The 113,976-nt window shown below is 63.0% G+C and carries 105 protein-coding genes, 1 tRNA gene, 1 other RNA gene and 4 pseudogenes (2 of these 111 running past the window's edge); 53 read left to right on the forward strand and 58 right to left on the reverse strand.

Annotated features, from left to right (window positions below):
• Nucleotides 1–36, reverse strand: partial view of a winged helix-turn-helix transcriptional regulator gene (locus OEG82_RS18720; RefSeq protein ID WP_324288963.1) — the start only. The gene continues 318 nt to the left of window position 1, outside the view; the window shows 36 of its 354 coding nt (coding positions 1–36); the start codon lies at nt 34–36; the stop codon falls past the left edge of the window.
• 113 nt (nt 37–149) lie between these two features.
• On the opposite strand from OEG82_RS18720, the gene OEG82_RS18725 reads away from it, so the two are divergent.
• Entirely contained in the window at nt 150–860 is a 711-nt protein-coding gene (locus OEG82_RS18725; protein WP_267613884.1) for a DUF899 domain-containing protein, read from the forward strand.
• A 139-nt stretch (nt 861–999) separates the two neighbouring features.
• Complete coding sequence (locus OEG82_RS18730) at nt 1,000–1,452, forward strand: DUF427 domain-containing protein (protein ID WP_267613885.1); 453 nt, start codon at nt 1,000–1,002, stop codon at nt 1,450–1,452.
• A 94-nt stretch (nt 1,453–1,546) separates the two neighbouring features.
• On the opposite strand, the gene OEG82_RS18735 is transcribed toward OEG82_RS18730, so the two are convergent.
• Nucleotides 1,547–2,020, reverse strand: a complete 474-nt coding sequence (locus OEG82_RS18735) for a YciE/YciF ferroxidase family protein (RefSeq protein ID WP_267613886.1) — start codon at nt 2,018–2,020, stop codon at nt 1,547–1,549.
• Nucleotides 2,021–2,248: 228 nt separating this feature from the next.
• Nucleotides 2,249–2,686, reverse strand: an RNA gene (rnpB, locus tag OEG82_RS18740) — RNase P RNA component class A.
• Nucleotides 2,687–2,934: 248 nt separating this feature from the next.
• Here rnpB and OEG82_RS18745 point away from each other — a divergent pair.
• Nucleotides 2,935–4,323 (forward strand): MATE family efflux transporter, encoded by a 1,389-nt coding sequence (locus tag OEG82_RS18745; protein ID WP_267613887.1) that lies wholly within the window; start codon nt 2,935–2,937, stop codon nt 4,321–4,323.
• 124 nt (nt 4,324–4,447) lie between these two features.
• Here the strand turns inward: OEG82_RS18745 and OEG82_RS18750 are convergent, their stop codons facing one another.
• From OEG82_RS18750 to OEG82_RS18760, 3 genes are all read right to left on the reverse strand, one after another.
• A complete protein-coding gene (locus tag OEG82_RS18750; RefSeq protein WP_267613888.1) occupies nt 4,448–4,960 on the reverse strand; it encodes a lytic transglycosylase domain-containing protein in 513 nt (170 codons plus the stop codon).
• Nucleotides 4,961–5,209: 249 nt separating this feature from the next.
• Complete coding sequence (locus OEG82_RS18755; protein WP_267613889.1) at nt 5,210–5,971, reverse strand: N-acetylmuramoyl-L-alanine amidase; 762 nt, start codon at nt 5,969–5,971, stop codon at nt 5,210–5,212.
• Nucleotides 5,968–6,678 carry a J domain-containing protein gene (locus OEG82_RS18760; RefSeq protein ID WP_267613890.1) on the reverse strand — a complete coding sequence of 237 codons (711 nt, stop codon included), beginning with the start codon at nt 6,676–6,678 and terminating at the stop codon, nt 5,968–5,970. The genes OEG82_RS18755 and OEG82_RS18760 overlap by 4 nt, the downstream gene beginning before the upstream one ends.
• A 141-nt stretch (nt 6,679–6,819) precedes the next feature.
• Between OEG82_RS18760 and OEG82_RS18765 the strand changes: the two genes are divergently transcribed.
• Entirely contained in the window at nt 6,820–7,752 is a 933-nt protein-coding gene (locus OEG82_RS18765; protein ID WP_267613891.1) for a DMT family transporter, read from the forward strand.
• Nucleotides 7,753–7,782: 30 nt separating this feature from the next.
• On the opposite strand, the gene OEG82_RS18770 is transcribed toward OEG82_RS18765, so the two are convergent.
• Nucleotides 7,783–8,769 (reverse strand): aldo/keto reductase, encoded by a 987-nt coding sequence (locus tag OEG82_RS18770; RefSeq protein WP_267613892.1) that lies wholly within the window; start codon nt 8,767–8,769, stop codon nt 7,783–7,785.
• A 209-nt stretch (nt 8,770–8,978) separates the two neighbouring features.
• Between OEG82_RS18770 and OEG82_RS18775 the strand changes: the two genes are divergently transcribed.
• Nucleotides 8,979–9,506 (forward strand): winged helix DNA-binding protein, encoded by a 528-nt coding sequence (locus OEG82_RS18775; RefSeq protein WP_267613893.1) that lies wholly within the window; start codon nt 8,979–8,981, stop codon nt 9,504–9,506.
• A gap of 32 nt (nt 9,507–9,538) precedes the next feature.
• Here OEG82_RS18775 and OEG82_RS18780 read toward each other — a convergent pair whose 3' ends face one another.
• The 3 genes from OEG82_RS18780 to OEG82_RS18790 all read right to left on the reverse strand — a co-directional run bounded on the left by OEG82_RS18780 (nt 9,539) and on the right by OEG82_RS18790 (nt 12,455).
• Nucleotides 9,539–10,840, reverse strand: coding sequence for a TRAP transporter large permease (locus OEG82_RS18780; protein WP_267613894.1), 1,302 nt, complete (start codon nt 10,838–10,840; stop codon nt 9,539–9,541).
• Nucleotides 10,841–10,850: 10 nt separating this feature from the next.
• Nucleotides 10,851–11,375 carry a TRAP transporter small permease gene (locus OEG82_RS18785; RefSeq protein ID WP_267613895.1) on the reverse strand — a complete coding sequence of 175 codons (525 nt, stop codon included), beginning with the start codon at nt 11,373–11,375 and terminating at the stop codon, nt 10,851–10,853.
• Nucleotides 11,376–11,480: 105 nt separating this feature from the next.
• The gene (locus tag OEG82_RS18790; protein ID WP_267613896.1) at nt 11,481–12,455 is read right to left on the reverse strand and encodes a TRAP transporter substrate-binding protein; all 975 of its coding nucleotides are present in this window, start codon (nt 12,453–12,455) and stop codon (nt 11,481–11,483) included.
• A gap of 164 nt (nt 12,456–12,619) precedes the next feature.
• Here OEG82_RS18790 and OEG82_RS18795 point away from each other — a divergent pair, with 164 nt between their 5' ends.
• Nucleotides 12,620–16,252: a hydantoinase B/oxoprolinase family protein gene (locus OEG82_RS18795; protein ID WP_267613897.1), complete on the forward strand. Its 3,633-nt coding sequence runs from the start codon at nt 12,620–12,622 to the stop codon at nt 16,250–16,252.
• A gap of 30 nt (nt 16,253–16,282) precedes the next feature.
• On the opposite strand, the gene OEG82_RS18800 is transcribed toward OEG82_RS18795, so the two are convergent.
• Nucleotides 16,283–17,779, reverse strand: coding sequence for a putative bifunctional diguanylate cyclase/phosphodiesterase (locus tag OEG82_RS18800; RefSeq protein ID WP_267613898.1), 1,497 nt, complete (start codon nt 17,777–17,779; stop codon nt 16,283–16,285).
• A gap of 416 nt (nt 17,780–18,195) precedes the next feature.
• Here OEG82_RS18800 and OEG82_RS18805 point away from each other — a divergent pair, with 416 nt between their 5' ends.
• The 3 genes from OEG82_RS18805 (at nt 18,196) to OEG82_RS18815 (ending at nt 20,941) form a co-directional block, all read left to right on the forward strand.
• Nucleotides 18,196–19,032: a glycoside hydrolase family 25 protein gene (locus OEG82_RS18805; protein WP_267613899.1), complete on the forward strand. Its 837-nt coding sequence runs from the start codon at nt 18,196–18,198 to the stop codon at nt 19,030–19,032.
• A gap of 70 nt (nt 19,033–19,102) precedes the next feature.
• Entirely contained in the window at nt 19,103–19,627 is a 525-nt protein-coding gene (locus OEG82_RS18810; RefSeq protein ID WP_267613900.1) for a GNAT family N-acetyltransferase, read from the forward strand.
• A 126-nt stretch (nt 19,628–19,753) separates the two neighbouring features.
• Nucleotides 19,754–20,941, forward strand: a complete 1,188-nt coding sequence (locus OEG82_RS18815; RefSeq protein WP_267613901.1) for a lytic murein transglycosylase — start codon at nt 19,754–19,756, stop codon at nt 20,939–20,941.
• Here the strand turns inward: OEG82_RS18815 and OEG82_RS18820 are convergent.
• The gene (locus OEG82_RS18820; protein WP_267613902.1) at nt 20,924–22,534 is read right to left on the reverse strand and encodes a cation:proton antiporter; all 1,611 of its coding nucleotides are present in this window, start codon (nt 22,532–22,534) and stop codon (nt 20,924–20,926) included. The genes OEG82_RS18815 and OEG82_RS18820 overlap by 18 nt on opposite strands.
• A 309-nt stretch (nt 22,535–22,843) precedes the next feature.
• Between OEG82_RS18820 and OEG82_RS18825 the strand changes: the two genes are divergently transcribed.
• From OEG82_RS18825 to OEG82_RS18835, 3 genes are all read left to right on the forward strand, one after another.
• Nucleotides 22,844–23,824, forward strand: coding sequence for a sialic acid TRAP transporter substrate-binding protein SiaP (locus OEG82_RS18825; protein ID WP_267613903.1), 981 nt, complete (start codon nt 22,844–22,846; stop codon nt 23,822–23,824).
• A gap of 70 nt (nt 23,825–23,894) precedes the next feature.
• Nucleotides 23,895–24,461: a TRAP transporter small permease gene (locus OEG82_RS18830; RefSeq protein ID WP_267613904.1), complete on the forward strand. Its 567-nt coding sequence runs from the start codon at nt 23,895–23,897 to the stop codon at nt 24,459–24,461.
• A 43-nt stretch (nt 24,462–24,504) separates the two neighbouring features.
• A complete protein-coding gene (locus tag OEG82_RS18835) occupies nt 24,505–25,785 on the forward strand; it encodes a TRAP transporter large permease (protein ID WP_267613905.1) in 1,281 nt (426 codons plus the stop codon).
• Nucleotides 25,786–25,816: 31 nt separating this feature from the next.
• On the opposite strand, the gene OEG82_RS18840 is transcribed toward OEG82_RS18835, so the two are convergent.
• The 3 genes from OEG82_RS18840 to OEG82_RS18850 all read right to left on the reverse strand — a co-directional run bounded on the left by OEG82_RS18840 (nt 25,817) and on the right by OEG82_RS18850 (nt 28,162).
• A complete protein-coding gene (locus tag OEG82_RS18840) occupies nt 25,817–26,062 on the reverse strand; it encodes a hypothetical protein (RefSeq protein WP_267613906.1) in 246 nt (81 codons plus the stop codon).
• A gap of 114 nt (nt 26,063–26,176) precedes the next feature.
• The gene (locus tag OEG82_RS18845; protein WP_267613907.1) at nt 26,177–26,656 is read right to left on the reverse strand and encodes a DUF421 domain-containing protein; all 480 of its coding nucleotides are present in this window, start codon (nt 26,654–26,656) and stop codon (nt 26,177–26,179) included.
• A 285-nt stretch (nt 26,657–26,941) separates the two neighbouring features.
• Nucleotides 26,942–28,162 (reverse strand): alanine racemase, encoded by a 1,221-nt coding sequence (locus OEG82_RS18850; RefSeq protein ID WP_267613908.1) that lies wholly within the window; start codon nt 28,160–28,162, stop codon nt 26,942–26,944.
• A gap of 144 nt (nt 28,163–28,306) precedes the next feature.
• Between OEG82_RS18850 and OEG82_RS18855 the strand changes: the two genes are divergently transcribed.
• A complete protein-coding gene (locus OEG82_RS18855; protein ID WP_267613909.1) occupies nt 28,307–29,212 on the forward strand; it encodes a DMT family transporter in 906 nt (301 codons plus the stop codon).
• 162 nt (nt 29,213–29,374) lie between these two features.
• Nucleotides 29,375–30,643: an amidase gene (locus OEG82_RS18860; protein ID WP_267613910.1), complete on the forward strand. Its 1,269-nt coding sequence runs from the start codon at nt 29,375–29,377 to the stop codon at nt 30,641–30,643.
• A 487-nt stretch (nt 30,644–31,130) separates the two neighbouring features.
• Here OEG82_RS18860 and metF read toward each other — a convergent pair whose 3' ends face one another.
• From metF to OEG82_RS18875, 3 genes are all read right to left on the reverse strand, one after another.
• On the reverse strand, nt 31,131–32,039 hold the full coding sequence (gene metF / locus OEG82_RS18865) for a methylenetetrahydrofolate reductase [NAD(P)H] (protein WP_267613911.1): 909 nt from the start codon (nt 32,037–32,039) through the stop codon (nt 31,131–31,133).
• Nucleotide 32,040: 1 nt separating this feature from the next.
• Complete coding sequence (locus OEG82_RS18870) at nt 32,041–33,054, reverse strand: ArsR/SmtB family transcription factor (RefSeq protein ID WP_267613912.1); 1,014 nt, start codon at nt 33,052–33,054, stop codon at nt 32,041–32,043.
• A gap of 121 nt (nt 33,055–33,175) precedes the next feature.
• Nucleotides 33,176–33,802, reverse strand: a complete 627-nt coding sequence (locus OEG82_RS18875; RefSeq protein ID WP_267613913.1) for an MOSC domain-containing protein — start codon at nt 33,800–33,802, stop codon at nt 33,176–33,178.
• Nucleotides 33,803–33,986: 184 nt separating this feature from the next.
• Between OEG82_RS18875 and OEG82_RS18880 the strand changes: the two genes are divergently transcribed.
• Nucleotides 33,987–34,409, forward strand: coding sequence for a hypothetical protein (locus OEG82_RS18880; RefSeq protein WP_267613914.1), 423 nt, complete (start codon nt 33,987–33,989; stop codon nt 34,407–34,409).
• A gap of 56 nt (nt 34,410–34,465) precedes the next feature.
• Here the strand turns inward: OEG82_RS18880 and OEG82_RS18885 are convergent, their stop codons facing one another.
• The 7 genes from OEG82_RS18885 to OEG82_RS18915 form a co-directional block, all read right to left on the reverse strand.
• On the reverse strand, nt 34,466–34,909 hold the full coding sequence (locus OEG82_RS18885) for a DUF4399 domain-containing protein (protein ID WP_267613915.1): 444 nt from the start codon (nt 34,907–34,909) through the stop codon (nt 34,466–34,468).
• Between the two features lie 116 nt (nt 34,910–35,025).
• Nucleotides 35,026–35,706 carry an SDR family oxidoreductase gene (locus OEG82_RS18890; RefSeq protein ID WP_267613916.1) on the reverse strand — a complete coding sequence of 227 codons (681 nt, stop codon included), beginning with the start codon at nt 35,704–35,706 and terminating at the stop codon, nt 35,026–35,028.
• A complete protein-coding gene (locus OEG82_RS18895) occupies nt 35,703–35,969 on the reverse strand; it encodes a type II toxin-antitoxin system RelE family toxin (protein ID WP_267613917.1) in 267 nt (88 codons plus the stop codon). The genes OEG82_RS18890 and OEG82_RS18895 overlap by 4 nt, the downstream gene beginning before the upstream one ends.
• A complete protein-coding gene (locus tag OEG82_RS18900) occupies nt 35,966–36,214 on the reverse strand; it encodes a DUF6290 family protein (RefSeq protein ID WP_267613918.1) in 249 nt (82 codons plus the stop codon). Before OEG82_RS18900 ends, OEG82_RS18895 begins: the two co-directional genes overlap by 4 nt.
• Nucleotides 36,215–36,325: 111 nt before the next feature.
• Nucleotides 36,326–37,975, reverse strand: a complete 1,650-nt coding sequence (gene ettA / locus OEG82_RS18905; RefSeq protein WP_267613919.1) for an energy-dependent translational throttle protein EttA — start codon at nt 37,973–37,975, stop codon at nt 36,326–36,328.
• A 91-nt stretch (nt 37,976–38,066) separates the two neighbouring features.
• Complete coding sequence (locus OEG82_RS18910; RefSeq protein ID WP_267613920.1) at nt 38,067–39,761, reverse strand: pentapeptide repeat-containing protein; 1,695 nt, start codon at nt 39,759–39,761, stop codon at nt 38,067–38,069.
• Between the two features lie 235 nt (nt 39,762–39,996).
• The gene (locus tag OEG82_RS18915) at nt 39,997–40,227 is read right to left on the reverse strand and encodes a hypothetical protein (RefSeq protein ID WP_267613921.1); all 231 of its coding nucleotides are present in this window, start codon (nt 40,225–40,227) and stop codon (nt 39,997–39,999) included.
• Nucleotides 40,228–40,455: 228 nt separating this feature from the next.
• Here OEG82_RS18915 and OEG82_RS18920 point away from each other — a divergent pair, with 228 nt between their 5' ends.
• The 4 genes and pseudogenes from OEG82_RS18920 (at nt 40,456) to OEG82_RS18935 (ending at nt 44,965) form a co-directional block, all read left to right on the forward strand.
• The gene (locus OEG82_RS18920) at nt 40,456–41,400 is read left to right on the forward strand and encodes an alpha/beta fold hydrolase (RefSeq protein WP_267613922.1); all 945 of its coding nucleotides are present in this window, start codon (nt 40,456–40,458) and stop codon (nt 41,398–41,400) included.
• 261 nt (nt 41,401–41,661) lie between these two features.
• A pseudogene (locus OEG82_RS18925) lies at nt 41,662–42,862 on the forward strand (CaiB/BaiF CoA transferase family protein).
• Nucleotides 42,863–42,864: 2 nt separating this feature from the next.
• Entirely contained in the window at nt 42,865–44,526 is a 1,662-nt protein-coding gene (locus OEG82_RS18930; RefSeq protein WP_267615009.1) for a thiamine pyrophosphate-binding protein, read from the forward strand.
• A gap of 58 nt (nt 44,527–44,584) precedes the next feature.
• A complete protein-coding gene (locus OEG82_RS18935) occupies nt 44,585–44,965 on the forward strand; it encodes a thiol-disulfide oxidoreductase DCC family protein (protein ID WP_267613923.1) in 381 nt (126 codons plus the stop codon).
• Between the two features lie 16 nt (nt 44,966–44,981).
• Here the strand turns inward: OEG82_RS18935 and OEG82_RS18940 are convergent, their stop codons facing one another.
• Both OEG82_RS18940 and OEG82_RS18945 read right to left on the reverse strand, forming a co-directional pair.
• On the reverse strand, nt 44,982–45,320 hold the full coding sequence (locus OEG82_RS18940; RefSeq protein ID WP_267613924.1) for a protein tyrosine phosphatase family protein: 339 nt from the start codon (nt 45,318–45,320) through the stop codon (nt 44,982–44,984).
• 155 nt (nt 45,321–45,475) lie between these two features.
• Nucleotides 45,476–45,655, reverse strand: a pseudogene (locus OEG82_RS18945) ((2Fe-2S)-binding protein); the annotation flags it as partial.
• A gap of 193 nt (nt 45,656–45,848) precedes the next feature.
• Between OEG82_RS18945 and OEG82_RS18950 the strand changes: the two are divergent.
• Entirely contained in the window at nt 45,849–47,519 is a 1,671-nt protein-coding gene (locus tag OEG82_RS18950) for an ABC transporter permease (protein ID WP_267613925.1), read from the forward strand.
• Nucleotides 47,520–47,527: 8 nt separating this feature from the next.
• Here the strand turns inward: OEG82_RS18950 and OEG82_RS18955 are convergent, their stop codons facing one another.
• Together OEG82_RS18955 and OEG82_RS18960 are read right to left on the reverse strand one after the other, a co-directional pair.
• Nucleotides 47,528–48,772 (reverse strand): cation:proton antiporter, encoded by a 1,245-nt coding sequence (locus OEG82_RS18955; RefSeq protein WP_267613926.1) that lies wholly within the window; start codon nt 48,770–48,772, stop codon nt 47,528–47,530.
• A 289-nt stretch (nt 48,773–49,061) separates the two neighbouring features.
• Entirely contained in the window at nt 49,062–50,093 is a 1,032-nt protein-coding gene (locus OEG82_RS18960; protein ID WP_267613927.1) for a Fe(3+) ABC transporter substrate-binding protein, read from the reverse strand.
• A gap of 385 nt (nt 50,094–50,478) precedes the next feature.
• Between OEG82_RS18960 and OEG82_RS18965 the strand changes: the two genes are divergently transcribed.
• Nucleotides 50,479–51,006, forward strand: coding sequence for a TetR/AcrR family transcriptional regulator (locus OEG82_RS18965; RefSeq protein WP_267613928.1), 528 nt, complete (start codon nt 50,479–50,481; stop codon nt 51,004–51,006).
• Nucleotides 51,007–51,077: 71 nt separating this feature from the next.
• Nucleotides 51,078–52,055: a zinc-binding dehydrogenase gene (locus OEG82_RS18970; protein ID WP_267613929.1), complete on the forward strand. Its 978-nt coding sequence runs from the start codon at nt 51,078–51,080 to the stop codon at nt 52,053–52,055.
• A 69-nt stretch (nt 52,056–52,124) separates the two neighbouring features.
• Here OEG82_RS18970 and OEG82_RS18975 read toward each other — a convergent pair whose 3' ends face one another.
• Complete coding sequence (locus OEG82_RS18975) at nt 52,125–53,096, reverse strand: aldo/keto reductase (RefSeq protein WP_267613930.1); 972 nt, start codon at nt 53,094–53,096, stop codon at nt 52,125–52,127.
• Between the two features lie 365 nt (nt 53,097–53,461).
• Between OEG82_RS18975 and OEG82_RS18980 the strand changes: the two genes are divergently transcribed.
• The gene (locus OEG82_RS18980) at nt 53,462–54,355 is read left to right on the forward strand and encodes an NAD(P)-dependent oxidoreductase (RefSeq protein ID WP_267613931.1); all 894 of its coding nucleotides are present in this window, start codon (nt 53,462–53,464) and stop codon (nt 54,353–54,355) included.
• A gap of 122 nt (nt 54,356–54,477) precedes the next feature.
• Here the strand turns inward: OEG82_RS18980 and OEG82_RS18985 are convergent.
• Nucleotides 54,478–54,554: transfer RNA gene (locus OEG82_RS18985), tRNA-Ile, on the reverse strand.
• Between the two features lie 345 nt (nt 54,555–54,899).
• Between OEG82_RS18985 and OEG82_RS18990 the strand changes: the two genes are divergently transcribed.
• Entirely contained in the window at nt 54,900–55,655 is a 756-nt protein-coding gene (locus OEG82_RS18990; protein WP_267613932.1) for an SIMPL domain-containing protein, read from the forward strand.
• A gap of 112 nt (nt 55,656–55,767) precedes the next feature.
• On the opposite strand, the gene OEG82_RS18995 is transcribed toward OEG82_RS18990, so the two are convergent.
• The 7 genes from OEG82_RS18995 to OEG82_RS19025 form a co-directional block, all read right to left on the reverse strand.
• The gene (locus OEG82_RS18995) at nt 55,768–56,142 is read right to left on the reverse strand and encodes a hypothetical protein (RefSeq protein ID WP_267613933.1); all 375 of its coding nucleotides are present in this window, start codon (nt 56,140–56,142) and stop codon (nt 55,768–55,770) included.
• Between the two features lie 242 nt (nt 56,143–56,384).
• On the reverse strand, nt 56,385–56,783 hold the full coding sequence (locus tag OEG82_RS19000) for a hypothetical protein (RefSeq protein ID WP_267613934.1): 399 nt from the start codon (nt 56,781–56,783) through the stop codon (nt 56,385–56,387).
• A 161-nt stretch (nt 56,784–56,944) separates the two neighbouring features.
• A complete protein-coding gene (locus OEG82_RS19005) occupies nt 56,945–57,544 on the reverse strand; it encodes a GNAT family N-acetyltransferase (RefSeq protein WP_267613935.1) in 600 nt (199 codons plus the stop codon).
• Between the two features lie 10 nt (nt 57,545–57,554).
• Entirely contained in the window at nt 57,555–57,980 is a 426-nt protein-coding gene (locus OEG82_RS19010; RefSeq protein WP_267613936.1) for a ketosteroid isomerase-related protein, read from the reverse strand.
• 63 nt (nt 57,981–58,043) lie between these two features.
• Complete coding sequence (locus OEG82_RS19015; protein ID WP_267613937.1) at nt 58,044–58,835, reverse strand: tetratricopeptide repeat protein; 792 nt, start codon at nt 58,833–58,835, stop codon at nt 58,044–58,046.
• A gap of 902 nt (nt 58,836–59,737) precedes the next feature.
• Nucleotides 59,738–61,342 (reverse strand): pilus assembly protein, encoded by a 1,605-nt coding sequence (locus OEG82_RS19020; protein WP_267613938.1) that lies wholly within the window; start codon nt 61,340–61,342, stop codon nt 59,738–59,740.
• A gap of 176 nt (nt 61,343–61,518) precedes the next feature.
• A complete protein-coding gene (locus tag OEG82_RS19025; protein WP_267613939.1) occupies nt 61,519–62,655 on the reverse strand; it encodes a DUF930 domain-containing protein in 1,137 nt (378 codons plus the stop codon).
• A gap of 169 nt (nt 62,656–62,824) precedes the next feature.
• Here OEG82_RS19025 and OEG82_RS19030 point away from each other — a divergent pair, with 169 nt between their 5' ends.
• The 3 genes from OEG82_RS19030 (at nt 62,825) to OEG82_RS19040 (ending at nt 64,979) form a co-directional block, all read left to right on the forward strand.
• Entirely contained in the window at nt 62,825–63,499 is a 675-nt protein-coding gene (locus OEG82_RS19030; RefSeq protein WP_267613940.1) for an SDR family oxidoreductase, read from the forward strand.
• A gap of 170 nt (nt 63,500–63,669) precedes the next feature.
• On the forward strand, nt 63,670–64,293 hold the full coding sequence (locus OEG82_RS19035; RefSeq protein ID WP_267613941.1) for a glutathione S-transferase family protein: 624 nt from the start codon (nt 63,670–63,672) through the stop codon (nt 64,291–64,293).
• 80 nt (nt 64,294–64,373) lie between these two features.
• A complete protein-coding gene (locus OEG82_RS19040) occupies nt 64,374–64,979 on the forward strand; it encodes a hypothetical protein (protein ID WP_267613942.1) in 606 nt (201 codons plus the stop codon).
• Nucleotides 64,980–64,992: 13 nt separating this feature from the next.
• Here OEG82_RS19040 and OEG82_RS19045 read toward each other — a convergent pair whose 3' ends face one another.
• From OEG82_RS19045 to OEG82_RS19060, 4 genes are all read right to left on the reverse strand, one after another.
• Nucleotides 64,993–65,871, reverse strand: coding sequence for an MBL fold metallo-hydrolase (locus OEG82_RS19045; protein WP_267613943.1), 879 nt, complete (start codon nt 65,869–65,871; stop codon nt 64,993–64,995).
• A gap of 402 nt (nt 65,872–66,273) precedes the next feature.
• A complete protein-coding gene (rpoD, locus tag OEG82_RS19050; protein WP_267613944.1) occupies nt 66,274–68,325 on the reverse strand; it encodes an RNA polymerase sigma factor RpoD in 2,052 nt (683 codons plus the stop codon).
• 464 nt (nt 68,326–68,789) lie between these two features.
• On the reverse strand, nt 68,790–70,781 hold the full coding sequence (dnaG, locus tag OEG82_RS19055) for a DNA primase (protein WP_267613945.1): 1,992 nt from the start codon (nt 70,779–70,781) through the stop codon (nt 68,790–68,792).
• 242 nt (nt 70,782–71,023) lie between these two features.
• Nucleotides 71,024–71,473, reverse strand: coding sequence for a GatB/YqeY domain-containing protein (locus OEG82_RS19060; protein WP_267615010.1), 450 nt, complete (start codon nt 71,471–71,473; stop codon nt 71,024–71,026).
• Between the two features lie 331 nt (nt 71,474–71,804).
• Here OEG82_RS19060 and carA point away from each other — a divergent pair, with 331 nt between their 5' ends.
• The 5 genes from carA (at nt 71,805) to OEG82_RS19085 (ending at nt 75,400) form a co-directional block, all read left to right on the forward strand.
• Entirely contained in the window at nt 71,805–73,031 is a 1,227-nt protein-coding gene (gene carA / locus OEG82_RS19065) for a glutamine-hydrolyzing carbamoyl-phosphate synthase small subunit (RefSeq protein WP_267613946.1), read from the forward strand.
• Between the two features lie 39 nt (nt 73,032–73,070).
• Nucleotides 73,071–73,553, forward strand: a complete 483-nt coding sequence (locus tag OEG82_RS19070; protein ID WP_267613947.1) for a GNAT family N-acetyltransferase — start codon at nt 73,071–73,073, stop codon at nt 73,551–73,553.
• Nucleotides 73,554–73,745: 192 nt separating this feature from the next.
• Complete coding sequence (locus OEG82_RS19075; protein WP_267613948.1) at nt 73,746–74,291, forward strand: YaeQ family protein; 546 nt, start codon at nt 73,746–73,748, stop codon at nt 74,289–74,291.
• 131 nt (nt 74,292–74,422) lie between these two features.
• Nucleotides 74,423–74,911, forward strand: coding sequence for a GFA family protein (locus OEG82_RS19080; protein WP_267613949.1), 489 nt, complete (start codon nt 74,423–74,425; stop codon nt 74,909–74,911).
• A 75-nt stretch (nt 74,912–74,986) separates the two neighbouring features.
• Nucleotides 74,987–75,400 (forward strand): VOC family protein, encoded by a 414-nt coding sequence (locus OEG82_RS19085; protein WP_267613950.1) that lies wholly within the window; start codon nt 74,987–74,989, stop codon nt 75,398–75,400.
• A gap of 70 nt (nt 75,401–75,470) precedes the next feature.
• Here the strand turns inward: OEG82_RS19085 and OEG82_RS19090 are convergent, their stop codons facing one another.
• Nucleotides 75,471–75,896: a hypothetical protein gene (locus OEG82_RS19090; protein WP_267613951.1), complete on the reverse strand. Its 426-nt coding sequence runs from the start codon at nt 75,894–75,896 to the stop codon at nt 75,471–75,473.
• A 118-nt stretch (nt 75,897–76,014) separates the two neighbouring features.
• On the opposite strand from OEG82_RS19090, the gene OEG82_RS19095 reads away from it, so the two are divergent.
• Nucleotides 76,015–76,785, forward strand: coding sequence for a helix-turn-helix transcriptional regulator (locus OEG82_RS19095; protein WP_267613952.1), 771 nt, complete (start codon nt 76,015–76,017; stop codon nt 76,783–76,785).
• Between the two features lie 601 nt (nt 76,786–77,386).
• Here the strand turns inward: OEG82_RS19095 and OEG82_RS19100 are convergent.
• Both OEG82_RS19100 and OEG82_RS19105 read right to left on the reverse strand, forming a co-directional pair.
• Nucleotides 77,387–77,908, reverse strand: a complete 522-nt coding sequence (locus tag OEG82_RS19100) for a M23 family metallopeptidase (protein ID WP_267613953.1) — start codon at nt 77,906–77,908, stop codon at nt 77,387–77,389.
• 588 nt (nt 77,909–78,496) lie between these two features.
• Nucleotides 78,497–79,885, reverse strand: coding sequence for an MATE family efflux transporter (locus tag OEG82_RS19105; RefSeq protein WP_267613954.1), 1,389 nt, complete (start codon nt 79,883–79,885; stop codon nt 78,497–78,499).
• A 209-nt stretch (nt 79,886–80,094) separates the two neighbouring features.
• On the opposite strand from OEG82_RS19105, the gene OEG82_RS19110 reads away from it, so the two are divergent.
• Together OEG82_RS19110 and OEG82_RS19115 are read left to right on the forward strand one after the other, a co-directional pair.
• Nucleotides 80,095–81,438 carry a mechanosensitive ion channel family protein gene (locus tag OEG82_RS19110; RefSeq protein WP_267613955.1) on the forward strand — a complete coding sequence of 448 codons (1,344 nt, stop codon included), beginning with the start codon at nt 80,095–80,097 and terminating at the stop codon, nt 81,436–81,438.
• A 130-nt stretch (nt 81,439–81,568) separates the two neighbouring features.
• Nucleotides 81,569–82,816, forward strand: coding sequence for an endonuclease/exonuclease/phosphatase family protein (locus OEG82_RS19115; protein ID WP_267613956.1), 1,248 nt, complete (start codon nt 81,569–81,571; stop codon nt 82,814–82,816).
• A gap of 47 nt (nt 82,817–82,863) precedes the next feature.
• Here OEG82_RS19115 and ypfJ read toward each other — a convergent pair whose 3' ends face one another.
• The gene (gene ypfJ / locus OEG82_RS19120) at nt 82,864–83,778 is read right to left on the reverse strand and encodes a KPN_02809 family neutral zinc metallopeptidase (RefSeq protein ID WP_267613957.1); all 915 of its coding nucleotides are present in this window, start codon (nt 83,776–83,778) and stop codon (nt 82,864–82,866) included.
• Nucleotides 83,779–84,375: 597 nt separating this feature from the next.
• A pseudogene (locus tag OEG82_RS19125) lies at nt 84,376–84,801 on the reverse strand (DUF2306 domain-containing protein); the annotation flags it as partial.
• A 135-nt stretch (nt 84,802–84,936) separates the two neighbouring features.
• Here OEG82_RS19125 and OEG82_RS19130 point away from each other — a divergent pair.
• From OEG82_RS19130 to OEG82_RS19140, 3 genes are all read left to right on the forward strand, one after another.
• Nucleotides 84,937–85,821, forward strand: a complete 885-nt coding sequence (locus tag OEG82_RS19130) for a LytTR family DNA-binding domain-containing protein (RefSeq protein ID WP_267613958.1) — start codon at nt 84,937–84,939, stop codon at nt 85,819–85,821.
• A gap of 201 nt (nt 85,822–86,022) precedes the next feature.
• On the forward strand, nt 86,023–86,379 hold the full coding sequence (locus OEG82_RS19135; protein WP_267613959.1) for a hypothetical protein: 357 nt from the start codon (nt 86,023–86,025) through the stop codon (nt 86,377–86,379).
• 111 nt (nt 86,380–86,490) lie between these two features.
• Nucleotides 86,491–86,802, forward strand: coding sequence for a c-type cytochrome (locus tag OEG82_RS19140; RefSeq protein ID WP_267613960.1), 312 nt, complete (start codon nt 86,491–86,493; stop codon nt 86,800–86,802).
• Between the two features lie 54 nt (nt 86,803–86,856).
• On the opposite strand, the gene OEG82_RS19145 is transcribed toward OEG82_RS19140, so the two are convergent.
• Both OEG82_RS19145 and OEG82_RS19150 read right to left on the reverse strand, forming a co-directional pair.
• Entirely contained in the window at nt 86,857–87,948 is a 1,092-nt protein-coding gene (locus OEG82_RS19145) for a phosphatase PAP2 family protein (protein ID WP_267613961.1), read from the reverse strand.
• A gap of 291 nt (nt 87,949–88,239) precedes the next feature.
• Nucleotides 88,240–88,398 (reverse strand): hypothetical protein, encoded by a 159-nt coding sequence (locus OEG82_RS19150; protein WP_267613962.1) that lies wholly within the window; start codon nt 88,396–88,398, stop codon nt 88,240–88,242.
• Between the two features lie 108 nt (nt 88,399–88,506).
• Between OEG82_RS19150 and OEG82_RS19155 the strand changes: the two genes are divergently transcribed.
• From OEG82_RS19155 to OEG82_RS19175, 4 genes and pseudogenes are all read left to right on the forward strand, one after another.
• The gene (locus OEG82_RS19155; protein WP_267613963.1) at nt 88,507–89,307 is read left to right on the forward strand and encodes a DUF3313 domain-containing protein; all 801 of its coding nucleotides are present in this window, start codon (nt 88,507–88,509) and stop codon (nt 89,305–89,307) included.
• 760 nt (nt 89,308–90,067) lie between these two features.
• Nucleotides 90,068–93,560: pseudogene (carB, locus tag OEG82_RS24230) on the forward strand (carbamoyl-phosphate synthase large subunit).
• Between the two features lie 239 nt (nt 93,561–93,799).
• Nucleotides 93,800–94,228 (forward strand): SRPBCC domain-containing protein, encoded by a 429-nt coding sequence (locus tag OEG82_RS19170; RefSeq protein ID WP_267613965.1) that lies wholly within the window; start codon nt 93,800–93,802, stop codon nt 94,226–94,228.
• 551 nt (nt 94,229–94,779) lie between these two features.
• Nucleotides 94,780–96,012 (forward strand): DUF2235 domain-containing protein, encoded by a 1,233-nt coding sequence (locus OEG82_RS19175; RefSeq protein WP_267613966.1) that lies wholly within the window; start codon nt 94,780–94,782, stop codon nt 96,010–96,012.
• A gap of 108 nt (nt 96,013–96,120) precedes the next feature.
• Here the strand turns inward: OEG82_RS19175 and OEG82_RS19180 are convergent, their stop codons facing one another.
• The 5 genes from OEG82_RS19180 to OEG82_RS19200 all read right to left on the reverse strand — a co-directional run bounded on the left by OEG82_RS19180 (nt 96,121) and on the right by OEG82_RS19200 (nt 100,713).
• Nucleotides 96,121–97,116 carry a M23 family metallopeptidase gene (locus OEG82_RS19180; RefSeq protein ID WP_267613967.1) on the reverse strand — a complete coding sequence of 332 codons (996 nt, stop codon included), beginning with the start codon at nt 97,114–97,116 and terminating at the stop codon, nt 96,121–96,123.
• 44 nt (nt 97,117–97,160) lie between these two features.
• On the reverse strand, nt 97,161–97,619 hold the full coding sequence (locus OEG82_RS19185) for a DUF1772 domain-containing protein (protein WP_267613968.1): 459 nt from the start codon (nt 97,617–97,619) through the stop codon (nt 97,161–97,163).
• Between the two features lie 102 nt (nt 97,620–97,721).
• On the reverse strand, nt 97,722–98,075 hold the full coding sequence (locus tag OEG82_RS19190; RefSeq protein WP_267613969.1) for a hypothetical protein: 354 nt from the start codon (nt 98,073–98,075) through the stop codon (nt 97,722–97,724).
• Nucleotides 98,076–98,190: 115 nt separating this feature from the next.
• The gene (locus OEG82_RS19195; protein WP_267613970.1) at nt 98,191–99,552 is read right to left on the reverse strand and encodes an NAD(P)/FAD-dependent oxidoreductase; all 1,362 of its coding nucleotides are present in this window, start codon (nt 99,550–99,552) and stop codon (nt 98,191–98,193) included.
• Between the two features lie 114 nt (nt 99,553–99,666).
• Nucleotides 99,667–100,713, reverse strand: coding sequence for an endonuclease/exonuclease/phosphatase family protein (locus OEG82_RS19200; RefSeq protein ID WP_267613971.1), 1,047 nt, complete (start codon nt 100,711–100,713; stop codon nt 99,667–99,669).
• Between the two features lie 359 nt (nt 100,714–101,072).
• On the opposite strand from OEG82_RS19200, the gene OEG82_RS19205 reads away from it, so the two are divergent.
• The 3 genes from OEG82_RS19205 to OEG82_RS19215 all read left to right on the forward strand — a co-directional run bounded on the left by OEG82_RS19205 (nt 101,073) and on the right by OEG82_RS19215 (nt 103,676).
• On the forward strand, nt 101,073–101,717 hold the full coding sequence (locus tag OEG82_RS19205) for an MliC family protein (RefSeq protein WP_267613972.1): 645 nt from the start codon (nt 101,073–101,075) through the stop codon (nt 101,715–101,717).
• 356 nt (nt 101,718–102,073) lie between these two features.
• Complete coding sequence (gene greA, locus OEG82_RS19210) at nt 102,074–102,550, forward strand: transcription elongation factor GreA (protein ID WP_267613973.1); 477 nt, start codon at nt 102,074–102,076, stop codon at nt 102,548–102,550.
• 31 nt (nt 102,551–102,581) lie between these two features.
• Complete coding sequence (locus tag OEG82_RS19215) at nt 102,582–103,676, forward strand: glycosyltransferase family 4 protein (RefSeq protein ID WP_267613974.1); 1,095 nt, start codon at nt 102,582–102,584, stop codon at nt 103,674–103,676.
• 36 nt (nt 103,677–103,712) lie between these two features.
• Here the strand turns inward: OEG82_RS19215 and OEG82_RS19220 are convergent, their stop codons facing one another.
• Nucleotides 103,713–104,183 (reverse strand): Lrp/AsnC family transcriptional regulator, encoded by a 471-nt coding sequence (locus tag OEG82_RS19220; RefSeq protein ID WP_267613975.1) that lies wholly within the window; start codon nt 104,181–104,183, stop codon nt 103,713–103,715.
• A gap of 285 nt (nt 104,184–104,468) precedes the next feature.
• Here OEG82_RS19220 and trxB point away from each other — a divergent pair, with 285 nt between their 5' ends.
• From trxB to OEG82_RS19240, 4 genes are all read left to right on the forward strand, one after another.
• The gene (gene trxB / locus OEG82_RS19225) at nt 104,469–105,443 is read left to right on the forward strand and encodes a thioredoxin-disulfide reductase (RefSeq protein WP_267613976.1); all 975 of its coding nucleotides are present in this window, start codon (nt 104,469–104,471) and stop codon (nt 105,441–105,443) included.
• Between the two features lie 54 nt (nt 105,444–105,497).
• Nucleotides 105,498–106,394 (forward strand): LysR family transcriptional regulator, encoded by an 897-nt coding sequence (locus OEG82_RS19230; RefSeq protein WP_267615012.1) that lies wholly within the window; start codon nt 105,498–105,500, stop codon nt 106,392–106,394.
• A gap of 855 nt (nt 106,395–107,249) precedes the next feature.
• Complete coding sequence (locus OEG82_RS19235) at nt 107,250–108,185, forward strand: diacylglycerol/lipid kinase family protein (RefSeq protein WP_267613977.1); 936 nt, start codon at nt 107,250–107,252, stop codon at nt 108,183–108,185.
• A gap of 113 nt (nt 108,186–108,298) precedes the next feature.
• Nucleotides 108,299–108,703 carry a DUF2177 family protein gene (locus OEG82_RS19240; RefSeq protein WP_267613978.1) on the forward strand — a complete coding sequence of 135 codons (405 nt, stop codon included), beginning with the start codon at nt 108,299–108,301 and terminating at the stop codon, nt 108,701–108,703.
• Between the two features lie 73 nt (nt 108,704–108,776).
• On the opposite strand, the gene OEG82_RS19245 is transcribed toward OEG82_RS19240, so the two are convergent.
• On the reverse strand, nt 108,777–109,979 hold the full coding sequence (locus OEG82_RS19245; RefSeq protein WP_267613979.1) for a pyridoxal phosphate-dependent aminotransferase: 1,203 nt from the start codon (nt 109,977–109,979) through the stop codon (nt 108,777–108,779).
• A gap of 218 nt (nt 109,980–110,197) precedes the next feature.
• Between OEG82_RS19245 and OEG82_RS19250 the strand changes: the two genes are divergently transcribed.
• Both OEG82_RS19250 and OEG82_RS19255 read left to right on the forward strand, forming a co-directional pair.
• Nucleotides 110,198–111,136 (forward strand): EAL domain-containing protein, encoded by a 939-nt coding sequence (locus tag OEG82_RS19250; RefSeq protein WP_267613980.1) that lies wholly within the window; start codon nt 110,198–110,200, stop codon nt 111,134–111,136.
• A 106-nt stretch (nt 111,137–111,242) separates the two neighbouring features.
• Nucleotides 111,243–111,494, forward strand: a complete 252-nt coding sequence (locus OEG82_RS19255; protein ID WP_267613981.1) for a hypothetical protein — start codon at nt 111,243–111,245, stop codon at nt 111,492–111,494.
• On the opposite strand, the gene OEG82_RS19260 is transcribed toward OEG82_RS19255, so the two are convergent.
• Nucleotides 111,481–111,990 carry a hypothetical protein gene (locus tag OEG82_RS19260; RefSeq protein ID WP_267613982.1) on the reverse strand — a complete coding sequence of 170 codons (510 nt, stop codon included), beginning with the start codon at nt 111,988–111,990 and terminating at the stop codon, nt 111,481–111,483. The genes OEG82_RS19255 and OEG82_RS19260 overlap by 14 nt on opposite strands.
• A gap of 127 nt (nt 111,991–112,117) precedes the next feature.
• Here OEG82_RS19260 and OEG82_RS19265 point away from each other — a divergent pair, with 127 nt between their 5' ends.
• Together OEG82_RS19265 and OEG82_RS19270 are read left to right on the forward strand one after the other, a co-directional pair.
• On the forward strand, nt 112,118–113,290 hold the full coding sequence (locus OEG82_RS19265; RefSeq protein WP_267613983.1) for a PQQ-dependent sugar dehydrogenase: 1,173 nt from the start codon (nt 112,118–112,120) through the stop codon (nt 113,288–113,290).
• 52 nt (nt 113,291–113,342) lie between these two features.
• Complete coding sequence (locus OEG82_RS19270) at nt 113,343–113,834, forward strand: DUF1499 domain-containing protein (RefSeq protein ID WP_267613984.1); 492 nt, start codon at nt 113,343–113,345, stop codon at nt 113,832–113,834.
• A 43-nt stretch (nt 113,835–113,877) separates the two neighbouring features.
• Here OEG82_RS19270 and OEG82_RS19275 read toward each other — a convergent pair whose 3' ends face one another.
• Nucleotides 113,878–113,976: the final stretch of a DUF3052 domain-containing protein gene (locus OEG82_RS19275; RefSeq protein ID WP_267613985.1), read on the reverse strand. It continues 324 nt past the right edge of the window; only the last 99 of its 423 coding nucleotides appear in the window; its start codon lies beyond the right edge, outside the window — the gene reads right to left on this strand; the stop codon is at nt 113,878–113,880.

Genomic DNA, 113,976 nt, shown 5'->3' on the forward strand with positions numbered 1-113,976 from the left:
AGCGTCGACTTGATTGACCTTCTCTGCCGAAGTCATGGCCATCTCCTTTCCCAATAGTATGGTTTTTGCTACTATATACGAAATTTCTGCCTACTTGCATAAACATACCGGATCGTCATCTTTTGTCAAAGCCGAACAGGAGAGACAGGATGACACTGACACCCGCAAGAACTGCAACCCGTGACGAATGGCTTGAAGCGCGCCGTGCGCTGCTGGAGCTGGAAAAGGCGCATACCCGCCAGAAAGACGAAATCACCAAAGCCCGGCAATCGCTGCCATGGGTACGCCTTGAACAGGACTATCTCTTTGAAACGGATCAGGGCGAGGCTTCGCTTGCGTCCTTCTTCAGGGATCACAGCCAGCTTGTCGTCTACCATTTCATGTTCGGTCCCGAGTGGAAGGCCGGCTGCGTCAGTTGCTCCTTCTGGGCCGACAGTTTCAACGGGCTGTCCGCTCATCTGGCGGCACGCGACATTGCCTTCGTCGCAGTGTCCAGCGCTCCCATGTCGATGATCGCGCCCTTCAAACAGCGCATGGGCTGGAGTTTCGACTGGGTCTCCTCATCGCCAGGTCACTTCAACGAGGATTTCGACGTCGGCTTTGGCCCGAAACGGACAGCAGACAGGCCATTGATGTACAATTTCAAGCAGATCGACAGCGCACCGATGGACGAAATGCATGGCACCAGCGTGTTTGCCCGAGACGTCGAGGGCACCATCTATCACACCTATTCAGCCTATGGCCGCGGGCTTGAGGCCACCAATGCGGCCTATGCCTATATCGACCTGACCCCGGCGGGCCGCCATGAACCGGCCACCGGATATCCGATGGCCTGGGTCCGCCATCACGACGCCTACTGAGCCACAGCGCAAAGCATGGCGTACGCCTGTCGCTTTCAAGGTCCCCGCCACCGCCCTCGCGCCGGCCCATCTGCTGGCGGGGGCGAGAGCGAAGCCGGCGGCTGAGCCCATACCAAAACAACGGATTTGATGGTACATCATGCGGACGCCGGTATGCGGCACACAGCGCGAAGAAACGGGTGACACAATGCAGACATCAGGCTCAGCCAACACCAACTTCCCAATGCTGGAAGGCGCCATTCGAAACCCCGCGAACCCGAACCATCTCATGGTCATCAGGCCGATCAAGCGAACCGTTCGTGTTTATGTTGACGGCACCTTGATTGCGGAAACCCAAAATGCGCTCCGCGTCATGGAGATGGGTAAATCACTGTATGATCCGGCAATTTACGTTCCTGCATCAGACATAACAGCCGATCTCGAACCGCTCGAAAAAACAAGCCACTGCCCCATAAAAGGGGACGCCAGTTACGTGGCTCTCAATGGCAATGAAATTGCCTGGACCTACAACAACAATCTGGACATCTCAGAGCAACTCGCCGGGCATTTCGCGTTCTGGCCGGACAAGGTCAAGATCACCGAAGGCGATTGATCCGGCAAGACGAGCCACGACGGCAAACGGGTGAGCCGATAACCTTGGCTCACCCGCCGGATGGTTTTCCTGGAAACAACGAACCGGTTGCGCCCTATTCGGCGTTGACCGACGACACTGCAAGATTGGTCAGCTTGCTGTTGGCGGCCTTTTCCTGGTCGAGAATGCCCGACAGCAGGTCATGGGCTTCGCTGTGACCCAGCACCTTGGCCCATTCGCGCAGCGTTCCATAGCGGGCGATCTCGTAATGCTCGACGGCCTGGGCTGCGGCAATCAGGGCGGCGTTCTTGGCCACGCCGGTCGCCTCTTCCATGATACCTTCAGCTTCCTTGATCAGGCCTTCGATGGCGTCGCATTTTTCGCCCGAGGCTTTCTTGCCGATCGACGCGAACACCTTTTCCAGGGTCTTGACCTGGCCCTTGGTCTCTTCGATATGCTCGGCGATCGCGTCCTTCAGCTTCTTGCCATTGGCAGCGGCCTGGACTTTCGGAAGCGCTTTGACCAGAGCGTTTTCGGCGTAGTAGATGTCCTGCAGGGTATGTTCAAAGGCGTCGGACAGGGTCTTCATGGCACATTTCCTTTCAAAACAATGATATAGGGTCGGCTTCAGGGCATGGTTACAGGGGTCGCTTCGGACCGGACCTGGCGGGAACCAGAGCTGCTCTGTCCCGTCTGGCGCTCAACGATGCAGGGGGAATTTGTTCCCGGACCGGGGACGCGATTTCGCGTGATGCGGGTGTCAGGGACAACCCGCCATCGCGGCGCGCCGGCGCGCTGCATCCGGTCGAAAGACAAAAATGCCAGCCGGCCTGTAAGCCGGGTTCTGTAAGGCCTCCGCCCGAGGGCGAAGACGTGGCAGCCATTCCTCTGGGATACGCATTGCTGCGCACCTCAAGCAACCTACCCGGATGATCAACCCCGGAAAAAGGGCCGGACTTGCGTCCTGCGTCATCCCTATTCGGTCTTGCTCCCGGTGGGGTTTACCGTGCCGCTTCCGTTGCCGGTCGCGCGGTGGGCTCTTACCCCACCCTTTCACCCTTACCCCGCCATCTCATCGCCGCGAAACCTTTAATCAGGCACCGGCGATCAGAAGGCGGGGCGGTTTACTTTCTGTGGCACTTTCCCTGGGGTCGCCCCCGCCGGACGTTATCCGGCACCGTTTATCCGTGGAGCCCGGACTTTCCTCGCCCTGCTGTCTTTCGACGTTGCAAGGCGCGGCTGCCCGGCCGACTGGCGCGCTCTCCTTAGACCATGCGTCAACCGATGGCCAGAGAAATGCCACCCCTGCTGAAAGCCTTTCCGTTGACAAAGGTCACGCGTCAAATTATCAGCGCGCAGGGTGAAGGCCCCTGCCGCTCGCTGGCTTGTCCATGGTGAAGTCCTTCGCAATTCTCTCATCCACCGATTTCAGTTGAATGCGGTCTGATGGCAACGCGAGCACCCCTCATGTTTTCCGCATCCAGACACTGAAAGAGGTTTGTGATGACAGAAACGTCTCCACCCGAAAACAACATCTATCTTGCCGGGCCACTGCCGGCCTTGTTCGCCAAAACCGCCACGCCGATCATCGTGGTGATGGGCGTCAATGGCCTGTTCACCGTGGTCGATGCCTATTTCCTCGGCGCCTATGTCGGGGCCGATGCACTGACTGCGGTGACATTGATGTTTCCGCTCTACATGCTGCTGGTCGCGCTCTCAACGCTGGTCTCGAACGGCTTTGCCAGCGTCTTTGCCCGGCTGATCGGCGGCGGCGAGCGGCAGCGCGCGCGCACAGTATTCGCCCAGGCCGTGCAACTCTCCCTCGTTGTCTGCGCTATTCTGATTGCGCTGTTCCTGACGATCGGCAACGCGCTCAGCTTGATGGCAGCCAATGGCAATGCAGCGTTGGCGGCGATGGGCTACACCTATATCTCCATCCTGATCCTGTCTTCGCCGCTGGTCTTCGTGCTCTCGATCAACATCGCCGCCCTGCGCAGCGAAGGCCTGCTCACCGCCATGGCGGCGATCACGCTGATGTCGGCTCTGCTCAACATCGGCTTCGACTATCTCTTCATCGTCGAACTTGGCGCGGGCGTGGCCGGTTCGGCCTATGGCACTGTGCTGGCGCAGCTCTGCTCCATGCTTGCCGTGATCATCTACCGCAAATCCACCACCCCGAAGACCTCCACACTCAGCCTTCCGGCATGGCACGGAGCAAGCCATTGGGGCGAACTCCTGGCCTTGGGTGCGCCTTCGAGCCTCGGCTATATCGGCATGTCGCTGTCGGCGGGTCTGACACTCTACTGCCTGCAGCTGTGGGCAGCGGACACCTATGCCTCGACGGCAGGCGCGTTCGGCATCATTACACGGCTGATCACCTTCACCTTCCTGCCATTGCTGGGGCTGAGCATGGCGTTCCAGACCATCGCCGGCAACAATTTCGGGGCGAAGCTGGCAACACGAACCGACAAGAGCATCAAGCTGGCGCTGGTTCTGGCGCTGGTCTACTGCGTGATCGTCGAGCTGATCTTTCTCGGCACCCGCTCACAGATTGGCTACATCTTCATTGAGGATCACGCCATTTCCGGCGAAATCGCCCGGATCCTGCCCTACATCGTCCTCACAACCTTCATCTTCGGTCCGGTGATGATGATCGGGGCCTATTTCCAGGCGATCGGCGATGCGCCCAGGGCAGCGCTGCTGGGCCTGTCAAGAACCTATCTGTTTGCCCTGCCACTCACTTTTGCGCTGCCGTTCTGGTTTGGCGAGCCGGGCATCTGGTATGCGGGCATCGTCGCCGAGCTGCTGGTGCTCGCAACGACTGTGTTTGTGCTGATTCACCGCAAGCGGCTGGCAGGACACCGCTGGGGGCTCCTGGAAGCCCGCATATGACGCTTGCTCAATCGCAAAGCGGTCACCAGTCAGGCGGCCGCAAATTATTCCGAATTTTTTCGGAACCTTTTTCACCATGCCGCGTTTAGAGATTGCCGGGATGTTGAAGAAAGGATCCCCCGCCTTATTTCATCAGCTTGGCAACCTTGCCGCAGTAGCGCTTGGAAACAGGATTCATCCGCTTGGCGCCATGTCCGGCGTTGTATTTCAGGATCGTGCCGCAGGTGGTGCCGCCACCGAGTTGATGCGCCTTTGCCAGATACAGCATGCCATACTTGATGTTGGTCTCGGGATTGTAGAGCCCCTTGGTCGACCCCTTGTAGCCCATCATCCGCGCCGTGGCCGGCTTGATTTGCATGAGCCCCACCTCGCCTGCCGAACCGCGGGCATTTGCGCGATAATTGCTTTCCACCGAAATCACCGCATGGGCGAGCGATTCAGGAACGCCGTGGGTCTTGGCATATTTGGAAATCAGCTTGCCATAGGGCCTGCCGGAATAGCCAAAGCTCATGTCCGAGCCCTTGATCGAGCTCTTGGAGATAGATCCGGTGGTCTCACCCGAGATCGCGGTGGTTTCGCAGCCCGTAAGCACAACACAAAGCAGGGCCGCCGCGGCAGCCGAGAAAATTCGACGCATGTTTGATTTACTCCGATAGCACCCTGCTCACGCGTTCATCGACGGTGACCGGGGCATGCCCCTGGCGCGTTTCATGTCAGTCCGGTACCGGCGGAGGCCTGTGGCCAAATATCCGGTCCGAACGTTGAAGCCCACTCAATCAGGGCACAGACAGGCGGAATTAAGGTCAGGCAACCCAAAAATGCTGCATCGCAATAAACTTAAGTGACACTCTGTAACACTTGCCGCTCTCAACAGCGGGCCAAAGGCTCAAGCCATGCTGGTCAGCGAGGTCAGCAGCTTGTGCAAGGTGCCGATGGTCGAGGCATCGGCAATGCCGTCGACACGCTCGGGCCGGAAATGGCGCTGGAAGGCGCGGATCACGGCCGCAGTTTCGGCATCATAGGACCCGTCAACCCGCACATTGTAGCCATACAGCGACAGCATGGTCTGCAGCGCCTCCACCGGCTGGCCCGTGTCGCCCTCCTGGAAAAACCGCCCGCCGCCCACCGGCAGCGGCTCGACCCAGTGGCCGATCCCGGCTTGGTGCAGCCGCTCCCGGGGAAAGCGCTCGCCCGGATCCTGCTTGCGCATCGGCGCGATGTCGGAATGGCCCAGCACCCGCTCGGCCACCAAGCCGTGGCGGCCGATGATGTCGCGGCACAGCGCGATCACGGCTTCAATCTGAGCGTCATGAAAGGGCGGCGAATCCGCCGCATGGCCTGGATTGGCAATTTCAATGCCGATCGAGGCGGAATTGATGTCGGTTTCGCCCTTCCAATGGCTCTGACCTGCGTGCCAGGCGCGCGCGCTTTCGGGCACCATCTGGGTGACCAGTCCCGCCTCGTCGACAAAATAATGCGACGAGACCTGGCTCTCTTCCGTGCACAGCCAGTCGAGCGCTGCCTGCGCGGTGGGCATGCCGGTATAGTGCAGGATCAGCATGTCGGGATCATTGCCGGTCTTGCGCTCGCCACAATTCGGCGATGGCCGCACTGTGGCTGCGGCAAAATCCGGCTGGAACCCACTCATGCCGCGGCGCGGGCTTTCTCGATCACCGCATAGGCATCGTTGAGCGCCGCCATCCGGTCATTGGCGATCGACAGGAAGGATTCGGGCACGCCGCGGGCGCGCATGCTGTCGGGATGGCTGTCGGCAGCCAGCGCCCGGTAGCGTTTCTTGACTTCGTCAAACGGCGTCGTGTCCGGCAGACCCAGCACCGCATAGGGATCAATTCCGTCGGGGTGAACATGGCGCGCCATGATCCGGTCGAAATGGACTTCATCGACATGGAAGATGTCGGCAACATTGGCGATGAATTCGAGTTCCTTTTCGTGGATCAGCCCATCCGCCTTGGCGATGTGGAACAATCCATCCAGAACATCCTCGAGCATGGCGCAATTGGCGTTGCCCGACCCGCACATGCCCGCCACCCGCTGGGCATAGGCCTCGTAGCCGGCAACATCCTGCTTGGCCAGATTGTACAGCCGCGCCACATTGGCGGCCTCGTCCTGCGGGATCGCGAAAATCTCCTGGAATGCCCGGACTTCCTCCGGCGCGACAATGCCGTCGGCCTTGGCCATCTTGGCCGACAGCGCAATCACGGCGACGGAAAACGCCACCTTGCGCCGTGTTTCGGGATCGCCGGCAAAGACCGTTCGCACGGCTTCGACAACGCCTGAAAAGGCAGTGGACGCTGTTTCGCCAATCGCGTCGAACAGGCGGGAGAACATAGACATGATTTGTTCTTAGGCGATTTGAACGAAAAAATCGAGCGTTTTGCAGCGCACAATCAAACTTCGATCCATCACCCCTGTCGATCCGACCCATCGCCGAAATTCGCTGGACCATCGCAGCGCGGCACCGCTAAAGCTCATCCCATGACCGACACACCGATTGCCCAGCCCCTCGTCTCGCCCGCCGGTGCCGCAACCCCGGCCCCCGCTCCGCCGGCCCATCCGCTGGCCGGACTGGCGCTCGGTTTCATCGGCGTTGTGATTTTCGGCGCGACCCTGCCTGCGACCCGCATCGCGCTTGATGGATTTTCGCCCGCCTTCATCACCTTTGCCCGCGCCCTGATTGCGGCAAGTGTCGCCGGCGCCACGCTGCTCATTCTCAGAAAGCCGTTCCCGCGCAAACATGCGCTGTCGCTGCTGATGGCCGGGGTGTTGCTGGTCTATGGTTTTCCCGGCTTCTCCAGTGTCGCCATGCAGACCGTGCCGGCGTCGCATGGCGGCATCGTGCTTGGCGTGCTGCCGTTGCTGACCGCCACTTTTGCCGCCCTGTTCGGCGGCGAACGTCCCGGTCCGGCATTCTGGGCCTGGAGCATTGCCGGCGCCGTTCTGGTGATGATCTTTTCGCTCTCGGGCGCCGATATCGCGCCCGGCCTCGGCGATCTCTGGCTGGCCTGTGCCGCCCTGTCGGCGGCCTGCGGTTATGTCATTTCCGGCAAGCTGGCCCGAACCAGGCCCGGCTGGGAAGTGATCAGCTGGGCGCTGGTGATCACCGCGCCGCTGTCGCTGGCAGGCACGCTGTTCACCCGCGAGACCGGCATCCATCAGCCCGACACCAACGCCCTGATCGCGCTCGGCTATCTGTCGCTCGGCTCGATGTTCGCCGGCTTCATCTTCTGGAACTGGGGCATGGCGATCGGCGGCATCGCCCGCGTCGGCCAGGTGCAACTGCTGCAAAGCTTCGTCACGCTCGGCGTCTCGGCCTTGCTGCTGGACGAAACCGTCACCCCGGTGATGCTCGGCTTCGCCACCGCCGTCGGAATTGTGGTCTGGTGCGGCCGCAAGGCCAAGGTGGGGTGATTGCCAGGACACCAAACGTCAAACCGGCTATCAGCTGTGCCCCATCGCCGCCCGCGGCTTGTAGGCAGCTTCCAGCACACGGATCGAGGCTGCATCAAGCTTCACATCAAGCGCGGCGATCGCCTCGTCGAGCTGACCGATCTTGGTGACACCGACGATCGGCGCGGTGACGAAGGATTTTGACAGCACCCAGGCATAGGCCACCTGCGCCGGCTTGACCCCGAGCTTGGCGGCAACCTTCTCGACCTTTGCCAGGATCGCGTAATCCTGTGCCGATCCGAAGAAGCCGAGCGCCAGCTTGTCGGTGGCAGCACGGTTTGTTGCCTGCCCGTCCTTCGGCCGGTTGCCGGCCAGAAACCCGCGCGCAATCGGTGACCAGGGCACCACGCCGACGCCTTCGCTCTCGCAATAGGCCATCATCTCGCGCTCTTCCTCGCGATAGGCCAGATTGTAGAAATTCTGCATGGCGGCAAATTGCTGATAGCCGCGCGCCTTCTGCATCTCGCGCAGCTTGGCGAATTGCCAGGCCCACATCGACGAGGCCGCGACATAGCGCACCTTGCCGGACTGGATCACCGCTTCCAGCGCATCCAACATTTCTTCAAATTCGGTGTCGGGATCGAGCCGGTGGATATAGAGCACATCGACATAATCCATATCGAGACGCGTCAGAGACTGGTCGATCTGGTCAAAAATGTGCTTGCGCGACAACCCGCGGTCATTGGGACGGCCATCGCTCATCCGCAACCCGACCTTGGTCGCCACCACGATTTCGTCGCGCTTTGCATAGGCCTTCAGCGCCCGGCCGGTGATCTCTTCGGAATCGCCGTAATTGTAGTGATTGGCGGTATCGTAGAAATTGATGCCGCTTTCGACTGCCTTGCGGAAGAACGGCTGCGCGGCCTCCTCATTGATCACCCAGGGATGCGTCGGCCCGCCCGGCGTGCCGAAACTCATGCAGCCCAGGCACAACCGTGAAACCTTGAGACCCGTTTTTCCAAGCCGGACATAGTCCATGCGCATTCTCCCATTGGCTATCAGAAAGCCGGGCGACGATAGTCAGTCGGCGGACAGGCGGTCAAGGGCGCAGCTCCAGGAGCGGCCGGGCCGGCACAGCAGGCCGCCCGGCCATGCCGCAATCCTACTGTTTGATCCATTTTCACTGTACCCACAGGACATTTTTCGCTAATATTTTGTCTGGGAAATGCAATTGATATGAAAAGGATATGGCTGTGAGCGAGCAGGAACGCCCCTCCGACATGATTGTTTCATCGCGGCATCTGGCGACCGAAGATGGATGGCGCTCTTCCGAATTCGAATATGGCCTCATCCTGGCTTACAACGGCTTTGCCCGCTGGATCGGCCGCTGCATGGTCGCCAGCGGTTATGATGGCCTGACCACGCTTGAAATCCTGGTGCTGCACCACATCAACCACCGCGCCCGTCGCAAGCGGCTGGCCGATATCTGCTTCCTGCTCAATATCGAAGACACCCACACAGTCAATTACGCGCTGAAGAAACTGCAAAAGGCGAAGCTGATCCAGGGCGACAAGGTCGGCAAGGAGCTATTCTACAGCACCACGCCAGAGGGCGAGGTGCTCTGCGACAAATACCGCGAGGTTCGGGAGCAGTGCCTGGTCGAAAACCTCAAGCATATCGAGACCAGTCCCGACGATCTGCGCGAGACCGCGGCATTCCTGCGCACGCTGTCAGGCCTTTACGATCAGGCCGCACGCGCTGCCAGTTCGCTCTAACCGACCGCGGTATTGGTGGACGGTGGGCGCCGTCAGTTGCCCATCAGCGATGGAAGATAGGTGGCGATTCCCGGAAACAGGGTGATCAGCGCCACCGCCAGCAACAGGAGCAGGAAGAACGGCAAGGCCGCCTTGGCCACTCGCAGGATATCGAAGCCGGTCAGGCCCTGAATGACAAACAGGTTGAAACCCACCGGCGGCGTGATCTGCGACATCTCGACAACGATGACCAGGTAGATGCCGAACCACAGCGGATCGATGCCTGCTTCCAGGATCATCGGCATGATGATCGAGGTGGTCAGCACCACCACCGAAATCCCGTCGAGGAAACAGCCCAGCACGACAAACAGCACCGTCAACGCCGCCAGCAGCGCATAGGGCGACAGCCCCATTTCGGCGATCCATGTCGCCAGGTGCCGCGGGATGCCGGTGAACCCCATCGAGACCGACAGAAAGGCGGCACCGACCAGAATGAAGGCGATCATGCACGACGTCACCATCGCCCCCATCAGGCTGTCCTTCAGCATCGCAAAGGACAGCGACCCGTTGGCCCAGGACAGCACCACCGCAAGCACCACCCCGACGGCTGCGGCATCGGTGGGCGAGGCAATGCCGATATAGATCGAGCCGATGACGCCAGCGATCAGTGCGAGCACCGGAACCAGACGGCCCGAGGCCCTGACCTTGGCGCCGAAACTCATCTCGTCCTGGTCATCGGGAATGCGCGACGGATAGATCAGCGCATAGGCGATGACATAGGCGGCAAACATCGCCATCAGCATCAGCCCGGGCAGGATGCCCGCCACGAACAGGCGCGCGATCGATTGCTCGGTGGCGACACCATAGACAATCAGAATGATGCTCGGCGGAATCAGCAGTCCCAGCGTCGCCGAACCGGCAAGCGTGCCCAGCACCATGTCGTTCGGATAGCCACGCTCGGTGAGTTCGGGCACCGACATCTTGCCGATCGTCGCAGCCGTCGCAGCCGACGACCCCGACACCGCGGCAAAGATCGCGCAGCCGAAGATATTGACATGCAGCAACCGTCCCGGAAGCCGCTTCAGCCATGGCGAGAGCCCCGTGAACATGTCCTGCGACAGCCGCGACCTGAGCAGGATTTCGCCCATCAGGATGAACATCGGCAGAGCTGCCAGCGCCCAGGAGGTGCTGTGACCCCACAGCGTGGTGGCGATGATCGGGCCGATCGGTGCGTTGGACAAAAGCCACATGCCGAGCGCGCCGGTGACCATCAGCGCAAAGGCCACCCAGACGCCTGCGCCCAGCAGGATCAGCAGCGTGACAAACAGCAATATGATCGTGACAATATCGCTCATCTGCGCGGCCTCACTCGGAGTTCATCTGCGGCACGACCGAGCCGCCGGTGCGGATCGTCTGCACGGTCAGGTCGATCAGCGCGATTGTCAGGATCAGCAGCCCCGCCAGCACCGTCGATTGCGGCACGAACAGCGGAATGGCGACAATGCCCGACGACATGTCGCCGAATTCGTAGGATTCCAGCGTCAGCCGGTACATGTAATAGGTCGCCACGCCAGAGACCACGGTCCCGATCAGCAGCGACACCACCTCGCCCACAAGCCGCAGGCCGGTTGGAACGATGTTGAGCACCATGGTGACCCGGATATGGCCGCCGCGCACCAGCGTGTAGGCCAGCGCCAGAAACGTCGATGCCGCCAGCATGTAACCGGCGAAATCCGCATAGGACGGGATGGTCAGATTGACGGAGAGCAGGCCAGTCTTGGTGACAAGGTTCAACACCACCTGCGTGGTCACCAGCAGGCAGATCGCCGCAATCAGCATCGCCGAAACCAGTCCGCTGATGGTGTAGATGGCATCAAGCAGCTTGCGCATGGAACTTCCCCCACTCTGGCAATCGTCGCTGACAAACCGGCCCGGCAGGCATGCCGGACCTGGCATCAAACCCCCCGGCGAACAATCCGCCGGGGGCTTGCAGTCCTATTGCCCGAAAGCAGCGACGATCGACTTGGCCTGCTCCGAGGCGGTTTCCTGCCATTCAACCTGCATCGTCTCGCCGATTCCCCGCAGCCCCTCGAGCAGTTCGGCGCTCGGCTCGACAATGGTCATGCCGTTGTCTGCCAGAACCTTGGTCTGGGCTTCGGTTTCCTGCATGCTCATTTCCCAGCCGCGGGTTTCCGCAGCGGCGGCGGCTTCCAGCACGGCAGTGCGGGTTGCCTCGTCAAGACCGTCGAAGGCTGCCTTGTTCACCACGACGATATTCTTGGGCACCCAGGCATTGATCGGGGTGTAATGGGTCACGTAATCCCAGGCCTTGCCATTGGCGCCGGTCGAGGGCGAAGTGATCATCGCTTCGACCTGGCCGGTCGAAAACGCCTGTGGAATGTCAGGAACTTCGACCTGGGTCGGCGCAGCGCCGGCCAGCGTGGCAAATTTCTCGAGCGCGGCATTGTAGGAGCGGAACTTCAGGCCCTTGAGATCGGCGACCGTCTTGATTTCTTTGTTGGTGTAGAGCCCCTGCGGCGGCCAGGCCACAGCATAGAGCGGCACCAGCTTTTGTTTGGCCAGCAGTTCGGTGATCACCGGCTTCTGCGCGTCCCACAGTTTCTTCGCGTCTTCATAGCTGGTGGCGACGAAGGGCTGTGAATCGATGCCATAGGCCGCGTCTTCATTGGCCAGCAGCGACAGGAAAAACTCGCCGATCTGCACCTGTCCGCCCCGCACGGCATTCTTGATCTCGCCATGCTTGATCAGCGACCCGGCGCTGTGAACGGTGATGTTGAGACCGCCATCGGTGGCCGTCTTGATGTCGTCAGCGAACTGATTGATGTTGACGGTATGGAATGTCGCATCGGGATACGGCGTCGGCATATCCCAGTCGGCGGAAAGCGCCGATGTGGATAGCGTTGCGGCAAACAGGCCGACAACGACGGACTTGGCAAAGATGGTATTCATGCGTGCTCTCCTCTGGGCTCGAACGCAGAATGTGACCTTATGGCTGGACACTGCAACTGCGGGCCGACTTGGTTTAAAAAAGTTACGTTGACAATTTGTCAGCGTTTTGTGAAAAGATCAACACAAATATTCAAAACCGCACGCATGGGCGCGAGGAGACACCAATGACAAACTCCGAATACTGGGATTTCTGGATCGATCGCGGCGGCACCTTCACCGATATCGTGGGCCGCGCCCCCGACGGCACGCTGCACCAGCGCAAGCTGCTGTCGGAAAACCCCGAAGCCTATCCCGACGCCGCCATTCAGGGCATCCGCGACCTCCTGGGCATCAGCGCCGAAGACGCCATTCCCGCCGACCGCATCGGCCACGTCAAGATGGGCACCACCGTTGCCACCAATGCGCTGCTTGAGCGCAAGGGTGACCGCACCCTGCTGGTCATCACCAAGGGTTTCCGCGATGCGCTCAGGATCGCCTATCAGGCCCGGCCCGACATCTTCGCCAAGGAAATCATCCTCCCCGAACAGCTCTATGAGCGCGTCATCGAGGTCGAGGAACGCATGACCGCCGTTGGCCGGGTGCAGCGCACGCCGGACATCGACCCGCTGGAGATCGAGCTCGCCAAGGCCCGAGCCGATGGCATCGACACTGTCGCCATCGTGCTGATGCACGCCTGGAACAACCCGATCCACGAAACCCTGGTCGAGGCGGCCTGCGTCCGCGCAGGCTTTTCACAGATCTCCGTCAGCCATCAGGTCTCGCCGCTGGCCAAGCTGGTCGGCCGCGGCGACACCACCGTCGTCGACGCCTATCTCTCGCCGATCCTGCGCCGCTATGTCGACCGGGTCGCCGGCGTTCTCGGCGCCACGCCCTCGGGCCAGCCCGGACCGACGCTGCAATTCATGATGTCCTCGGGCGGGCTCACTGCCGCCGACATGTTCCGCGGCAAGGACGCCATTCTCTCCGGCCCCGCCGGCGGCGTCGTCGGCATGGTCGAGACCGCCAAGCTGGCCGGTTTCGACAAGGTCATCGGCTTCGACATGGGCGGCACCTCCACCGATGTTGCCCATTATGACGGCGATTACGAACGCGCCTTCGACACCGAAGTCGCCGGCGTGCGCATCCGCGCGCCGATGATGCGCATTCACACCGTCGCCGCCGGTGGCGGTTCGGTGCTGCACGCCGATGAAGGCCGGTTCCGCGCAGGCCCCGATTCCGCCGGCGCCAATCCCGGCCCGGCCTGCTATCGCCGCGGCGGCCCGCTCACCGTCACCGATGCAAATGTCATGCTCGGCAAGCTGCAGCCCGATTTCTTCCCGTCCATCTTCGGCCCGGCGCAGGACCAGCCGCTCGACGCCGAGGCCGTACGCCAGGCCTTTGCGGAACTGGCCAAGGATCAACCCGGCAAATCCGCCGAAGACATCGCCGAAGGCTTTGTCACCATCGCCGTCGAGAACATGGCCAATGCCATCAAGAAGATCTCGGTGCAGCGTGGCTATGACGTCACCCGCTATCTGCTCAATTGCTTCGGCGGCGCCGGCGGCCAGCACGCCTGTCTGGTGGCCGATGCGCTGGGCATGGAATCGATCCTCATCCATCCCTTCTCCGGCCTGCTCTCGGCCTATGGCATCGGCCTCGCCAGTGTCTTTGCCTCGCGCCAGCAGGCGCTGATCAAGCCGCTGGGCGAGGAAAGCCGCGCCAAGGTGCAGCAACTGATCGATGCTCTGTGCAACGCGGTGTTCGAGGAACTGGCGGCACAAAGCGTTCCCGACGACGCCGTAAGCTGGCGGCCGCTGTTGCAACTGCGCTATGACGGCACCGACACCACCATTCCGGTGGCCTTTTCCGACTTCGATTTTGCCGGTGCCCGCAGAGAATTCGAAACCGCCCACAAGGCCCAGTTCGGCTTCATCTATGACAACAAGACCATCATCATCGAGGCCGTCTCGGTCGAAGGCATGGATGACCGCGGCGACGAGCGCAGCGAACAGGAGCACCCGCTCGACGACCGCTCGCTCGAGACCGGCGACACCAGGCCGCTCTATTCGGGCGGCGCATGGCGCGATGCCCGCGCGGTCCGCCGCGCAGCACTCAAGCCCGGCAACAGGCTTGCCGGCCCGGCGCTGATCATCGAGCCCAACCAGACCGTCGTCATCGAACCGGGCTGGACCGCCACCATCAATGCCCGCGACCACATCGTGCTCACCCGCCACGAAAAGCTTGAGCGCGCCCAGGCCATCGGCACCCGCAAGGCCGACCCGATCCTGCTTGAAGTCTTCAACAACCTGTTCATGTCGATCGCCGAACAGATGGGCCTGACGCTGCAGAACACCGCCTATTCGGTCAATATCAAGGAGCGGCTGGATTTCTCCTGCGCCGTCTTCGACCGCACCGGCGCGCTGGTTGCCAATGCGCCGCACATGCCGGTGCATCTGGGCTCGATGGACCGCTCGGTGGAAACCATCATCCGGCTGAACCAGGGCGACATCCATCCCGGCGATGTCTTTGCGCTCAACGCACCCTACAATGGCGGAACCCACCTGCCCGACATCACCGTGGTCACGCCGGTGTTTTCAGACGACGGCACGGAAATCCTGTTCTGGGCGGCCTCGCGCGGCCACCACGCCGATGTCGGCGGCACCGCACCGGGCTCGATGACGCCGCTCGCCACCACAGTAGACGAGGAAGGCGTGCTGATCGACAATTTCCGCATCGTCGAGCGCGGCCGCTTCTGCGAAGACGAACTGGTCAGGATCCTCACCGATCATGCCTATCCGGTCCGCAATGTCACCCAGAATGTCGCCGACCTGAAGGCCCAGATCGCCGCCAATGAAAAGGGCGTCGCCGATCTCAGAAAAATGGTCACCGATTTCGGGCTCGATGTTGTCGAGGCCTATATGGGCCATGTCCAGGACAATGCGGCCGAAAGCGTCGCCCGGGTGATCGAGACCCTGTCCGATTGCGAATATGAATACCCGACCGACACCGGCCAGGTGATCAGGGTCAAGATCTCGGTCGACCGCGACAAGCGTGAAGCCACCGTTGATTTCACCGGCACCTCGGACGCGATGGAAAACAACTTCAACGCACCCGAACCGGTGGCGCGCGCCGCCGTGCTCTATTGCTTCCGGGTCATGGTCGAAAAGCCGATCCCGATGAATGCCGGCTGCCTCAGGCCGATCCGCATCATCATCCCCGAAGGCTCGATGCTCAAGCCCGCCTATCCGCGCGCTGTGGTCGCCGGCAATGTCGAGACCTCGCAGCACGTCACCAATGCCATCTTCGGCGCTCTTGGGGCGCTCGCCAACAGCCAGGGCACAATGAACAATCTCACCTTCGGCAATGACCGCCACCAATATTACGAGACCATCTGCTCGGGCTCGCCGGCAGGCTATGAGAATTCCGGCCGCGGCTTCAACGGCACCTCGGGCGTTCACACCCACATGACCAATTCACGGCTCACCGATCCGGAAATCCTCGAAATGCGTTTTCCGGTGCAGCTCGAAGATTTCCATGTGCGTCAAGGTTCCGGTGGCAAAGGCAGGTTCAGTGCCGGTGACGGCACCATCCGCACCATCCGCTTCCTGGAAAAAATGGAGCTCGCCATCCTGTCGTCACACCGCAACCGTCCGCCGCTCGGCATCGATGGCGGCGGTGAAGGCCAGGTCGGCCTGACCCAGGTCCGCCGTCTGGATGGCAAGGTCGAAACCTTGAAGGCCTGCGATCAGACGGTGCTGGAAGCCGGTGAAGCGGTGATCCTGACCACGCCGACTGCCGGAGGCGCCGGCAAGGCCTGAGCCCGCCGGAGCCGCTGCGGCAACGCAGGCTCACCCGGTCTTGAGCAGGTGGAACCTGTCGGAACCGGCAGGTGACAGGCCCGGCAGCCCATCAAAAAATTGCCGGGCGCGCTCCGCATTCAGGGCCGGCCCGGCAAAACTGCCCTGCACGGCTTCGGCGCCCGCCTCGCAGGCGCATACGAGGTCGTCCTCGGAATTGACATCGGTCAGCACCACCCCGGTTCCCACGGTGGCCGCCAGTTGCAGAAACAGGTTCAGCATCTGCGGCATGCTCTTTTCGCCGGCAATTGCCTTGATGCCGGCCAGGCTGAGCCGGACGCAATCGACCGGATAGGGCCGGCCCATCGACAATCCGGCAACGCTGGCCGCGAATTCGCTGACAGCAATCCGCACGCCCGCACGCCGCAACAGGTCGAGATTGTGCAGGGCCACCGGGCATTCGGCTATCGCGGCATTGGACTTGACGTCGAACACAAGCTGTCCCGGCTCGACCCCGGCCCGGTCCAGTTCCTTGGCAACCAGCGGAGCAAAACCCGGGTCCTGAAGCTGCGGCGCACACAGCGGCAAGGTGATTTCAACGCGCGCGTTCCAGCTGCCGACATCGCCAAGCGCCTGGCGCAGCATCCACTTGCCGATCAGCACGATCAGCCCGCTCTGCTCCGCCACCGGCATGAACACATCCTGTTCGACCGCGCCGAGCTCCGCATGGGTCCAGCGCAACCGGGCCTTGACCCCGGACGGCGCCAATGTCTCGGCCTTGATCACCGGCAGATAGTCGAGCTCGAAGGCGGAGGTCTCGACCGCCTGGCGCAATGCGGCTTCCAGCCCGCGCTGCTCGCGATAGTCGCTGTCCATGTCCTCGGTGAAGAAACAATAACTTGAGCTGGGCGTCGATTTGGCCCGGTACAGTGCCAGGTCGGCGCGCTTGAGCAGATCCGGCAAACCGGTCTCGCCGGCATTCCCCGTGGCGATTCCCGCACTGCCGAAGGTGTCGATGACGCTGCCGCCGAAAAACACGGGGCGAAACACCTGCGCGGTGAAATCCTCGCAGAAGCCGGCAATCTCATCCTGGCCGTGGGCTCCCTCCCAAAGGATCACGAATTCATCGCCGCCCAGCCGGTAGACCCGGCGGCTGGCGCCGCAATAGCCGTGCAGCCGGTCGGCCAGCGTCTTGAGCACCGAATCGCCTGCCGCATGCCCCATCGTGTCATTGATGAACTTGAACCGGTCGAGATCAAACAGCACCAGCGTCACCGGTGACGGCTGATCCGCAGCGCCTTTGGCGATCTGCTCGAAATCCTCGATGAGCGCATGACGGTTGCGCAATCCGGTCAGGCTGTCGTGATAGGCGGCCCGGCGAAACCGCTCGACATCGGCCCGTTCGCTGCCAATCTGCCGTGCAAGATGGTCGTGGCGGCGGCCAAGGGCTGCAATAAGCCCGGTGGCAGCAATTGGTGCGGCGATCACGGCCACGCCGAGCGCGCTGACCGAAGCCCCGATGCCCGCCTGTCCCCCGCTTGTGATCAAATCTCCGGCAAAGGCCACCAGAGGTGTGACCGATGCGATTGCCAAACCAGCGATTGCATATCGCTTGCTTTTGTTTGGCACATAAGAATTCAGCATCATGCTAAATACTCCCGTTCCCAGGCCACCATAACCCGCCAACATTTAACAAAAAATGACCCGTGATTTTTATAGTAAACGCATGATTTATCTTGTTTTTCAAAATTTAAGTTTTTGCGGGTAAAAGGAACGCAATCTCGCCTTGCCGATGCCGTCAAACGGGAGACACCCCCAAATCCGGACTGTGTAGCGCCTTGATGACCCACCATAATTCGCCCAGGAGCAATTCCCTGCCCCGTCACAACCCGGCTTCGGCCGCTGCAAAACCGTCGCCGGAGCGCGCCACGCTCTCCCTGTGGAAAACCGGGCGCGGTCTCAAAATGGCACTGATGGCACTGCTTGCCGCCTCAGCCGTCGGCTTGTCGGGTTGCAGTTCCACCAATATCGAAGACAGCCTTCAACCGATCGGCAACGCGAAGAAATCCGCCCCGGGCCCGGCCCGCGCCGTCGTCAAGCTGGCCGCGCCCGGCAAGGGCCGCTATGGCGACAGCAAGCCGGTGGATTTCGGCAAGTACCACCCCGACCGCTACCCGGTCCACGGCATCGACATTTCCAAATGGCAGGGCGAGATCGACTGGAACGAGGTGCGCAAGGCCGGCATCGCGTTCGCCTTCATGAAGGCCACCGAAGGCGGCGACCACACCGACCGGAGCTTTGACGAGTACTGGCGTGGCGCCCGCGCCGCCGGCATCGCCCATGCGCCCTATCACTTCTATTATTTCTGTACCCCTGCGGCGGACCAGGCGCGCTGGTTCATCGCCAATGTGCCGCGCGCCTCCGTGCAGATGCCGCCGGTGCTGGATGTGGAATGGAACCACGCTTCGCGCACCTGCACCAAGCGCCCCGATCCCGCGACCGTGCGCGCCGAGATGAAGATCTGGATGGACATGGTCGGCGCCCATTACGGCAAGCAGCCGATCATCTACACCCCGGTCGATTTCCACCGCGAAAATCTCGACGGCCATTTCAAGGGCTACCAGTTCTGGCTGCGCTCCGTTGCCGCCCACCCGCACGAGATCTATCCCGATCACCCCTGGACCCTGTGGCAATACACCGGCACCGGCATGATTCCCGGCATCAAGGGCAACACCGACATCAACGCCTTTGCCGGCACCAAGGCGCAATGGAAGGAATGGCTGTGGAAATATTCGCGCTGATGACCTTCATGGTGCCGGCCATGGCCGCATCGTCCGGGCAGGAACCGGGCAACGGCCAGCAGGAGGCCTGATGACCGGCATCGACATCCGTCCCTCCGGTCCCGGCGACCTCGCGTCGATCGAGCGGATCTATCCGGACGCCTTTCCGGAAGAGGATCTGCTGCCGCTGGTCCGGCAATTGCTCACGCAGGAACCGGCGGTCCTCTCGCTGGTGGCCGGCGCCGGTCACGAGATCACCGGCCATATCCTGTTCACCCCGTGCGGCATCACCGGCAGCGACACCGCGGCCGCATTGCTGGCGCCGCTGGCCGTGGCGCGGAAATACCAGCGGCAGGGCATTGGCACGGCACTGATCGCCGAGGGGCTGAGCCGGCTGAGACTTGCCGGCGTGACCCGGGTCTATGTGCTGGGCGATCCGGCCTATTATGGCCGCAGCGGCTTCGAACCGGAAACCGCAATTTCCCCGCCCTACCCCTTGCCGGAGCAATGGCGCGATGCCTGGCAGTCGGTCAGCCTCGACACCTCCCAGCCGCCCGCTCGCGGCACGTTGCTGCTGCCTGAGCCATGGATGCAGCCGGCGCTGTGGGCGCCATGACCATCGGCAACCTGCCCCCGCCGCTGGTCCCATTGCCAAGCGAAACCGGGCGCAAAAACCGGATTCATCTCATCATTGCCACAAATCTGGGGTGGGTTCGCCGTCCCATCAGGAGTTGACGCCATCATGCCATCGAAAATCACCCTCGCCCTTCTTCTCTCGAGCTTTCTGGCAACGCCGGCGCTGGCGCAAGCACCGGCCTGCGGCGGCAATTTCGCCCAGTTCCTCGAAGGCGTGCGCGCAGACGCGGTGGCGCGCGGCATCAGCGACGAGGTCGCCACCAAGGCTTTGCGCCGCGCCAGCATTGACAACAAGGTGCTCTCGCGCGACCGCGCACAGGGTGTGTTCCGGCAGACATTCTTGGAATTCTCCAGGCGCTCTGTCAGCGCCAACCGCATGCAGGTCGGCGCCCAGAAGATGAAGCAATATGCCAGCACCTTCGCCCGCGCCGAAGCCGAATATGGTGTTCCCGCCGCAGTGATCACGGCATTCTGGGGGCTGGAAACCGATTTTGGCGCGGTGCAGGGTGATTTCAACACACTCAACGCACTGGCAACGCTGGCCCATGACTGCCGCCGGCCCGAACTGTTCCGTCCACAGCTTCTGTCCGCCGTCGAGATGGTCGCCCGCGGTGATCTCGACCCGGCCACCACCACCGGCGCCTGGGCCGGTGAAATCGGCCAGGTCCAGATGCTCCCCAAGGACATTATCGCCTATGGCGTCGATGGCGACGGCGACGGCCATGTCAATCTGAAGAAATCCTCGGAAGACGCCATCATGACCGCCGCCAGGTTCATCCAGGCGCTGGGCTGGCGCGCCGGCGACCCCTGGCTGGCGGAAGTCACGCTGCCTTCCGGCAATTTTCCGCTTGAAAAGACCGGCCTCGGCCAGGGCATGACGCTCAATGACTGGACCAGCCTTGGCGTCAGCTTCCGCAACGACGTGCCGTCCTCGAAGAATCTGCCGGCCGATCTGGTCCTGCCCCAGGGCCGCAACGGACCGGCCTTCCTGGTGTTTCCGAATTTCGAAATCTACCTCGAATGGAACCAGAGTTTCATCTACACCACCTCGGCCGCCTATTTTGCCACGCGCCTTGCCGGCGCCAAGCCCTATGATGCAGGCAATCCCGGCGACGGACTTGGCGATGCGGCCATGAAACAACTGCAGCAGAAGCTCGCCGAACGCGGCCATGATGTCGGCAAGATCGACGGCATTCTCGGCGGCGGCACCCGCGCCGCCGTGCGCGCCGAACAGCTTCGCCTCGGCCTGCCGGCCGATGGCTGGCCCGATCAGGAGCTACTCGGCCGGCTTTGAGGTCTTCCTGCGCTTGGCCGGGGCAGCTTTCGGCTGCTCCGGTTTGACCTGCGCCTGCCCGTCGAGCGGCCCTGTCGCCGCCTGGTTGATCGATGGCGGCGGTGCCGCGGTTCCAGTGGCGTCAGGGTGAGCGTCGGGCATGTCCGAGAGTTCGACCACCAGCATCTGCTCATCCGTTGTCACCGTTTCAGGCCCGGCACCGCCATTCGCGGTCTCCTTGAGGACCGCGCGGCGCACCCGGCGCTGATACAGGGCGAAACGCACGGCGCGATAGCGCGCCCGCCCCGCCCAGACGACATTTTCCACGCCATCGAGTTCGCCCTCATAGGCCTGCGCCAGGGCCTCCTTGTAGGACCCCAGCCCTTCATTGGCGATCTCCTCGACCCGCTCCATCAGGTTGAACCAGACCGGCGACACCAGCAGCGAGATCGCCGTCACCGCGATGGCCAGACGGTAGATGTCGGAGCCGAACGCCCCGGATGCAAAGCCGGCGGCGGCGAGCACGAAGGAGAATTCGCCGATCTGCGCCATCGACAGGCCGGCCAGCAGGGCGGTCTTCGGATCGGACCCGGTAATCCGCAGCAGAAAGATGTTGAGCGCCGTCTTCATGGCCACAACCAGGAACGCGGCAGCCAGTACCAGCCAGACATTTTCGAGAATGAAATCGAGGTCGATCAGCAGGCCGATCGACAGGAAGAACACCACCAGCAGGATGCTCTGGATCGGCTCGATCACCGGAATCACCCGGCTGCGAAGCGTCGAATTGCCGACAATGATGCCGGCGAGAAAGGCGCCATAGACCGGCGACAGCCCGGCAAGGCCCGACAGGGCCGCGGCTGAAAAGCACAGCGCCAGCGAGCCGATGGCCAGAAGATCGACATTGTCCTCGATCGCTTCGGCAAAGGGCAGCTTGAGCTTGGGATGGCGACCGAACCACCACAAAAGACCGGCCAGCAGCGCCACCGCCACCACCACCTTGAACACGACGTCGCCCAGTTCGAAGCTCTCGCCGCCCAGGCTCGAGACCAGGATCAGCATCGGCACCACCGCGAGATCCTGCGCGATCAGCACGCCGACGGCGACCCGGCCCGGCGCCTGGCGCAATTCGCCCATTTCATCGAGCATCTTCATCGCCACCACCGTGCTCGACAGCGCGATGATGAAGCCCAGGATCAGGGTTTCGGCCGGGCTTGCGCCGAGCATGAATGCAAGCACTGCCGCCAGCACCATTGCGGCAACCAGCTGTCCTGCGGCCACCAGCACCGCCTGTTTGAGGCTCAGGATGAACGCCTTGATCGACAGTTCCATGCCGATGAAGAACAGCAAGATGATCACGCCCATTTCGGCCAGCAGCGAGACATTTTCTGACGTCGAGATCACGCCGAGCCCGGTCGGTCCGAGCGCCAGTCCGGCCAAGATGAACCCCACCAGCGGCGGTTGCTTGAGCCGCATGAATCCCAGCCCGAGCAGGGCCGCGATGGCGACGGCGATGGCGATCGACACCATGTGGTCGCCGTGATGAACGGCTTGATCGACAGCCTGTTCGACAACCCCGCCCACCGTCTCCACGGCACCCACGATTTGATCTTCCATCCATGTCTCCTTGTGCAGCCAGCCTAGTGTGCTTTGCTGCGAATGCAAAACCCGGCCCGAAGAATTCGGATGGCCCCTTGCCCAGGTCGATCTGTTAACGCACGGGCATGGCCGGATTTTGCAACCCCTCAAGATCAGCGCTGCAAATGCCGCAAGTGTTGCCGGGACATGCCGCAGAATAACCTTGCCAACGAGCTGGCATATTAGTATGCATTTTACATCATGTGGCGAAATTTCCGTGTGATGCAGAGGAGAATATGCAGGTGATCTTCGAGGAGAAGATCGATTTGGTTTTGGGAGGAACTATCTATGAAACTTCAAGAAATTGCACTGGCCGCATTGTCGGCAACCATGCTGACAGCCATGTCAGCGCCGGCATTTGCTGCGCCGACCACATTGAAATGGGCTCACGTCTACGAAGTCAGCGAACCTTATCACACCTGCGCCGTCGCGGCCTCGGATCTGCTGTCGAAAGCCACCGGTGACCGCTACAATATCGAAGTGTTTCCGGCCTCGTCGCTGGGCAAGGAAGTCGACATCAACGAAGGCCTCGGGCTCGGCACCGTCGACATCATCTACACCGGCCAGCTCTTTGCCGGCCGCTCCTACGGACCGATCGCTATCGGCGGCGCGCCGTTCATGTTCCGCGACTACGATCACTGGGACAAGTACCGCAATTCCGATCTCTTCGGCGAAATGTCGAAGGGCTATGAGGATGCCTCCGGCAACCATATCACCTCGATGACCTATTACGGTCAGCGCCATGTCACCTCCAATGTCGAGATCAAGGCGCCGGCGGACATGGAAGGCCTGAAGATCCGCGTGCCCAACGCCCCGCTCTACATGATGTTCCCGCAGGCCGTCGGCGCCAATCCGACACCGATCGCCTTTGCCGAGGTCTATCTCGCGCTGCAGCAGGGCACGGTCGACGCCCAGGAAAACCCGCTGCCCACCATCCAGGCCAAGAAATTCTACGAAGTGCAGAAATTCATCACCCTGACCGGCCATATCAGCGATGCGCTGATGACCATCGTCGGCGGCCCGACCTGGGGCGGCATGAGCGCCGAGGATCAGGCGGCACTCGACGACGTGCTCGACCAGACAGCCGTCTGCGCCAGCGACCAGATCATCCAGAAGGAAAAGGATCTGGTGCAGTGGTTCCGCGACAACAATGTCACGGTCAACGAAGTCGACCGTGTCCCCTTCCGCGAAGCCACGATGAAGCTGCACAACGGGCCTGATGCCACCTGGGACCAGGCGACCTACGACAAGCTGCAGGCCATCGAGTAGCCGGAACCGGACACAAGCGTTGCGCGGCGGCTTCAGGCCGCCGCGTCTCAGTCCCTTCGGAGGTTGCCTGATGTCGACAGAAGACAAATCCGCCGCTCAATCCTCGATCGCCAAGCTGATTCACGAGGAGGACGAGGACCTGACCGGCTTCCAGGCCGATGACGGCCTTGTGCTGACCGTGTTCTGGGCACTGGCCTTTGTTGTCTTTTTGCAGTTTTTCACCCGCTATGTCCTCAACAACTCACTCGGCTGGACCGAGGAGATCGCCCGCTTTCTGCTGATCGCGGTGACCTTTCTCGGCGCCATTCTGGCTGTCCGGCGCGAAAGCCACATTGCCGTTGAACTGGCCTTCCGCTGGCTGTCGCGGCCGGTGCGCAAGCTTCTGCAATATTTCATCGATGTCGTCTCCATCGTGTTTTACGGCTTCATGGGAATCCTGTGCACCCAGGTGGCCGGCCGGACCCAGCAGATGATGGTCTCGATCAATTTTCCGAAATCCTCGCTCTACTGGTTCATCGCCGCCTGTTTTCTGGCCATGACCATCTATGCGGTGCTGGGGTTCTGGCGCCACCTGCGCACCGGCAGCAGCAGGCTGATCGACCCGGAAAACGCCAAGGTCATCGGCCCCACGCTTTGACACATCCCGTCACCACATCCGACGCTTTGAGCAAAGGCATCTCATGCTTCTGACCCTCCTCTTCGTCATGGTCCTCGCGCTGATCCTGCTCGGCGTCCCCGTCGCCATCGCCCTGGCCGGCTCTTCCGCCGTGTTCATCCTGCTCGACGGCCATGTTCCCGGCCTTGTCGTGGCCCACCGGATGATCAACGGCGTCGATTCCTTCCCGCTCCTGGCCGTGCCCTTCTTCATCCTCGCCGGAAACCTGATGAACACCGCCGGCATCACCGAACGCATCTTCGACTTCGCCAAGGCGCTGATCGGCTGGCTGCCGGGCGGGCTCGGTCACGTCAACATCGGTGCCTCGGTGATCTTCGCCGGCATGTCGGGCGCAGCTGTCGCCGATGCGGGCGGGCTCGGCGCCATCGAGATCAAGGCGATGCGCGACGCCAATTACGACCCCGGCTTCGCCGTCGGCATCACCGCCGCCTCCTCGACCATCGGCCCGATCATCCCGCCCTCCCTGCCGATGGTGATCTACGGCGTCGTCGCCGGCGCCTCTATCGGCCAGCTGTTTGCCGCCGGCTTCATTCCCGGCCTGCTGATGGCGGTGGCGCTGATGATCATGGTGGCGTTTTATGCCCGGCGCTACAAATACCCCCGCGACCAGGCCTTCAGGCTCTCGGTGCTGGGCCGCGCCTTCATGCATGCATTCCTGTCGCTGATGACGCCGGTGATCATTGTCGGCGGCATTCTTTCGGGCGCCTTCACCCCCACCGAGGCCGCCATCGCTGCTTGCGCCTGGGCGCTGGTTCTGGGGCTTTTCGTCTACCGCACGCTGACCATCCGGCGCTTCCTGAAGGTCTCGATGGACACGATCGAAACCACCTCGGTGGTGCTGTTCATCGTCGCCGCCGCCTCGATCTTTGCCTGGATCCTCACCTCGAACCGCGTGCCCGAGCATTTTGCCGCGCTGATCCTCGGCGTGTCGGAAAACCCGATCATCGTGCTGCTTCTGATCAATGTCATCTTGCTGGTTGTCGGCTGCTTCATGGAAACCGTCGCAGCCATCACCATTCTGGTTCCGGTGCTGCTGCCGATCGCTGTCCACATCGGCGTTGATCCGGTGCATTTCGGGGTCATGTTGGTGCTCAACCTGATGATCGGGCTGCTTACCCCTCCGGTCGGCATGGTGCTCTATGTGCTCTCGCGGGTGTCCAAGGTGCCGTTCGAGCGCTGCGTGTCCGCCACCGCACCCTTCCTGATACCGCTGGTGGCGGTGCTGATGCTGGTGACCTTCTTCCCGATCTTCACCATGTGGCTGCCGACGCTGCTCTACCGCTGAGCCGCAGTTGGGTAAAAACCGGACGGTCAGATCACAGCTTGTCGAACTCGTCCTTGTCGGTGGGCATCAGCATCACCGCCGTGGCCATCACCGCAAACCCGAAGGTGATGCCGAACGACATCATCAGGATGAACACGGCCGCGACCCGGCTCGAAGAGCCCCAGATCAGGTCGCCGAAGCCGTTGATGTTGAACCAGACCACCGCCGCGGCAACAGCCCAGCCGATCAGCACGCCGAGGGCCGAATTGACAAGGACGAAGCGGATCAGTTTCGGCATGGCATGATCTCCGGGCAGCGCGCGGGTTGGACCTGAGCCGCAATCATAGCGCCAAACGGCGTCTCGCACCGCGTGACAGATGCGCGCGGCGCCATGCCCGGCGGCCAGCCGGCATCAAACCGCCTTGAAGACGTTCAGTGATCCATCGGTCTCCAGCACCACGGAATGGAGATCCGACATCTCCGCCAAGCCATTGGCGTGCAGCGCCGCAAGGATCTCTTCCTTTGACACCCGCTCGCCACGCATCGCCTTGTCCTGGTAGGCGCCACGGTGGACCAGCAGTTTCGGGTTGCTCTTGACCAGGGTCTCGAAGGTCCGCGAACGCACCGACAGCCAGGTGATGGCAAACTGCAGGATGATCAGCAGCGCCAGGCCGGCAATGCCTTCCACCAGCGGCACCGACTTGGTGATGATGATCGAGGACAGCATCGATCCCAGGCAGATGGTGACGATGAAATCAAAGGCGTTGAATTTGCTCAATGTCCGCTTGCCGGAGGTCCTCAGCATAACAATCAGCGCCGCATAGGCGAGAACCCCGGTGATCAGAATGCGGCCAATGCCGGCCCAGTCGTCGAAAAAAATCGGATTGTCCATAATAGCCTTCCAGATCAATTCTAGCTCTGTAAAGCCGTCATCATCGCGCCGGGACACAGGGCCCCGCCCAACCAATGCCGGCACCGGTCAACCCGTGGGCAAGGCAATGGTTCCCTAAAGCGTGTTCCGAAAAGTGGGAACCGGTTTTCGGAAAAAACACGCGCCAAAACAAAAGCCTAAAGCACATTGCATGAACACGATTGAATGCAATGTGCTTTAGGTGAGGCACGGCCACAGCAATCGATGGAACCGGCAGAGCCTGTTGCTCCGCCGTACCGTCCGGTCTTAATCCGCCATCGTTTCCAGGCTGGCAAAGCCGTCCGGCGCACCCTCGCCGCCAAACGGTGTCGTCACCTCGACGAAATCATCGGGATAGAACCCGTTGAAACGGGTTCTGAGCGACAGTGAATAGGCGCCGATATGGCCGATCTCGATCCAGTCGCCGGTGTCCACCGTTTCGGGCAGCCAGAACGGGCGTGACAGGATGTCGACGGAATCGCAGGTCGCGCCGCAGACCTTGAACGGCACCACGTTTTCAGCCTTGCCCTTGCGGATGCGCCGCGCCGGATCGGGGATGAACCGCGCCGGCAGCGTGATCTTGCCGGTCCAGCTGTCCGACAGCGAGGCCCAGATGCCGTCATTGATGTAGAGCCGCTTGCCCTTGCGCAAGAGCACCCGCACGATCAGCGAGAACGCCCGCGCCACCACCACGCGGCCCGGCTCGGCCACCAGCGGCATGTCGTCAAAGGCCCATTCGGTGATGTTGGAGCGAAGCTCGCCCATCAGATCCTCGAGCGGCGGCATCGGCTTGACCTTGCGGTTGGGATTGTGCCCGTAGACCGCGGGAAACCCGCCACCGACATCCAGCCCGACCAGCGCCACGCCGGCGCGGTTGCGCACCCAGTCGGCGGATTTGAGCGCCAGCTCGTAGGATTCGGCTTCCTCGACCTGGCTGCCGACGTGAAAGCACAGCCCCACCTTGAAGCCGATCCGGTCAAGCCGCTGCACCAGCTCCACTGCATGGCCCGGTGCTGCGCCGAATTTCTTCGACAGCTCATACATCGCGTGACCCTTGGTCTGCAGCCGCACGAAGATGCTGATCGAGCCCGGATCGAGATCCAGCGCCCGGACGATTCTGAGCACCTTGGCGATCTCGTCCTCGTGATCGAGCGACATCACCCTGATGCCGTATTTCTCCAGCGCCAGCCGGATGTCGGACTGCGCCTTGACCGGGTGCATATAGAGCATCTCGGCGGTCTTTGATGCTGCCCGCACCGCCTCGAACTCGCCCGGCGAGGCGACGTCGAAGATCTTGACCCCGGCTTCCACCAGCGTCTTGAGCACCATCGGCTCGCCATTGGTCTTGACCGCATAGGCCGTGTCGCCTGGAAACAGTGCCATGAACTGGCGGGCGTCCTGCTTGAGCACCTCGGGCCGGAAACAGTACAGCGGATGGTCCGGCCTGAGCTCGAGTGCGGCGTCGGTGCCGGTGGCGAATCGTTGCATAGGCGTCTCCAGATTGGTTCGCGACACTATCAACAGGCCGGACAACCGGCAAATGACACTGTTTGCATGAAGCATCGTGCGGTTTCGGGTGGAACCGGCTGTGTGCCTGTGCCATGCAGCGGCACATCCAGCAAGGAAGTTCCAATGTCCCAGACCGCCAATCGTTCCATGGATCTCGCCACCTGGGGTCTGCTTGTCCTGCTTGGCTTCATCTGGGGCGGATCCTTCTTCTTCGGCCGCGTCGCCGTCCAGCATGTCCCGCCGATGACGCTGGTGCTTTTCCGGGTCGGTCTCGCAGCCATCGCGCTGCATGTGGCTTTCGGACGCCTGCCCGGCTTCTACCGGACCCTGTCCAGCCGATGGCGCGAATTGCTGGTCATGGGACTGATCAACAATGCCATTCCCTTCACCCTGATCTTCGTCGGCCAGACACAGATCGGCTCGGGCCTGGCTTCGATTCTCAACGCCACCACGCCGGTCTGGGCGGTGCTGGTGGCGCAGGTGCTGACAACGGACGAAAAAATCACCGCCGCCAAGCTGATCGGCTGCGGCCTCGGACTTGCCGGCATGGTGCTGCTCATCGGTCCATCGGCGCTGGGGCTTGCCGACAGCCCGCTCTGGGCCATGCTCGCCGTTGTCGGCGCCGCGGTCTCCTATGGCTTTGCCGCCACCTTCGGCAAGCGCTTCAAGGGCGTCTCGCCGCGCATCACCGCCACCGGCCAGCTCACCGCCTCGAGCCTGATCATGCTGCCACTGGCGCTGATCGTGGACCAGCCCTGGACGCTGACGATGCCGCCGATGAATGTGGTCGCCGCAATTCTGGCGCTGGCGCTGGTCTCGACCGCCTTCGCCTATATCGTGTTTTTCCGGATCCTGAGCGTCGCCGGCGCCACCTCTGCCTCGCTGGTCACCCTGCTGGTGCCGCCGGCGGCCATTCTGCTCGGCGTCCTGTTTCTCGGCGAGACCCTGTCCCTCACCGAAGCCCTCGGACTTGGCCTGATTGCACTTGGCCTCTTGTCACTGGACAATCGGCTGGCCATAAAGCGCTAGGCAGCTTGCATCCGATGGAATCGCCTGATGCGGATAGATTGCCTGAAAATCGACCGGTTGCCCTGCCATCGCACGAGCGTGCAGACCCCGGTCCGACGATAGGCTTTGCTGGGACAAAGTCCGTTTGCCGGGGATAGAGCCGCAGCAATGATTGAAAACCGCATGATGAACCTTGCCGCGCTGGTCAGAGCGCGTGACGCCGGCAAGGCGAAGCCGGAGCTGATGGTGGCGCTGAGCCGCGACGCCATCGCCCGCAGGGAGCCGGCCATCAAGGCCTTTGCCCATGTCGCCGCCCATCCGGAGGTCGCCAAGGATGGGCCGATGGCGGGCATCGCCCTGGGTGTGAAGGACATTCTCGACACCTATGACCAGCCGACATCCTATGGCTCACCCGCCTATGCCGGTCACCACCCCCGCATCGATTCGGCCATCGTCAATCTTGCCCGGCGCCGCGGCGCCACCATCATCGGCAAGACCACGACCACCGAATTCGCCTATTTCCAGCCGACCGAGACCGTCAATCCGCACAATCCGGCGCACACGCCCGGCGGTTCCTCCTCGGGATCCGCCGCAGCCGTTGCCGCCGGCATGATTCCGGCGGCGATCGGCACCCAGACAGGCGGCTCGGTGATACGGCCTGCAGCCTATTGCGGCATCGCCGGTTACAAGCCGAGCTACCGGTTGCTGCCGACCACCGGCATGAAGGCCTTTGCCCCCTCGCTCGACACCATCGGGCTGTTTGCGGCCAGCGTCGAAAACGTGGCCTTGCTGGCAGCCCTGCTTACCGGCCGCGATCTGGCCTTCAACGCCAACGAGATGCCGGTCGTCCCCTCCAGCATCCGTGTCGGAGTCTATCGCTGCGGCATGCTCAAGAGCGCCGATCCGGCCATGCGCGCAGCGCTCAACAAGGCGGCCGACATGGCCGCCGACGCAGGCTTCGATGTCGGCGAGATCGGCGAACCCGAAGCCATGGCGCGCGCCAGCGAAGCCCACTCCACCATCGAGGCCTACGAGGCGGGCCTGGCCTGCGGACCCGATCTGGCGCGGTTTCCGGACCTCTTGAGCCCGCTGCTGCTCAACACGCTTGTCGAAGGCCAGGATATCTCGCCGCAGGACTACGATGCCGCGCGCAGGCTCGCCAAGCGCGGCCGCGCCACCACGACGGCGCTGTTCGGCGAAGTCGACATCCTGCTTACCCCGTCGGCACCCAGTGCAGCGCCTCTTGGCCTCAACCTGACCGGCGACCCCCGTTTCAACAAGCTCTGGACGCTGATGGGCACGCCTGCGGTCAACATCCCCGGCTTCAAGAACGAGAACGGCATGCCGCTCGGCATCCAGGCGGTGGCGCGCTTCGGCCAGGACAAGATGCTGCTCGCCGTCGCAGCACTGCTCGAAAGGGCGCTGCTGCTCGACCGGGCGTTCTGGGGCTGACGGCCAGGCGCCAACGGCGCAAAGCTCCCGGGCGATCCAGGCGCGACGCGGCTTACGCCACCCTGTTTGCGGCCGAAATGCGACGCCGGAAGCATGGCAGCGGCGCTCGGGATTCACTTTCGGCCCGTATTTCCCGATTTCTTAACAGAAAATGAATTGTCATAATTCTGTTATCAATCAAGGAGCTACAGGCTGCGTGCGGATGAAAATGCTCGGTTTTAGCTGCACCGCAGCAACGATTTTGCTTTCCAGCGGAGCAAAGCCATGACTATCATTTGACTGCAAACGCGATGGAGGACCACCATGGGATTTACGCAATCGTTCAATGCCCTTGTGATCTGTGCAGCGTTCATATTTGTGGGTGCTATGCTCTTCATCTAGACCGAAGAGCAATTGGCAAAAGACAAAGTTTAAAGACGGGAGCGTTTCGGCGCTCCCGTTTCATTTTGCCCACAGACTATCCTGAACAGCAGGCAGAGCGCAGGTCTTACGCCGCAGCGCCCACCGCCTCAGCGCCGCGCAATCCCAGCATATGGCAGATTGCATAGACCAGCTGGGCGCGGTTCATCGTGTAGAAATGGAAGTCATCAATGCCGCGCTCGACCAGGTCATTGACCTGTTCGGCAGCCATCGCCGCAGCCACCAGCGACCGGGTTTCCGGATCCTTTTCCAAGCCGTCAAAGCGCCGCGCCAGCCAATCGGGAATCGACGCGCCGCACAGTTTCGAAAACCGCGCCACCTGGCCGAAATTGTGGATCGGCAGAATGCCCGGCACGATCGGAACATAGATCCCGGCGCGGCGCACCCGCTCGACATAGCGTTCATAGGTGTCGTTGTCGAAAAAGAACTGGGTGATCGCCCGTGTCGCGCCGGCATCGACCTTGCGCTTGAGCATGTCGATATCGGTGGCAAAATCCGGGCTTTCGGGGTGCCGTTCGGGATAGGCGGAGACCGAGACTTCAAAATCGGCAATGGCGCGTAGGCCCGCAACCAGCTCTGCACCATTGGCATAGCCTTGCGGATGCGGCTGATAGGCAGCCCCGACGCCTTCCGGAGGATCGCCGCGCAGCGCCACGAAGTGATTGACGCCAACCGCCTGGAACTCGCGCGCCACGGCATCGACCGAGGCCTTGTCGGATCCGACACAGGTCAGATGCGCCGCCGGCGCGAGCGCTGTTTCCCGGCACATCCGGGTGATGGTGTTCATCGTCGGCTGCTTGGTCGAGCCGCCGGCGCCATAGGTCACCGAGACGAAATCCGGCTGAAACGAAGCCAGCCGGGTGATGCTGTCCCAGAGCTGGCTCTCCATGTCGCCATTCTTGGGCGGGAAGAACTCGAAGGACACCTTGATCCGGTCGGATGCATCTTGCGCGCTGGCGCGGGGAGAGATGGACATGTCAGGCTGTTCCCGTACTTGAAGAGGTCTCGTCTGCGGCAATGAGAAGCCGCGGGTCGCGCGCCAGCCAGATGGTGACGGTGAGCGTTCTGGCATTGCCGGATTCGGGCGGCAGATCGACGATCTTCTCGACCGTCAGCCCCGCCTGCCCGAGCCAGTCCGCCACCTGCTCCTGGCTGAAGCCGAGCCGGGCATGGGCATGTTCGACCCGCAGGTCTTCATGATCATGCGGCGCGAAATCGACCACCAGCAGCCGGCCGCAGGGCCGCAACATGCGGGCGGCTTCGGTGATCGCCGGCACCGGATCGTGCAAGAAGTGCAGGACCTGGTGAATCGTCACCACATCGAAGCTCTCGCGCTCCAGCGGCAGATTGAGCAGGTCGCCCTGGCGCACCGAGGCATGGGTGATGCCGGCATCATCAAGCTGGGCGCGGGCAATCGACAACATGCTGCGGCTCGAATCGATTCCGATGGCGCGGCGGTAGCGGTCGGCCAGAAGCTCGAGCATGCGGCCGGTCCCGGTGCCCAGATCAAGCAACCCGTCAAAGGGCGTCTTGCCGATCAGCTTGAGCACCTCGGCTTCCACCGTCTCGTCGGCGACATGCATGCTGCGCAGGTCGTTCCAGCTCTCGGCATTGGCGGCAAAATAGCTTTCGGCGCGGCTGGCGCGGGCCTGCTTGACCGTGGCCAGCCGTTCGGCGTCACGGGCCAGATGTGCATCCGACGGCGACGCCGCTTCCAGCGCCTGCTGCATCAGCTTGGCCCGCACCCCGTCGCGTGTCAGCCGGAAATAGGCCCAGGCCCCCTCCTGGTAGCGCTCGACCAGTCCGGCCTCGCCCAGAAGCTTGAGATGGCGCGAGATCCGCGGCTGCGACTGGCCCAGCACCTCGGTCATTTCGCTCACGGTCAGGTCACCCTGGCTCAACAGCGCAATCAACCGCAGACGTGTCGGCTCACCGGCAGCTTTGAGGACCTCGACGCATTCGTCGAGTGTAAGGGGAGACAGGGACAGCATTCACAACCTCAAAAATGATATAAAGATATGTTTATGTCATATTCGAGCCTGAGGCAAGAGCAATGTCGCTGCCGTCAAACTTATTGTCGCAATGGGTCACCCGGACCAGGCAGCCGGAAAGTTAGCCCGCCGGGTAGATCCATTGCTCCCAGATGTGGGCTGTCACCTTTTCGCCCTTGCTGATCACGCCGGGCTTCTCCACCCAGGCGACCACGCCGCGGCGGCGCTTGGCGGCCTTGACGAAGGACAGCGCCACCGAGGTTTCGTCCCGGTCGGGGTAATTCTTCGCAATCGCCGCCCCGGCATAGCGGCAGGGCCCGTTGTCGCCATCGATCCGCAGCGTCACCCCGCCTTCGAAGAACAATTGCGTGCGCGGCGGCAGCATCGACAGCATCGCAATGCCGTCAATCACCAGATTGGCGCCGATCCAGCCGGCCTCGATCCGGTCGATGCCCATTTTCGCCGCCGCAACCGCCAGCTCATCCGATGCCACAATCGACAATTGCCGCTCATTGCGCATTTCCGTGCCGCGTGGATACCAGGGCTCGCGGCTGCCGGACTGGCGGGTCAGGCCGGCGTGAAAATCACCCTCGATTCCGTCATAGCCCATGGCAAGCGAGGCCACCTCTTCGGTCAGGAAATCACCGCCAAGGGCTGCCAGCACCGCCGACACCTCGCCCTTGATCCGGCGCGCCGGAAGGATTTCGGGCAGGACGGGGCCGTCGGCGGGAAACATCGGCAGGGTCATCGGTCAACTCCGGAATTGGCAGAACACGACACCCATACTGAATTTGCAGCTTATGGGCCAATCAAAATCGATGACCGGTTCACCCCCGCACTGCGGCACCCGGCCTGTGCAATTCGTTCTGCCGCGCAAATGTGCTAGACTTTCCGGTTCGGGGAGCTGAAAGCCACGAACAGGGAGTTCATCGATGATGCTGACCCACAAATCAGCAGGTCCGCTGTGCCTGGCCCTGGCCCTTGGCCTGGGCCATCCGGCAACCGCACTTGCCGCCGATCTGTCCTGCAACGGCCTGCTCGAGAGCGGGCAGAGACTGATCTGCTCCGGCTTCGAGCCCAACTGGGCACTGGAACTGAGCTGCGACGGCGGCATGCATTCGAGTTTCATCGACGCCTTTTCCGGCGACGGCATCCAGACCACGCCCGGCAGCATCACTTTCCTGTCCGAAAATCCCTGGCAGCTCGAAACCAGCCATCCGGTCACAGGCACAATCGCCTACACGCCGGGCGGCTGCACCGACGAGAGTGATGCCGTGCGCGATTTCACCTTCACCCCGACCGGCGCGCCCAATCTTCCCGGTCCGCTGTTTCCGTTCTGCTGCCGGATGCGGTAGGCACCCCTGCCCAGGCAGGATCTGACGGTCCCTGCCGGGCGGGATGCCCCTGATGACTACTCGACCGTGATCGTGATCTGCTCGGACACGACTGGCGGATTGTGCGGAATGTGGTCCTTGTCCCCCAGCACCAGCTGCAGCCTATGTTCACCCGGTGCAAGTTCCAGCGATGTTTCGGTCTGGCCCTTGCCGAAATGCACATGCTGTTCATCGGAGATGATATTGGCATCCAGTTCGTCAGCCCCGTCGGGGCCCTCGCCCAGCACGGGCCGGTCGATGAACAGATGGTGATGTCCTGAATGCTCCATGTCTGTTCCGGCCGGGGCGACTTTCATGCCCTCGATCCCGAACTTCACCATCACCGGGCTCTTGACGCTGTCGCCGTCAGCCAGACCATCGAAAAACACCCTGGCGCCAGGCGGCGACGCGGTTTCCCCGGCTCCCGCAGTCCCGGCAGCCAATACACATGAAAGGCCAATCGCCATGAATAAATGTTTCATGATATTCCTCCTCCTTCAGTAACGGCCAGCACAACAGCGGCCGCACGGGGTCAAAATACCATCAAACACTTCATGGCGAAAAATATTTCCCCAAAGACTTGCAGGCCGTCCTCCCCTCACCAGTCGAGCAACGCGCCATCCCAGTTGTAAAACCGCCCGGTGCCCTCAAGCGTCAGGCCTTCGGCGAGCCTGAGAATTCCGGCTGCACTTTGCTCAGGCGCAATATCGGCCCCTGCCCCGCCCATGTCGGTGCGCACCCAGCCCGGATGCAGCATCACCACCGCGATGCCCCTCGGCTGCAGATCGGTCGCCAGCCCCTGCATCACCTTGTTCACAGCCGCCTTTGACGCCCGGTAGGCGATGCGGTCGGACTTGGCATGCGACAGGCTGCCCATCCACGAGGAGACGGTGAGAATGCGCGGGCTTGAACTGCGCTCAAGATGCGGCAGGAAGGCCTGGCTGACCGCCAGCGGCGCCAGCGTGTTGACCGCAAGCGTCCTGGCGAAGCCGTCAAAGTCCATGTCCAGCACCGATTGCCGCTCGGGCCCGATGATGCCGGCATTGTTGATCAGGATGTCGATGGGTTCCGAGACACTCTTCGCCGCCGCCCGAACCGCCGCGTGGTCGGTAACATCAAACACCAGATCATGAAACTTCGGATGGCTGCAGATATGCGCATCCGGGTCGTTCACCACGTCCCGCGCCGAGCCATAGACGGTCCAGCCCTTGGCCAGAGCCTGTTTGGCCATTTCCAGCCCGATGCCGCGATTGGTGCCGGTGATGAGGATGGTGGTCAACGATAAATCTCCCTGCGGTGGCCTAACTCGATGGCCACAATGGTCATCAGTCCTTCTGATATCTGCACGATAATCCGCAGGTCGCCGACACGGAATCGCCAAAGCTCGCCAGTCTTGCCCTGCAATCGCTTGGCCAGGCCCCGGGGATCAGGGTGAGGCACAATCCGTTCCTGCAGGAATTTGAGCACCCTGGCGCGATCCACCGGGCTGAGTTTTGAAAGTTGCTTGCGCGCAGATCTTGTGAACGAGACAGTCCAGGTCATTCTGCTGCGTGCAGCGGATTTCCGTCCTCGTCAGAACCGTCACCAAATTCGGCAATGATATCAGCCAGAGGGATGCGTTCGCCGTCATCCGCTGCAAGCGCCGCTTCGGCCACCGCCAGATCACCCAGATCTTCGATCCGCTCCCTGATAGCCTGAAGCGCAAACTCCTCCTTGCTCACACCAAGGTCCTTGGCGAAACGGTCGAGCAGCTTTTCCAGGTCTCTTGGCAGATCCAGTCTGATCATCGCGGCATTCCTTTGCGCCAAATTGTAATGCGCGCGGCAATCCAGTTCAACTGCGCCACAATCAGGCCTATCAAGGCCTGATTGTGTGTCGCGTATCAGAAAGTGACAGTCCTACCGCTTCAACGGCTTGTAGGTCACCCGCTTCGGATTGACCGAGTCCGCGCCAAGTCTGCGGATCTTGTCCTGCTCGTAATCCTCGAAGTTGCCTTCGAACCATTCCACATGGCTGTCGCCTTCGAACGCCAGAATGTGGGTAGCCAACCGGTCGAGGAACATGCGGTCATGCGAAATGATGACGGCGCAGCCGGCGAAGTTTTCCAGCGCATCTTCCAGTGCACCGAGTGTTTCGGTGTCGAGATCGTTGGTCGGCTCATCGAGCAGCAGCACATTGCCGCCGGACTTCAGGAGCTTGGCCAGATGCACCCGGTTGCGCTGACCGCCGGACAACGTGCCGACCTTCTGCTGCTGGTCGCCGCCCTTGAAGTTGAAGGTCGAGCAATAGGCGCGGGAATTCATCTCGTGCCGGCCCAGCTTGATGATGTCGTTGCCGTCGGAAATCTCTTCCCAGACGCTTTTGTTGCCATCCAGTGAATCACGGCTCTGGTCGACATAGGAAAGCTGCACCGTTTCACCGATTGTGATGGTGCCTGAATCGGGCTTTTCCTGCCCGGTGATCATCCTGAACAGCGTGGTCTTGCCGGCGCCGTTGGGGCCGATGACGCCGACAATGCCGCCGGGCGGCAGCTTGAAGGTCAGATCGTCGATCAGCAGCCGGTCGCCATAGGCCTTGGAGATGCCTTCCGCGTCGATCACCTGATTGCCGAGCCGCTCGCCGGTCGGAATGATGATCTGGGCGTTGCTCGGGCTGCGGTCGTTGGCGGCCTTGACCAGTTCGTCATAGGCGCGGATACGCGCCTTGGATTTGGCCTGCCGGGCTTTCGGCGACGAGGCAATCCAGTCCTGCTCGCTGCTGAGCGCCTTCTGCCGGGCAGCGTCCTCGCGGCCCTCCTGCTTCATCCGCTTGCGCTTGGCTTCCAGATAGGCGGTGTAGTTGCCTTCGTAGGGAATGCCCTTGCCGCGGTCGAGCTCGAGAATCCAGCCCGTCACATTGTCAAGGAAGTAGCGGTCATGGGTGATCATGATCACGGCACCGGGATATTCCCGCAGATGCTTTTCGAGCCAGGCGATGCTTTCGGCGTCGAGATGGTTGGTCGGCTCATCCAGCAGCAAGAGATCGGGCTGGCGCAAGAGCAGCGCGCAGAGTGCCACGCGGCGCATTTCACCGCCCGAGAGCGATTCAACTCCCGCCTCCGGCGGCGGGCAGCGCAGCGCTTCCATGGCCATTTCGACCTGGCTGTCGAGATCCCACAGGTTCTGCGCGTCGATGACATCCTGAAGCTGCGCGCCTTCGTCAGCCGTCTCGTCGGAATAGTTCATCATCAGCTCGTTGTAACGGTCGAGCACCGCTTGCTTCTCGGCAACGCCTTCCATGACGTTTTCGAGCACTGTCTTGGCCGGATCAAGCTTCGGTTCCTGCGGCAGGTAGCCAAGCGTTGCGCCCTCGGCCAGCCAGGCCTCGCCGGTGAACTCCTTGTCGAGCCCGGCCATGACCTTCAGAACTGTCGATTTACCGGCGCCGTTCGGGCCAAGAATACCGATCTTGGCATCCGGGTAGAATGACAGATGGACGTTTTCGAGAACCTTCTTGGCGCCAAAGGACTTGTTGAGCCCCGCCATGTGATAGATGAACTGCCGTGCCACGATGCGCTCCAGACATGATTTGGATTGTTGTCCGCTGTCTATGCGAATTGGAGCCCAAGGGCAATGATCACCGTCATCGCTCCCCAGACGATCAGCCGGAACTTTGCTCAACCCGGCTGATGCGCCATGCCTGAACTCCGACATAGGCGCTCTCCGGCACGTGGCTGGTCATTTTCTCATGAAGTGGGTGGTCGGCGACCTCTCCTACCGAAATCGGCGTCAGTTGCCAGCGTTCCGCCACGAAGGTGCCCGGCGCGGCAGCCTGCTTGAGCTTCTCAAGAAAAGTCTGGTCAAACACAATCGCGCCTTCCAGCTCCATCGACAAAAGGACGGCGCCCTCGAAATTGCTTTTCATGATGATGGCGTTGCGGAAGCTCGCCGCGGGTATCGACGCGCTGGTGAAATCCGCCATCGCAACCACTGCGCCATCAAACAACGGCGCAATCGCCTCGATACGGGCAAAAGCAGTGTCGTAAATGATGCTGCTTTTAAAACTCACCCCGGTCATTCGGGTCGGCAGATAGTCGAAACCTTCCGCGCTGAAAGGCGCAGCCACTTCATCCGCCGGAAGCGACGAGAAATTCGTGCCGCGCACCACCGCGTTTTCGATCCGCGCCAGATCAAGCTGCGCCGCGCCGAATTCGCACCTGACCATCCGTGCCCAGGAAAAATCAGCAAATGCCAGCCGTGCATGCCGCATTGAAAGGCCGCCTGCCAGTTCGCGGCGGAACTCTGCAAAGGAAAAATCCGCACCCAGAAATGTCAGCGCCTCTGTCTCTAGAATGGAGTTGGCTGACATCATCGACAACAGATCGCCGCGCTCCGGGCTGACTGGCCTGTCGACCAGCCGCTTGGTGTCGGTGCGCATCTGTTGTTGACTGTCGAGCGCCGATGGATCGGCCAGCGAGTCGCGCCGTTGGGCGAGCGCAGTGACGATCAGGCCTTCAGCGTCGCGCGGGTTTGCATTGGATGGCGCCAGATAACGGTAGGGCCGCGCCACCAGGCTTGCCGCGATAATGCGCCCTCGCGTGGAACTGGTAAGATTGAGAAGACCAAAATTCTCGATATCGCCGCCACCATCGAGAAATGTCTGCCGTTCGGCCCCGATCAGCGCACCGATTTCCACCACTTCCGGACCGATCTGGGCGCTGCGTTCAGCTTCCGCCAACTGGATCTGGGTGTCGATCAACGCATTCTGGGTATCAATGCGCTGGTTCTGCTCCACCAGCAGCCCGGACTGCGCCCTTAACAACTTGTTCTGTTCAAACAGCAGCGCCGAGCCCGCCAGCGCCGCCATGGCTGCAATCAACCCGGTGATCGAGGCGATCAACCAGCGCCGGGTCGAGACCCAGGCGTAACGCGCCAACACGATCTCGGCGAAATCCCGCGCCGCATTTGTGGCTTCCTCGACCTTCTGCCCGGCCGCAAAGCGGGCCACATCGGCCAGCGGCCCGGCAAAGCGTGTCACCTCGATCTCGGTGCGTTGAAACAGCCAGCGCCACAGCGGCTGGCGGAACACGAAGACCAGGGACAACACCACGGTGACAAACAAGATCGCCCCGAGCACAATGCCGAGGACAACAGAGCCATGTTCGGAGAGAAAGCCGGGCATGAAGATTGCCGCCGGAACGCCGCAGGCAACACCAAGCACGAACACGATCATCGCCGATCCGCCGTGAAAGCGGCGTCCCTGCGAGGCCTCGCCGGTCACCGCGGTTGAGCGTCCCCGGTCATTGCCAGACGCTGCGTCCTGTTCCGCGCCGTCAATCGGATCTTCGGTTTCCAATCGGATTGTCCCAAAATTTCCGGACGGCAGTTCCACCGTCACAGCCTGCTCAGGCGGAAACTTTAGTCGTTCCGGGACAAAAAGAAACCTTTCAGATGCGCGTCCGCTGATGGTGCCGGTCGCAACTCATCAGTCAGCAAAAGACGAAGTGCTCCGCAACAGCACTTCCACGTCAGCGTCAAGGACAAGCCTCATGCATCGAGGTTGCCGGTTTCACAGCACAGCCGAAACCGGCTCAGGCCGAGAATGTGACGGCCACGCCCTTCTTGCGGAAATAGGACTGCATGATCTTGCGCCCCTGACGGTTGGATTGCGCCAGCTTGGCCGGCTCGAATACGGCTTCCTTGACGCCTTCGCGCGCCATCGCCGCCTTCAGCCCGGCAATATGGATGTCCAGCTCTTCATTGTCGTTCTTGATCGACGTGTAGATATTGTCGATGGCTTGGTTCAGGGTCAGATCGCTCACGTGTCGGCACTCCATGGCTTGGTGTCCCTCAACTAGCGATTTTTGCAGCAAGGGCAACCCGCCGATTTCAGGCAAGCCGGACAAGCGGCTCCCTCAAGGGCCCAGGTGATCCGAATTTGAGCGGGCTCCGCTCGTGCCACCGCCGGCAATCCCCGCCCCGCATGGATTGATCTGGTGATCGCTGATCACCCCTCTTGATTTCCGTGCCCCGGCCATGACCAATGGGCCATGAGCGATTTCTCCCCCTTCACCCTTTCAAGCCCGACCGGGGCAAAACTTGCTGTCAGGCACATGCCGGCGGAGGGCCAGGCCCGGGGCGTGGTGCAGATCAATCACGGTCTGGCCGAGCATGCGGCGCGCTATCAGCGCTTTGCCGCATTTCTGGCAGCGCGTGGCTACCATGTCTACGCCCACGACCATCGCGGTCACGGCGCCACTCGCGCGCCTGATGCAATGCCCGGCGCCTTTGCCGCCAGGGATGGCGCGTCAAAAGTGATTGCCGATGTCGCCGCCATCCACGCGCTGATTGCCGAACGCCATCCCGGCCTGCCGGTCGTCACCTTCGGCCATTCCATGGGCGGGCTGATCGCGCTGAATTTCGCCGAAGCCCACCCCGGCGCCAGCGCCGCGCTGGCGGTGTGGAATTCGAATTTCAACGCCGGCATGGCAGGTCGCGCCGGCCAGGCCTTCCTTGCCATCGAGGCATTCTTCAAGGGCTCTGACACGCCGAGTGTGATCCTGCCGAAACTCACCTTCCAGACCTGGGCCAGGGCGATGCCAAACCGCCGCACCGATTATGACTGGCTCAGCCATGATGCAGCGGAAGTCGATCTTTATGTCGCCGACCCGCTCTGCGGCTGGGACGCCACCGTCGGCATGTGGCGCGACGTGTTCGCGCTGATCTATGCAGGCGGCTCCAGCGACCGTTTGAAGCAATTGCCCAAGGCTCTGCCGATCCATCTGATCGGCGGCGACGAGGACCCGGCGACCGACAAGGGCGCGGCAGTCAAATGGCTTGCCGAACAGATGCGCAAGGCCGGGTTCACCAATGTCACCGCCAGGGTGTTGCCCGGCACCCGGCACGAAACCCTCAACGAGGTGGACCGCGACGAGGCAATGGCCGATTTTGTCACCTGGCTCGACAGCCAGATCGCCGCGCCACCGGCAACCTGACTGCAGGCGGCCGGGGTCCGGCCCCGCACCGGTCCACAGGCGACACGGCGACTCGAACTTTCCCGGCAGGAGCCGGCAGTGACGGCATGCAAGGACATCTGCCGGACCAGCCCGGCGCAGTGGCGAACACCCTGTTGGCCGCAGATGACCCCATCAGAGAAATTCATGTGTCACATCGGCCTTGCGGCGCTATACAGGCATCTGTCTTTCCGGCCGCCGGCGCGCGGCGCCCACCCGGAAACAGTGTCAACAGGGTAGATCATGAGCCAAGCCAAGTCCGACAATCCACCGCTTGCCGGTGTTCGCGTCATTGAACTGGCGCGGATCCTGGCCGGTCCCTCGGGCCGGTCAGCTGCTTGCCGATCTCGGCGCCGATGTGATCAAGATCGAGCATCCCGATGGCGGCGACGACACCCGCCGCTGGGGCCCGCCCTTTGTCACCGGCGCCGATGGCGAGGACCTGTCTGCCGCCTATTACCACTCCGCCAATCGCGGCAAGCGCTCGATCATGCTCGACATTGCCAGCCCCGAGGGCGCCCAGGCCGCGCGCGATCTGATCGCCACCGCCGATGTGGTGATCGAGAACTTCAAGGTCGGCGGGCTGAAGAAATACGGCCTCGACTATGACAGCCTGAAATCCGCCAATCCGAAGCTGGTCTATTGCTCGATCACCGGCTTTGGCCAGACCGGGCCCTACGCGCCGCGTGCGGGTTATGATTTCATCATCCAGGCCATGGCCGGGATGATGTCGATCACCGGCGAACCCGGCCGCGAACCGCAAAAGGCCGGCGTCGCCATTTCCGACATTTTCACCGGGCTCTATTCCGTCATCGCCATCCAGGCAGCACTGCGTCACGCCGAACACACCGGCGAAGGCCAGATGATCGACATGGCGCTGTTTGATTCCCAGGCAGGCATCCTCGGCAATCAGAATCTGAACTACCTGATTTCGGGTCAGCCGCCGGTGCAGATGGGCAATGCCCATATGAACATCGCGCCTTACGAGGTGTTCCCGGTCTCGGATGGCTATATCATCATCGCCGTCGGCAATGACGGCCAGTTTCAGCGCTTCTGCAAGCTGCTCGGCGCCGACAGCATGGCTGTTGATCCGGCGTTCCAGACCAACCCGTCGCGCGTCGCCCACCGCGAGCGGCTGCGCGCCGAAATCATCGCGGCGATGAGCACCTGGTCCAAGGCCGACATGCTTGCCGCCTGTGAAGCCAATGCGGTGCCGGCCGGGCCGATCAACAACATCGCTGAGATGTTTGACGACCCGCAGGCGATTGCGCGCGGGCTGCGGATGGATCTGACCGATAGCGCCGGAACGGAGATCCCTTCCGTGCGCGCGCCAATCCTGCTTCCGGCCTCGCCGCTCCGCTATGACCGGCCAAGCCCGCGCCTGGGCGAGCACACCGACGAAGTGCTGGCTGAACTCAACACGATCAAGACCAGAAGGACATGACCATGAAAACCGGTGGCCAGCTCATCGTCGACTCGCTGAAGGCCAATGGCGTTCGCCAACTCTATTGCGTGCCAGGCGAAAGCTATCTCGCCGTGCTCGACGCATTGGTTGATTCCGACATCGGCGTCACTGTCTGCCGCCAGGAAGGCGGGGCGGCGATGATGGCCGATGCCTGGGGCAAGCTCACCGGCGAACCCGGCATCTGCTTCGTCACCCGCGGCCCCGGCGCCACCAATGCGTCCGCCGGCCTGCATGTGGCGCGGCAGGATTCCACCCCGATGATCCTGTTCATCGGCCAGGTCCAGCGCGACGCCCGCGAACGCGAAGCCTTCCAGGAGGTCGAATACCGTCGGGCCTTCACCGAATTTGCCAAATGGGTCGGCGAGATCGACGATCCGGCGCGGATCCCGGAATTCGTCACCCGCGCCTTTGCCATCGCCACCTCCGGCCGCCCCGGCCCGGTGGTGCTGTCACTGCCCGAGGACGTGCTGCGCGAAATCGTCGAAAATCCCGTCGTGCCGCAACGCTATACAAGGGTTGCCACCCGTCCCGGCGCGCTTGAGCTGGGCGAGCTTGAAGACCGGCTGGCTGCCGCCGAGCGCCCGGTGATGATCCTGGGCGGTTCCGGCTGGACCGAGAAGGCGGTGCACGACGTGCAGGAATTTGCATCCCGCGCCAGCGTGCCGGTCGGCGTGTCGTTGCGCCGGCAGATGCTGTTTGATCACCTTCACCCGGCCTATGCCGGCGATGTCGGTATCGGCATCAATCCGGCACTGGCCGACGAGATCAGGAATTCCGACCTGGTGATCCTGGTTGGCGGCCGGTTCTCGGAAATGCCCTCATCGGGCTACACGCTGATGGACATCCCCTACCCCAGCCAGCCGCTGGTCCATGTCCACGCCGATTCCTCCGAACTCGGCCGGGTCTACAGGCCGACGGTCGCCATCAATGCCGACCCGGCCTCCTTCGCCGCCAGCCTGCTGACCATCGGCAACGCCGTGCCGGCAAGCCGCGCCGCCCGGGTCAAGTCCATGCATGACGCCTATCTCGCCTGGTCGACATCGCCTGAAACCGGTCCCGGCCCGGTGCAGATGGGACCCATCATCACCTGGCTGGAGCAACACCTGCCCGAAGACGCGATCCTGACCAATGGCGCCGGCAACTACGCCACCTGGGTTCACCGCTTCCACCGCTTCCGCGGATTTGCCACCCAGGCGGCCCCGACATCGGGCACCATGGGCTATGGCGTGCCCGGCGCGGTCGGCGCGCAGCAGGCATTTCCGGACCGGCTGGTGGTCTGTTTTGCCGGCGACGGCTGCTTTTTGATGCACGGCCAGGAATTTGCCACCATGGTGCGCCACCAGTTGCCGATCATCACGGTGGTGGTCAACAACGGCATCTACGGCACCATCCGCATGCACCAGGAGCGCGACTATCCCGGCCGTATCAGCGCCACCTCCCTGACCAATCCGGATTTCGCCGCCTATGCCCGCGCCTTTGGCGGCCACGGCGAAACGGTGGAGACAACCGCCGACTTCGCCCCGGCCTTCGAGCGCGCCCGGGCCTCCGGCCTGCCGTCAATCATCGAGGTCAAGCTTGATCCCGAGGCGATCACCCCGACGCGGACAATGTCGCAGATCGCCGGAACCGGTGTGACAAAATAGCCGCCGCCCCATCGGCTGCCTTGTCGAAGCTGCAGACAGCGCCAGTTGGTTGGCCATGATGACCTCACAGCCAACCACCCAACTCTGCGTCTGGTATGATGGAGACTGCCCGGTCTGCCGCCAGGAAGTGGCGCTTTACAGCCGCATCGACCGGAAGCAGCGGATCGCCTGGATCGACATTGTGGCGCTTGCCGATGATGAGCTGCCGGCGGGCAAGAGCCGCACGGAGCTGCTTGGCCGGTTTCATGCCCGAAAGCGCAACGGACCCTGGCAAATCGGCGTTGATGCCTTCGCGGCAATCTGGGATCAGCTTCCGGTTCTCAGACGCTTAGCCTTCCTGTTCCGCACCCCCGGCATCCGCCAACTGGCCGAGCTCGGCTATCGCGGATTCCTCGAATGGCAACGGCGCCACCGCGCCCAACGCGAAACAGCCGCCTGAGGCTTTCCAGTTTGCTTCAGCCGCGCATGTGTTCGGTATGCTGATAGATCGCGGTCGAACGCGCGCCGGAACGGCAATAGCCGAGCATCGGGCTGGGCAGTTCCTCCACGGCATCGAGCATTTCGCGCACCGCTTCGGCGGTCACGCCGGTCGGGCCGACGGGAATATGGCGCACTTCCAGACCGAGCGCCTCGGCGGCCTGCTTGATGCTGGCGAAACTCGGCTGATCGGCAACCTCGCCGTCGGGGCGGTGGCACACGATCGATTGAAATCCGGCGGCCTTGATGGCGGGGAGATCCTCGACGGAAATCTGGCCGGCAACGGAATAGGTCGGGGTGACGGGGCGAAGATCCATGAAACAGTCTGCCTTTGAAGTGAGGCGCGCGAGCCTCGGGCGCGCCAGTGTCCGGTATGCGTCTTTGACTTAAGCACTGGCTGGCATGGCGTCAATCCGGCCAGTCCCGCAGCTCAGGCGGAATCGGCTGGCGCGTCGTCGGGCCGCACCCGCGCGGTGACGTCGGAAATGATCTCCACCACATCGGGAAAACAGCCGCAACAGCGCCCGCGCATCCGCATGGCGTGATAGACCGTGGACGGCACGATCAACCGCCAGGGATCGTCGGCGAGAAGCTGCTCGACGGCCTTTTCGATCTCGTGCCGAAACAGAATGTTGCACTGGCAAACAATCATGCGTGGTCCTGGACGCGTGCGAAGGTGTGACGGAGCGCCGGTTGACGCTAAAACCTGTATGAATTACTCAACAATCATTGGTCAAGGCAAGTTCGGCTGTCAATTCCCGCGCGGGGCGACAGCTGCAACACCCGGGCCAGGAGACGGCCTGCCCGACCCGGGATCAGGCCAGATGAGAAGGACAAGCCGGCCTGTGGGCGAACGCGCACTCAAGATCCTAGCCTGGATAGTCTCGCTGCTGTGCCTCGCGCCGATTGTCGCGGTGGGCTTTGCCGCGGCCTCGGGCACGCTCGACACCTGGAACAGCCTGATGGCGACGGTGCTGCCGCGCTATGCGCTGACCACGGTGCAGTTGGTGGCGATCGTCGGCATCGGCACGGCCATTGTCGGCACCTCGACTGCCTGGCTGGTCACCACCTGCAGCTTCCCCTTCCGCCGCACCTTCGAGATCGTACTGGCGCTGCCGCTGGCCTTCCCGGCCTATGTGCTGGCCTATGCCTATACCGACCTGCTCGATCATCCCGGCGCGGTCCAGACCGCCTTGCGCAACATCACCGGCTGGGGCCCGCAGGACTACTGGTTTCCGGAAGTCCGCTCGCTCGGCGGCGCCGCCGCGATGCTGATCTTCGTGCTCTATCCTTATGTCTATCTGCTCGCCCGCGCCGCCTTTCTCAAGCAGTCGCCGACAGCCTATTTCGCCGCCCGCACCCTGGGGCATACGCCGTGGTCGTCGTTCTGGCGGGTCAGCCTGCCGATGGCGCGGCCGGCGATTGCCGGCGGGGTGATCCTGGCGCTGATGGAGACCATTGCCGATTTCGGCACGGTGGCGCATTTCGGCGTGCAGACCTTCGCCACCGGCATCTACAGCGCCTGGTTCTCGATGGGCGACCGCATGGCGGCCTCGCAACTGGCGCTGTGTCTGCTGGTCGTGGCGCTGGCCTTCGCGCTCATGGAACGCGCCCAGCGCGGCGCCGCCAAACGCTTTCCGGCGGGCTCGCGCATCGAGACCTTGGAACGACACCATTTGCGCGGCTGGCATGCCGCAAGCGCGTTTACCGCCTGCATGCTTCCGGTCGCCATCGGCTTTGCCATCCCGCTCATTGTTCTCACCGACATGGCCATCGAGGCCGGCCGAACCCCGTTCTCGCCGCGCTATCTCGGCTATGTCGAAAATTCCCTGACGCTGGCCTCGATCACCGCCGTGGTCACCGTATCGGGCGCCATCATCATCGGCTTTTGCGCCCGCATCGCGCCAAGCCTGGCGTCGCGCTTTTCCGCAGCCGCCGCCGGCATCGGCTATGCGGTGCCCGGCGGGGTGATCGCGGTCGGTCTGCTGGTGCCCTTTGCAGCACTCGACAACATGGTCGATGCCTGGGCGCGGACCAATTTCGACGTCTCCACCGGCCTGTTCTTCACCGGCTCGATCGGGCTTCTGGTGGTGGCCTATATGGTGCGTTTCATCGCCGCCGCGCTGGGTGCCTTCGACACCGGCATTTCGGCGATCAAGCCCAATATCGACGCCGCCGCCCGCACGCTCGGCCGCACCTCCGGCCGCATGCTGGTCGAGGTGCACCTGCCGCTGCTGCGCCCCAGCCTGCTGACCGCGTGCCTGATCGTCTTTGTCGACGTGATGAAGGAACTGCCGGCGACGCTGATCATGCGGCCGTTCAATTTCGACACGCTGGCGGTCCAGGCCTACCGGCTCGCCTCCGACGAGCGCCTTACCCAGGCCGCGCTGCCCTCGCTGATGATCGTCGGCTTCGGACTGCTGCCGGTGATCCTGCTGTGCCACACCATCGGCCGCTCCGGACGCCCGCAACGCGTCATCCGCCCCCAGGCCGAGGCGCTGCTGCCTGCGGCCTGAGAGGCCGTTCAATCCTCTTTCAGCCGGTCCATGGCCCAGCCGACGGTGAAGCCGTGCAGGACTGTCGACATCAGGATGACCAGCCCGATCAGCGACCAGAGCTGGGCCTCGTTGGTGAACTCGACATGGCTGCCAGCATAGCACAGATAGTAGATCGAGCCGATGCCGCGGACCCCGTAGACCGACACCACCGCCCGGTCGCGGTGATCGAGTCCGGTTCCGGTCAGCGCGATCCACCCCGACAGCGGCCGGATCACCAGGATCAAGAGCAGCGCCACGACGAAATGCGTCCAGGTCAGATCGGCAAACAGGATCGGCAGGACGCTTCCGAGCGCGATCAGCAGCAGCGCCGTCAGCGCGTGCTCGATGGATTCGGAAAAATCATGCAGCTGACGGTGGAAATGATGTTCGGCCTTGATCCGCCGCAGCGTCAGGCCGAGCACCGCCACCGCGATGAAGCCATAGCCTTCGATCAGCTCGGTCGAGCCATAGCACAAAAGCACGCCCGCCAGCGCAATCACCCCGGAGCCGGTTTCGGCCAGCACGGCTCCCCCGGGCACCGCGAACAGGACATAACCGAGGATGCGGCCACCGAGCCAACCCATGCCGACACCGAGCGCGATGCGGTAGGCGATGTCGCGCAGGAACCAGTCCAGCGCCCAGACCCCGGGATTGAGGCCTTCGGCCGCGATGATCAGCCCCAGATAGACGAAGGGAAAGGCCAGCCCGTCATTGAGGCCGGCTTCCGTTGTCAGGGTGAAGCGGACCGGGTGTTCGGCGCCTTCATGCGGTGGTCCGACCTGCACATCGGCGGCCAGCACCGGGTCTGTCGGCGCCAGCACCGCGCCGAGCAATATCGCGCCTGCAACCGTCAGCCCGACAAGTCCGATGCCGAGCATGGCGACGGCGAGGATGGTCAGGGGCATGGCGACGGCCAGCATGCGGGCCGTCGGTGTCCAGCGTCTCCACGGACGCAGGCTGTCGATGCGCATGCCGGCGCCGAACAGCGCCACGATGACGGTCAGCTCGCTCACCAGTTCCCAGGCCATCGGCGCCTGGCGCGGATCGGGCAGCGTCGGCAGCCCGGGGATCATCAGGGCCGCGCCGGCGCCAAACAGGATCATCAGCGGTGCTGCCGCCGGTTCGCGCTTGGAAATCAGCCGCGGCAGCCATCGTGCGGCGATGACGATCACGCCGATGACAGCGAGCGCGATGTGGTAGGAATTCAGAGCGAAAAACGGTTCGTGCTGCACATTGTGATCCCATGCCGGAGAGTGGCAAACATAGTCCGACGTGGCCGTTGAACGAGGCCGGTCCGCGAGTGTGTGGCCACCATCATAACGGAGTTGCGTCTCGCGTGCATACAGCTTTTCAAGTCTGTTGTGACCGACGCGGAACCGGCCCCGGCCCCCCGGGTCTGATCTCCCGCTTTCGTCGGTGAATCCTGCCCACAAAAAAAGGCCCGGACGCCAAATGTCCGGACCTTCCTTATGCCGGGGAAACGGTCACTCCCCGGAAGATGAATGCTGTCTCGAATTCGGCTTACTTGTAGCCGACCTCGTTGTAGATTTCCTGGGCGCGGGCCTGGTTCTTGCCAAGCTCGTTGAGGTTGAGCGTATCGGCCTTGAAGCTGCCCAGACCCTCGACCACGGAGGACGCAGCAACGCCCTCGACCACCGGATATTCATTGTTGCCATTGGCGAAATAGGACTGGGCCGACTCGGAGGTGAAATATTCGAGCAGCTTGATCGCATTGTCGCGGTTGGGCGCATGCGCAGCAACGCCGGCACCGGAGATGTTGACATGGGTGCCGTTGCCGTCCTGGTCGGGGAAGACCACGCCGATCTTGTCGATGCCCCTGGTCAGGCCGTCGACATCGCCGGCCAGGCCGCGGGCGAAGTAATAGGTGTTGGCAATGGCAATGCCGCATTCACCCGACACAATGCCGCGCAGCTGGTCGGTGTCGCCACCCTGCGGGTCGCGCGCCAGATTGTCCTTGAGACCCTGCGCCCATTCCTTTGCGGCCTCGTCGCCATTGTGGGCGATATAGGCGCCGAGCAGCGACAGCATGTAGATGTTGGAGCTCGAGCGGGCGCACAGCAGGCCCTTGTATTTCGGGTCGGCCAGGGCGGCATAGGTCTGCGGCGGCTCGCTGACCTTGTCCTTGTCATAGAAGATCACCCGGGCGCGCTTGGAAATGCCGAACCAGTGGCCTTCGGGATGGCGCAGGCTGTCGGGCACGCGGCTGTTGAGCGTTTCGGACTCGACCGCGGCCAGCAGGCCGGCCTGGTCGGCGCGCCACAGGCGGCCGGCATCGGCGGTGATGAACACATCGGCCGGGCTGTTGGCGCCTTCGGCCTTCATCCGTTCGATCAGCTCGTCTTCCTTGCCTTCGATGAGGTTGACATTGATGCCGGTGGCCTCGGTGAAATCGCTGTAGAGCCGCTCGTCGGTGTCGTAGTGACGCGAGGAATAGATATTGACATCGCCATCGGCGAATGCCGGAGCGGCAACGCCTGCCATCATGGCAACGGAAGCGAGAAGCGCAAGAACGCGGGGTGTAGAAGAGGCCATTGGAAACTCCATGGGTTTCGGATGAATAAACCTGACTGTAACGATCATGTTTATTCAGCGCCCGTTTTGCTGTCAACCGGCGGCGGTTGAAATAGATCGGAGAATTCAGTGCTGATTGAAAACCGGCCAGTCCGGCGACCAGCACCCGGTTGCACTCTCCCTCGCCTTTCTGGCAACCCGTCCAGAGCTCGGCACCGGAGAGCCCGGCAGGCCTCCGCAGGGCTGAACATGGCCCACCGCTTGCAACGATTGTTTCCACACCCCACCTCGCAGCCTCACGGACAAGTTACTAGACGACCGGTCTATTTATTCCTATGTCACCCCATGACCGAAGCGAAGAAATCCGACCAGACCCGCTCCCGCATCCTTGCCGAAGGCCGCACGCTTGTGCTTGCCCAGTGGCTTTGGCGGGCTCGGGCTGACCGAACTGCTCACCGCCTCGGGCGTGCCGAAAGGCTCGTTCTATTACTATTTCGCCTCCAAGGAGGCCTTCGGCTGCGCCATGCTCACCGCCTATGTCAGCGACTATCTGGCAGCACTCGACACCATCGTCGCCCGGCCACAGACGGCCGCGCAGCGCATGGACGATTTCTTCAGCGCCGCCTTGGGCGGCGAGGCCGGCTCGATGGCCGACCGCTGTCTCGTGGTCAAGCTCGCCGCCGAAATCAGCGACCTGTCGGAAGACATGCGCCAGATCCTCGACGGCGGCGTCAATTCCGTCCGCGAGCGCCTTGCCGGATTGCTGCGCGAGGGATCCGGTGACGGGTCCATCACGCTTCAGGCAGATCCGGATGCGGCGGCCGCCCTGCTCTATGCGCAATGGCTCGGAGCGGCCGTGATTGCAAAGCTGTCGCGAAACCCCGAACCGCTGCAACAGGCGATGGCCGACACCCGCCGCCGCTTCTTCAGCTGACGGCTGCCAATTCCCACCCTTCCCTCCACCACAAAATCCTGCGCTTTGCAGGCCCATCAAAGGATCCTCCCATGAAAGCTGCAACCTACACACAATTCGGCGAACCAGCCGACGTGCTCGTGGTCAAGGACGTTGCCCGTCCGGAGCCAAAACCCGGTGAAGTCCTCATCCGCACCATTCTCTCGCCGATCCACAATCATGATCTGTGGACCATTCGCGGCACCTATGGCTACAAGCCCGAGCTGCCCGCGCTCGGCGGCAGCGAAGCCGTCGGCACCGTGGAAGCCGTCGGCGACGGCGTCGATGCGGCGCTGATCGGCAAGCGCGTCGTCAATGCCGGCAAGATCGGCACCTGGGCCGAATATTTCACCGCTCCTGCTGCCGGCATCCTGCCCCTGCCCGACGCGATCTCCGACGAGGCCGGCGCGCAGCTGATCGCCATGCCGTTCAGCGCCATCTCGCTGCTCGAATTCCTCGACGTCAAGCAAGGCGACACCGTCATCCAGACCGCCGCAAACGGCGCTGTCGGCAAGATCTTCGCTGACCTGGCCCGTTCCCGCGGCATCACCACCGTCAACCTGGTGCGCCGCGCCGAGGCCGTGGCCGAGCTCGAAGCGCTCGGCATGGACAACGTGCTGTCGACCGACCAGGACGGCTGGCAGAAGCGCGCCCGCGACATCGTCGGCAAGGACGGCGCCCGGGCGGCGATCGATTCGGTCGGCGGCCCGATCGTCGCCGATATCGCCGATCTGCTCGGCCTCAACGGCCTGCTGGTCGTCTTCGGCACCGCGACAGGCGTGCCGCTTGAACTGCGCGCCAGCGCGATGATCACCAACCACCTCACCGTCAAGGGTTTCTGGGGCTCGCGCATCAGCTCCGAAATGGCCGCTGACGAGAAGACCCGGCTGATCACCGAACTGGTCACGCTCGCCGCCCACGGCAAGCTGAAGCTGCCATCGGGTGGCGAATTCAGCCTCGACAACGTCACAGACGCGGTCAAGGCATCGCTGACGCCGGGCAAATCCGGCAAGATCCTGATCCGTCCCTGATCCGGATCGACCACATAGTCAGGCCCGCGCCAGAGCTTTCTGGCGCGGGCCTTTTGCAAGATGCCGGCGCTAGAGCCGCTCCTCCAGCCGGTCGGTCGCCGGCGCGGGCGTGCGCGACAATGCCGCGATATCGGCATGCAGCTCCGCGGTCATCTCGATGTCGACCGACGCCAGCGACGGCTGCAATTGGGTGACATTGCGCGCGCCGATGATCGGACAGGTCACCGCCGGATGGGCCGCGGCCCAGGCCACGGCCAGCGAGACCGGATGCACCCCGAGGCCTTCGGCAAAGGCGGTGAACGCCTCGGCCACATCAAGGACCCAGTCCTCGCTGTAGCGTTTGGCATAATCCTGATTGGTGACAATGCGCCCGGCCTCGGGGCGCTTGCCCTTGCCATATTTGCCGCTGAGAAGCCCGCCGCCCACGGCCGAATAGGTGATCACGCCGAGATTTTCGGCCAAGGCCAGCGGAAAGATCTCCGATTCCGCCTGGCGCTTGACCAGCGAATACATCGGCTCGATCACATCGAAGCGGGGCCAGTTGTTTCTGGCCGAAATGCCGAGCCCCTTGGCGATCTGCCAGGCTGCGTAATTGCTGGCGCCGAGATGGAGCACCTTGCCGTCGGCCACCAGTCTTTCCAGCGCCCTCAGCGTTTCCTCAAGCGGCACTGATCCGTCCCAGCGATGCATGAACAGCACATCGATCCGGTCGGTGCCGAGCCGCTTGAGGCTGGCTTCCACCGCCCGGAGAATGTGGCGCCGGTTGCCGCCGCCGGCATTCACATCGTCTCCCATCGCGCCAAAACATTTGGACGTGATCACCAGCTCGTCGCGGGTTCCCCCGGCGAGCCTGCCGAGGATCGTTTCCGCAGCGCCTTTGGAATAGACATCGGCGCAATCGAAGAAATTGATGCCCGCATCGCGGCACCGCGCATACATCCGCCCCGATTCCGCCTCGTCGGCATCGCCGCCGAACGACATGGTGCCGAAGCAAAGTTGCGACACCTGGATGCCGGTCTGGCCAAGCTGGCTGTATTTCATATCTGGTCCCTCCCCGAATCTGTGCTTCCCTATACCGCCGGCTGTCCGGAAATCCAAAATCACCGACCCCGGTCATTCCCCGGAGCTTTCGTGCCGGTTCCCGCCGAAAGCCAGGCCTGAAAAAACCCGGGAGAAAACCGGATGAGCACCCACCCGCCGGCCTTGCGGCTGCCTCGATCATAACCCGGCGGCCTGACATGGGGATGAAAACCGCGTTGCCATGGCGCGTCCGGCCACCCGGCGTTGCCGGCAGACGGGCGCATACGGCCGGATAGCCGCCCCTTGCCACATCGCCAACCACCTGCAAAAATCCGCGTCCGCAGCAGCACCACCTTTGCCGCCACCCCAGCTTTCGGAGACCCCACATGACGCAAGCAACTGAAACCGTCGGCTTTGTCGGCGTCGGCCTGATGGGCCAGGGCATGGCCAAAAACATCGTCGAAAAGGGCTACAAGCTGACAGTGATCGCCCACCGCAACCGCGCGCCTGTCGAGGATCTGGTAGCGCGCGGCGCCACAGAGGCGACAAGCATGCAGCAGATGGCGGAAGCCTGCAGCGTGATCTTCCTGTGCCTGACCGGATCGCCCGAGGTCGAGGCCGCCATTGCCGCGCTGAAGCCGGGCCTGGCCCGCGGCAGCGTCATCGTCGACTGCTCGACCAGCGACCCGACGGTAACGCAGCGCATTGCCGCTGACCTTGCCGAAATCGGTGTCGATTTTGCCGATGCGCCGCTGAGCCGCACCCCGAAGGAGGCCTGGGAGGGCACGCTTGACTGCATGGTCGGCGCCAATGATGCGGTCTTTGCCCGGATCGAGCCGGTGATTGCCACCTGGGCCGCAAAGATCGTCCATATCGGCGGCATCGGTGACGGCCACAAGATGAAACTGCTCAACAATTTCATTTCGCTCGGCTATGCGGCGATCTATTCCGAAGCGCTGGCGCTGTCGCGCAAGGTCGGCATTCCGGTGGCCGAATTCGACAAGGTGATCCGCGGCGGGCGGATGGATTGCGGCTTTTACCAGACCTTCATGGGCTACACGCTGGAGGGCAACCGCGAGGCGCATAAATTCACCCTGACCAATGCCTACAAGGACATCCGCTATGTCGAGTCCATGGCCAATGCCGCCACGGTGACCACCACCATGGCCAGCGCCGTCAAGAACACATTTGCCGGCGCGGTGGCCACCGGCGGTGCGGGCTCGGAGGACTACGTCCCGCATCTGGCCGACTTCGTCGCAAAAGCCAACGGGATCAAGTAAGGCGCGCACACAATGCGGGACGGGCGATAACGGCATCATCCCGCCACTATGGACCCGATCAGGCCGGTGTGGATGAAATGCAGCATTGCCGGCCGCATAGGGCGCGGTGGTCTGCGGGAGTGTGGTAGGCCCGGAGGGACTCGAACCCCCAACCAATCCGTTATGAGCGGACGGCTCTAACCAGTTGAGCTACAGGCCCGGAGGGTCACAGGGCGCGGGCGCCGCATGAGAGCTGCAACACGATGGTTGCAGGCAATGTCCCCGGCCGGACGCAAGGGTCCGGACGCTGGCGGTTTAGACCAAAATGAAAGCCATCACAAGCCGTTGCCGCATCGCCTGAATTTCCTGCAGCCATGGCCAGAGAGACGCGCCGGCGCTTGCCGCAACAACCGGTGGCGGGGAGCAGCTGCAGGTCTTGCTGGGCCGCATTGCCGGGGTGAATGCGCGGCTGTAGGATTGGTCAGCAGCGGCTGCCGCAATGCGCCCACAATCTGCCGCCAGACAAGGCGGGTTGGGACAATCCGGATCAATTTGGAGACTTTTCATGACCCCCGCTATCAATCTCCGCCGCAGGATGATGTTCGCCGGCGCGCTTGCCGCCACCCTGTTTGCCGTGCCTGCCCTTGCCGATGAGGCCAGGCAGCCCGCACCGGGCGTGATCTCGGTTGTCGGCGAAGGCTCGGCCAGCATCGCGCCTGACATGGCGGTGGTCTCGCTCTCCGTGCTGCGCGAGGCCGAGACGGCGCGCGAGGCGCTTGACGCCAACAATGACGCGATGGCCAAGGTGCTTGCGGCAATGAAGCAGGAAGGCATTGCCGAGCGCGACCTGCAGACCGGCGCGTTTTCGATCCAGCCGCGCTGGTTCTATCCGCCCAACCGCAATGACGGCAAGGCCGAGGAGCCGCGGATCACCGGCTATGCCGTCAACAACACGCTGACCTTGCGGATCCGCGATCTGAGCCGGCTCGGCGCCATTCTCGACAGCTCGGTGACGCTCGGCGTCAACCAGGGCGGCGATGTGATGTTTACCAATGACGACCAGGACACGGTGCGCGAGGCCGCCCGGCTGGACGCCATTGCCAAGGCCAAGGCCAAGGCTGTCGCAATGACCGAGGCGCTCGGCGTCGGGCTCGGTCGCATCACCCAGATTTCGGAGAATTCCTATTCCGCGCCGCCGATGCCGATGGCGCGCGCCGAAATGGCAATGATGTCGCCCAAATCCGACAGTTCGGTGCCGGTGGCCTCGGGAGAGAACGAGTACCGGGTCAGCGTCAGCATTTCCTGGGAAATCACCCAGTAGCGGCACCGTGCCGGCCGCCTGTTGATGAATGCGAAAGAACCCCGGGAGCGAGTTGCTTCCGGGGTTTTTGCTTTGGTGTGATTGGGCAGGCGGGATTACCGGTCCCAGCCGATCACCGGTCCCAGCCAATCACCGGGCAATGGCGTTCATTGGCGAAGGCGACACGCACCGGGCGGCGATGACGGAAGCCCTCGACCACGACCCGGTTGCGCCCGGAGCGGACGATTTCGGCGCGGCGCAGGCCCATGTCGGCGGCCTTGCCCAGCGCCCTGCGGGCCTGGCAGGCATCCCGGTCGCGGCCGCCGCGATGCTCTTCGAAACGGTTCCAGCCGCCGCGGCGATCCTGGTCCCTGATGACGATGCCGCCGGCCGGGCCGCCGATGGAAAATTCGATGCCGACACCGCCGGCCTGGGCCGGTGCGGAGGCTGCAACGCCGGCAGTGGCGACAACGAGGGCGGCGAGTGTGGTGCGAATGAAGCTGGTCATGGCTGGTCTCCTGGTGTGGCGGCGCCGCAGCGCCTGGCGGTGAGAAGGTGTCCCGAGCGGCTGGTCCGCTTCGATTGATCCCAATTTACGCGCGCGCAGCTGAACCGAACCGGAACCACCCGTTCATTCTGCATTCACGATCCGCGCCGCGCAGGGCGACTGTCATTGCTCCAGACAGCACGAAACCCCGGACGCGGGGTCCGGGGTTTGTGGTGTGGCATCAGACTGGAAGCAGGGCCGGCCTAGCGGCGGACGCTGATCACCGGGCAGTTGCGGTCATTGGCGAAGACGACGCGGACCGACCGGTGGTGGCGCACGCCGGCGACGACGACGCGGTTGTGATTGGCGCGGATGACTTCGGCGCGGCGCACGCCCATGTGGCGGGCCTTGGAGACGGCGCGCTGCGGCTTGCAGGCGCTGCGGCCGCCGCGATGGCCGCGGTTCCAGCGATCATTGCGATGGCCTTCGAAGCGGTTCCAGCCGCCGCGGCGGTCATGGTCGCGCACGACGATGGCGCCGGACGGGCCGCCGATCGACAATTCGAAGCCGATGCCGCCGGCATTGGCGGCGGGGGCGGATGCGGCGATGCCGGCAGCGGCGACAACGAGGGCGGCGAGTGCGGTGCGGATGGGGTTGGTCATGACTGTTCTCCAAGTTTGGTGGCGTCTTGCGCCTGAGTGATGTTCCCTTGCCTCAACCGGTGTTCCGATCGATTGACCTCACCCTAGTCCGGTCCGCCTGAACCGAATTGGAACCACTCGTTCATCCTGCATTCATGGACATGATCGCCGGCAGCCGGGCGTCAGAGCGCGCGGCCCCAGACCTGCAGATGCTTGACGCTGTCCTGCGCATCGCCGGTGTCGCGCCAGGAGAACTGCGCCTGCAGGCCTTGCAGCGGCTGATAGCCGAGCCGCCGCCAGAATGCGTCGAGCGGCACATAGTCCTGCGGCCGGGCCGGATGGTCGGACGGCCGCAGCACCGAGGCGAAGACCGCGCGCGAGAACCCTTGCGCCCGGCCTGCCGCTTCGCGCATCTCGAAGAAGCGCCGTCCCGCGCCCTGGCCGCGAAATTCCGGCAGCAGCACCGATTCGGCCAGATAGAAATAGTCTGCCGGATCCAGCCCGGCGGCGGCGAAGGGGGCTGCGAATTCCTGGGCGTGATCAACGAGCGGTGCCGCCGTCGCCGCGCCGACCATGCGGCCTCCCGCATCGCGGGCGGCAATGATCACGGCACCGGGCGAGGCTGCGAAGCGAGCCAGATAGCCCGCCTCGTAGGCCGTATCGCCCTGATAGAGATAGGGCCAGGCGGCAAAGACATCGATCCTGAGCCGCGCCAGATCATCAAGCGCGGCTTGGGCGTCACGCGCCGACAGAACCGCATAGCGCAGGCCTGCGCCAGACATGGTCACGGCCTCAGCCGGCCTTGACCTGGGCCACCCAGTCATTGAGGTTGTAGGTGGTGGTGACGCGGGTGATTTCGGCGCCGCCTTCGCCATCGTCGATCTCGAAGAAGATGCCACCGGGCAGCGAATAGCGCTGGCCCGTGGCCTCGGGCAGGCCCTCGTCGGTGGCGAGATAGCTGCCGCGCACGGTGAATTCCGCCGCCGCACGGCTGCCCGACGCATTGACCATGATCTCGATATCGCCGAGTTCCTCGTCATAATGCCGGCTCATCCTGGCGTTGAACCAGCGGAATTTCTCCTTGCCGATCTCGCGGTCGCCCTGATTGATGTCGTGGATCACCTCGTCCGACAGGCAGGCCAGCATGGCGTCGGAATCCTTGGCGTTGAAGGCGTCGAGATAGCGGCGGATCAGGGCGGTGGTGTCGTCTTGGTTCATGACGGGCTCCAGGATGAAATTGCGATGGCTCACAGGTGCCACAGGCCGGGCCGGCGAGGCAACCTACAATTGGTCGGCAATTTCCGGATAGAGCTGTTTGTAGAAATTCGGCTTCTCGCCGAACCAAGGATGGGTCTTGCCCTTCCTGAGATAGGACTTGAAGCTCCTGGCATGGGCGTCACTGCCGCTTTGCGACAATTTGAAATGCGCATAGGCCAGGGCCAGCAGATGCCATGGCCCGATCCGGTCCTTGCCGGCCAGCGCGATGCATCTTTCCAGCGTCTCGATCGCCTCCTTGTGCTGGCCCATCCCGATCTGCGCATAGCCGAGATTGGCCAGCGCATTGTAGCGGTTGTCATCCATCTCCGGCGTCTTGTCGAGAATGTACTGGAAGATCCGCACCGCGATATCGAACTGGCCGGCCTCGAGGAATGTCCGCCCCACCTTGACGGCCGCGCGCATGTCGGAGAATTGCAGCAGGCGGTCGACCACCTTCAGACTCTGGGTCTCGTCCGCAGTCCTGGGGTTGAGATCGGCAGCCTCCTGCCGCGCCTCCACCCGCTGCAGACGGCGCATGGCGGTCAGGAAGGATTCGTCCGAGCGGTATTCCATCGGCGAATAGAGATATTGATGCCGCCACCAGATGGTGGCGAAGAACAGGATGCCGATGAGCGTGGGAAACATCACCACGAACCAGACCAGCGGCCGGGCGATGTCCGGTGTGTCGTTGACCTGCACCAGCGTGATCGTGGAAATCGCCTCCACCAGCAGCACGAACATGGCGATGACGCTGAGCGGGTTGCGAACAACCGCGGCCCCGGCCGACAGTGGCGTCTGTTCATTCGCGTCGGCCATGTCACTCCACCCCGTCACATTGCTCAACCAGTAGACCACAGCCCCTGCTGATTGCCAACCAGGGCGGCGCCGGCGCGCCCTGCCCGGTCATCTCCGCGGGCGCGGCAAAACCCCCGTCCGGCGCGAATGCCCGCGGGTTGATGAAAAAATTCCGGGTCCGGAGGGCCGCGCGCGGGCGTCGCCTCTGAAAATGTAAAGTGGGTGGCGCAGCTCGCGCGCGAACCCGAGTGTCGCCGGATGATGTCCGCATCCGACAGGCGGCGCCTCGCATTCCCGGGATGTTGCCCCCGCCCGGATTGCTCCGGCCGCAGCCTGGACCGGCCGCGGGAATGGTTTTCGTGGTCCGGCACGGACCCTGGGCGCAGCCTGGGGCACCCATGTCCGCCACAGGCCCGGTCCGGTGGTTGCACCCCTCGCCCGCCTTGCGGCCGGCGTGGCGCGGTTCCCGGCCCGGTGGCTGGCTTTGCACGGCGCTCGCAAAAACGCCGCCCGCCAGCGGAGCCACGATGGCCTTCCGCCTCCTCCCAGGCCTTGCCGCACGTTCCGGCAGGTCCCGAAAGGCATTCCACCCGCCTGGTCGAAAACGTTCGCGAACCATCCGGCAGCGGGAGTGCGATGAGTGTGGCACGGAGGTGCGGGGTGTGGATGAAATGAGACCGCTTTCGAAGCAAGCAACTGGAATTGTTGGGTCGACGGCGGAGGTTTGTGCACGACGCGGACGGTTTACGCGGACCCAAATCTCCCCCCTTGCGGGGGAGATGTCGGCATCGCCGACAGAGGGGGGGTGGTTCGGCTTGTTCCGATGGAGCGGTTTGCGCTGAGCCATTACACCCCGCTGTCACCTGCGGTGACATCACCCTCGCAAGGGGGAGATCAAGGGCGCGCATTCCCGGCATCTTGCTTCAATTGACCAGACGCACGCCGGAAACGGATTTTCCGATGGCCGAGAAGGCCTTTTTCAGGGAAGCGACGTCGCTGGCCATGAAGAAGTTTTCCTTGCGGGTGGCGCAATTGGAAAACATGTTCACCACCGAGGTGGTCGAGGTCTTGTAGAGCACGGTATAGACCTCGATGCCGAGCTTCTTGATCTCGACGCACATATTGGCGGTCGAGGTGTTGAGATAGGTCTCGGCGGCCGATTGCGTGGTGGTCGAATTGATCCGCTTGTCAGCCAGGAAGCCGTAGGAGCCATAGTCGGACTTGTTGATGGTGTTGCTGGCGCCATAGGAGACATTGGCGCCGTCGGTCATGATCACCAGGATCTTCGACGCGGTTTCGGTGTTGAAGGGGGCCGCCTGGTTGTAGGGCTCGCTCGGCGACAGCAGGCGCCAGCCCCAGGCCAGGCCCTCGGCGATATTGGTGCCCGAGCCGTTCCAGTACTGCATGGCGTCGATGCCGGTGCGAACCTTGGACAGCGTTGCCGTCAGCGGCACGATCGGCGTCGGACAGGCGCGGTTCGGCCCCAGCGTCAGCGGTCCGGTCGCATCCTTGAAATCCTTGGTGACGGCGGTCTGGGTCTTGTATTTGGTGACCGAGCGCTGAACCGTGGCGTCGTCGCCATTGATGCCGTCATTGAGCCAGGAATTGTTGAACCCGGTGCCGCTGTTGCCGCCGACAGTGACCCGGTTGCCCGGCTCGTCCGGCGCGAAATAGGGCACGAACAGGGTGTTGGGCTTGAGCGCGCTTGGGGCGTCGAGGCTGGTGTTGTAGGGCGCGGGCCGCGCTTCCACACAGCCTTTCCAGCTGGTGCCGGACCAGGCGTAGAGATTGGCGTGGTGCGGATAGGTGGCGGTGGAGAAATCGGCGTTGTTGTTGCCCGAGGACTTGCGGGTGGCGCGCTGGGCCTCGGTCAGAAAGGTCCAGCCATTGTAGAGCGACTTGCCGGTGAGATCCATCCAGGTGTCGGAATAGCCCTCGCCCTTGACATTGACGGTGGTGACAAAGGGGACGAGCCCGACCTTCAGGCTCTGCCGGGTGGTGTCGATCTCATCCAGCGCATTGAGCAGCGCGTGCGAGGCATCCTTCAGAGCCGAGATGCCGCCGGTTCCCATCGAGCCGGTGTTGTCGAGCGCGATGGCGATCTCGATGGCGCGCGTCGAGAAATAGGTCGAGGCCGAAACCGCAACCTGGTTCGGCATGAACTTGCCGATGAACACCAGCGGAATGGCCACGCGTGCATGGGCATCCGAGCGGATGTAGTTCAGCCCGGTGGTCACGTCGATGTTCTCGTCGACCAGGGTCATGCCGGAGCCGGAAGACATCTGCGCCAGCAGCATCTGCCGGTAGATCTGCTTGCGGTCGATCGTGTCGGAAGGTTTCTTCGATGCCGCCAGAACCGCGATATCGACCATGTTCTGCAGCTCGACCTTGGCGCGCGACATGTTGGAATAATCCACCGCCAGCCCGGCCGCCGTCAGCATCACCGGCGCCAGAACCGCCGCAAGGATTCCGAAATTACCACGCTTGCAACGCCAGAATGCTCTGGCCCCCTCAAACAGCACAGGCATGTGATCGCTCCCGAAAATGGCGGCATTCGCGATGAAGCCACCTTTGCCGGCAGCGTTAGGCTTGCATCGTAAAAGGAGCCTTAAAAACCGCGCCGGCGCCGCTCGGCAGTCCGATCTTCATAAAATCATGATGAAGAATTGATGTCTGGCGCGGTGCCCGGGCCAGTGTGGCGGGCTCAGAATTCGGGAAAGCCGCGGGCCTTCCATTGCGAGCGCGGGATGACGGCGCCGACCGCATGGGCGAAGCCGGTGACGCTGAGCGCGTCGTCATCGACCGTGCAACGGAAGCTCAACTGGTACCAGGCGCCATCGGCGCGGAAGGCCGCATTGGTTTCAGTCAGCACATTGCCGGTGTCGAGCCGGTAGGACGGCAGCAGCTCCAGCCCGAAGCGCTCGGGCGCATTGCGCAATTGCTCGCGCAGCTCGGAGGTGCAGAGCTGGCTGGCCCGCAATCCGCGCGGCAGATTGCCCATCGCCACCATCGCCGCCGGATTGCCGGTGATGCTGGTGGAGAACAATTGCCGCGCCTCGGCAAGTTCGACCGGAGCATCGGTTTGCACCGGAACGGCAGTTTCGGCGTCGCTGGTTTCGGGCTGGCTGCTCTGGCTGTCAGTGGTCTCGGGGTTGCTGGTCTCGGAAAGCTGCACCGGAGGTGCCGGTTCGGCTTCCGGGTCAGGCTCGGCGAGTCCGCCCTGCGCCAGGCCGGAGTCGGGCAGCGCGATCTCCGGCAAAGACAGGCCGGCGATGTCCGGCTGCGGCTCGGGCGCATCGGGCAGCGGCGCGGCGGTGTCGGGTTCTGCCGGGGGTGACGGATCGGGCTCTTCAGCCTGCGGCGGCGGTGTGACAGCGTCGGCCTCTGTGGGCAGGTCTTCGCCCGGATCCTGCGAAGCGGAGCCATCGGGCGACTCGCGCGGCCCGGCATCCTCTGCACCGAAACGGAACACCGGCCTGAACACCGGGATCGGCACCGCCTGCCCCTCGCCGGCGGCGGCTGCCTGTTCGGGTTGCGGCGATTCCGGCGCGGGCGGTTCGGCGGCTTCCGGCTCCGGCTGCTCGGGTTCGGATTCAGGTTCGGGCTCAGGCTCGGGTTCGGGCTCGGGCGCTTGCGGCTCCTCGATCTCCGGCTCGGGGACTTCGGGCGCGTCCTCCGGCTCGACCAGCGTCACCTCGACCACCTGTTCTTCCGGCTCCGGCTCGGGCTCGGGCAGCGGCAGGGTGACCAGCAGGGCGGCGGCAATCAGCGCATGCGCCAGCAGCGACAGCACCAGAGCCTTGCTCAACCCGTTCGACACAATGTCCCGCAATCGATTCATGGCGCGATCCATAGCAGAAAATCAGGCCGAACAAGGGCCGGATCGGCGATGCCGGCGCCAATGCGGTTTGCGCGGTGGCGGCACAGGCATCCGCCCGCGAAAAATCCCGGCGGAACGGCTTGGGAACTGAGGCGTTGGCAAGCGAACCCGTTTTTCAAGGAGCATATTCATGACTGCAAAAACCCTCTTCATCACCGGCGCCTCCAGCGGCATCGGCGCCGCCACCGCACGCGCGGCGCGCCGGGCGGGCTGGAATGTCGGCCTGTTTGCCCGCTCAAAGGACAAGCTCGACGCGCTGGTCGAGGAACTGGGCGACCGCGCGCTGGCGCTGCCGGGCGACGCCACCAGCCTGGACGACCAGAACCAGGCGCTGGCCATGCTCAAGCACACCTATGGCGCGGTCGATGCCGCCTTTGCCAATGCCGGCATGGGCGTGAGCGCCGCGGGCACCGAACAGGGCGATCCGGAGGAATGGCACAAGCTTGTCCATGTCAACATCATGGGCCTGCTCTACACCGCCAAGGCGGCGCTGCCGCATCTGCGTCTCAACAAGGGCCACATGCTGATGACCGGCTCGGCGGCCGGCCGGGTGCACCTGCCCGGCTCGGTCTATGGCGCCTCGAAATGGTTCGTGCATGGCTATGCCGGCAATCTGGCCGAGGAAATGAAGGAATGGGGCGGCCGCTGCACGGTGATTGCGCCGGGCATGGTCAACACCGCGTTTTTTGATGAGGAAAAGCCCGACAAGCTGCAGCCCGAAGACGTGGCCGATGCGGTTGTGTTCGCGCTGGAAGCCAAGCCGCGCAACGCGGTGCGCGAAGTGTTCCTGATGCCCGCCGACTGATCAGGCTTTTCTGGACGGTCTGCCGCGTCCGCCCGATGCCGCCATGCAGTGCGGCCGATATGGGCAGCCGGCATGGCGGGTCGTCCGCCCCCTGCGCGTACTCACCGTCTTGCTCCCTTGCCCGCTTGCTGGCAATGAGGAGGCTCGATTGGACGCGCGCGGGGACTGCCATGACCGGATATACGCTGTACTGGAAGGCCGGATCGGGCTCGATGGTGGTCGAGGCGGCGCTGCGGATGATCGGCGTGGCCTTTGACCGGGTCGAGATCAGGCACAGTGGAGAGCTCCAGACCCCAAAATTCCTGGCGCTCAACCCGGCTGCCAAGGTGCCGGTGCTGGTCTGCGCCAGCGGTCCGGTGCTCGCTGAAAGCGCGGCGATCCTGCTGGCGCTCGATGACCTGTTTCCCGAAACCCGGCTGCTGCCGCCCCACGGCACGCCGGCGCGTGCCGCCGCGGTGCAATGGCTGATCTTCATGGCCGGCAATATCTATCCCGCGGCTCTGCGCTATTATTACCCGGCGCGCCACATCGCCCGCGGCTCCGGCGAGGCCGAAGCGGCGATCCGGCAGCAGGCGGCTATCGACATGGACCGCGATTTCGCCCGGTTCGCCACAGCCGTGCGCGGCCCGTTCCTGCTCGGCCCGACCATGACCATTGCCGATGTCTATGCGGCGATGCTGGCCGACTGGCATGAGCCGGCCCGGGAACTGCCGGAGATTGCCGCTATGGTGAGCCATGTGCTGGAAAATCCCGCCGTCAGCGGCGCCTGGCGCAATCACGGCTTCGGCGCATGACCCGCCGCTGACCGTGGGGGCCGGTTGACGCTAGGTCAATTTGCTCCATGATGGGGCCGGATGAAACCGGAGGCACCCCCATGGCAGACCCTCACCCGACCCCAGGCACCCTGAAATTCGCCGAAATTCCACGGCTTCCCGACGACTGGTGGGACGGCACGCCGACATCCGATCCGGATGTGGTCTGGACTGTGTGGGACCGCGCGACCTGGTACACCTGGGGCGCCAATTCCGGCAATTACCAGCAAGGCCCGATCGGCACGGTCATCGGCGGCGGCGGCATGGCCGGCGCGGCGCATGGCCCGACCATCGGCCGCATGCACCCGCATTACATCGGCATCATCACCATGAATGACGCCGACATGCCGCTCAACACGCCGGTCTATGCCGATCTGCAGGCGCTGATCGCAAAAGGCGAGAATGTGGTGATTCCGATCTTCGTCGATCACCAGATCGGACCGGGCTACAAGCTGTCGCTCGGCACCGGCATCGGCAGCTCGCAACCCAATTGGGGCGATATCCAGAAGAACGTGCTGTCAGGCATCGTCCAGCTCGGCAATGCCGCCGGCGCGGTGGAAATCCCGCAGGGCACCTATTGGCCCGACCTGAGACAATCCCCGCCCGTGATCCACAAGATCACCTGTCTCGATGACATCAGCACCATCATCGACACCGTGCTGAGCTGAGCATGGTGCCGACCTAGGCACAGCCCAGGCTGCGTCGTGCCGCAAGCAGCTTGGCGACATTTTGCCGGTGCACCCGTTCATAGGCGGAAAACCAGATCAGCGCGCCGGATTGCAGCCAGCCGCCGACCAGCTCAGCCAGTGGTGTGTCTTGCGGCGTGGTGCCCGCAGCGATGTCGAGAAGGTCGTTGATGTAGGACTGGGTGGCGTCGCACAGCCCGGGCCCATAACCGCCGCCGGCAATGCGCGACGGATCACCGTGATTGGGCAGGATGGAGAGCGGCATGAGAGCCTTGAGCCGGTCGATCTCGCGGTAATGCACCGAGAGACTCTGCGGCTCCGCGACATAGGTGATCGTGTCTTCCAGCGCATCACCCGCCAGCAGGATCTGGCGCTCGGCGATCCAGACCAGCGCCGCATCATCGCTGTGGATGTCGAACTCGAGGATATCCAGCGTCAGCGCGCCGATCTGCAACTGCATCGCGCCTTCGAAGCTGTGATCCGGCAGGATCAGCGGATCGATCGCCGGCGGGCCGTGATGGGTTCCGCTCTCGATCTTCGTCTGCAGGCGCTGAAGATGAGCCAGGGTTTTCGCCGTCGACCAGACCGGGCAATCGGCAAAGATCTGCGTGCCGGCGACATGGTCAAGATGATGGTGGCTCAACAGCACGGTGATCTCGCTGACGCCGAGGCTTTCCAGATGCTCCCGGATGACGCGCGCATGGTCGAGCGAGACATGGGTGTCATAGACCAGCGCCGCCGTGCCGCTGACAATCGCATAGCTGGCAATGCCGAGCGACAGCGCGCCGTCATCGACCCAGGTGTCGGCGGCTGGTTCACCGGTGCGGCCGTCATAGAAGGCGAAAATGTCGTCGAAGGGGTGGAGGATCTGCATGGGGAGTCCTGGATTGGGGCGGCGCGGTTATGCCTGCGCTGCGCAGCTTACCTCAAGCGCGCTGCGACGGTCCAGCGGTGGGCTGGAGGTCAGGAAGCCATGTGGCGAAGCCAAATTTCTCCGTCATGCCGGACCCCGATCCGGCATCCAGCAGGCGAGCGTCGGCGAGCCGAAAGAGTCTTTCACGACGCAGACGCGTCGTGGCTGGATTCCGGCGCGGGGACCGGAATGACGGGGTGTGGGGGGCGGTGGCTCGATAACGACCGACAGGCAACAAAAAACCCGGCGTTATGGCCGGGTTTTGAAGTCTGGGGTTGCCCCTCACTTGCAAAATCTAACGTTTAGCCTTTGGCTAAAGCGTTGATTTTGCTTTCTCTCCCACAAGGGGAGAGAAGGACAGCATCAGCTATCCAGGAACGAACGCAGCTTGCGGCTCCGGCTTGGGTGCTTGAGCTTGCGCAGCGCCTTGGCCTCGATCTGGCGGATGCGTTCGCGGGTGACCGAGAACTGCTGGCCGACTTCTTCGAGCGTGTGGTCGGTGTTCATGCCGATGCCGAAGCGCATGCGCAGCACGCGTTCCTCGCGCGGCGTGAGCGAAGCCAGCACGCGGGTGGTGGTTTCGCGCAGGTTTGCCCGGATGGCCGCGTCGATCGGCAGGATGGCGTTCTTGTCCTCGATGAAATCGCCCAGATGTGAATCTTCCTCGTCGCCGACGGGGGTTTCGAGAGAGATCGGCTCCTTGGCGATCTTGAGAACCTTGCGCACCTTTTCGAGCGGCATGGCGAGCTTTTCGGCCAGTTCTTCCGGCGTCGGTTCGCGGCCGATCTCGTGCAGCATCTGGCGGCTCGTGCGGACGATCTTGTTGATGGTCTCGATCATGTGCACCGGAATACGGATGGTGCGGGCCTGGTCGGCGATCGAGCGGGTGATCGCCTGCCGGATCCACCAGGTGGCATAGGTCGAGAACTTGTAGCCGCGGCGGTATTCGAACTTGTCCACCGCCTTCATCAGGCCGATATTGCCTTCCTGGATCAGATCGAGGAACTGCAGGCCGCGATTGGTGTATTTCTTGGCGATCGAGATCACCAGGCGAAGGTTGGCCTCGACCATTTCCTTCTTGGCGATGCGGGCTTCGCGCTCACCCTTCTGCACCATCTGCACGATGCGGCGGAATTCCGAGATCGAGATGCCGGTTTCGGTTGCCAGGAACTGGATCTCGGTGCGGATGTCGCGAATGCCGTTGGCTTCGGACTTGGCAAATTCCTTCCAGCCCTTGGCCGACAGATTGGCAATCGACTTCATCCAGTTGGGATCAAGCTCGGCGCCGGAATACTGCACCAGGAAGTCGTCGCGCTTCACACCATAGCTCTCGGCCAGGCGCAAAAGCTTGCCCTCATTGGCAACCAGGCGCTTGTTGATGTCGTAAAGCTGCTCGACCAGGCTGTCGATGCGGTTCTGGTTCAGCGACAGCGACTTGACCGAGGTGATCAGCGCGTCCTTGAGTTCCTTGTAGCGGCGCTCCTGCGCCGGCGACAGGGTGCCGGTGGCGGTCAGGCGGGCCTCGACCTGCTGGTCCTGAAGCTTTCTGAGCTTCTTGTAGGTCTCGGCGATGATGTCGAGCGTGTCCATCACCTGCGGGCGCAGTTCGGCTTCCATGGCGGCGAGCGAGAGATTGTTCTCGTCGTCGTCCTCTTCGTCCTCTTCATACTGGTTCTCGCCGCCGACATTGGTGACGTCGTCGGACTTGGCCTTTTCGGCGCGGACCTTTTCCTTTTCCTCGGCGACCTTGCGGTCGGCCTCGATCTTTTCCGGGCTCTGGAACTGCGGTGCAGCCTTGGCTTCGGGACCAGAATAGGTGGTCTCGAGATCGATGATCTCGCGCAAGAGCGTGGCGCCCTCGTTGAGTTCCTCGCGCCAGATGATGATGGCCTGGAAGGTCAGCGGGCTTTCGCACAGCCCTGCGATCATGGTCTCGCGGCCGGCCTCGATGCGCTTGGCGATGGCGATTTCGCCTTCGCGCGACAGAAGCTCCACAGAGCCCATTTCGCGCAGATACATGCGCACCGGGTCATCGGTGCGGTCGGTCGGCTCTTTTTTCTTGGTGGCGGCAACGGCGGTGCCCGACGCGGTGGCGACTTCGCCGCCTTCGCTGGCCTCTTCCGTATCGGACTCTTCCTCGGTTTCCTTGTCGTCGCTGGCTTCGTCTTCCTCGACGACATTGATGCCCATGTCCGACAGCATCGACAGGATGTCCTCGATCTGTTCGGAGGTCACCTCTTCCGACGGCAGCACGGCATTGAGCTCGTCCATGGTCACGTAACCTCGTTTTTTCGAGGTCTTGATCATTTTCTTGACGGCGTCATCCGACAGGTCGAGCAATGGCCCGTCCGGGGCACTGGCATCGCGTTCGGTCTCTGTCTCGTCTGCTGCTGCTTCTTTAACCTTGGTTGCCATGGGCAGTCACTTTCCCCGGATTTCATTCGGTTGATGCCAGCTCGGCGCCTGTTCATCGGCGCATCGGACCCGCCGGTGTGGCAGGCTGCTTTTGCGAATCATCCGGATTGTTGTGGCGTATGGATACTTAATTCCCTGTTAACCATGCAGATCTTTGAGCCTGACGGCCGCAGATCGCGGAAAACCGCGTGACCAGCAGACGCCCTCCAGCCCGTGATCCCGCATGTATTGTATCAAACAGGTGATTCCCACAAAAAACCCATCCGTCAAGGCTTATTGGAGAAAAAGCCTGCAGTTGCGGCAATTTGCGTGAAATTGCCCGAAATTTCCGGTTTCATCGCTGAAGTGCATATGTAGTAGCGCCATTCGAGTTCGCAAGTGCCCGACTCAGATTCAGCTGTTGCAATATGTCCGCACAGGGTCGATCCGGCGCAAATCCGGCCCCGGGGCAGCACAGGCCGGGTTCAGCCATTGCTGCCGCGGCCGCCCTTGATCCGGCCCGAAAGCACGCCGAAGCCGTCGATGATCGCCTCCTGGTTTTCCAACCGGGCGATCTCGAGCTGCACCTGCTGCAGCGTGGCGATGATGGCGTAGCTCTGCTCGGCATCCTCGCATTCGACGATGTCGCGTTCGAGCTCGGATTTCTGCCATTTGAGCTCGCGGGTGCGCTTGTGCAGGCCGAGTGCCTGGATATAGCCCTCGCGCGCATCTTCCGACGCGGCTTCAACGGTTGCGGTCCAGATCCGTGCATTGCGGATCTGGCTTTCGAGCCGGGCGATGAAGGGCCCCTGCCCGTCGGCCTCAAGCGCTGCAAACAGGCGTTCGCGGTCAAAACGTCCGCCGGCCGAGGCTGCATTGAGCATCACCTGCCAGACCCGCATCAGGCCCTTGTCCTCGAATTCAAGGGCCGCCAGCTCGTCGAACTCGTCATGCAGCATCTGCGGATGGTTGGCGACCGTCATCACCAGCACGGTTTCGCGCAGCGACGGCATTTCGGCATGTCCACGGACCAGGCCGGAACGGCTCAGGCGTTCCGACACCGCCACCATGCCGCGCGCCGATTGCGCGCCGGGGCGTCCGCCGCCACCGCCGCCGCCGCGCTCGAAATTGCCGCGGCCGCCGCCGTCGCGGCCGTAATTGCCGCGGCCGGACTTGCCCTGCTCGCGGTTGCGATAGCCGAAAAAGGCCTGCATGCGGTCGCGCATGTCCTGCTGGTAGTGCCGGCGCAGGCTTTCATCCGCGATCAGCCCGGTGGTCTGCTTCAGCTTGGCCTCGAGTTCGGCACGGCTTTCGGGTGTTTCGAACACGCCGGCGCCTGCCTCGCGCGACCAGACCACATCGGCCAGCGGCCGGGCCGAATTGACGACCTGATCAAAGGGATCGCGGCCGTCCTGGCGCACCAGGTCGTCGGGATCCTTGCCCGCCGGCAGCACCGCAATGCGCAGCGACCGCCCAGGCCCGATCAGCGGCAGCGCCAGATCCACCGTGCGGTTGGCGGCGCGCTGGCCGGCCTCGTCGCCATCAAAACACAAGACCGGCTGCGGCGTGACCCGCCAGATCAGCTTGAGCTGGTTTTCGCCCAGTGCCGTGCCCAGAGGGGCCACCACATTGTCGATTCCCGCCTGCGCCAGCGCGATCACGTCCATATAGCCCTCGACCACGATCAAGGTGCCGTCCTGGCCGCAGGCGCGGCGCGCGCGGGCGAAATTGTAAAGCACATTGCCCTTGTGGAAGAGCTCGGTTTCGTTGGAATTGAGATATTTGGCCGGAGCCCCCGGCGACAGCGCCCGACCGCCAAAGGCGATCACCCGTTCGCGCGACGACAGGATCGGGAACATGATGCGGTCGCGGAACCGGTCATAGGACACCGAGATTTCCGGCCCGTGCACCACCAGCCCGCAGGCCTCGATCTGCTCGCGGTCGACGCCGCGCGAGGCCAGGTGTTCCTTCAGCGCACTGCGGTTGTCATTGCTGTAGCCAAGGCGGAAGGCGGCGATGGTGCGGCCCGACAGGCCGCGGTCACGCAGATAGGCGCGCGCCTTGGCGCCTTGCGGGCCCTGCAGCTCGCCCTCGAAATAGGCCGCCGCCATTTCCATCACGTCTTCCAGCGTGGCGCGCTGGCGCTCGCGCTGGGCGGCCTGCGGATCGGGCGCGGGCAGCGAAATGCCGGCCATGTCGGCGACGCGTTCCACCGCTTCGGGGAAATTGAGGCTTTCGAGCTCGGTCAGGAACTTGAAATGATCGCCCGACACGCCGCAGCCGAAGCAATGGTAGCGGCCCTTCTTGTCCTCGCAGTGAAAGCTGGGAGATTTCTCGCCATGAAACGGGCAACAGGCCCACCAGTCGCCGCGCGAGGTGTTGGTCTTCTTGCGGTCCCAGGTCACATGCCGGCCGATCACGTCCGAGATCGGAACGCGGTCGCGAATGTCATCGAGAAAGGACGGGGAAAACCGCAAGATCTGGCGCGCCTCCGGCGCTTGGCGAGGTTGGGTGTCGGATCAGTCTATGTGTTGGTCATTCTATATAGAAGCTGCGCGCCGCAGAGGCAAAGCCCTTGATGCGTCCCTCCCCGCTATTCACACGGGACAAGGGACGGACCGGCACGTGCGCCGCGGCGTCGCGGCCCTGCGCGGACGGCCGGCGCTGATCCCGGCCGCAACCGGGATCAGATTTTGGAGGGTGAAGGCTCGCGCGCGGCCTACTGCAGCAGGCCCTTGACCATGCCGCAGGCCTTGGAGAAATCCATCTGGCCGGGATAGCGCTCCTTGAGCACATTCATGCATTTGCCCATGTCGCGCAAACCGGCGGCACCGGTCTCGTTGATCACCGAGGCGCAGAGCTGACGCACTTCCTCTTCCGGCAACTGCTTGGGCAGGAACTGGCGGATGATGGCGATTTCGTCGCGCTCCTGCTGGGCGAGCTCCAGCCGGGCATTGTCTTCATAGATCGCAGCCGATTCCTCGCGCTGCTTGATCATCTTTGTCAGAATCTGAAGGATGTCGTCATCGCTGACGGGATCCTTGCCAGCGCCGCGATTGGCGATGTCACGATCCTTGATCGCCGCCTGGATCAGCCGCAATGTCGACATGCGACGCGTGTCCTTGGCGCGAATGGCGTCCTTCAGCGTTTCGGTAAACCGTTCCCGCATCATCAAACTTTCTCCGGCAGTTCATTCAAGGCCTGGTGGCAAGCCCCATCAGCTAGGCCCGAGAGCCCGCAATTGCGAAGCGACAGGATTAACCCTTGGATAGCATCCTGTTCAAGCAAATTATTGGGGGGTCCAAGCGACAGTGCTGATTGACCCGGGCGAGCGCCTTCTCTATCTGAAGGCAGATGCATGACCGGATCGAACACCACCCAACGCGGCAACTGCTTTTCCGCGCGTGGCTTCCGGTGACTTAAATGGCGATGCCCCGGCGGAACGTCAAGGGGCCTCTTGCCTGCGATGGAGCGGCGCTTCAGCCGTCAACGGAGTGGACATGACCGCAAGCCCCCAGACTTCAGGCACCCAGACCACCAAGCCCTGGACCCAGACCCGGCCGACCGCCGTTCTGGTGTTTGCCGACGGCACCGTCATCAAGGGCCATGGCGTTGGCGCCACCGGCACCGCGCAGGCCGAGGTCTGCTTCAACACGGCACTCACCGGCTATGAGGAGATCCTCACCGATCCTTCCTATATGGGACAGATCGTCACCTTCACCTTCCCGCATATCGGCAATATCGGCGCCAATGACGAGGACATCGAGGACCTGACCCCGGCGGCCCGCATCGGCGCGGTCGGCGCGATCTTCAAGGCCGACATCACCGAGCCGTCGAGCTACCGCTCCGCCGGTCATTTCGACGCCTGGCTCAAGTCGCGCGGCATCATCGGCCTGTCCGGCGTCGACACCCGCGCGCTGACGGCCTGGATCCGCGAAAACGGCGCGCCGAACGCGGTGATCTCGCATGACCCGACCGGCAATTTCGACATTGACGCCCTAACCGCACTGGCCCGGGACTGGAGCGGGCTCGAGGGCCTGGACCTCGCCAAGGACGCCACATCGGGCCAGTCATCGAGCTGGACGCAAGGACCCTGGGTCTGGAACGAGGGCTTTCCCGAGGCCGGCGAACCGGTGGCGCATATCGTCGCCATAGATTACGGCGTCAAGCGCAACATCCTGCGGCTGTTTACCGGCCTGGGCTGCAAGGTCACGGTGGTTTCGGCCACCACCAGCGCCGAAGACATCCTGGCCATGGCGCCCGATGGCGTGTTTTTGTCCAACGGTCCGGGCGACCCGGCTGAAACCGGCAAATATGCCGTGCCGGTGATCAACCAGCTGATCGACAGCGGAATCCCGGTCTTCGGCATCTGCCTCGGTCACCAGATCCTGGCGCTGGCGCTGGGCGGCCGCACGGTGAAGATGCATCAGGGCCATCACGGCGCCAACCATCCGGTCAAGGATTACACCACCGGCAAGGTCGAGATCGTCTCGATGAACCACGGCTTTGCGGTGGATGGCACCAGCCTGCCCGAAGGCGTCGAGGAAACCCATGTCTCGCTGTTTGACGGCACCAATTGCGGGTTGCGGCTGGTCGGCAAGCCGGTGTTTTCGGTACAGCACCACCCGGAAGCCTCGCCCGGCCCGCAGGACAGCCACTATCTGTTCCGCCGCTTCATGAACATGGTCGGCGAACGCAAGGGCCTGCCGGCGCTGGCCGAGCGGTAGCATGCGGCCGGCGTGACGGTGGGCGGGAGCGGATGACGGATGCCGGCCCAGAACTACACGTTTCGCAAGGTGACGATGGATGATCTCGGCCTGCTCATGGCGTGGCAGGCGCGCGCCCATGTGCGAAAATGGTGGAGTTCGGCACCCTGGGATCAGCAAAAAATCGATGATCCCCGCGTTGCCCGCTGGATCGTCTCGTGCGGCCGTCACCCCTTCGCCTTCATGCAGGACTACACGGTGCATGGCTGGGACGAGCATCATTTTTCAAAGCTCCCCAAGGGCTCCCGCGGAATCGACCAGTATATCGGCGATCCCGACATGCTGGGTCTTGGCCATGGCACAGCATTCATCTCGGCCCGGATGCGGACGCTGTTTGATGCCGGGGCGCCGGTGATCGCCACCGATCCCCATCCCGCCAATGCGCGCGCGATTGCCGTTTACACCCGACTGGGTTTTGAGGCCTTCGGACCAGTCCGGGAGACCGCCTGGGGCCTGATCCTGCCGATGAAGGTCAGCTGGTGAAGGCAGCGCTGGGCCGATGCGCAACCGGCAGGGTGATGTCGTGGGGGAACGGTAGCGCCGCGCCACCGACGCCGACCTGGAGGCGCTGGCCAGATATGGGCCCCGTGCGCCTTTGCCCGCGGTCCCTTTATCTGCTTTCACAATGGCATCAGACGCAGTAAGCATCCTCAACTTGAAATGCTGGGACCTGCCATGGCGCAAAATGCCACCATCTACAAAGTCGAACTTTCGGTCTCCGACATGGACCGTCACTATTACGACACCCACAAGCTGACGGTCGCCAAACACCCCTCGGAGACGGATGAGCGGCTGATGGTGCGTCTTCTGGCCTTTGCGCTCAATGCCCATGAGCACCTGGAAATGACACGGGGCCTGTCCACCGATGACGAGCCGGACATCTGGCAGAAGAGCCTGAGCGGCGAACTTGACGTGTGGGTGGCGCTCGGGCTCCCCAGCGAAAAGATGCTGCGCCAGTCCTGCGGCAAGGCCGGCAAGGTTGTGGTCTATCCCTATGGCGGCAGGACGGCCGAGATGTGGTGGGACAAGATCAAGGGCAGCACCGCCCGGTTCGACAATCTGCAGGTGACGGGTTTTTCGGAGAAAGACACCGGCGAACTGGCCAGGCTGGCAAGCCGCGCGATGAGCCTTCAGGTCAATATCCAGGACGGCGAGGTGATGGTGAGCGCCGGCGACAGCATCGTCTATGTGACACCACTGAAATGGAAGACTGCCGCATAACCCGGCGATTGACGGCGCAAACCGGGCTCACGCGCGCCGCTGCGTGTAACCGCACGGCCGATCGCCGGACCCTTGTGTCCGCACATGACACGGTTATAGGGTCAGGCCGGAAACACAGACGAGGTGGAACGATGTCGGCAGCGCAAGGCGGATGCCTGTGTGGCGAAATCCGGTATGAGGTGGCAGGCCAGCCCGAAAGGGTGACGATGTGCCATTGCAGGTTCTGCCAGCGCGCCACAGGTGCTGCCTATATGGTTCAGCCCGCCTTTGCCGCATCCGAATTCAGCCTGACCAAAGGCAGCCCGAAGCGCTATGACCATGTGTCGGAAGGCAGCGGCAAGAAGATCCATATCAATTTCTGCAACCATTGCGGCACCAAGCTGTTTCAGACATTCGAGCGCTTTGAGGGGGCGGTGGGCCTGTACCGGGGCACGCTTGATGATCCGAACTGGCTCGAGATCACCGCTCGCAATTCCAAGCACATCTTTCTGGGCGTCGCCCAGAGCGACACGATCATTCCGGCTGACACGCCTGTCTACATGGAGCATGCTGCTCAGAATGACGGAACAGCTGTTGCGCCCATGGTCCTTGATGCGCCGCGGAAAATTGCGGACTTGTAACGGGTTTCTCGATCCGGTGCGGCCGATGCAATCAGCCGCCCGTTTCACACACAGGGGAGGAAGACAGATCCGATGATGGGTTACGTCACAGTCGGCGCCGACGACATCCCGCGTGCCGAGACATTCTACTCGGCCATCCTGCCGCGCCTCGGCTACAGCCTCGAAGTCTCGCATGAAGGGCTGAGCTATTGTCCCGCCGTCAGCAGCGAACCCGGACACGAGCCGCCGGATTTTTATGTCAAGCCGCCCTATGACGGCGGGCCGGCCTCGGCCGGCAACGGCGCCATGGTGGCGTTTGCCGTGCCGAGCCAGGCCCTGGTGCGCGAGCTTCACGCGGCCGCACTCGCAGCCGGCGGGCAAGACGAAGGCGCGCCGGGCTTCCGCGCAGCCTACAGCGCGCATTTCTATGTCGGCTATCTGCGCGATCCGCAGGGCAACAAGATCGCGCTCTACTGCGACACCCGCAACGAACCCGGAGGGCCGGACTGATTGCGCCAAGGAGTGCCGCTGCGGCGCCATCTCCGCCGCAGCCGCCTGTTTGAGGCGCGCGCCCCGGAGGTCAGGCCGTCACCGCCGGCCTGTGCCGGAAGGCGAGCAGGAACAGCACCACGAAGCCGATATTGGCCACAGCATTGAGCGGCGCCTGCGCCATGATCGAGGCCAGCGAATCGACCGCGAACCAGCAATAGAGCCCGGTCATGGTGATTGCGCGGGCGAGCTCGGGGGTGTCGGCCATCAGATGGTCGAGCAGTTTCCACAACGTCACGCCCCAGCCGACCATGACCCCGCCGGAAATGGCGATGAAGACGCGGGTTTCGGGCGCGGCCAGCGTCTGCACCCCGTCGAGAGGCCAGATCAGCAGGTCGGCCAGAAACACCACCGGCCCGGCCAGCGGCGGCCAGGCGGCCACCGCAATCACCAGCCCGACGGCGACGACGAAGCCGGCTGCGGCCTTGGCGAAACTGTGTGTTCTTGCACTGTCCATGTCGAAATCTCCTGTGTTGATCGGCCCACAAAAGCGCCTTGACGGCCGGTGATCAATTACCTGCAAGGTAAGTGACAGGCGCAGCCGCGGACTTATGATGGCAGCAAGGGAGCATGAGATGAGCACAGAATTTGGCGGATTGCTGCGGCAATGGCGCGAGGCGCGGCGGCTGAGCCAGCTCGACCTGGGGCTGAGCGCCAATGTCTCGGCGCGGCACATCTCCTTTCTCGAGACCGGGCGCGCCCGCCCCAGCCGTGCCATGGTGCTCAATCTCGGCTCGGTGCTCGAGGTGCCGCGCGGCTCGCGCAATGCCATGCTGCATGCCGCGGGCTTTGCGCCGGGCTACCGGGCGCGGGGGCTTGACGAGGCGGAAATGGCGCCGGTCAGCGCCGCCCTGGGCTGGATGCTGGAGCGGCACCTGCCCTACCCGGCATTTGTGCTGGACCGGCACTGGAGGCTCGTCCGAGTGAATGCCACGGCCGGGATGCTGCTGGGGCAGATGGGACTGGGCGAAGGCACAAGCCTGATCGAGGCGCTGCTGGATCAGACCCGCCTGCCCGCCGTGATCGAGAACTGGCAGGAGGTGGCGCAGCATCTGCTGCAGCGCCTGCGCACGGAATCCGCCCATCTTGGCGGCGACGCCTGGCTCAATGAGATGGCAGCACGGTTGGCAGATCAACTGGGCGATGCCGCGCCGGGCCCGGGCAGCCAGGCAATCGTGCCGACCCGCTACCGGCTGGGAGAGACGACGCTGTCGCTGTTTTCAACCATGAGCCAGTTCTCCACCGCCGAGGACATAACCCTGGCTGACTGGAAGATCGAACATCTGTTCCCGGCTGATGAGGCGACGCGGCAGATGCTGGAACTGCTTGCCGCGGGTGGCGGCTGAGGCGGGTGATCGCGGGGCACGAATGGCTGAATTGGGGTCAAGACTTGTGAGGCAACTTGTGGCCACGAAATTGGGTTAGCAGAAGTTCCTCATCGATAGGCGCGGGGTCATACGGCCCATTCCTGCCGTTCAGACTACAGGGCGCGCTGCGATGCAACTTTGAAAAAGCGGCCATTCGCTGATCGTGTGGCAATGTGAAGGTCCAGAAGTCGGCTATGCGGACCTTTGAGACGTTCTCCTCATGTCGCGATTTAGATCACCAACCTTGAAGTCACCTTCAACATTACGGAACTTTTCAAACCAACCCATTTACTCGCAATCTGCAATGCATTTGAATTTCAGCAATATCATTTCTGAATTTGACCAATTTTGAGTAACTTAGAGTTCAATTTGGAACATTTTAGGGTTCCTCCGATTGAATCCACTCCCTAGCTGGACACCCGCAACAACCTCGAAAGCAAGAATTTGTGGTCAATGATTTCAGAAAATTAGCAACCGGTTTCAGTGTAAAACGGGGGGTATTGCGAGTGTCCAGCTTTGCAATACGAAATATCAAACCAGTCTGTTGCACTTCAAAATTGAGACCGCAGCTTCCTTACTTCTAAGGGAAATACCTAAATATATCAAAACATGATAACAGTGAATTAGTTGGATCCAACCACCCTCGGTCCATTGCTTCCTTTTTGGTTACGTCAACGTGCGCACGCCCCCAACCCCATTTTCGATTATATCGATCGACACCTTTTGCTAGGTCTATATTTTTACATAAACCGTAGTGCAGATGCGCTCCGGTGCCAGCTAAAACAATAACCCCAATTGGATTTCCTACATCTATGAAGTCCCCGACTTTAATATTTTCATCTATTTTAACGTGGCCGAATATATGATCTAAACCACCGCTGGATACCACTACAGCCATAGCTAAGTTCGAAACGCCGCGACCATCTTGTTTGATTTTTCCAACGATATGTGAATATATAACTGTTCCTATATTGGCACCGAAGTCAATTCCAGTATGCTGTCTTTTGAATTGCTTAGGATAACCGGCATCGAAATATTTTGATGTTATTCGGTAACGCATTTTTCCAAGAAAAATTGAATCATTTTCAATATAAGCATGCATTTAATATCCAACTTTAGCTATCGAATCCGGTTCTTTGATCAACGAAGTTTCAATAGACTGTATCATCGCTAGATTATTGTGCAAGCGTGGACGATGATCAGAATTCATGGACAAAAAAAACATTGATGCGTCAAGTTTGGCAACGCGGATTTTCCAATTCCAAAGACCAATTGTCGAAACTTTCGAGCTCAATTGTTGTTACAGAATCTATTTTGCGACAAGTCATTTCGACGTCTTATTCAGAATATAGTATCTTCGGTTGATACGTGACGAGGGGCTCAAAGCGGCCCTCAGTGACGCAGGGCAAAACAATGTTTCGCCGCCGGTTATATATCCGCTTGCAGAACCTGCCCCATCGGCCTCGCGCCTGCAGCGAAAGTCCGCTCCCCCGCCCTCTCAAGACGTCGGTGCGGAGCGCAGCGAATGGCTGGTTAGGTATGGCGGCTCCAAGGCCGAACGATTAGTTTGGGGGCGCCAAGCGGGACATTAAATGCAGGCTTGTCACGTCACCCTGCATCGAAAGCCACAATCGCGCCGCTCGCAAGCATGGCCGCATGGCTTGCGCCGTCACCCCTGCCCGCTCCTGCGTCAGGCCTTGGCCACATCCAGAAACAGATGCCGTCTTGCAAAGCGGATGTTGAGCAGCACCGCCGCCACGCCGAGGCCGATGGCCAGGCCGGCCCAGATGCCGGGGCCGCCGAAGCCGAGGCCGAAGCCGAGCCCATAGGCCGCCGACAGGCCGACCGGCCAGTAGCTGATGACGGCGATCCACATCGGGATCCGCGTGTCCTTGATGCCGCGCAGAAGCCCGGAGGCGATCACCTGGATGGCGTCGACAATCTGGAAGGCGGCCGCCACCAGGATCAGCGGCACGGCGACGGCCAGCAATTCGGCCGCGTCGACATTGGATTCATCGAGAAACAGGCTGACCAGCGGTTCCGGAAGCAGCCAGAACAGGATGGCCGAGGCGACCGAAATCACGATCGCCAGCGCCATCACCACATGCGACGCCCGCGCCAGCCCCGCCATGTCGCCGCGGCCATAGGCCTGGCCGACGCGCACGGTGGCGGCATGCGACAGGCCGAGCGGCACCATGAAGCTGATCGAGGCAAGCTGGATGGCAATGCCGTGGGCGGCGAGCTGAACCGTGCCGAGCCAGCCCATCATCACCGAGGCCGCCAGAAACAGCCCGACTTCGGCCAGGATGGTCAGCCCGATCGGCAGGCCGAGCCGGAAGACTTCGAAGAAGGCCGACCATTCGGGCCGCCAGAACCGCTGGAACAGCCGGTAGTCCTGGTGCCGCGGATGGTACAGAGCCCAGCCGGCCATGATCAGGAAGATCACGCTCGAGCTCACCACCGAGGCCACCGCCGCGCCGCGCACGCCCATTTCCGGCCAGCCGAAATTGCCGAAGATCAGCCCGTAATTGAGGATGGCATTGGCGACCGTGCCGATCAGCGCCGACCAGAGTACGATGGCAGCACGCGAGCGCGCGGCAAAGAACGACCGCAGCGCCATCATCATCAGCGCCGGGAACATGCCCCATTGGGCGATGCGGATGTAATCGCTGGCGAGCGCCGCCAGTTCGGGTTTCTGGCCCAGCGCCAGCAACACAGGCTCGAGATTCCATAAAAACGGCATCACCGCAACGGCATAGATCAGCAGGATCCACATGCCCATCCGCACCGAGCGGCGCACATGGGTGGGGTCATTGCGGCCCTCCGCCTGCGCCGCCAGCGGCAGGATTGCCCCGGCAAAGCCGGAGCCGAAGATGAACACCACGAAAAAGGCCTGCGAGGCCAGCACCGTGGCGGCCAGTTCGGCGGTGCCGTACCAGCCGAGCATGACCACGTCGGTGGTGGCAATGGCGATCTGGGCGATCTGGGTGCCGACCAGCGGCAGTCCGAGCGCCAGCGTCGCCCAGATCTGCGCCCCCCAACTCTGCCCGTCTCTCCTGTCTGTGGTCGACATATCCATCACCAGCTCCCGCATTCCGAACCGGGCTTATGCGCCCCGCACCCCCTGCTTGGCAAGACTGCCCGGTGCGCTTGACGCCCGCGCGCCAAAACCGTCTTCACCCTGCCCCGAAGAGCATGCAGATCCGCGCCTCCCGCGCCGCACAGCAGCGGTGCGACCGGCATTGAATGGGCCTTTCTCCGGCCCGGCTATCAGTTTAACATCACGCCATGGAAACACTTGATTTGCCGCGGATTGCACAAGACGCCCTGACGCTGCTGGAGACCGGCACGGCCTATTTTGCCCAGCCCTGGACCTTCTACCAGATCGGCATCATCATCCTGTGCTATCTCACCGGCTGGCTGGTCTCGCGCCGGGTCGAACCCTGGCTTGAAAGCCGCGCCCGAACCATCAAGGGAAAGCCCGGCTTGCTGCGGGTGATCATCGCGGTGATGCGCAGAAGCCACTGGATCATCTTCCTGATCCTGCTGACCCTCATCCGGACGCTGACGCTGGAACTGACCTGGCCGTCGCGGACCTATCTGATGGCGCTGGCACTGGCGCTTGGCTGGGCCTGGCTGGCGATCTCGGTGTCCAGTCGGATCATCCACAACCGCACCGTCTCGCGGCTGATCGCGCTGGCGGTGTTCAGCTATGTGGCGCTGGGGATTCTTGACCTGCGGCCCGAGGCAACCGCGTTTCTCGAACAGATGGCAATCCAGCTTGGCGACCTGCGGATTTCGGCGCTGTTCATCCTGCGCACCGTGGTGATCACCGCCGGCTTCTTCTGGATCGCCAATCTCCTGGGCAATTTCTTCGACAGCCGCATCAACACCGTGGAAGACCTCTCGCCGTCCTTCAAGGTTCTGGCCGGCAAGGTCGTCAAGATCTCCATCATCATCATCGCCGGCATGATGGCGCTGTCGTCGACGGGCATCGACCTGACCGCGCTCACCGTGTTTTCTGGCGCCGTCGGCGTCGGCCTCGGCTTCGGCCTGCAGAAGGTGGTGTCCAATTTCATCTCCGGCGTCATCATCCTGATGGACCGCTCGATCAAGCCCGGCGACACCATTGCGCTGGGCGAAACCTTTGGCTGGATCCGCGAGCTGCGCGCCCGCTTTGTCTCGGTGATCACCCGCGACGGCCGCGAATATCTGATCCCGAACGAGGATTTCATCACCCAGCAGGTGGTCAACTGGTCGTTTTCCGACAAGCTGGTGCGTCTCGATGTCGATTTCGGCGTGTCCTATGACAGCGATCCGCACGAGGTCACCAAGCTGGCAATCGCCGGCGCCGAAACCGTGGAACGGGTGCTCGACGCGCCCAAGCCGGTGTGCTGGATGACCGCCTTCGGCGCGTCGTCGCTGGATTTCAGGCTGCGCTTCTGGATCTCCGATCCGCAGGCCGGCCTGACCAATGTGCGCGGCAAGGTGCTGCTCGCCATGTGGGACATTTTCAAGGAGAACGGCGTCAACATCCCCTTCCCGCACCGCGAGATCATCATGCGCTCGCCGGTGGAAGTGGTCCGCCGCGACGCGCCCGAGGCGGAGCGGGAAACACCGGGCAAGATCTGATCATCAGATATCGCCTCACCCGCCAGCATCATCACGATTTGCCACAGGACAGCCTGCCGGCTTGACCTTCAGACCGGGTTGCCGGAAAGTATTTCTCCGATTGAAGAAAGTATTTCTGGGGGATAAAACCATGGCAATCAAGCTCGCAACCTGGAATCTGGAATGGTTCGGCCAGTTGCTGCAGGGCAAGACCCGGACAATACCCACTTTGTCCAGACCGGTCGACACCGCCGAAGGCAGGGCACGGCAAAAGCTCGAGCGCCAGCAGATCGCCACCGAGATCCGGCTGGTTAATCCCGACATCCTGTGCATGCAGGAGGGCCCGAGCACGACCCGCGTCGAGCTGTTGCGCGCCTTTTGCGACGATGATCTGGGCGGCGAATGGCGCGTGATCGAGCGCGGGCCGACCGACAGGGGCGGCTACCGCGTCAGGGGCGCGCAGGGCATCTGGTTTCTGGTTCGCAGCAGCCGGATGCAGGAGCTGTCACCGGCATTGCTGCCCCAGGAAAGCTGGCAGGAGGCGACCGAATATGAAAGCCGGCACTGGCCCGAGCAGCCGGGCGAACATGCCAAGAAATGGCCCATCGTCCACCCCTGGTTCAAACCGAAGCAACCCGACCCGGAAGATGATTTCGGCGAAGGTGATCCCCCGATCGATCTGTTCGAGAACGAACACAGCCATTTCCGCTGGCCCCAGACCCTGGTCTGCACCATTGCCGGCAAGCGGTTCGATCTGATCGGCGTGCATCTGAAGTCGAAATTCTCCAAGAGCAATTACGCCAAGGCCGGAAAGGCGGTGCGCAAGCCCCCGGACGAAAGAACGCGCGCGGACAAGAAGCTCATCCTGGCCGTCGAGCAGGAGGCCGTCGAGGCGCGAGTCAAGATATCGACCGAGATCGTCAATATCCGCTATTTTATCGAAAACCGGTTCCGCGGCGAGCCGCACCCGGCCATCTTCGTGATGGGCGACATGAATGACGGCGTCGGCAAGGAGTATTTCGAGCGCCGCATGCTGTTTCACGACCTGATCTCCAACCTGCAGGGCGACGTGTTCTTCGCCCGCCAGTTCCTCAACCACGCGCTGTTTGACTACATGATGGAGGACGGCAGCGCCTATCGCTGGTCGACCGAATTCGAGGATGCCTGGGAGCCAGGAGTGGATGCCCGCATCCTCATCGATCACATCATGTTCACCCAGGCCGTCGTTGGCGCCAAGGCGATGGACACGATCGGGCTGCAGGTCAAGTCAAAGGCCGGCCAGGTGGAGCATGCCGCGCATGTGGCGGCGAACACGCCCTTGGCCGGCACCGGCGGCCACACCAGCGATCACCGGCCGGTGTCGGTGGTGGTCAGCACCCGCGAGGACGCTGTTGCCTGAGGCGCCGGGACGGCGTCCCTCGTGGTCACGAGTGACGGCGAAACCGCTCAGACCGGATTGTTGAAGGTGTCGCAGGCATCCAGCCGGCCGGTCTCGAAGCCGCGGGCGAACCATTGCTTGCGCTGCGCCGAGGTGCCGTGGTTGAAGCTTTCGGGCACGACGTAGCCCTGGGTGCGGCGCTGCAGCGTGTCGTCGCCGATCTGCTGGGCAGCATTGAGCGCCTCCTCCAGGTCACCGCGCTCGAGAAGACCCTTCTGCGCGGTGTAGTGCCCCCAGATCCCGGCAAAGCAATCGGCCTGCAGCTCGACCCGGATCGACATCTGGTTTTCCTCAGCCTGGCTCAGCGACGGACGCATCCGGTTGAATTCGGGCAGCACCCCGATCAGGTTCTGCACGTGATGGCCGACTTCATGGGCCAGCACATAGGCCTGGGCGAAATCGCCCGAAGCCTCGAACCGCTGCGCCAGCTCGTCAAAGAACGTCAGGTCAATGTAGACCTTCTGATCGCCGGGACAGTAGAACGGACCGGAGGCGGAGCTGGCATTGCCGCAGGCCGAACTCACAGCACCCGAAAACAGCACCAGCTTGGGCTCGGCATAGGTAAAGCCCTGCGATTTCATCACGCCATTCCAGACATCCTCGGTCTCGGCCAGCACGGTGGCGACGAACTGGGTCATCTCGTCCTGCCGGGTGGGGGAAATCTGCCGCTCGCTGACACTCTGGCTGCCCGGCAGGTTGCCGGAACTGCCGCCACCGAGCAATTGCAGCGGATCGATGCCGATCAGTTTCAGGCCGAAATAGATCACGCCGATGATGACGATGGTCTTGATGCTCATTCCCGAGCGGCGGATGCCGCCAGAGGGCAGTCGGATGCCGCTGCGCCCGAACGGATTGCGGCCGCGCGACGAGTTTCCGCGCCGGTCCTCGATATTGTCGCTCTGGCGACGGCCCTTCCAATCCATGGTCATTCTCCTGACGGCATCAAGCCTTGCTTGTACGGGCCGCCAGCGCCGGTTTCAACAACCAGTTTTCGCCGTCCGTGGCTGGCGCATGGCGATCAGCGGGTTGAACCCCGCCTGCGCCAGGGCGCGGGCTGCCATCACCGCCGCACAGAAAACCGGCAGGGCCACGAAAAGTTCCGCCATGCCGGGCCGGGTCATCAGCTGCGGTGCGATTGCGGCCATTGCGCCAGCGACAAAGCGCGACGCGAAGATGGCCAGGATGGCAATCAGCGAGACCACTTCGCCCTTCACCCTTATGCGGTTGTCCGGCAGGCGCGTGACCGCGGCATGACGCAACGACCACCAGCCGGCCGTGGCGCCGAGCGCCATGGCTCCCGCAAGCGCCGCCAGGCTGGTGCTGCTCAACCCGCCGACAAGCGCGGTGAGCAGCGAGCTTGCCACCAGCAGCACCGGCAACAGCATCAGCCGCCACAACGGCATGTCGCGATCACGCATGCGGCTGATCCCCAGTGCGATCAGCGCAACAAGCAGCGGCCACACCCAGATCGGCGCCGCTTGCGCGATCTGCACCGCCGGAGACGCCGCCGCTGTGGCGGGTGACACGGCCGTGGCAGCGGTCGCTTCAGCCGGGCCGAACACCACCTCATGCATGATCCGGTCAGGCAGGAAGGTGAACAATCCGGCAATGCCGATGCCGCCGAAATAGAGGGATTTCACCACCCGCCGGTGACGGGCGAAATCACGCCGCCGCGCCGACCACACCACCATGGCCGCGCCAAACAGCGTCAGCACCGACAGGAGATGGATCGGCGAGAAACCGTAAAACAGGTCGATCTCGTGGATCAGGAAGGTCGACAGCGCGGTGAGCACCATCAGCATGATCCACACCCGGCCGGCGATGCGATGGACATAGGTGCCCTTCCTGGCAAGCAGCATGGCGCCGCCAATCAGCGCTGCCGGGACAACGGTGAAGACATGAAACTGGATGGCCGGACTGGCATCAAGAAGCGGTTCGAGCGTCATGGATAAATCCTCGTAAGCGGGGAGCGCGGTTGACAGAGGCCTGAAAACCCGCGATCCGGTGGGCTGATCTGCCGCTATCCGCCATCATCGGAGGCGGTTCTCAAGGCCATCTGCGTCTAATGACCGGAGAACTTCGTGAGCGACACATTGCTGCAATCCACGCTTCGTGAACTGCGCCTGCTGCTGAGCCGTCCGCGGCTGTGGCTGGTGTTTGCGCTGGTGGTCGGACTGTTCGTGCTGACCGGTCCGTTCGGCAGCTACGAGCGGCTGCCGTTCCATTCGCGGCTCGGATACTGGCTGACGCTGCAAAGCTGCGCCTGGGGCTGCGCCCTGGTCAGCGTGTCGTTTTTCGATGTGGCGCTGACCCGGCACATCGCCCACCGGCTGACGCGGATGATGACGGGCGCGATTTTTGCGGCGCTGCCGATCGGATTCGTGGTGACTGCGGTCAACGCCGCCGTGTTCCAGATGCCGTTCAACCTGGTCCGGCTTGGCGGCAATGTGCTGGTCGCGCTGCCGATCGGGATCGGATTTTGCCTGCTGGTCTGGCTCAGCCTGAGCAGCAGCGACGAGGTGACGATAGCGAAGCCGGCTGACGCTACCGTGCCGGAAACTGACCCGACGGCAGCCGGGCTGTCCGCGTCGCCACCTGCCGCCGCCTCTGCCTGCAGCCCTGAAGATGCCGTGGCGCAACGCCCGCCCTTGCTTGACCGTCTGCCGGTTGACAAGCGCGGAGTGCTGATCCGGCTCGAAGTGCAGGACCATTATGTGCGGGTGGTCACCAGCCGGGGCAGCGAACTGCTGCTGATGCGGCTTGGCGACGCCATCGCCGAAGCCGGCCCCGGCCAGCAGGTGCACCGCTCGCACTGGGTGGCCGAGCACGAGGACAACGCGCTGCTGCGCGGCAATGGCAAGAACGGCAGGCTCAGTGTCAACGCCGCCGACGGGGCCGACGTGCCGGTGAGCCGCACCTTTGCGCCCCGGGTGCAAAGCTGGATCGGGCAGCGCGACAGCGTCTGACAGGGCCCGTCTCCGGTCAGGGCCGGAAGATTGGGCGACGGCCGAACCGGGGCCGCTGAATTGGATTGACGCCGCCGCGGCGCCTGATAACGTCCGTTGGCTGCACGCATTGAGCCCGCCATCCGCGGCAATCGACGTAGCGGTTCCGGCGCGCCCCGGGGCAGACGCGCCGAACCTTTTTCAGCCTCCTCGGAGACGTCCATGAAATTGACTTCACTCTGGCTTGCCGGCCTGATGATTGCCGGTCAGATCACGCTTGCCTGTGCCGATCCTTCGGGAACCTACGACATCGCCGGAACCAATCCCGACGGTGGCACCTATGAGGCCACCGTGCTCGTCGCCGGGATCGGCGACACCTTTTCCCTGACCTACACGCTTGAAGACGGAACCAAGCTCGAGGGCACGGCGATCGGCGACGACACGGTTCTTGCCATCGGCTATATCCAGGACGAAACCTCGGGTGTGGCGCTGATGTTCAGCGACGAGGGAACCTGGCAGGGCGTGTGGTCCTATCTCGGCTCCAAGGCACTCGGCATGGAAACCTGGACGCCGCAATAGGCTTTTGCGCCCCATTGATCCTGATCAGGGCGGCGTGCTCTCATGCGCGGTAGAGCGCTTCATCGCTGGGTGGAAGCGCTCGACCCACACTGCCCTGCAAGGAGATGCGCGATGCTCAGATTGCTGTTTGCCGGACTGATGCTGACCGCGCCGGTCTGTGCCCAGGCGGCCGGGACCGCTGCTGTGGCGCGCGGCGAAAAGGTGGTCGATGAATGGTGCCGCGACTGCCATGTCGCGGACGGCCAGGACCCCGGCGCAGACATGGCGCCGCCCTATGCCGATCTGGTCAATGTCGAAGGCCGCGACCGCGCCTGGTTCGAGGCCTTTCTCGAGGCCGACCATTTCCCGATGACCACCTTCCGGCTGTTCGACCATGAAAAGGCCGATGTGGTGGAATATCTGTTGTCGCTGCAGCGGAAATAGCTGGAGGACGATCCCGGGCCGGCGGGGCTCAAGCGCGCCGCCATCCAGGCGCGGTCAGGCCGCCGCGACTCGTGCGGGCACCGGCAAGGGGCTGCTCACCACCGCGGGTGCGGAACGGCCAAACAGCCTGCAGGAGAGATAATAGGCCAGCGAGACGATCAGGATCGACGCATAGCCGTCCACTGCATAATGCCAGCCAAGATAGACCGAGCTTGCCAGCACGAAGCCGACATAGGCAAAGGCAAGCACGCCGAGCCGCCGCGAATAGCTGGCCAAAAACAGCGCGTTCATGGTGATCAGCGCCACATGCACGCTGGGGAAAGCCGAGATGCCGCCGCCGATGCCGGGCTCGCCACGCTCATAGAGCAGCCAGAGATAGCGCTGGAAATCGGCCGCGGACTTGTCCGTGCCGCTGCCGGCCAGAAAGGCCATCTGTTCGCCAAAGCGGGCCACATCGCCGGTAACATCGCCGTAAAAGGCGGGTCCTGCAGACAGGAACATGTTGGCGAGAATATTGCCGCAGACAATCCAGACAAACAAAAACATCGCCAGATACTGCATCCGCACCCGTTCGGCGCGCGGCGAGGTCACCACAAAGAACAGCGAGCCGAAGCAGATCACGTGCCAGAAGAAATTGTAGTTGATCTCGACGATGGAAAGCACCGCCGGATCGGCTGCAACCGCATAGAGATAGCGCCACGGCGCCAGGCCGAAATGCAGGAACCGGTCGGCATCGGCCATCAACCGGTCATAGGGAAAGCCGCCCTGGATATTGGCGAAGGAGATCTTGATCGAGGTGAAGGTGCCTTGAAACAGAACGATTGCGGATGTGAGCGCGATGCCCGACACCAGCGCCGCCATCCGTTTGGCGGAAAAGCTGCGCCGGAACGCCAGCCGGCGGCGGCTGTTGAACCGGTGAACGACACGCGCCACATCGAACATGATCACCACGGCCGGCATGAAAATGGCGAAGGTCCAGACCCCGGGCACGACATAGGCCGAATGCGAGGTCTGGCCCAATTGACCGAACGCCGCGAGATAGAGCAGGCCGAAGGCGGTGTAGCCGATGACCGTGACATAGAACCAGGCATCCGCGCGCAAACGCCCGAGCACTCCGGAAAGGAAGGTCTCCTGGCTTTGGATCATCATAAAACCCGACTTTCTAGGATCAACACAGTGCCGTCAGCCTGACGAAAACCTTTTGATAAAATGTGAACGATCCCGGATTTCCGGCTCATGCGCTGTGGCCGGCCCCCTGCTCGCAGCCTCCTGGCTCCGCCCGGGCCGTGATCCGGACTGGCACGAGCAGCCATCACAGATTCGACATGCTTGCCGCGCATCGCCGCCCTCAGCCAAAAGAATCGGACTACCGCTTCCGGCCAGCCCGCGAAATGTGATCAGAACATGGCGCATCATCAACCGCCAGGAAAGGCTGGATCAACGCACGCCGCCATGACCGCCGCGGGCCAGGTCGGTAACCTCCCGCGCCAGAACCAGGCGTTCCCATAGGACGCACCCGCCCACGCGCGCATCCGCAAGCAGCGCATCAACACCGAAGCCGGCCACCCCGGCCCGCGCCTCAACCAGGAAATCCATCCGACATGATTGAACCAGACATCTCTGCCGCAGGCACCCGCGCGGCCGCACCCGCCCGCGGGCCGAAACGCACACCGGCGAAAACCGCGATGATGTCCGGCTGCATGCTTGCGGCCGCGGCCACTGGCGACCTCCTGCGCCAGCGTGGATCTGACCGAATCCGGCGCGCTGTCATCCTATGACAATCTCGGCAGGACAACCGGGCAGATGGCAAAATCGCGCAGCTATGTCGACAAGCCTGCGGTGACGGCCGCCAGGACCGTGCGCATCCTGCCCGCCTCCTTTTCGGCGAGTGCTGCCGGCCGGATCGGCAAAGCGCAGGATCGGGACCTGGTCAGCAATGCGCTCGACCGGGCGATCTGCGTGGCGCTGAGCGACAGATATGTGATCGTGGCGGCTGACCAGCCCGCTGATCTGACGGTGCGCAACGTCATTACCGGCATCATCGCGACCAACAAGGCTGCCGCCGGCGTGTCGACCGCGGTGTCGCTGGGCAGCAGTTTCGTGCTGCCGGTCAGCGTGCCGCGCCTGCCCTTCGGCCTCGGCGGCCTGGCCGTGGAAGGCGAAGTGACCGGGCGTGAGGACACGCAGCTCGCCGCCATGGTCTGGGCCAAGGGCGCCAACGCGATCACCAACAAGCCGCGCCTGTCCGAAGTCGGCGATGCCTATGCGCTGGCCGCCGCCTATGGCGACAGTTTCTCCAAACTGCTGATCAAGGGCCAGATGCCCGCGGCGATGGACCTCAGCCTGCCCTCGGGCCAGCGGATCAATGCCTTCTTCGGCGGCAAGCCCAAATATGCCGCCTGCGACAGCTTTGGCCGCGCCCCGGGTGTACCCGGCATGGTCGCCGGCATGGTCGGCGCCCCACCGGAATGGACCGACAGTGCGAGGGGGCAAGCGCGGAGGTAAAAGGCGGTTCGGCGGGTTGCAGCCGGACGGGCCTGGCCGGCCCGCCGAGCCGTATCACGCCTTCTCCAGCCGCTCCGCGATCCAGATCTTGATCAGCGCCTGCCGGGTCACGCCAAGACGCCGGGCTTCGGTGTCGAGGCGATAGTCGTACGGATGCCGGAAGCTTGTAGCTAAGTGGTTGCTGCTGGTACCAACCTCCCCCTTGAGGGGAGGTCGGCGATCGGCGCGCGTAGTGCGACGGAGCCGGGTGGGGGTCCATTGGGTCGGCCTGACAAATACCCCCACCCGGATCTTCTGCGCCGTCCGCTTCGCGCCCGGCTTGCTTCTCCGACCTCCCCTCATGGGGGAGGTTGGGGAGCCCTCGGGCTCCAAGGTGACGCGCGCGGTATCCGTCATCCTGGCCTTGAGCCGGGATCCAGTGGGCGAGCGTCCGCGAGCCGCGAGACCCCTTTGCATCCGTTATGACAGAGTCCCAAACGAGTCCCTCACCGCGTCGACACGCGGTGGCTGGATCCCGGCTCAAGGCCGGGATGACGGCGTCGTAGAAGGAAAACCGAACAAAGGGGAGCAGGCCCCGGCATATGTGCTCCCCGAATTTCCCCTGAACAACGCCCTTTTGGGGTTTCGCCCGCGCCAACATTTCCCTATAAGCCGCGTCTAGCCTTTGATTTTGCGCATGGCCTCTCCCGACCCGAATCTTTTGAGTGGATTCCCGGCGGGGGATTTTTTGCGCGACGCTTGTTAGAATCGGACCCGGACCATGCCAAAACGCAATGATATCAAGTCGATCCTCATCATCGGTGCGGGACCGATTGTTATCGGGCAGGCCTGTGAATTCGACTATTCCGGCACCCAGGCCGTCAAGGCGTTGAAGGAAGAGGGCTACCGGGTCATCCTGGTCAACTCCAACCCGGCCACCATCATGACCGATCCGGGCCTGGCCGACGCCACCTATATCGAGCCGATCACGCCGGAAGTCGTGGCCAAGATCATTGCGCGCGAACGCCCCGACGCCCTGCTGCCGACCATGGGCGGCCAGACCGCGCTCAACACGGCGCTTTCGCTCAAGCGCATGGGCGTGCTCGAGCGCTACAATGTCGAGATGATCGGCGCCAAGCCGGCGGCCATCGACATGGCCGAAGACCGGGCGCTGTTTCGCGAGGCAATGACCCGCATCGGGCTCGAGACCCCGCGCTCGTTTTTGGCCAATGCCACCGAGATCAAGGACACCGACCGCAAGCTGCACGAAGCCGAACGGGCGCTGTTGCGCGAGAAGCTTTCGGGCGACGATCTCGATGCCGCGCTCGACGAGCTGGAAAACACCTGGAACCTGGGCGAATCCGACCGCAAGCAGCGCTATATGAGCCACGCCATGGCCCAGGCCGCCAAGGCGCTCGACCAGATCGGCCTGCCGGCCATCATCCGCCCCTCCTTTACCATGGGCGGCACCGGCGGCGGCATCGCCTATAACCGCTCGGAATTCTACGACATCATCGAAAGCGGGCTCGATGCCTCGCCGACCACCGAAGTGCTGATCGAGGAATCGGTGCTGGGCTGGAAGGAATACGAGATGGAGGTGGTGCGCGACACCGCCGACAACTGCATCATCATCTGCTCGATCGAGAACATCGACCCGATGGGCGTGCACACCGGTGATTCGATCACCGTGGCCCCGGCACTGACGCTCACCGACAAGGAATACCAGATCATGCGCAACGCCTCGATCGCGGTGTTGCGCGAGATCGGGGTGGAGACCGGCGGCTCCAACGTGCAGTTCGCCGTCAACCCGGCAGACGGCCGCCTGGTGGTGATCGAGATGAATCCGCGGGTATCGCGCTCTAGCGCGCTGGCCTCGAAAGCCACCGGCTTCCCGATTGCCAAGGTCGCAGCCAAGCTTGCCGTCGGCTACACGCTGGACGAGCTCGAAAACGACATCACGCAGGGCGCCACCCCGGCCTCGTTCGAACCTTCGATCGACTATGTGGTCACCAAGATCCCGCGCTTCGCATTCGAGAAATTCCCCGGCGCCGAGCCGACGCTGACCACGGCAATGAAATCGGTCGGCGAAGTCATGGCAATCGGCCGGACATTTGCCGAAAGCCTGCAAAAGGCGCTGCGCGGTCTTGAGACCGGACTCACCGGGCTCGACGAGATCGAGATCCCGGGACTGGGCGAAGGCGACGACGACAACGCCATCAAGGCCGCCATCGGCGTGCCGACGCCGGACCGGCTGCGCATGGTGGCCCAGGCCCTGCGGCTGGGCATGAGTTCAGCCGATGTGCACGCCATCTGCAAGATCGATCCCTGGTTTCTGGAACAGATCGAGGCGATCCTTGCGATGGAAGCCCGCATCCGCGAACACGGCATTCCGGCGGATGCGGAAAACCTGCGGCTGGTCAAGTCGATGGGCTTCTCCGACGCGCGGCTGGGTTCGCTCACCGGCAAGCGCGGCCCGGAAGTGGCCAAGCTGCGCCGCGCCTTGGGCGTGCGCCCGGTCTACAAGCGGATCGACACCTGTGCTGCCGAATTCGCTTCGCCCACAGCCTATATGTATTCGACCTACGAGATGCCCTTTGCCGGCGCGCTGGCCTGCGAGGCCCGCGTGTCCGACCGCCAGAAGGTGGTGATCCTCGGCGGCGGCCCCAACCGAGATCGGCCAGGGCATCGAGTTCGACTATTGCTGCTGCCATGCCGCCTTCGCGCTGAAGGATGCCGGCTATGAGGCGATCATGGTCAACTGCAATCCGGAAACCGTGTCGACCGATTACGACACCTCCGACCGGCTCTATTTCGAGCCGCTGACCGATGAGGACGTGCTCGAGATCCTCACCAAGGAACAGGAGGCGGGCACGCTCAAGGGCGTCATCGTCCAGCTTGGCGGCCAGACCCCGCTGAAGCTGGCAGACGCGCTGGAAAAGGCCGGCATCCCGATCCTGGGCACCGCGCCCGACATGATCGATCTCGCCGAGGACCGCGACCGCTTCCAGAAGCTGTTGCACAAGCTTGACCTGGTCCAGCCCAACAACGGCATCGCCTATTCGGTCGAACAGGCCCGGCTGGTCGCCACCGAGATCGGCTTCCCGCTGGTGGTGCGCCCGTCCTATGTGCTTGGCGGCCGCGCCATGCAGATCATCCGTGACGAGGCCAATCTGTCCAACTACCTGCTCGGCACCGTGCCGGAGCTGGTGCCCGAGGACATCAAGGCGCGCTATCCCAACGACAAGACCGGCCAGATCAACACCCTGCTCGGCACCAACCCGCTGTTGTTCGACACCTATCTGACCAATGCCATCGAGGTCGATGTCGATTGCCTCTGCGATGGCGAGAGCGTCAATGTCACCGGCATCATGGAGCATATCGAGGAAGCCGGCATTCACTCCGGCGATTCCGCCTGCTCGCTGCCGGTGCACACACTGTCGGCCGAAATGGTCGACCGGCTCGAGGTGCAGACCATTGCACTGGCCCGGGCGCTCAATGTCGGCGGGTTGATGAATGTGCAATATGCCATCAAGGACGACGTCATCTACGTGCTCGAGGTCAATCCACGCGCCTCGCGCACGGTGCCCTTCGTGGCCAAGACCGTCGGCTCGCCGATTGCCAAGGTGGCGACACGGGTGATGACCGGCGAGAAGCTGGCTGACGCCTTCGCCGCCTATGGCGAGGTGCCCAATCACCGCACCCTGACCCATATCGCGGTGAAAGAAGCCGTCTTCCCCTTCGCAAAGTTCCCCGGCGTCGACACGTTGCTCGGTCCCGAAATGCGCTCGACCGGCGAGGTTATGGGGCTCGACCGCGATTACGCGCTTGCCTTCGCCAAGGCGCAGCTCGGCGCCAGCAATGATCTGCCGCGCTCGGGCACGGTGTTCGTCTCTGTCCGCGACGAGGACAAGCCGCGGGTGATCGAGGCAATCCGCATCCTGGTCGACAACGGTTTCAAGGTGATGGCCACGTCCGGCACCGCCGACTTCCTCAAGGACAAGGGTTTCGAGGTCGAACGCGTCAACAAGGTGATGGAAGGCCGTCCGCATATCGAGGACGCGATCCGCAATCGTCAGGTACAACTGGTGATCAACACCACCGAAGGCGCCAAGACCATCTCGGATTCCAAATCGCTGCGCCGCGCGGCGCTGATGCAGAAGGTGCCCTATTTCACCACCATGGCCGGCAGCCTCTCGACGGCGCAAGCCATCGCCGCGCTGAAGGCCGGAAACCTGGAAGTGCACCCGCTGCAGAGCTATTTCCCGACGGCGTGAGGAGATTGCGTTTGGGGGCTTGACGCACCCGACATCTCGTCATCCCGGCCTTGAGCCGGGATCCAGTCACCGCGCGTCTGCGCGGTGGGAAACTCTACCGATGGCACCGGCTATAGGCAGAGTCATCCGGCTCGCCGACGCTCGCCGCTGGATACCGGATCGGGGTCCGGCATGACGGAGGCGGCATTCGCATTCCGACAACCAAGCAACGGATCGTTTGCGTGGTAGAGGACCAAGCCATGACCGACACCCTCGAAATCCTCAACAGCCGCCTGTTTCCGGTGGGTCGGGCGGCGCTGTTTGATGCCTTTGCGGATCCGGCAAAGCTTGCCGCATGGTGGGGGCCGGAGGGGTTTTGCAACCGGATCACGGCTTTTGACTTCAGGCCCGGCGGTGGCTGGCGGGTCACGATGACCGCCGACAACGGCACCGCTTATCACAACCGCTGGACCATCGAGGATGTGATTGCCGGTGAGCTCATCCGGATGACCCATCATGAGCCGGTGCATGTGTTCAGGCTCGAAATGCGCTTTGCCGACGCAGATGGTGGCGCAAGACTGGCTTGGCAAATGCAGTTTGACCGCAGCGAGGAGATCGTGCAGATCGAAAAATTCCTGCACGCCGCCAATGAACAGAATTTCGATCGCCTGGAACGGTTTCTGAAATAGAAGAAAAGCCCTCGACGCCTCTCCTGCCCCCTCCAAATCCTTGCAATCACTGATCCAATCAAAAGGAAAAAATTTCCGTTATTCACAAATACATACACTTATATTTGAGTGTTTTTAGAGAATTTCAGAGTATATGAGACGACCACTCAAGATCATATCAAACTGATCTGTTGAATTTTTGGCATTTTCATGTGACCATTGCCGGAGGGACCAAAACGGCGTCACCCATCCCTTATCCCGACATCTGCAGTGCTCCGGGTCTCCCGGAATTCATGAAAAACACATCTTCTGGCGGAACAGACCGGACCGCCGCGCAAGGACCTCGGGTCAAACCGGGCCGGACATGAGACAAAATCAGGCATCGATCCCCGGTCCGCAGACAGACAGCATTGCGGCGGCATAGCAGTCTCCCTGAATTCGCCGCCAGACCGCTTCCCCGGCGTGAGGTTCGGTTGGTGCGTCGCATCGATCTTGATGCACCAACCCGCTTCGCCCGTTGATTGCTGAAAGCGGGTTTTTCCCGTATCGTCCGGATGGTGGAGGCCCGCATCATGGCCAAAAACATCGTTATCCTGCTCGATGGCACGTCGAACCAGATTTCCGGCGACCGCACCAATGTGCTCAGGCTCTATGGCAGTCTTGAGCGGTCGCAGCAGCAACTGGTATTTTACCAGCCCGGCGTCGGCACCTTCGGACTGAGCGGCTGGTGGCAGTGGTTCAAGTCCAAGACCCGCATCGTGCTGGGCCTGGCCACCGGCGCCGGCATCGATGACAATGTGATGCAGGCCTATGAATTCCTGGTCCGGAACTTCGATTACGGTGACCGGATCTATATTTTCGGCTTCTCCCGCGGTGCCTATACCGCGCGGCTGCTGGCCGGCTTCCTGCGCATTTTCGGGCTGGTGCGGCCCGAGCAATTGCAGCTGGTGCGCTATGCCTGGCGCGCCTATGGCCGGCTCGGCCAGCCCGGCAGCAAGGATTTTGCCGCCGAGATCAGCCATTTCCAGAAAGTGCTGGGCGGCGCGGGAATCCGCATCGCCTTTCTCGGCCTGTGGGACACCGTGGCCTCGGTGTTCGACAGCAAGTCCGGCTTCCCCTGGCTGACAACCACCCAGAAGGCCTATACCAACCGGAATGACCGGGTGAAGGTCGTCCGTCACGCCGTCGCCATCGACGAGCGGCGCACCTATTTTCAGCCCTCCCTGTGGGAGCCGGATCAGGACTATGAGGAATGGTCCCACAGCACCCGCAGTTATGAAAAGACCGCGCAGGATTTCGAGGAAGTCTGGTTCACCGGCTGCCATGGCGATGTCGGCGGCGGCCATCCCGACGACCGCAGCGGACTGGCCAAGATACCGCTGGAATGGCTCTATCGCGAGGCCTGCGCCCATGGGGTGCTGGGCAATGAAGAGGTTTTCAGGCTGCTCACGCATGGCACGCCGATCGGCGACGCGGCAGCGGCGGATCTGGCCCGCGACGAGGCCGAAAAGCGCCACAAGCGCTATATTGGTCCCGACCCGCTGGCCGAGATCAACAATTCGATGAATGCGGGCTGGGCCTTTGTCGAGTTCCTGCCGCGCAAGGTGCCCAAAACCTCGTTCTGGCGCCAGTTGCAGATCGGCCGGGTCTATTTTCCGGTATTCGACCTGCGCCGGATTCCCGAAGGCGCCAAACTGCACGAGGCGGTGATCACGCGGCTCCGCGACCGGTCCGACTACAAGCCGCGCAATCTGCCGCAGAATTATCAGGTGGTCTCGACGCGAAACGCATCAGCCGGTCCCTGACCGCAGCACCGCGGATGCCGGGGTCAATCCCGGCACACCTGCGCCCGTCAACAGCCTTTGCATATCAGCGTGCTCGCAAACCCCGGCAGCGGAGCGAGCCGTGCTGCGTCACTCTTCCTCCACCGAGGCAATGCGCTGACCCCTCACCGGTTCGCCGCGCTCGAACACCGTGCCGTCGGCGCTGTAATCCTGAAATTGCGCCGGGAGCCCCTCGCCGTCTCCCAGGATTGCCGTGGTCTGGACATGCAGATGCAGATGCGGCTCGGTGCTGTTGCCGCTGTTGCCGCAGGCGCCGAGCGTCTGACCAGCGACCACCTCGTCGCCGGGCTCGACCTCGACGCTGCCTTTCTGCAAATGGGCAAGGAAGACGAATTCGGAGGCGCCCATGTCGAGGATGACGTGATTGCCGAGCGGGTGCGCCGCGTCGCGCTGCCCGATGTCGTTGTCCGGCAGCGTGTTTGCCGCAGCCACCACGGTGCCGCTGGCCGGCGACAGGATCGGCCTGCCCCAGCAGTGATAGGCCTCGAGCCGTGCCGGGTCGCCGCCGTGGCTTGCGCCGTCGCGCGTGACGAGGAAGTCATAGGCAAAGCGCTGGCCCTGATCGGCGGCGTGGTAGTTCAGCGCCAGGCTGCGCCCGCCCCATACAACATCCCAGGTTCCCTCGAACGGCAGCCGCATGTCGGCGCGGGTGTGATAGCCGAGAAAACGGCTGCTGGCAGCCACCGGCACCGGCCGGATGAAGAACCCGGCAATCTGGCCCTCGGCATCAAAGGTCCATTCCATCAACACCAAGCCTGGCGCGCGCGACCAGTTGGCGGTCCGGCGGTAGGTGGTCATCCCCTGCCCCGTTGCAACGGTTTCCTCGTCTTCGATGCCCTGTTCGGTGCCGAGATCGTTAAGAACCCGCTCACGGAAGCGGACGAGATCGGCCTGGGTGCCAAGCTGGCGCTGTAATTGCGGCGTCATCGCCACCCAGATCGGGGCGATCTCACCGGCAAGAAACGCCTCGGCCCGGGCCCGGCCCTGCTCGAGGCCGTTGACCTGCCCGTGCGACACGCCGGTGAACATCACGAGCAACATGGAGACGAGGAATGCGCGGAACATGAAAATCTCCCTTCTTGATTGGGAAGCGGTGGGCGGCCGGGCCGTCAGCTGTTCGCAGGGCGCCACGAAATCACCGACAGGCATGTCAGGCACAGCGCGATGAAGACGACTGCGGAATTGAGCGCGTGGGAATATTCCCATTGCGCCCGCAACGAGTCCCAGCCGGCGGGAACAAGAGTCCAGTTTTCCGTTGCCTGATTGGCCGGCAAAGTCCAGATGAAGAAGATCGCGAACAGCACCGCAAAACACAGCGTCGACAGCATTGCAAGACGGAACGGCCGCACCTGTAGGCGCACCAGGAACGCCATGACGGCATTGGCGATCAGCGCCGCGATCCAGAGCAGTCCGAGCATCGCCCATCCGCGATAGACGCCCTGCACCACGAAATAGTCGGCCTGCGACAGACCGATCTTGTTGGGCAGCTCAAGAAGATGCGCGCCGGACGGGACAAGGGCCAGGGCGGTCAGGATCAGCGCGGCGAATTGAGCTGGTCTGAGGATCATTGCAACAACCTCCTCGCACGCGAACGCGCGGGAGGCCGAAAGGTTCCGCAATCCGGTCACTCAGAAATTCTGATCAGCGCCGCCGCCTCGGGAAAAATCCGGTCAGTAGCCCTGGATCGACACCGAGGTGCATTCGGTGATCACAGCGCCATTCATCGTGTCGGCGGTCAGGTGAGCCCGGATCTGGATGTAGCGGCTGGTGTCACCGATGGTGTAATTGATGGTCTGCATGCAGTCGTCGAGAAAGCCGTCGGATTCAAGCAGGATCTGCCGGGACTCGCCGCCCTCCGACTGAAGGGTGATAATCAGCGTGGCCGGATCCTCGACCTCCTGCGGACCCATTTCGACCGAGCGGATCTCGTTTCCCATGATCCGGTATTCCTCGAATTTCTGCAAAGCCGAGGCCGGGCCGGCAAGGGCCATAACGGCGCTCGTGAGACAAAACAGACGGATCATTGGATAGGCTCCCTGCATCAATTGCCGCTCGGCACATCCATGAACGGATACCACCCCGGCTTATCCTTAGCCTACTCCAATTGCCGCGCCCGGCAAACGCATCGCGGAAGCGGTGTCAAAGTGACGGCCCCGGCACCAGCCTTCTGCCATCGCTGAAGCGCGAAAACCGGAAGCGCGACAGGTCATGCCCGGTGGGCCGGCCGGCGGCGAGATTGGCAATCGCCCGGCCAAAACCCGGACCGATGCCGAAACCGTGGCCGCTCATGCCGGTGGCGACGATCAGCCCGTCGACCCCGGGCACCCGGTCCACCACCGGCACCACATCGGGCATGGCGTCGATCATGCCGGACCAGGCATTGAGGATTTCGGGCTTGCCGCATGCCGGGAAACGCGCGGCGAAACGCTGCTGCGCCATCTCGGTGCGGCGGCGGTCCGGCGCCGGATCCAGCACCCGGCAGCGCTCGAACGGCGTCTCCTCGTCGGCACGCCAGCGCCGCGCGGTACTCCATGCATCGGGATAGTGTTTTGGCGAGGCCAGCCTGAAGCGGGTGGCGCCGAGCGATTTCATCGCCACCGGCAGCCAGGTACCCAGATGCCGGAAGGCATCGGGTCCGATCAGCAGATCATGGCTGCCGAGCGCCGAAATCGTGTAGCCGCCATCTTCGCGGCGGCGAAACGCCAGTTGCTCGTCATGGGCGTTGCCGGCAAGGATTTGCGGCAGCGCAGCTGTGCGGGCGACGCTAGAGCCGACAATCAGCTGCGGGATCGACACGCCATGGCGCCGGAGCAGCAGCGACGACCAGGCGCCACCGGCGACAACCACCTGCGAGGCTGTGATGAAGCCATGCTCGGTGTGGACGCCGCTGATCTGCCCTGCCGCGGTCTCGAATGTGCGAACCGCGCAGGCTTCGCGGATGCTGACACCTTCGCTGTGCGCCAGGTCCGCCAGCGCCGGCACCGCCTGCCAGGGCTCGGCGCGGGCATCGCTCGGCGACCACAGCCCGCCGGCCCAGCGCTTTCCTCCGGCGCCGCTGTCGACCAGACCCGCCACGGCGGCACTGTCGAGCTGCGTCACGTCGACTTGATGACGGCGGGCGATCTCGAGCCAGCCAGCCTGCTTTGCCAGATCCTTTTCGGTGCTCGACAGGTACAGAATGCCGCTGCGCCGGAAGCCGGTGCGGTTGCCGGTGTCGGCATCGAGCTGTTGCCACAGCTGCGAGGCTTCCATCATCACCGGCAGCTCGGCCTCGTCGCGGCCAAGCTGGCGAATCCAGCCCCAGTTGCGTGACGATTGCTCGCCGGCGATGCGGCCCTTTTCGCAGAGAAACACCTTGAGACCGAGCCGGTTCAGATAGAGCGCGGTGGTCACCCCGATGACGCCGCCGCCGATGACAACGACATCAACTTCGGCAGGCAACGGATCGGAAAAACGGATGGGCGAGGCAGCGGTGATCGGCGCCGCAGGGGAAGAGGACATGAAGGCTCCGGGCAACAGACGGGACAGGTTCCCCATGACTGCTTAGAGCGGGGGCATAACGCAAACCTGCCGGTCCGACCCGGTGCAAGTCAAGAGCTTACACCCGCCGGCGCGTCAAATCGGCCCGTCGGCCACGGCAATCGTCGTCACCACCGGCGCATGATCGGAAGAGCGGGCCTTGGGCGGGCCGAGTTCGAAATGGTCATCAAACACCTCGACCTTGGTCACCGTGCCGCGGCGGCGCGGATTCTTCGGATTGAGCCCGTTGGAGACCACGCAATAGTCCAGCACCGAGCCGGCGATGATGCCGCCATGGGTGTTGGGCCGCACCAACCCCTGCATCGGCACCAGGTTGAAGCTGTCATAGAGCTTGTAGACATGCTTGAGATAGGCGAATGCCTCGGGCACGGCATTGGCCGCGACGCTGCCCCAGGACCAGACCCGGTCGGCCTGGGTCAGGATCGAGATGGTGTGCGAGCCCGGGCTCTCATTGAGGTCGCCAAGCAGGATCACCGGCGCGTCCGGATCGGCGTCGAGTGTCTGCCGGAAGATGCGGTAGATCGCGCCGGCTTCGGCCGCGCGCTTGGCCACCTGGTTCACGTCCGCCATGGCGCGCTGCATATAGGTGGTGCGGATCTTGTCGCCCCAATCGGCGAGCACGTCGATGTCCTCGTCGTCGACAAAGGCGCCCTGGGACTTGAAATGGCAGACAAGAATGCGGGTCTCGCCGATCCCCGGCAGGTCGATCACCGCGTCGACCGGAGTGCGGGAGAAATTGAAATCCGCATCGATGACCGTGTCGTCCGGCACACCGGCAACGCCCGACAGCGGATGGGCGCTGACAAGGGGAAAGCGCGAGGCGATCGCCACCGTGGCGTTGACATAGACCGAGGGATCATCCTCGTCGAAGATCGGATGTCCGGTGCAGAAGAAATGCTCATAACCGTTTTCCGCCATCAGCGCGCCCAGCTCCTCATGCGAGACCACCTCCTGAAAACCGATCACGTCGGCATCCATCGCGGCGATGGTGGCGCTCAGCCAGTTCTTCTTCTCCTGCCAGTGAAGTTCGGAATAGGTCGCCGTCGGCTTGCGCTCGTGCCAGAAGATGCCGGGTGCCGCGAAATGATAAAGATTGAAGGTTGCAAGCTTGATGTCAGCCATAATGGTCCCTCCTGTGGCCCGCACTGTGACAGGCCGGGGCGACCGCGTCGAGACAGCCGAAGCCGCAACCAGCGCCCGACCGCAACACTGCTGCCGGAAACAGGCAACCCTGACCCGGTGAGACTGCGGTCCGGCGTGAGATCAGTTTTTTACCAACCACCACCGGACAGTCAGCTCAAGTCCCTGCGCGAACGCATGAATATCCATCCAGATCCGGCGGAATGCGGCCGGATGGCATGTTCCGCTCAACTGTAGTTTACAGGATGGCATCCGCGTGGTCAGATGACAGCATCTGAAAAATGTTTCTGTTACTTTGGCTTGCGAGGATTGCGATGAACTGTTTTTCGAAGAAAGTTGCCATGACGCTGCTGGTTCCGGCCACGGTTCTGCTCGGTACATCCTTTGCGGCTGCACTGCCCGCGGCATCGGATATTCCCGGCATCTCGCAGTCGAGCGTGCTGAGGCAGATCGCCTTTAAGGGCGTCAATGGCCGCAATGTCACGGAAATCACCTATCCCGGCGGCAAGATCTCGCTCAATGGCAGACGCTGGACCGAGCGCAATGCCAATGGCAGCTACAGTTTCGTGGAAACCCAACGCGATGACTGGTCGGTTTATCTTCTCGATCGCGGTCGCAATGTCAGACTGCAAATCGATCTCCACCGCAAGCTTGTGCTCTATTCCGACGGCAGCGGGCCGATGCAACCGATCTACAAGATCGTCGGCGCAACCCGCAGGGCCGGCGGACAGGCAGCACAGCAGAAAAGCAACGACAGGGTCTACCGGTTCACCTGTACGGAAGGCATTCCGCTGGTTGTGCGAATCAGGAACCGGGGCAATACATCCACCGCCTTCGTTTCGCTCGACGGAAGCAAGGAAATGCGCCTCAAGCAGACCGTGTCCGGCTCCGGGACGCGCTATTCCGACGGGAGGCTGACGGTGTCGATGAAGGGCCGCAATGCCTCCTTCGAATGGGGAGGCTCCAGGGACACCTGCCGCAACTGACCGGTTGACGGCGAGCGGCACACAGCCCGCCGCCGGTCTGCATCCTGCGCAATGGCGCAACGGCACATCCGCGGCAGGATCCGCGGCGCCAATCACCCCGGCAGCATGGCTTTTCCGTTGCCGCGGCTGCACGGCGAAAAGAGCGGAACGCGCGCCCGGCCGGGCGGTGATTGTCTTTCCGGGTGGAGCGAGGCAGCACCCGATTTTTTTCAGGTGAAATTTTCAACCGGATTTGATAAACCTAGGAAAGAAAAAACAGGAACGGCTACGGAGTGACCGCTTCGGGGGCCGTTTCATTTTTGTGTGCTGCCGCCATTTGACCTGGCGTCAGAACGACATGACAAGGATTAAGACCGATGGTTGAGAAGGTTCCGATGACGCAGGCGGGCTATACCAAGCTGCGGGATGAGCTGCGCTGGCGCCAGCAAACCGAGCGGCCGCGGATCATCGAGGCGATCTCCGAAGCACGCGCCCATGGCGACCTGTCCGAGAACGCCGAGTATCACGCCGCGAAAGAAGCCCAGAGCCACAATGAGGGTCGCATCGGCGAGGTCGAGGATTATGTCGGCCGCGCCGAGATCATCGACCTGTCCAAACTGTCCGGCGACACCATCAAGTTTGGCGCCACCGTCAAGCTGGTGGACGAGGACACCGAAGAGGAAAAGACCTACCAGATCGTCGGCGACCAGGAAGCCGATGTAAAGGAAGGCCGGATTTCGATCTCTTCGCCGATTTCCCGCGCGCTGATCGGCAAGTCCGTCGGCGATTCGGTGGAAGTGGTCGCCCCGGGCGGCTCCAAGGCCTATGAAATCCTCGCGGTGACGTGGGGCTGATCGCCCCGCTGCGCCCGCCCCGGACATTTTGATGACCAAGCTCCCCGCCGGCAGCCCTGGAAACCCCACGGGCGAAGCCGGCCGGGACGGCTTGTTCGTGCTCAATCTGCACCGCAACTTCACCGGCGTCTCGGCGACGGCGGCGGCAGTGACGCGGCAGCAGGTCAGCGGCTTCAATGTAAGGCTGGTGGGCGGGCCCCTGCCCGGCTGTCCCGCACCGATCACGCTGTGGCAGGCCCTGCGGCTGTCGCGCAGCGCACCCGCAGGCAAGCATTTCCATATCTGGCATGTACGCCGCAACAGCGAGATGCGCGCCGGGATTTTCGCCCGCGACATCCTGAAACTGCCGGTCAGGCTGGTGTTCACCTCCGCGGCCCAGCGCCGCCACAGCCTGGTGCCGCGCTGGCTGATTTCGCGCATGGATGCGGTGATCGCCACCACCCCCGAGGCCGCGGGTTTCGTGCCCGGCGTTCGCGCCGTGGTGCCGCACGGCGTCGACATCGACCGCTACCATCCTGCAGATTCACGCAGCGAGGCCTGGTCCGCCAATCCCTATCCGGGCACTGCAGGCATCGCCACCATCGGCCGCATCCGCCCGGAAAAGGGCACAGACCGCTTCGTCGCGGCGATGATTGCAGCGCTGCCAAACCTGCCCGGCTGCACGGCGCTGGTGCTGGGCAAGGCGGCGCCTGAGCACAAGGCGTTTCTGGCGCGGCTGAAGGAGCTGGTTGCCGCTGCCGGACTGAGCGAGCGGATCCTGTTTCCCGGCGAAGTGGCTCCGCACGACATGCCTGACCTGGTGCGCGGGCTCAGCCTGCTGGTGGCGCTGCCGCGCTATGAGGGGTTTGGGGTCACGCCGCTCGAAGCGATGGCCTCCGCCGTGCCCTTCGTGGCCAGCGACACCGGCTGGTTCAGCGAGTTTTCCGGAAATGGCACGGCCGGCGTGGTCATTCCCGATGGCGACATCCAGACAGCCGCCGACGAAGTCATCGCCATCGTGAGCGACCCGAAACGCCATGCCGCCATGGCCGAAGCCGCCCGCAGCCGCGCCGTGCAGGCCTTCAGCGTGGCGGCCGAAGCCGACGCCATCAATGCAGTTTATGAGGATTTGTGGTCGAAAGGATGAGTGTGAGGCGCAAGGTGCCGTCGGGCGCGCCGGCCGCTACAGCGCCACCAGGCCTTCATCCTTGACCTGTCGGATCGTCAGCAGCGTGCGCACGGTGTCGACATTGTCGGCGGCGGTCAGTTCCTCGATGACGAAATCCTGGAAATGGGTGAGATTGCGCGCCACGCAATGCAGCAGGAAATCGCTTTCTCCCGAGACCATCCAGGTTTCCCGAACAATCGGCCATTCCTTGGTGATCGCCGCAAAGGCCTTGAGATTGGCGTCCGACTGGTGCTTGAGACCGACCATGCAGAAGGCGACGAGGTCAAAGCCGAGACTGGGCGCGTTGAGCTGCGCCCGGTAGCCGCGGATGATTCCGGCCTGTTCGAGCTTGCGCACCCGTCTGAGACAGGGCGGCGCCGAGATGCCGACACGTTCCGACAGGTCGACATTGGTCATACGCCCGTCATTTTGCAATTCGCGCAGGATCTTGAAATCGATCGCATCGAGCTCGGCCTTGATCGCCATGGCATCATTCCTGTGTTCAGCGCCGGTTTTCGCTCCGAGGAGGCCGGTTCGCGAAACTTTATTGCGTCAGCATGCAGTCACTGTAAAGCCTTTCACGGCCTTTCCGGTGCGATGTTCTGTGCGTAACTCGCCTGCAAGCTTGAAACCCATGCCTGCCAGCACCTAAATGAGAGACAATTCGCACTGCATCACGATGCGCCCGCCACAAAGCGGACATTCGTCATTGATGCGTCACCGGCGATGGCCCACACTGGCGCCGCGCCACAGCAGTTTCAGGATCTGTCCATGTCCACTCGCCACGTCCCCGTCCTCATCATCGGCTCCGGCCCCGCCGGCTATACCGCCGCGATCTATGCCGCGCGCGCCATGCTCAACCCGGTGCTGATCGCCGGCATGGAACAGGGCGGCCAGCTGATGATCACCACCGACGTGGAGAACTATCCCGGCTATGCCGATCCGGTGCAGGGCCCGTGGATGATGGAGCAGATGCTCAAACAGGCCGAACATGTCGGCGCCGAGATCGTCAACGACCTGGTCACCGAGGTCGAGCTGACCAACCGGCCCTTTACCGTGACCACAGATTCCGGCGCGGTGTGGACCTGTGACGCACTGGTGATTGCCACCGGCGCGCAGGCCAAGTGGCTCGGCATTCCCACCGAAAAGGACTTCATGGGCTTTGGCGTCTCGGCCTGTGCCACCTGCGACGGGTTCTTCTATCGCGGCAAGAAGGTCGTGGTTGTCGGCGGCGGCAATTCGGCTGTCGAGGAAGCGCTGTATCTGTCCAACCTGGCAGCCGAGGTGACCGTGATCCACCGCCGCGACGGCTTCCGCGCCGAAAAGATCCTGCAGCAGCGGCTGTTCGACAAGCCCAACATCAATGTCATCTGGGACACCGAAGTGGTCGAGTATCTGGGAACGCCGGCGCAGCCGCCGATGCCCGCCTCGGTCACCGGCATCCGGGTCAAGAACCGCAAGACCGGCGTCATTTCCGACATGCCGATCGACGGTGTCTTTGTCGCCATCGGTCATGCCCCCGCCGTCAGCCTGTTCAAGGACAAGCTCAAGCACAAATCCAACGGCTATCTGTGGACAGCGCCGGATTCAACTGCCACGGATGTCCCGGGCGTATTTGCCGCCGGCGACGTGACCGACGACATCTATCGCCAGGCGGTGACGGCTGCCGGCATGGGATGCATGGCGGCTCTGGAAGCCGAACGGTATCTGGCAGGTCATGTCAGGCAGGCGGAAGCCGCCGAATAGGCGCATCAGCGCCAGATCAAGGCCCGAACAACGGGCCAGGGGGACGGTATCTTGGTGCCACTCGACTGGGACAAACTGCGCATTTTTCATGCGGCTGCCGAAGCCGGGTCCTTCACCCATGCGGCGGAGAAACTGCATCTGTCGCAATCGGCGATCAGCCGGCAGGTATCGGCGCTCGAGATGGATATCGGCGCCAAGCTGTTTCACCGCCACGCCCGCGGCCTGATCCTGTCCGAGCAGGGGGAGATCCTCTACCAGACCGCGCATGAAGTGCTGATGAAGCTCGAATCGGTGAAGAACCGGCTCACGGAAACCCGCGAACGGCCCTCGGGCAAATTGCGCGTCACCACCACCGTCGGCTTCGGCCAGGGCTGGCTCACAGAGAAGGTCCAGGAATTCCAGGCGCTCTATCCCGATGTCCAGGTGCAGTTGCTGCTCGACAATGAAGAGCTCGACGTCAACATGCGCCAGGCCGATTGCGCCATCAGGTTGCGCCTGCCGCAGCAGCCCGACCTGATCCAGCGCCGGCTGTTCACCGTGCACATGCATGTTTACGCCTCGCCGGCCTATATCGCCCGGCACGGCGAGCCCAAGACCATCGAGGATCTCGACAACCACCGAATCATCACCTTCGGCGAACCGGCTCCGGCCTATCTGATGGATGTGAACTGGCTCGAACATGCCGGCCGCACGCCCGACAATCTGCGCATGGCGCATCTGCAGATCAACAACCTGCCGGCGGTCCGGCGCGCCACGCTCAATGGCGCCGGCATTTCGCTGCTGCCCGATTACATGATCAATCGCGACCTGGCGCTGGTGCAGCTCAACATCCCGGCTGACATCCCCACCTTCGACACCTATTTCTGCTATGCGGAGGAAATGAAAAACGCCGCCAAACTCAAGGCGTTCCGCGATTTCCTGATCTCCAAGGCGCGCACCTGGAGTTATTGAACCGGAAGCGCTTACGCAGCGGCGGGCCGCAGCAACCAAGCAACGGCGAAGGCCGCGACAGGCGGCGTTGCTTCAAAACGAGACAGCTATGCAGTATATGCATGGCTGTCATGCGCACCATTCCCTTGCACAATGCATAATAAAGCACCATATCGATTACAGCTGATGCAGTTTGGCGGCCTACTCCTCCCAGTGCCGCCGCATGAGCTGTTCCCCTCTGGAGGTTTTTGACCTTCATACCTATTGGGCCCGAGAGCAATCTCGAGGCCCATTTTTTTGCGCGCATCGCAAAGAGGTGTGATGAGGCAGTCCGGAGTGTAACCGTATGCTCCCGCCCTGCCCTGCCACGCCGCCCACCGCAGCCCGGAATAGGGGCTCGAGCACCGGTCAGCCGCGCCATGCCGCCACATGCAGGAATCGCATGGCTGCCATGCGCATCATTTCCTTGCACACTGCTCAATAAAGCACCATATCGACTGCAGCTAATGCACTATGGCGGCCTACTCCTCCCAGTGCCGCCGCATGAGCTGTTCCCCTCTGGAGGTTTTTGACCTTCATACCTATTGGGCCCGAGAGCAATCTCGCGGCCCATTTTTTGCGCGGAACCCGCTGCCCTGCCACTCGCGCTCTGGGCAACCCCTTCACAGATCCGGACGCTCGCCCGCTCGAGGCCGCAAGCTGTGCTGTTTCAAGGTGATCCGCACGGCGCGGCGCCACGTAAAATGCAAGTCTTCCCAAGGGCGATGGAACTTCATGCCCGCTGCAATGTTCTACACTGCGTGTAATAATGTTTATTGCCATGAAGCTCCGGCCTGCGGAGCGCCAACCTGTCTCGCCCTTGTCCACGGAGCCGCAATGCGCATCACCATGATCCTCAACCAGGACGGCGGCACCATTCGAGGAATGGACGCCACGGAATTCGGCGACATGGCCGCGGAAAAGCTGTCCGGCCTCGGCGATTGCACGGTGCGGCTGGTCAGCGGCAAGGAACTGGTCGACGCGCTCGATGACGCGGCGGCCGACACGCAGTCGGGCACCATTGTCGCAGGCGGTGGCGACGGCACGATTTCGGCCGCCGCAGCGGCCTGTTTCAAATCCGGAAAGACCCTGGGCGTATTGCCCCTCGGGACCATGAACCTGTTTGCGCGCAGCCTCGGCCTGCCGCTGGACCCCACCGACGCGCTCGATGCGCTGGCCGAAGCCGACACCCGCAAACTCGACATCGCCACGGCCAATGGCCGCCCCTTCGTGCACCAGTTCTCGGTCGGTCTGCACGCCCGCCTGGTGCACCAGCGCTCGCGACTCGACACCTCTACCCGACTGCGCAAGATCTCGTCGACCATCAAGACCTTCGGCCGCATCATCCTCAAGCCGCCCCATTTCGGCGTCGAGATCGACACCGGCGACAGGCGCGATGCCCAGCGGGTCTCGGTCGTCTCGGTCTCCAACAATCTGTTCGGGGAAACGCCGCTGTCCTATGCTGCGGTGCTCGACGAGGGCGTGCTCGGGGTCTACCGCTCGCGCGCCCTTGAATCCGGTTCGATCCTGCGCATGACCCTGCATGCGGTGATGGGCAAGCTCAATGAGGATCCCGACATGAGCGTCGAGAAGGCGCAAAAGGTCACCCTGCGCTTTCCCAATCTTCGCGGCGGCACCAAGGCGGCGATCGATGGCGAGATCATCCCGCTGGAGGACGAGGTGGAATGCATCTGCCATGCCGGCGCGCTGAGCGTGCTGGTGCCGAAGGCCTATGCGGAAAGGGTCGCGGCTGATCCGTCTGTCGCCGCCTGACGTACAGGAAGGCATCCAATCACCCAGAGAGGCCTTCCCATGACCGAACCCGACACCAAGCCGCCTGTTGCCCTGCCCTGGCTTTGCCAAGCCCCGACGGTGGAGGTGGCGCCATGATCCCGGAGGGTTTTCTGAAAGCATGGGGCGGAACCGCGGCCTTCATCCTCGCCGTCGACGCCGTCTGGCTCGGCCTGGTCGCCGGGGGCTTTTACAGCCGCCAGCTCGGCGACATGATGCTCGACTCACCGCGTCTTGGCATAGCCGCATTGTTTTACGTGATGTATTCGGCCGCGGTCGTCATCCTCGCCTCGGCCGCTGCAGCCCGCACCGGCACGCTGCAGGACGCGTTGCTGCTTGGCGCCATCCTCGGCTTTGCCGCCTATGGCACCTATGACATCACCAACCTGTCGACTCTGAAGAACTGGCCGCTGACGATGAGCATCGTCGACATTGCCTGGGGCACCCTGCTCACCGCCGCGGCCTCGGCCGTAGGCTACTGGCTGCTGCGCTGGGTCTGAAACGACAACGGCCGCCCCTTGAGGCGGCCGTGACAGGGATGCCGGGGCGCTTGCCGCCCCGGTTGTCTGATGATCAGCGCAGGGCTGCACAGAACCGCTGGATCCGGTTGCATGCCTCTTCGAGCAGCGCTTCCGAGGTCGCATAGGAAATCCGGAAGTTCGGGCCCTGGCCAAAGGCCGTGCCGTGAACCACGGCCACGCCTTCGGTCTCCAGCAGTTCGGTGACAAAATCCTCGTCGGACTCGATCACCTTGCCCGATGGCGCGGTCTTGCCGATCAGATCGGCGCAGGACGGATAGACGTAGAACGCGCCTTCCGGCACCGGGCACTGGATGCCCTTGGCCTGGTTGAGCATCGACACCACCAGATCGCGGCGACCGCGGAAGATTTCCTTGTTCTTCGGAATGAAGTCCTGGGTGCCGTTGAGCGCTTCCAGCGCCGCCCACTGCGCAATCGAGCAGGCGCCCGAGGTCTGCTGGCCCTGGATCATGTCCATCGCCTTGATCAGTTCCAGCGGCCCGGCCGCATAGCCGATGCGCCAGCCTGTCATTGCATAGGCTTTCGACACGCCGTTCATGGTCAGCGTCCGGTCCATCAGCGCCGGTTCGATCTGGGCCGGCGTGGTGAAGACGAAATCGCCATAGGTCAGGTGCTCATACATGTCATCCGACAGGATCCAGACATGCGGATGGCGCAGCAGCACCTCCGTCAGCGCCTTAAGCTCGGCTTCGGTATAGGCCGCACCCGAGGGGTTGGACGGCGAGTTGAACATCAGCCACTTGGTCTTCGGCGTGATTGCCGCTTCCAGATCGGCCGGCGCAAGCTTGAAGCCGTTCTCGATGGTTGTGGCCACCGGCACGGAGGTTCCGCCGCAGATCGCCACCATTTCGGGATAGCTGACCCAGTAGGGCGCGGGAATGATGACCTCGTCGCCGGGGTTCAGCGTCGCCATGAAGGCGTTGAACAGGATCTGCTTGCCGCCGGTGCCGACAATGGTCTGCTGCCAGTCGTAATCGAGATTGTTCTCGCGCTTGAACTTTGCGGCAATCGCCTTGCGCAATTCCGGAATGCCCGAGACCGGCGTATATTTGGTTTCGCCGCGGTTGATCGCATCGATCGCCGCAGCCTTGATGTTGTCCGGAGTGTCGAAATCGGGTTCGCCGGCGCCAAGTCCGATGACGTCTCGGCCCTTGGCCTTGAGTTCCCTTGCCTTCTGGCTGACGGCAATGGTGGCGGATGGTTTGACCCGGGAAAGGGCGTTGGCGAGAAAGGCCATGGAATGCGCTCCGGTGCTAAGACGAAAATGCAGGGGACGCGGCGCCCGCGCCCGTCGCTTTCTATGTCGCAATGAGGCCACCGATGCAAGCCGTGGTCCGGCGGGGACGGGAGAATTCCGGTTGAGACGGCACAATCGGACAAGGTTTTAACCTCAGGGAAAGAAATTTGTGGCATAGGTCGCGTCCTGTGTCCGCCACAACCGGAGACGAACGCGCAATGTCTGAGCGCCGCGAGCCGCATTTTCTGCAGGATGACCGAGGCTTTTACACAACCTCCTATGGTCCTTTTGTGCTGCGCTCCGCTTTTCAGCCGATCTTCAGCCAGAACAGCGAAGGCCATCTGACCATCGAGGCCTTCGAAGCGCTGATCCGCGCCCAGCGCGGCGGCGAGCCGGTCTCTCCCGGTCACTTCTTCTCGCTGGTGGAAAAGGGCGATTCCCTCGCCGTCGACACGCTGTGCCGGGAATTGCACATTCTCAACATGGGCAAGCTCGGCCGCAAGAAGGCCCGGCTCTTCATCAATTTCAATCCCGGCCTGTTCGACGGGGTCGCCGACATCGAATCCGAAGTCGACCGCATGGTCGAATTCACGGTGCGGGCCGGCCTGCGTCCCGGACGCATCGTCTGCGAAATCACCGAACAGGGCTCCGGCGACGAAAAAGTGCTCATGGAGCTGGTGACAGGCCTGCGCTCGCGGCTGTTCAAGATTGCCGTCGATGACTTCGGCGCCGATGATTCCGACAGCAAGCGGGTCGACGAGATCAAGCCGGACGTGCTCAAGTTCGACGCCGCCTGGGTGCGCCGCTTCACCGAGACCTCGGCCGGTATGGGACTGCTCAAGCTGATGGTCGAGCAATTCGTCGAACGCGGCATAACCGTGCTGTTCGAAGGGCTGGAAGAGGAACACCAGGTCGAGTTCTGCCAGCAGATCGGCGTGCCGCTGATGCAGGGCTATGCACTGGCGCGGCCGGAAATCGTCCCCCGCACATTCGATGACCGGTTCCCCGAACAGGACGTGCCGGACATGACCATGGCCGCCCACCTTGTGCAGGCCTCGGCAGTTGCCTCTGTCGCGGCTCCGGTCTATGCCGCGCCGCTGGTGCCGCCAGCATTTGCGCCGCGCCGCACCGCAACCTTCGGCAAGCGGCACCGTTAACGCGAAACACAATCTTGCCACCACAAAAAACCGGAGCTGCCACAATCCGGTCTGATTGGCGACGCGTTCCCGAGGCTATCTGTCCCCGAATGATACATAACGGGGAATGACAATGCTTCCAGATGACGATTTTCTGCTTTTCAAACCGGCCCGACGCGAAAGCGTCACCATTGTCAGGATCGCGCTGATGGCGCTGCTGGGATGCCTGCTGCTGCTGTTCGTGCTGGTCATCCAGGCGCGGGCGCAACCCGCCACAGGCTTTCAGCACCACAGCCCGGCCATCCACAAGACCCAGCCGCCGCAGCACCCGCTGCAGTCCTATGGCGAGGGCACCAATGGTCGCGTCAATCCGTCCTGACGAAGGCCGCCCGGTGGGCTGCCAGTTCGGCAAGCGCGGCATCGGGATCTAACAGTCCCGGAATGACCAGCGGCGGGCCGACCTCGCGTTCGATCACCAGCGACCCCGCGCCGGTGATCCAGCCCGAGAGCCCGCGGCGGAGCGACATCCCGGTTATGGCCGGATAGGCGACGATCACCGGATCGCGCGCCGGAAAGCCCGGATGCGCCTCCAGATGAGCCCCGCGCAGCGTCAGCCTGGTGGTCGACAGCCGCAGCCCGGCATGGGCCAGCAGCAGCGGCACGCCGATGGCCAGAACAAGCAGGCTGACCCGGGCCAAGGCGCCATCGCCGCGGCTGTCCAGATACAGAAACAGCCACAATCCGCCATAACCCGCGGCCACGATCACGCCCGGCAGGAACAGCGCAGGTGCGCTGGCGCGCCGGGCAAGCCGTCGCCGCGGATGCGGGACAGCGCCTGTTGCCTTGGACTCAATCTGCGAATCGACGGGGTGCATCCCGGAAGTGTAACCCTAATTTTTCGCCCGTCACGCGAGAGCTTGCAGCTCAAGGGGGTTTTCCCGCCTTGGAGACGCCCCATATGGATGGCACAGATCAGGTCCAGACCGCGAAAAGAGGTGCCCCATGCCCCATCACACCATTTTGACACCCCGCAATCTCGTCTCGGCCCTTGCCGCTCTCTCGGTATTTGGCCTGCTGGCTGCCGGCACCCCCGCTTCGGCGCGCGAAACCGTTCCCACCCAGGAGGTCAGCGTCGATGTCGAGGTGCTCGCCTCCGGACTTGATCATCCCCGGGGCGTGGAACCGCTGCCCGACGGCGCGATCCTCTTCACCGAGCGAAGCGGCGCCTTGCGGGTGCTGCGTGACGGCAAGGTTTCGGCGCCGGTCACCGGCCTGCCCGAGATTGCGGCCTTCGGCCAGGGCGGCCTGCTCGACATCGCGCTGGCCGATGATTTCGCCGCCAGCCGCACGATCTTCCTCAGCTACAGCACCAGCGGCGACGGCGGCTACGGCACGACGATCGCCCGCGCCCGCCTTTCCGAAGACGGCACCGCGCTTACCGATGTCACCGAGATCTTCCGGATGAACCGCTTCACCAATGTCGACCGGCATTTCGGTTCGCGCATGGCGGTCGCCGATGACGGCACGCTGTATTTCACCATCGGAGATCGCGGCGAAAGCGAGCGGGCGCAGGACATTAACGACCACGCCGGCGCGGTGCTGCGGATCGGAACCGACGGATCGATTCCGGCGGACAACCCCTATGCCGGCGGCGGCGGAGCGGCCGAACTCTGGTCCAAGGGCCACCGCAATCCGCAAGGTATCGACATCGACCCGAAAACCGGCGTGCTTTACGCGGTCGAACACGGCGCCCGCGGCGGCGACGAGGTCAACCGTCCGGAACCGGGGCGCAATTACGGCTGGCCGGAGATTTCCTATGGCCGCCATTACTCCGGCGCGGAAATCGGCATCGGCACCGCCGCCGAGGGATACGAGCAACCGGTTCACTACTGGGACCCCTCGATCGCGCCGGGCGGCATGGCTGTCTACCGCGGCGAGATGTTTCCCGAATGGGACGGAGACCTGCTGGTAGCGGCGCTGAAATTCCAGTTGCTGGTGCGGCTTGACCTCGACGGTGAAACCGGCGAAGTGCTGGGCGAGGAGCGGCTGTTGAAGGGAACCTATGGCCGGATCCGCGATGTCCGCGTGGCCCCTGACGGGTCGGTGCTCATTGTCACCGACGAGGATGATGGCGCAATTCTGCGGCTGTCGCGCACGCCGGACCCGGCCGATTAGCACGCGCTCAGGGCGACCCGGGCCAGGCGCCTGAAGCAACAAGGGAATACCCATGCTCAAAACCATTCTCATCGGCGCCGTCGCGCTCGTCGCCGCGGTGCTGATCGCCTTTGTGCTGATCGGAAGGGAACGCGCCTGGCAGATGATCGCCGGCTCTCCCGATACAGGCCCGCGCGATTTCAGCATCAATGCACGCAGTCCTTCGCCCAATGACGCGCTTGCCTGCACGCCCGGCCTCTGCGCCGATCCGGATTTCACCGTCGCGCCGATGGACGACAGCCCGGCGGACGCAATCGAGCGATTGGCGCAAAAGCTCCTTGCCACCGACCCGCTTGCCCGCCGGCTGGATGACGGCAGCGACCCGGCCAAGGCACGTTTCGTCACTTTTTCGCCGCTGATGCGGTTTCCCGACATGATCCATCTCGAGGCCGTGGCCATGGCTGACGGCAAGACCGGATTGATGGCCTATGCCCGCGCGCAACTGGGCAAGTCGGACCTGGGCAAGAACCGCGCCCGGCTCGAAGCCCTGCTGGCTGGGGGCTGACCGCAAGGCTCCGCCCCCTTCCGCAGGCAACAATGCAGGTCAATCAGCCGGGCCAATCGGGCCGCAATTGCTTGCGCACCACGAATTTGAGCCCGGACCAGACCGCATCGATCGCGCAGACCTTCACGTCGACCAGGCCAGT

Origin of the sequence: Hoeflea ulvae (genome assembly GCF_026619435.1) — a bacterium.
In the GTDB taxonomy this organism is placed as follows: domain Bacteria; phylum Pseudomonadota; class Alphaproteobacteria; order Rhizobiales; family Rhizobiaceae; genus Hoeflea; species Hoeflea ulvae.

Coding starts and splice junctions, on each gene's coding strand:
- OEG82_RS19025 (WP_267613939.1), bottom strand. CDS start 62,655: ATGAATCGATTGCGGGACATTGTGTCGAACGGGTTGAGCAAGGCTCTG.
- OEG82_RS19085 (WP_267613950.1), top strand. CDS start 74,987: ATGGGTTACGTCACAGTCGGCGCCGACGACATCCCGCGTGCCGAGACA.
- OEG82_RS19000 (WP_267613934.1), bottom strand. CDS start 56,783: ATGACCAACCCCATCCGCACCGCACTCGCCGCCCTCGTTGTCGCCGCT.
- OEG82_RS18860 (WP_267613910.1), top strand. CDS start 29,375: ATGATGAACCTTGCCGCGCTGGTCAGAGCGCGTGACGCCGGCAAGGCG.
- OEG82_RS19010 (WP_267613936.1), bottom strand. CDS start 57,980: ATGAACCAAGACGACACCACCGCCCTGATCCGCCGCTATCTCGACGCC.
- OEG82_RS19270 (WP_267613984.1), top strand. CDS start 113,343: ATGCTCAAAACCATTCTCATCGGCGCCGTCGCGCTCGTCGCCGCGGTG.
- OEG82_RS19110 (WP_267613955.1), top strand. CDS start 80,095: ATGGAAACACTTGATTTGCCGCGGATTGCACAAGACGCCCTGACGCTG.
- trxB (WP_267613976.1), top strand. CDS start 104,469: ATGTCCACTCGCCACGTCCCCGTCCTCATCATCGGCTCCGGCCCCGCC.
- OEG82_RS19150 (WP_267613962.1), bottom strand. CDS start 88,398: ATGGATTTCCTGGTTGAGGCGCGGGCCGGGGTGGCCGGCTTCGGTGTT.
- OEG82_RS18885 (WP_267613915.1), bottom strand. CDS start 34,909: ATGAAACATTTATTCATGGCGATTGGCCTTTCATGTGTATTGGCTGCC.
- OEG82_RS18995 (WP_267613933.1), bottom strand. CDS start 56,142: ATGACCAGCTTCATTCGCACCACACTCGCCGCCCTCGTTGTCGCCACT.
- OEG82_RS19100 (WP_267613953.1), bottom strand. CDS start 77,908: ATGCATGCTTATATTGAAAATGATTCAATTTTTCTTGGAAAAATGCGT.
- OEG82_RS19135 (WP_267613959.1), top strand. CDS start 86,023: ATGAAATTGACTTCACTCTGGCTTGCCGGCCTGATGATTGCCGGTCAG.
- OEG82_RS19255 (WP_267613981.1), top strand. CDS start 111,243: ATGACAATGCTTCCAGATGACGATTTTCTGCTTTTCAAACCGGCCCGA.
- OEG82_RS19200 (WP_267613971.1), bottom strand. CDS start 100,713: ATGGCTGACATCAAGCTTGCAACCTTCAATCTTTATCATTTCGCGGCA.
- OEG82_RS19215 (WP_267613974.1), top strand. CDS start 102,582: ATGACCAAGCTCCCCGCCGGCAGCCCTGGAAACCCCACGGGCGAAGCC.
- OEG82_RS18780 (WP_267613894.1), bottom strand. CDS start 10,840: ATGAGCGATATTGTCACGATCATATTGCTGTTTGTCACGCTGCTGATC.
- OEG82_RS18970 (WP_267613929.1), top strand. CDS start 51,078: ATGAAAGCTGCAACCTACACACAATTCGGCGAACCAGCCGACGTGCTC.
- OEG82_RS18975 (WP_267613930.1), bottom strand. CDS start 53,096: ATGAAATACAGCCAGCTTGGCCAGACCGGCATCCAGGTGTCGCAACTT.
- OEG82_RS19195 (WP_267613970.1), bottom strand. CDS start 99,552: ATGTCCTCTTCCCCTGCGGCGCCGATCACCGCTGCCTCGCCCATCCGT.
- OEG82_RS18750 (WP_267613888.1), bottom strand. CDS start 4,960: ATGCGTCGAATTTTCTCGGCTGCCGCGGCGGCCCTGCTTTGTGTTGTG.
- OEG82_RS19260 (WP_267613982.1), bottom strand. CDS start 111,990: ATGCACCCCGTCGATTCGCAGATTGAGTCCAAGGCAACAGGCGCTGTC.
- OEG82_RS18990 (WP_267613932.1), top strand. CDS start 54,900: ATGACCCCCGCTATCAATCTCCGCCGCAGGATGATGTTCGCCGGCGCG.
- OEG82_RS18960 (WP_267613927.1), bottom strand. CDS start 50,093: ATGGCCTCTTCTACACCCCGCGTTCTTGCGCTTCTCGCTTCCGTTGCC.
- OEG82_RS18830 (WP_267613904.1), top strand. CDS start 23,895: ATGTCGACAGAAGACAAATCCGCCGCTCAATCCTCGATCGCCAAGCTG.
- OEG82_RS19175 (WP_267613966.1), top strand. CDS start 94,780: ATGGCCAAAAACATCGTTATCCTGCTCGATGGCACGTCGAACCAGATT.
- OEG82_RS18820 (WP_267613902.1), bottom strand. CDS start 22,534: ATGGAAGATCAAATCGTGGGTGCCGTGGAGACGGTGGGCGGGGTTGTC.
- OEG82_RS18935 (WP_267613923.1), top strand. CDS start 44,585: ATGACCTCACAGCCAACCACCCAACTCTGCGTCTGGTATGATGGAGAC.
- OEG82_RS18880 (WP_267613914.1), top strand. CDS start 33,987: ATGATGCTGACCCACAAATCAGCAGGTCCGCTGTGCCTGGCCCTGGCC.
- OEG82_RS18735 (WP_267613886.1), bottom strand. CDS start 2,020: ATGAAGACCCTGTCCGACGCCTTTGAACATACCCTGCAGGACATCTAC.
- carA (WP_267613946.1), top strand. CDS start 71,805: ATGACCGCAAGCCCCCAGACTTCAGGCACCCAGACCACCAAGCCCTGG.
- rpoD (WP_267613944.1), bottom strand. CDS start 68,325: ATGGCAACCAAGGTTAAAGAAGCAGCAGCAGACGAGACAGAGACCGAA.
- OEG82_RS18920 (WP_267613922.1), top strand. CDS start 40,456: ATGAGCGATTTCTCCCCCTTCACCCTTTCAAGCCCGACCGGGGCAAAA.
- OEG82_RS19235 (WP_267613977.1), top strand. CDS start 107,250: ATGCGCATCACCATGATCCTCAACCAGGACGGCGGCACCATTCGAGGA.
- OEG82_RS18900 (WP_267613918.1), bottom strand. CDS start 36,214: ATGATCAGACTGGATCTGCCAAGAGACCTGGAAAAGCTGCTCGACCGT.
- OEG82_RS19015 (WP_267613937.1), bottom strand. CDS start 58,835: ATGGCCGACGCGAATGAACAGACGCCACTGTCGGCCGGGGCCGCGGTT.
- OEG82_RS19250 (WP_267613980.1), top strand. CDS start 110,198: ATGTCTGAGCGCCGCGAGCCGCATTTTCTGCAGGATGACCGAGGCTTT.
- OEG82_RS18895 (WP_267613917.1), bottom strand. CDS start 35,969: ATGACCTGGACTGTCTCGTTCACAAGATCTGCGCGCAAGCAACTTTCA.
- OEG82_RS18835 (WP_267613905.1), top strand. CDS start 24,505: ATGCTTCTGACCCTCCTCTTCGTCATGGTCCTCGCGCTGATCCTGCTC.
- OEG82_RS18725 (WP_267613884.1), top strand. CDS start 150: ATGACACTGACACCCGCAAGAACTGCAACCCGTGACGAATGGCTTGAA.
- OEG82_RS19030 (WP_267613940.1), top strand. CDS start 62,825: ATGACTGCAAAAACCCTCTTCATCACCGGCGCCTCCAGCGGCATCGGC.
- OEG82_RS19060 (WP_267615010.1), bottom strand. CDS start 71,473: ATGCGGGAACGGTTTACCGAAACGCTGAAGGACGCCATTCGCGCCAAG.
- OEG82_RS18940 (WP_267613924.1), bottom strand. CDS start 45,320: ATGGATCTTCGCCCCGTCACCCCGACCTATTCCGTTGCCGGCCAGATT.
- OEG82_RS18730 (WP_267613885.1), top strand. CDS start 1,000: ATGCGGACGCCGGTATGCGGCACACAGCGCGAAGAAACGGGTGACACA.
- OEG82_RS19095 (WP_267613952.1), top strand. CDS start 76,015: ATGAGCACAGAATTTGGCGGATTGCTGCGGCAATGGCGCGAGGCGCGG.
- OEG82_RS18755 (WP_267613889.1), bottom strand. CDS start 5,971: ATGAGTGGGTTCCAGCCGGATTTTGCCGCAGCCACAGTGCGGCCATCG.
- OEG82_RS19080 (WP_267613949.1), top strand. CDS start 74,423: ATGTCGGCAGCGCAAGGCGGATGCCTGTGTGGCGAAATCCGGTATGAG.
- OEG82_RS19240 (WP_267613978.1), top strand. CDS start 108,299: ATGATCCCGGAGGGTTTTCTGAAAGCATGGGGCGGAACCGCGGCCTTC.
- OEG82_RS18825 (WP_267613903.1), top strand. CDS start 22,844: ATGAAACTTCAAGAAATTGCACTGGCCGCATTGTCGGCAACCATGCTG.
- OEG82_RS18810 (WP_267613900.1), top strand. CDS start 19,103: ATGACCGGCATCGACATCCGTCCCTCCGGTCCCGGCGACCTCGCGTCG.
- OEG82_RS19070 (WP_267613947.1), top strand. CDS start 73,071: ATGCCGGCCCAGAACTACACGTTTCGCAAGGTGACGATGGATGATCTC.
- OEG82_RS19145 (WP_267613961.1), bottom strand. CDS start 87,948: ATGATCCAAAGCCAGGAGACCTTCCTTTCCGGAGTGCTCGGGCGTTTG.
- OEG82_RS19180 (WP_267613967.1), bottom strand. CDS start 97,116: ATGTTCCGCGCATTCCTCGTCTCCATGTTGCTCGTGATGTTCACCGGC.
- OEG82_RS19020 (WP_267613938.1), bottom strand. CDS start 61,342: ATGCCTGTGCTGTTTGAGGGGGCCAGAGCATTCTGGCGTTGCAAGCGT.
- OEG82_RS18745 (WP_267613887.1), top strand. CDS start 2,935: ATGACAGAAACGTCTCCACCCGAAAACAACATCTATCTTGCCGGGCCA.
- OEG82_RS19265 (WP_267613983.1), top strand. CDS start 112,118: ATGCCCCATCACACCATTTTGACACCCCGCAATCTCGTCTCGGCCCTT.
- OEG82_RS19040 (WP_267613942.1), top strand. CDS start 64,374: ATGGCAGACCCTCACCCGACCCCAGGCACCCTGAAATTCGCCGAAATT.
- OEG82_RS18785 (WP_267613895.1), bottom strand. CDS start 11,375: ATGCGCAAGCTGCTTGATGCCATCTACACCATCAGCGGACTGGTTTCG.
- OEG82_RS19220 (WP_267613975.1), bottom strand. CDS start 104,183: ATGGCGATCAAGGCCGAGCTCGATGCGATCGATTTCAAGATCCTGCGC.
- OEG82_RS18855 (WP_267613909.1), top strand. CDS start 28,307: ATGTCCCAGACCGCCAATCGTTCCATGGATCTCGCCACCTGGGGTCTG.
- OEG82_RS18930 (WP_267615009.1), top strand. CDS start 42,865: ATGAAAACCGGTGGCCAGCTCATCGTCGACTCGCTGAAGGCCAATGGC.
- OEG82_RS18795 (WP_267613897.1), top strand. CDS start 12,620: ATGACAAACTCCGAATACTGGGATTTCTGGATCGATCGCGGCGGCACC.
- greA (WP_267613973.1), top strand. CDS start 102,074: ATGGTTGAGAAGGTTCCGATGACGCAGGCGGGCTATACCAAGCTGCGG.
- OEG82_RS18980 (WP_267613931.1), top strand. CDS start 53,462: ATGACGCAAGCAACTGAAACCGTCGGCTTTGTCGGCGTCGGCCTGATG.
- OEG82_RS18760 (WP_267613890.1), bottom strand. CDS start 6,678: ATGTCTATGTTCTCCCGCCTGTTCGACGCGATTGGCGAAACAGCGTCC.
- OEG82_RS19035 (WP_267613941.1), top strand. CDS start 63,670: ATGACCGGATATACGCTGTACTGGAAGGCCGGATCGGGCTCGATGGTG.
- metF (WP_267613911.1), bottom strand. CDS start 32,039: ATGTCCATCTCTCCCCGCGCCAGCGCGCAAGATGCATCCGACCGGATC.
- OEG82_RS18845 (WP_267613907.1), bottom strand. CDS start 26,656: ATGGACAATCCGATTTTTTTCGACGACTGGGCCGGCATTGGCCGCATT.
- OEG82_RS19105 (WP_267613954.1), bottom strand. CDS start 79,885: ATGGATATGTCGACCACAGACAGGAGAGACGGGCAGAGTTGGGGGGCG.
- OEG82_RS18875 (WP_267613913.1), bottom strand. CDS start 33,802: ATGACCCTGCCGATGTTTCCCGCCGACGGCCCCGTCCTGCCCGAAATC.
- OEG82_RS18790 (WP_267613896.1), bottom strand. CDS start 12,455: ATGAATACCATCTTTGCCAAGTCCGTCGTTGTCGGCCTGTTTGCCGCA.
- OEG82_RS19245 (WP_267613979.1), bottom strand. CDS start 109,979: ATGGCCTTTCTCGCCAACGCCCTTTCCCGGGTCAAACCATCCGCCACC.
- OEG82_RS18775 (WP_267613893.1), top strand. CDS start 8,979: ATGGCTGTGAGCGAGCAGGAACGCCCCTCCGACATGATTGTTTCATCG.
- OEG82_RS18840 (WP_267613906.1), bottom strand. CDS start 26,062: ATGCCGAAACTGATCCGCTTCGTCCTTGTCAATTCGGCCCTCGGCGTG.
- OEG82_RS18770 (WP_267613892.1), bottom strand. CDS start 8,769: ATGGACTATGTCCGGCTTGGAAAAACGGGTCTCAAGGTTTCACGGTTG.
- OEG82_RS19005 (WP_267613935.1), bottom strand. CDS start 57,544: ATGTCTGGCGCAGGCCTGCGCTATGCGGTTCTGTCGGCGCGTGACGCC.
- OEG82_RS19185 (WP_267613968.1), bottom strand. CDS start 97,619: ATGATCCTCAGACCAGCTCAATTCGCCGCGCTGATCCTGACCGCCCTG.
- OEG82_RS19205 (WP_267613972.1), top strand. CDS start 101,073: ATGACGCTGCTGGTTCCGGCCACGGTTCTGCTCGGTACATCCTTTGCG.
- OEG82_RS19115 (WP_267613956.1), top strand. CDS start 81,569: ATGGCAATCAAGCTCGCAACCTGGAATCTGGAATGGTTCGGCCAGTTG.
- OEG82_RS18870 (WP_267613912.1), bottom strand. CDS start 33,054: ATGCTGTCCCTGTCTCCCCTTACACTCGACGAATGCGTCGAGGTCCTC.
- OEG82_RS18765 (WP_267613891.1), top strand. CDS start 6,820: ATGACCGACACACCGATTGCCCAGCCCCTCGTCTCGCCCGCCGGTGCC.
- OEG82_RS19075 (WP_267613948.1), top strand. CDS start 73,746: ATGGCGCAAAATGCCACCATCTACAAAGTCGAACTTTCGGTCTCCGAC.
- OEG82_RS19190 (WP_267613969.1), bottom strand. CDS start 98,075: ATGATCCGTCTGTTTTGTCTCACGAGCGCCGTTATGGCCCTTGCCGGC.
- OEG82_RS19045 (WP_267613943.1), bottom strand. CDS start 65,871: ATGCAGATCCTCCACCCCTTCGACGACATTTTCGCCTTCTATGACGGC.
- OEG82_RS19090 (WP_267613951.1), bottom strand. CDS start 75,896: ATGGACAGTGCAAGAACACACAGTTTCGCCAAGGCCGCAGCCGGCTTC.
- OEG82_RS19140 (WP_267613960.1), top strand. CDS start 86,491: ATGCTCAGATTGCTGTTTGCCGGACTGATGCTGACCGCGCCGGTCTGT.
- OEG82_RS18815 (WP_267613901.1), top strand. CDS start 19,754: ATGCCATCGAAAATCACCCTCGCCCTTCTTCTCTCGAGCTTTCTGGCA.
- OEG82_RS18805 (WP_267613899.1), top strand. CDS start 18,196: ATGGCACTGATGGCACTGCTTGCCGCCTCAGCCGTCGGCTTGTCGGGT.
- OEG82_RS18850 (WP_267613908.1), bottom strand. CDS start 28,162: ATGCAACGATTCGCCACCGGCACCGACGCCGCACTCGAGCTCAGGCCG.
- OEG82_RS19170 (WP_267613965.1), top strand. CDS start 93,800: ATGACCGACACCCTCGAAATCCTCAACAGCCGCCTGTTTCCGGTGGGT.
- ypfJ (WP_267613957.1), bottom strand. CDS start 83,778: ATGGATTGGAAGGGCCGTCGCCAGAGCGACAATATCGAGGACCGGCGC.